The sequence below is a fragment of the Lysobacter sp. Soil_C_59 genome, from assembly GCF_057656415.1.
The window spans coordinates 1-110,119 of sequence record NZ_JBDGKK010000011.1; the positions used below are offsets into that span (position 1 = coordinate 1).

Below are 110,119 nucleotides of genomic sequence, written 5' to 3' on the forward strand. Positions count from 1 at the left end.
GGGGGTGGGGTGTATTTCGCGAACAGTAAACGGAGCGAAGCGGAGGTTCGCGGAATACACCCCACCTCCTCCCCCACCTGGCCCAACGCGCGCGCAACCCCCTCCACGCGCCCTCACGGAGGGTCGGCCCGCCGATCCCGTACAATTCCGCTGTTTGCCCATCCCAACGAGGTCGCCATGTCCCAGCTCGCCTATCGCCGTGTCCTGCTCAAACTTTCTGGCGAGGCGTTGATGGGGGACGAGGACTACGGCATCGACCCGAAGATGATCAGCCGCCTGGCCCGTGAGGTGATCGAGGCCCAGCAGGCCGGGGCCGAAGTGGCACTGGTGATCGGCGGCGGCAACATCTTCCGCGGCGCCGGCCTGGCCGCCGGCGGCATGGACCGGGTCACCGGCGACCAGATGGGCATGCTGGCCACGGTCATCAACGCCCTGGCCATGCAGGACGCGCTGGAGAAGCTCGGCGCCAAGTGCCGCGTGATGAGCGCGATCAAGATCAACGACGTGTGCGAGGACTACATCCGCCGCCGCGCCATCCGCCACATGGAAAAGGGCCGCCTGGCGATCTTCGCTGCCGGCACCGGCAACCCCTTCTTCACCACCGACTCCGGCGCCGCACTGCGTGCGATCGAGATCGGTGCCGACCTGCTGCTGAAGGCAACCAAGGTCGACGGCGTCTACGACAAGGACCCCAAGAAGCACGCCGACGCGGTCCGCTACGACAAGCTGACCTACGACGACGTGATCGCCCGCAACCTGCAGGTGATGGACACGGCCGCCTTCGCCCTGTGCCGCGACAGCGACCTGCCGCTGCGCATCTTCGACATGGGCCAGCCGGGCACGCTGCTGAAGATCCTGCACGGCGAGAACATCGGCACGCTGGTGCAGGGCCGCAAGGGCTGATCCCCGCCGGCGGCGGCCGACTTGTAATAGAGTCCGCCGCCGTCGCCATGCCACCATTCCGGCATGGGCCACGGACACCACCATCACGCCGCCAACGCGACGCGCGCATTCGCCGCCGTCACGCTGATCAACCTTGCCTACACGGTGCTCGAGGCCGGCTACGGCTTCGCGACCAATTCGCTGGCGCTGCTGTCGGATGCGCTGCACAACCTGGGTGACGTGCTCGGACTGGGCCTGGCCTGGGGCGCTGCGGTGCTGGCCAAGCGCGCACCGACCGACCGCCACACCTATGGCTGGCGCCGCGCCACCCTGCTCTCGCCGCTGGCCAATGCCTTGCTGCTGGTGGCGTTTTCCGGCGCGCTGGCGTGGGAAGCAGTGCGGCGATTCAATGCCCCGCCGGAGATCCCCGCCCTGCCGGTGATGCTGGTCGCCGCGCTCGGCATCGCGGTCAACCTCGGGGCTGCGTGGCTGGTGCGCGACGGCCATGACCAGGACCTCAATCGCCGTGGCGCCTTCCTGCACCTGATCGCCGACGCCGCGGTATCGCTCGCGGCGGTATTGGCCGGAGCCGGCATGTGGTGGCTGGGCTGGGCCTGGCTCGATCCGGCGATCGCGGTGCTGATCGGCGCGGTCGTGGCGATCGGCGCCTTCGGCCTGCTCCGCGATGCCTTCAATGCCGCCATGGATGCGGTGCCGGCGAGCATCGATCGCGGCAAGGTGCAGGACTTCCTGGCCACGCGGCCCGGCGTCCAGGCGGTCCACCACCTGCACATCTGGTCCCTGGGCGCGGGCGAGATCGCGATGACGGCGCACCTGGTCCGCCCCGACCAGGGCGACCACGACGAGTTCATCGACCAGCTGAACCGCGAGCTCGACGAACGCTACGGCATCAACCACCCGACCCTGCAGGTCGAGCTGGGCCGGGCCTGCGAGCACGATCGCCACGATCGGGCGCCGCACGGTGATACGCATGGCCACGCACACGACCATGCCCATGACCATGACCATGACCATGCCCACGAGGACGGGCACGGCCACTAGAGGCGGGGCCCCTCCCACCGGCGCCTGCCGCCCTCGCGTGGCCCGGACGCGACCCGTCGGGTCGCTGGAGAGGCCCCCGGCTGGCTATAATCCCGCGATTACCGCTAATGGAACGGAGCCGGCGATGCTCAACGAGATCAAGAAAGATGCCCAGACCCGCATGGCCAAGAGCGTCGAAGCATTTCGCCACACCCTGATCAAGATCCGCACCGGCCGCGCCTCGACCGCGCTGGTGGACCACTTGAAGGTCAATTACTACGGTTCCGACATGCCGCTGTCGCAGGTCGCCTCCGTCCAGGTCTCCGACGCGCGCTCGCTGATCATCACGCCGTGGGAGAAGCAGATGGTCGGTCCCGTCGAGAAGGCGATCCTCGCCTCCGACCTGGGCCTGACCCCGAACACCGCCGGCACCGTGATCCGCCTCAACCTGCCCGCCCTCACCGAGGAGCGTCGCAAGGAACTGTCCAAGCTCGTCCATTCCGAGAGCGAAGACGCCAAGGTCGCCATCCGCAACATCCGCCGCGATGCCAACCACCAGGTCAAGGAACTGCTGAAGGAAAAGCAGATCACCGAAGACGAAGTCAGCCGCTCCGAGATCGAGATCCAGAAGATCACCGACGCCGCCATCAAGGACGTCGATGAGGTGGTCAAGGCCAAAGAGCAAGAACTTATGGCGGTTTGACGGGTCTACCCGTCCCGCCATGTCTTCAGAACCTGCCATTGCTGCCGCGCGTGTCCCGCGCCACCTTGCCGTCATCATGGACGGCAACGGTCGCTGGGCCGAGCGCCGCCGCCGCCCGCGCGTCATCGGCCATCGCGCCGGTGCGCGCGCGGTCAATGTCTGCATCGACTTCTGCCTTGAACAGGGCATCGAAGCGCTGACCCTGTTCGCTTTCTCCAGCGAGAACTGGGGCCGGCCGGAAGAGGAAGTCGGCGCGCTGATGAAGCTGTTCCTGGGTGCGCTGGAACGTGAGGTCGACGAACTCGACCGGCGCGGCGTGCGGGTGCGCTTCATCGGCGAGCGCGAACGCTTCGCCGAAGCCATCCGCAAGCAGATGGCGTCGGCCGAAGACCGCACGCGCGCCAACACCCGCTTGCACCTGACCATCGCCGCCAGTTACGGCGGGCGCTGGGACATCGCCCAGGCCGCCCGTTCGCTGGCGCAGGACGTCGCCGCCGGCCGCCTCGCGGCGGAAGACATCGACGAGTACGCCCTGGGCGCCCGCACCTGCCTGGCCGAGCTGCCGCCTCCGGATCTGTTCATCCGCACCGGCGGCGAAACCCGCATCAGCAACTTCCTGCTGTGGCAGCTGGCCTATACCGAACTGTGGTTCACCGACCTGTTGTGGCCTGAATTGGATGCGGCGACACTTCAGCGCGCCATGGACGACTACGCCGGCCGCCAGCGCCGCTTCGGCCTGACCGGCGCGCAGGTCGCGCCGGCGCCGGACCGGTTGCCCGCCACCAAAGAGATTTCCGAATGACCCGAACCCGCCTGCTCGCCGCCCTGGTGATGGCGCCGCTCGCGATTGCCGCGATCCTGCTGCTGCCGACACCCTGGATGGTGGCCCTGGCCGCGGTGCTGTTCCTGGCCGGCCTGTGGGAGTGGTTCGACCTGGCGCAGATCGAGGACACGCTGGCCCGCACCGTACTGCTGGTGGCCAACCTGGCGGTGATGGTGGCGCTGGTGTGGGCGTCGCGTTCGAGCGCCGGCTACACGATGGCGCTGTTCCAGCTGGCGAGCATGATCGGCGTGATCTGGTGGCTGCTGGCGCTGTTCTGGCTGGGCCGTTACGACTTCGCCAGCGACCACGACACCAACGCGCGCGTGTTCAAGCTCGCCGCCGGCGCCTTGAGCATGATTCCGGCCTGGTGTGCCCTGGCCTGGATCCACTCGACCCAGCCCAACGGCCATCGCTGGCTGCTGACGGCGCTGGCGATCGTCTGGGCCGCCGACACCGGCGCCTACTTCGCCGGACGCACCTTTGGCGGGCGCCTGTTCGGCGGCCGCAAGCTGGCGCCGCGGATCAGCCCCAACAAGACCCTGGAAGGCCTGCTCGGCGGCGTGGTGTGCGGCGTGATCGTCGGCATCGTCTTCGCCCTGATCGCCGGCGCGACACCGGCGCAGCTGCCGGCCGTGGCCGTGGTCGCGCTGCTGGCGGTGCTGTTCTCGGTGGTCGGCGACCTGTTCGAGAGCCTGCTCAAGCGCCACGTCGGGGTGAAGGATTCGGGCAACCTGATTCCGGGCCACGGCGGCATCCTCGACCGCGTCGACGGCGTGCTGGCCGCGCTGCCCGTGTTCGCGCTCGGCAAGGCCGTGCTGGGCTTCTGAGCATGTCCGTCAGTACACGCTCTTTCAGTGCACGCAACGTCGCCGTCCTCGGTGCCACCGGTTCGATCGGCACGTCCGCGCTGGACGTGATCGCGCGCCATCCGCAACGCCTGCGTGCAAGCGTGCTGGCCGCGGGCAGCAATGTCGCGGCGCTGGTCGAACTGTGCCGGCAGCATCGTCCCGACCACGCCGTGATCGCCGACAACCGCGGCCTGCAGGCGCTGGCCGATGGCCTGCGCGATGCAGGCCTGAAGACGCAACCGCACTGCGGCGACGACGCGCTCGACGCGCTCGTCTCCGGCGATGCCTGCGACACCGTCGTCGCGGCGATCGTCGGTGCAGCCGGCCTGCCCTCGACCCTGGCCGCGGCCAGGGCCGGCAAGCGCATCCTGCTCGCCAACAAGGAATCGCTCGTGCTCGCCGGCGAACTGCTGATGCAGGCAGCGCAGGAAGGCGGCGCGACCATCGTGCCGGTCGACAGCGAACACAATGCGATCTTCCAGTGCCTCCCCGATGCGCATGCGCACCAGGGCCTGCGACGGATACTGCTGACGGCATCGGGCGGACCGTTCCGCGGTCGCGCGCGTGCCGAGCTGACCCAGGTCACGCCGGAACAGGCCGTCGCCCATCCCAAGTGGTCGATGGGGCCGAAGATCTCGGTCGATTCGGCCACGCTGATGAACAAGGGCCTGGAAGTCATCGAGGCGCACCATCTGTTCGGCGTCGACGGCGACCGCATCCAGGTGCTGGTGCATCCGCAGAGCCTGGTGCACTCGCTGGTGGAGTTCGTCGACGGTTCCACCATTGCCCAGCTTGGTTTGCCGGACATGCGCACTGCGCTGGCGGTCGGCTTCAGCTGGCCGGAACGGATCGAGTCGGGCGTCGCCGGACTCGACCTGCTGTCGCATGGCCGGCTCGATTTCGAGCCGCCGGACCTGCAGGCCTTCCCCTGCCTGCGTCTGGCGTTCGAGGCCCTGGCCGCGGGCGGCACCGCCCCGGCCGTCCTCAACGCCGCCAACGAAGTAGCTGTTTCAGCATTTCTTCAGCGCCGTATCGGTTTCCTAGCGATACCGGCGCTGGTCGAGGACACCCTCGCCGCGCTCCCATCCACCCCGGCGACGTCGTTGGCAGCCCTTCGCGAGGCAGATGCCCAGGCCCGGCATCATGCCGGCCAGGCCGTCGCGGCTGGCGCCGCCGGTGCACGCGCATGAACCACAACCCCGTCTTCCTGAGCCCTGACATACATGAGTGAGTTCATCGGCTCGATCTGGTGGTTGCTCGTCAGCCTCGGCGTGCTCGTCACGTTTCACGAGTTCGGCCACTACTGGGTCGCGCGCCGCTGCGGCGTCAAGGTGCTGCGCTTCTCGATCGGCTTCGGCAAGGCGCTGTGGTCGCGCCGCGGCAAGGACGGCACCGAGTATGTGATCGCGGCGATCCCGCTCGGCGGCTACGTCAAGATGCTCGACGAGCGCGAGGGCGACGTCGCGGCGAGCGACCTCGACCAGGCGTTCAATCGCCAGTCGGTGTTCAAGCGCATCGCCATAGTGATAGCTGGCCCGGTTGCCAACCTGCTGCTCTGCGTCGGCCTGTTCTGGGCGATGTTCGTGATCGGCCGCCCGGACTATGCCCCGGTGGTCGGCGAGGCCCAGGGCCTGGCCGCGAGCGCTGGACTGCACAGCGGCGACACGCTGCTTGCGATCGGCGACCGCGACACACCGACCTGGAGCGAAGCGCAACTGGCGCTGATTCCCGCTGCACTCGACCACAGTGACATCGCGCTGCGCGTGCGCACCGCCAGCGGCGACGAGGTCACCCGCAAGCTGCAGCTGTCACGCCTGCCGGCATCGTTCGACGAGCGTCGCGCGGTCGAGGCGATCGGCCTGACCCCTCGCCACGGTCTGGTGCCGGCCGTGATCGGGCGCGTCGTGCCGGACCAGCCTGCCTTCGGCGTGCTGAACGAAGGGGATCGAATCACTGCAATTGATGGTGACCCGGTCAATTCTTGGGATGACATCGGCCCGCTTGTGCAAAAGCTCGGCGCGCGCGGCGGCTTTGCGATGGTCGAGGTGGAGCGCAAGGGCGAACGCCATGCCCTCGAGATCCAGCCGGCACGGATGAAGCATCCGCAAACCGGCCAGGACTACTGGGGCCTGGGCCTGCAGTCGGCCCGCGCGCAGGAACCGGCCAAGGACGCATTGCTGCGCTACGGCCCGATCGACGCCATCCCGGCCGCGGTCCGCGAAAGCGTGCACCAGGCCAACGAGCTGTTCGCCATGATCGGCCGCGCATTTACCGGTCGGGTGTCCGTGCAGAATACCGTCGCAGGGCCGATCACCATCGCCCGCGCGGCCAATGCCTATGCCCATCATGGCGCGGCCTGGTACCTGTCCATGCTGGCGATGCTCTCGCTGAGCCTGGGCATCCTGAACCTGCTGCCGATCCCGATCTTGGACGGCGGTCACCTGCTGTATTACCTTATCGAGCTGGTCAAGGGCAGCCCGGTCAGCGAACGCACCATGGCGGCCGGACAGTATGTCGGCCTGGCATTGATCGCCGGGCTGATGGGCCTGGCGTTCTTCAACGACATCGTGAACAACCTGGTGCACTGATGCCGGCGACGCTCCCTGCTTTCTCGACCCGACGCCCGGCTCCGGGCCTCCAAGACCCTCTTCCGGACGTACTAATGACGCGAACCCCTAACCGCCGCCTGCTTGCCCTCGCCCTCGTCGCGGCGCTGAATTCCACAGCCCTGCCAGTGCTGGCGCAGTCGGTGGATCCGTTCGCACTGTCGGGCGCACCGGACACGACCGGCGCGCAGGTCGCGCCGATCGGTTCGTTCACCGTCAGCGACATCCGCATCGATGGCTTGCAGCGTATCTCCGCCGGTACGGTCTTCACCTACCTGCCGGTCGAGCGTGGCGACACGATGGACAGCTCGCAGGCTGGCGATGCGATCCGCGCGCTGTACAAGACCGGCTTCTTCGAGGACGTCAAGGTCGGCCGCCAGGGCACGATCCTGGTGATCACCGTCACCGAGCGCCCGGCCATCAACAAGCTGACGCTGACCGGCAACAAGGACATCAAGTCCGAGGACCTGCTCAAGGGCCTGAAGGAAGCCGGCCTGTCGGAAGGCGACACCTTCGACCGCCTCGCCCTGGACCGCGTGACCCAGGAACTGACCCGCCAGTACAACAACCGCGGCAAGTACAACGTCGAGATCAACCCGACGGTGTCGCGACTCGACCGCAACCGCGTCGATGTCACCATCACCGTCAAGGAAGGCAAGGCGGCCAAGATCCGCCACGTCAACCTGATCGGCAACGAGAAGTTCGAGGACGAGGCCATTCTCGAGCAGTGGGAATCGCGCGAGCACAACTGGCTCAGCTGGTACAAGCGCGATGACCAGTATTCGCGCGAGAAGCTGTCGGGCGACCTGGAGAAGCTGAACTCCTGGTACCTCGACCGCGGCTACGTCGACTTCGCCGTCGACTCGACCCAGGTATCCATCAGCCCCGACCGCCAGGACATGTTCCTCACCGCCGGCGTGACCGAGGGCGAGCAGTACAAGGTGTCCAGCGTGCAGGTCACCGGCGACACGATCCTGCCCAAGGAGCAGATCGAGCGCCTGGTGCTGGTCAAGCCGGACCAGATCTTCTCCCGTCGCCTGCTCGAGATCAGCTCCGACTCGATCATCGCCACGCTCAGCAACGTCGGCTACGCCTTCGCCCAGGTCAACCCGATCCCGGACGTGCATCGCGAAGACAAGACCGTCGGCATCAACATGCAGGTCGTGCCGGGTCCTCGCGTCAACGTGCGCCGCATCGCCTTCAAGGGCAACAGCCGCACCAGCGACGAAGTGATCCGTCGCGAGATGCGCCAGTTCGAAGGTTCCTGGTACTCGCAGGCGGCGATCGACCGTTCCAAGATCCGCCTGCAGCAGCTGGGCTACTTCGAGACCGTCGACGTCGAGACCGTGCCGGTCGCCGGCAGCAACGACGAAGTCGACGTGGTCTACAACCTGAAGGAAACCACCTCGGGCAGCTTCGTGTTCGGCCTGGGCTTCTCGCAGCTGTCGGGCCTGACCGCGCAGATCCAGCTGTCGCAGACCAACTTCCTCGGCAGCGGCAACCAGGTGTCGGTGCAGGCGCAGCGCAACGACTACATGCAGCGCTACGACTTCTCGTTCCGCAATCCGTACTTCACCGACAACGGCCTGTCGCTGGGCTACAACCTGTGGTGGCGCGAACTCGATTACTCCGACTTCAACACCGCCCAGTACTCGACCAACTCCGGCGCGGCGCAGGCGGTCTTCGGCCTGCCGATCACCGAGACCGATACGGTCACGGCGATGCTGGGCGTGGACACCAATGAGATCCTGGTGTTTGCCGACACGCCGCCGAGCATCGTCGACTACGTCAATGCGCTCGACCGCAACACTTTCCATGCCTGGCGCGGCGAAATCGGTTGGGGCCGCAACTCGCTCGACAGCTTCCTGACCCCGACCCGCGGCATGCAGCAGCGCGTCTGGCTGGAAACCACCCTGCCCGGCTCGACTGTCGAGTACTACAAGATCAACTACAACATCTCCAAGTTCTGGCCGCTCAACCGCCACCTGGTGCTCAACACCCGCGCCGAACTCGGCTACGGCGACAGCTACGGCGACGCGACCTCGCGTGATCTGTGCCGCACACCGGGCAATTACGTCTGCCCGCCGGGCAGCGCGGACTACCTGCGCACCATCACCGCCGATGGCCTGCCGTTCTTCGAGAACTTCTACGCCGGTGGCGTGCGCTCGGTCCGCGGCTTCACCGACAACACGCTCGGTCCGCGCGAGTTCGGCCAGCCGCTCGGCGGCGCGTTCAAGACGGTCGGCTCGCTGGAAATGTACTTCCCGACCCTGCTCGACACGCCTGCCGCACGCGTTTCGGCGTTCGTCGACTTCGGTAACGTCTACAAGGACTACGACAGCTTCGATGCCGGCGAGCTGCGTGCTTCGACCGGTATCGCACTGATGTGGCGCTCGCCGATGGGTCCGATCTCGATCAGCTACGCCTACCCGCTCAAGAGCCAGGACGACGTGAGGAACGCGAACGGCACCTTGATCGAGCAGGGGGACGAACTGGAGCGCCTGCAGTTCACCTTCGGCGGCACGTTCTAAGCAGCCGGCAGCGGGTTCGAGCATGCCTGGTCCGTCCTTCAGCGCAGCCGAACTGGCACAGCGCTTCGCCCTGCAGCTGCAGGGCGATGGCGCGGCGCGCGTGGACGGCGTAGGCACGCTGGCCAAGGCCGGGCCGCAGCAACTGGCGTTCCTCGCCAACCCGAAGTACCGCAGCCAGCTGGCCAGCAGTGGCGCTGGCGTGGTGGTGATGCGCGAGGACGACGCGGTCGATTTTTCCGGCACCGCCCTGCTCGCTCGCGATCCCTACGCGGCCTTCGCCAAGATGTCGGCGCTGTTCGAGCCCAGGCCGCTGCGCGAAGCGGGCATCCACTCCTCGGCCGCCATCGACGCCACCGCCAGTGTCGATCCGCAGGCGCACATCGGCCCGTTCGTCAGCATCGGCGCGCGCAGCCGCGTCGAGGCCGGCGCGATAGTAGGAGCCGGCTGCGTCATCGGCGACGACTGCGTGGTCGGTGCCGGCACCGAACTGATCGCACGCGTCACCCTGGTCACCCGGGTCCGCATCGGCCAGCGCGTGGTCATCCATCCTGGCGCGGTGATCGGCGCCGCCGGCTTTGGCCTGGCGATGGAAGCCGGTCGATGGCTCAACGTGCCCCAGCTCGGCGGCGTGGTCATCGGCGACGACTGCGAGATCGGCGCCAACACCACCATCGACCGCGGCGCCATCGACGACACGGTGCTCGAAGAGGACGTGCGCCTCGACAACCAGATCCAGATCGGCCACAACGTCTTCATCGGTGCCCACTCGGCGATGGCCGGATGCTCGGCCGCCGCCGGCAGCGCGCGCATCGGCCGCTACTGCCTCATCGGCGGTGGCGCCGGCGTGCTGGGCCACCTGGAAATATGCGACAAGGTCATGATCACTGCGATGAGCCTGGTCACCAGCTCGATCCGCGAGCCCGGTGAGTACTCCTCCGGGACGCCCTTGATGGACAATCGCAGCTGGCGCAAGAATGCCGCGCGCTTCAAGCAGCTCGACGCCATCGCGCGGCGGCTGCCGGGCCGACGCGAGGACTGAGCCGGCGCCCGACCGGGCGCCTTCACCCGGTTTGCCCCCGATTACTGCAATGCTGGCCCCCGCCGCGGACGACCATCCGGCAGCGACGGACCGGCTGAAAGGACCCCTGATGAGCCATACCGTGGAACTACCGATCGACGTCAACACCATCCGGACGCTGCTGCCGCATCGCTATCCGTTCCTGCTGGTCGATCGCGTGGTCGAGTTCGAAGCGCACAAGCGCGTGCTCGCCTACAAGAACGTCACCTGCAACGAGCCGTACTTCCAGGGCCACTTCCCCGGCCACCCGGTGATGCCGGGCGTGCTGGTGGTGGAAGCGCTGGCCCAGGCCGGCGGCATCCTGACCCAGCTGTCCAGCCAGACCACGGCCGATGGCCGCCTGTTCTACCTGGTGAAGATCGACAACGCCAAGTTCTCCAAGATGGTGGTTCCGGGCGATCGCCTCGACCTGGATGTCACCCTCAAGCGCGTGATCCGCAACGTCGCGATCTACACCGGCATTGCCAGCGTCGCCGGCGAGCAGGTCGCCTGCGCCGAGATCGTCTGCGCCGAGGCAAAGGCCTGAGCCATGTCCGAACCGCACATCCACCCCACCGCCACCATCCACGCCAGCGCCGTGGTCGAACCCGGTGCGCGCCTGGCTGCCGGCGTGCAGGTGGGTGCGCTGTGCTACATCGGGGCTGAGGTCGAGGTCGGCGAGAACTCCGTGTTCGGTCCGCATTGCAGCGTCATCGGCCCGACCCGCATCGGCCGTGACAACCGCTTCGTCGGCCATTGCGCCATCGGCGGCGAGCCGCAGGACAAGAAGTACCAGGGCGAGCGAGTCGAGCTGGTGATCGGCGACCGCAACCTGTTCCGCGAGTTCGTCACCGTCAACCGCGGCACCGGCACCGGCGGCGGTGTCACCCGTGTCGGCAACGACAACTGGATGCTGGCCTACACCCACGTCGCCCACGACTGCGTCGTCGGCAACCATTGCGTGTTCTCCAACAACGCCACGCTGGCCGGCCACGTCGAGGTCGGCGACCACGTCATCCTCAGCGGCTTCGCCGGTATCCACCAGTTCTGCCGGATCGGCGCGCATGCGTTCATCGGCATGGGCGCGCTGGTCAATGGCGACGTTCCGCCGTTCGTGATGGTCGCCCAGGACGGCTACGGCCGCCCGCGCGGCATCAACAGCGAAGGCCTCAAGCGCCGCGGCTTCGACGCCGGACGCATCAGCGCCATCAAGCGCGCGTACCGGGCGCTGTACATGTCCGGCGGCACGCTGGAAGAGGCGCGCGTCAAGCTCGCCGAGCTGGCCGGCGACAGCGACGACGTGCGCGAAGTGCTCGCATTCGTCGACGCCGGCGAGCGGCCGCTGCTGCGCTGACCCACCGTCGTCCCGGCGAACGCCGGGACCCAACTTGACGTTGCCTGGATCCCGGCGTTCGCCGGGATGACGGGGCCTTCGCTGGGCTATGATCCATTCGCAATCGCGGTCCTGCCGCCACCCATCACGCGAGCCGGCTTTGACGCACTCCGCCAGTCCATCCTCCACCGCTCCGCGCATCGCCCTGTGCGCTGGCGAAGCTTCCGGCGACCTGCTCGGTGCCGGCCTGATCGAAGCGTTGCGCAGGCACTACCCCGACGCCCGCTTCGCCGGCATCGGCGGCGAGCAGATGCGCGGCGCCGGCATGGATACCTGGAACGATGCTTCGGAACTGGCCGTCATGGGCCTGTCGGAAGTGCTGCGCCACCTGCCCCGCCTGCTGCGGTTGCGACGCGGATTCCGCCAGCGGCTGCTGGACTGGAAGCCGGATGTGTTCATCGGCATTGATGCACCCGACTTCAATCTCGGTGTCGAGAAGTGGCTGCGCAAGCGCGGCCTGCGCACCGTGCATTACGTGAGCCCGTCGGTGTGGGCGTGGCGCGAGAAGCGCGCCGAGAAAATCGGGCGCAGCGCCGATCGCGTGCTGTGCCTGTTCCCGATGGAACCTGCGATCTATGCCCGCCACGGCGTCGACGCGCGCTTCGTCGGCCATCCGCTTGCCGACGAGATGCCGCTGGATCCCGATCGCGACGCGGCCCGTCGGCAGCTCGGACTCGATCTTGCGCGGCCATTGCTGGCACTGCTGCCGGGATCGCGCGTCGGCGAAATCGAGCGCTTGGGCGCCGACTTCCTCTCTGCCGCCGCACGCTTGCTCCAGCAGGATCCGCAGCTGCAGGTCGTGGTGCCGATGGCCAACGAGCATGCCAGCGCGGCATTCCAGCGCGTGCTGGCGGCGCACCCGGACAGCATCGCGCTGACTTCCGCGCTGCGAGTGATCCGCGGCCAGGCGCGCACGCTGATGATCGCCAGCGACGTGGTGCTGCTGGCCTCCGGCACGGCCACGCTCGAAGCGATGCTGGCCAAGCGGCCGATGGTGGTCGCCTACAAGGTCGCGGCCAGCACCTACGCGCTGGTCAAGGGCCTGGGCATGCTCAAGGTCGACAACTACGCCCTGCCCAACGTGCTCGCCGGCGAGCGCGTGGTGCCCGAACTCATGCAGGCCGACTGCACGCCGGAGAATCTCGCCGCGGCCGTATCGACGTGGCTGCACGATCCTGCCGCGACCGCCGCGTTGCAGCCGCGCTTCCGCGATCTGCACCTGCAACTGCGTCGCGATGCATCGGCCAGCGCCGCCGATGCCGTCAGCGAACTGATCGAGGCCGGCCGTGGCCAATGACGGCTCGCAGATGCCGCTGGACCTGAGCGCGCGCAGCGATCCGACCCCGCCGCGCATTGCCGGTGTCGATGAAGCCGGTCGTGGTCCGCTGGCCGGACCGGTGGTGGTCGCCGCTGTCGTGTTCGCGCCCGGGCGCACGCCGGTCAACGGCCTGGACGATTCCAAGCAGCTCACCGCGGCAAGACGCGAGACGCTGTACGACCGCATCATCGAGCGCGCATTGGCCTGGCACATCGAGTTCGTCACGGTCGAGGAGATCGACCGCATCAACATCTACCAGGCGACGATGTCGGGCATGAGTCGTGCGCTGTTCGCCGTCAGCCACGTCGCCGACCTGGCGCGCATCGACGGCAATGCATTGCCGCGTTCGCTTCCCTGTCTTGCCGAAGCATGGATCGGCGGTGATGCGCGCGACCGCACGATCATGGCCGCATCGATCCTGGCCAAGGTGGCGCGCGATCGCCACATGCAACAGCTCCACGCGCAGTGGCCGCACTACGGCTTCGACCAGCACAAGGGCTACGGCACGCCCGAGCACCTCGCCGCGCTGACGCGGCACGGTCCATGCCCGCAGCATCGCCGCAGTTTCGCGCCGGTGCGCGAGGCACTGGCGGTGGCTCCGTAGTCCTGCACGCCCGGGAAAAACAGGCCCGCATCCTGCGGGCCCTTGTACTCATCGCCATCACTGGAACCGGCTGCCGCTAATTCTGCCGGCGGATGATGATGGCCGGATCCAGCGTCTTGCCGTTGGCGGTGATGCCGTACTTGTACTCGCCGTCGCTTGTCGTCGCGGTGGTGATGTTGACCTGGTAGTTGCCCGACACCTGTTGCGCCGGCACCCGCAACGGCTGGTTCGCGCCACCTGGATTGGCGCGCTTGAAGACAAGCGAGAACGGCACCGTTCCGGGCGAGTCGCGCCACGAGATCGCGGTACCCGCCGTCACCGTGCAGGTATCGGGACTGGCCTTGGGCATGCCGTCGGCGCCGTAGGTGATGTTGATGAACACCGGCGCCGTGCCGCTCTGGGTGCCGCACAGCACCGGCTCACCGGCCACGCCGCGATGGCCGCAGGCAGCCACGATCAGACAGGTGACGGCCGCTGCCGCCACCGAACGGGGTATCGCTTTCATTCTTCCTCTCCTCGGTTGTGCCCGCGGGGGAACGGGCCTGGATGAAAACGGCGCTGAATCACTGCCCCGCTCAGGGGGCGCGCGATGCCGTCATTTCCTGCGCCGCCAGTCGCCGCAATACCGGCGTGGCCGCGATGCGCACTTCGGGTATGCCTTCCTTGCGTGCCGCCGCCAGCTGCTTTTGCGCCGCGGGCACGTCATCAAGCACGGCCATGGTCTGTGCGCCCCAGAAGGCGACTTCTCCGCGCTCGGTTGCAATCGACTCGGCCTTGGCCAGCATCGCGCGCGCCTTTGCGCCCTCGCCGAGATTGGCCAGGATCCAGGACAGCTGCGCGAATCCCTGAGCGTCGTCGGACTTCAGCTTGAGGTAGCGATCGGCCATCTGCGACGCGCGCAGGTAAGGCTCGCGCGCCTGTGCGGCGGTCGAAGCGGATGCCGACAACGCGTCGCCGAGGTTGCCCCACAGGCGGAAGTCGCTACCGTCGAGTTCGGCCGCATGGCGGTACAGCGCCGCGGCTTCTTCGTAGGCACCGTTGTCGTACTTCACCGAGCCCAGGTTGCTCAGTGCCGCGTAGTTCGGCTTGATTTCCAGCGAGCGCTCGTAGGCGGCGGTGGCCTGCACGGCATTGCCGTTGGCCTGGTACAGCCCGCCCAGGCTGCTCCACAAATTCTCGTCGTCCGGCTTCAGCGACACGGCGGCGCGGTACGACTCGATCGCCGCAGGGACGTCGCCGCTCGTGTACTGGTGGTAGCCCAGAGCCTGGAATACATCCGCATCGCGCGGACGCAACTTGCGTGCACGTTCGAAATAGTCGAGTGCCAGGTCACCGCGACCCTGCGCGCTGGCGACGCCTGCCAGGCCAAGGTAAGCCTCCGCGCGCAACACCGGATCGACCAGCGCATGCGTGTACTGCTCGATGGCGGCCTCGGACTCGCCGCGGGCGCGATGCAGGTCGCCCATCGCCAGGCTCACTTCGCGCAGCGCGGGGTCCATGTCCGATGCGCGCTTGCAGGCCGACTGCGCGCGTTCGAACGCAGCCGTGTCGCGGGCGAATTCGAAGCGTTCGATTTCGGCGCGGCAGATGCCGGCCTGGGCGCGTGCGAAGCCCGGATCGATCGCCAGTGCGCCGCGGAAATAGTTGATCGCGCTGGCGGGGTTGGCCTTGTCGCCGCGCACGCGGATCTCCTGCTGGCCCTTGAGGTAGGCGTCGTAGGCGGCGACGTTTCGCGTCGGCGTCAAACGCCGTGCCAAGGCCTGCCGCGCCGAATCCAGTCCGGTGCCCGGCAGGACGCCCACCAGCGCCTGCACCACTTCGTTGGCAATGTCGCTTTGTAGGGCGAACACGTCACCGGTCTCGCGATCGTAGCTATGGGCCCACAACGTGAAACCCGTGCGCGTATCGGACAGGCGCGCGCTGATCCGCACCCTGGGGCCCTCGCGGCGGACGCTGGCGTCGAGCAGCGTGGCCACGCCGAGCTGGGCGCCCAGGGCCTTGATGTCGACCTGCTGCTTGCCGCGTCCGGGCGCGGCGACCACGCGCAGGCCGGGCACGCCGGTCAGCGCGTCGTGCATCTCCACGCCCAGGCCTTCGGCGAAGTAGCCGTCGCGGCTGTCGGCGCTGAGGCTGACGAAGGGCAGCACCGCGATCGAGGCCTCAGCCACCGGTGCCGCGGTGCGCTCACGCTGGCCGAACCAGTAACCGCCGGCGGCGATGGCCAGCAGCGCCGCCGCTGCCAACCACCATCGGCGCCGCGCCAGCGCCCTCCGCCGGGTGCGGAAGGCGGTCGGCACGACCGCCGGCGGAGTCACGAGCGGTGCTTCGTCCCCGGGTGCCAGCGCGAAGCCGGCCTCGTCCGCCAGGGTCCCGGCGCTGGCGGCGCGGTAGCCGGCTGCCTGCTGGGCATCCTCGACCGCCGGCGCCTCGGCCTCGTTGGCCGCCACGTTCATCGACGGCGGCACCGATTGCCTGACTGCGGCGACACCTTCGAGCGGATCGACCGCCGGCTCCGCCCGCGCGGGAGGTTCCGGCGACTCGGGCCCGGCGTCGGCCACGGCCTTGAGCTCGCCGATGAACCGGTACCCCAGGGCGTGCTGGGTCTGGATGAAGCGGGGCCGCTGCGAGTCGTCACCCAAGGCGTGACGCAGCTGGGCAATCACCCGGGTCAGGACACCGGGGGTGACATGGCGATGCCCCCAGACCTGGTCCAGCAGCTCGTCGCGACCGACCAGCTCGCCGGCCCGGCGCAGCAGCATCAGCAGCACCGCGAAGGCCTTCGGCTCGACCGTCTGGGGGGTTCCGGCACGCGACAAGGTATGCGCGGTCGCGTCGACCACGATGTCGTCGAATCGGTAACTTTCGGTGGTTAGCCCGCCCTGGCCTGCCATCCCGTTCGGATTCATCGGCAAAACCTCATGGCGCCCTCATCAACCAGAGCGGACGATGAGGAAAGGCACGCACGGCCATCATGACTCATGTCTGCCGGTGGAGGAACCTGATCCGGCGCCGCAAGAACGGTGCCATCCCCCCCACGGAGACCGTCATGAACGCCATCATTTCCAACCCGAACCAGCTGTCCGCTTCCCTGCCGACCATCCTGGACGTGCCGTTCGAAGGCTCGGGCCGCCGCCACAACATCAATGGCTTCGACCTGCGCAATGCCGATGTCGACCGCTTCAACGGCCTGCTCGCCCGGCTCGGCCGGACCCAGTCGCTGGATACCGACCAGCTGGCCAGCGCGGCCCGCGAATTGTGCGATCGCAGCATCCACGACTTCTCGCCGCCGAGCATCCGCCAGCGCCTGCGCCGGATCGCCGCCGTCGAGCAGATGGTCGGTGACGCCCGCTGGGAACCGGCCAATGACGCGGTCGATACCGCCCAGCTGATCGTCGACTACGCCCGCAGCCGCGACGACCTGATCCCGGACTGGCTGCCCAAGGTCGGCCGCCTCGACGACGCGATCGTGGTGGACGCCGCGTGGCCGCGGGTGTTCGCCGAGGTCGAGGACTACCTCGACTACGTCCGCCTGCGCAGCCTGGAAGCGCACCGCCGTGGTTGCGCGGTCGCCGACTTCGAATTCGGCCGCAAGGACTGGGAGCAGATGCGCTACGAGGAAGCGGTCTATGCCGAGCACGAGCGCCAGATCCGCGAGAGCAGCTACCTGCCCGGTTCAGTGTCCATGTTCCGCGTGCACTGAACGGCGGCATCGTCGGAGCCAGCTTGCTGGCAACCTGCGACGCCGACGTGGTTGCCAGCAAGCTGGCCCCTGCGAAGGCGCCTGGGAAAGCACGGAGGCCGCCGAAAGGCGGCCTCCTCGCGTCGGCATTCGGCAACGCCATCGGTCACCTTCACTTTTGGCCGACGAAACTTCACGGGCACGGGCGCATCATCGGACTCCCGGCTCGCACGCCGCCGGCCAATGCGAGCCCAGACCACCCGGCCGGAAGCGAGGTGTGTCATGCGTCAGCACCATCCGACACCCACCCCCGAACCCTTGCCGTTCGACCACATGTACAGCGGCATGCAGGCGCGTCGCTACGCCGACGAGATTCCGCTGGCCGATGCCGCGGTCGCACGCTTCGACCAGCTGCTGCACGAGATCCACGCCGACGCCCCGCGCGTCAACGCCGACCGCATGCAGCAACTGGCGGCCTGGCTGCTGAAGCTGCCCGCCGACCGCGCCCACGACGTCATCGATTCGCGCCTGCAGCGCGTGCACGAACTGCGCCTGATGCTCGCCGACGAGGACTGGGACAGCGACGAGGCGACGCGCGCGCGCATCGGCCAGTTGCTGGCCTACATCGATCGCGAGGACGACCTGATTGCCGACCACACGCCGGTGCTCGGCCAGCTCGACGACGTGCTGATGATCGAACTGGCCTGGCCGGCCTTCGCCGACGACGTCGAGGACTTCCGCGACTACTGCGACTACCGCCGCATCGAGCACCCGGCCGGACCTCCGCCGGCCAGGCGCGCGGCGTGGGTGCGCGACCGCCTCGACGAGCTGGCGCTGTGGCAGCACATGCTGTGGGTGCGCGAGCAGCACTACGCACCGTGGAACCTGCCGGCGCAGTTGTTCCGCGTCAGCTGAGACGACGGCCGAAGGCGGGAATAGGGAATTGGGAATAGGGAACGGTTGCGTGTGGCCGATTCGACGCACAGAACTTCGGTGACGCACCCGCCCACCGAGCCGTGCCATGGCCCCTCTGAACCCCACGTTCCCTATTCCCTATTCCCGATTCCCGCCTTCGCTCCTGTCAAGGCTTGTACGCGCCGGCCGGACTGATAGGCTGGCCTGTGCCGCGCCGGTCGTGGTTCGACCGAGCCGCCCGACGTCCAGGACAGCATGACAGCACCCCGTTTCGTTCATCTCCACCTGCACAGCGAGTACTCCCTCGCCGACTCGACGATCCGCATCGGCGAGATGGTCAAACGCTGCGTGGCGCTGTCGCAGCCGGCGGTCGCGCTGACCGACCTGGACAACCTGTTTGCCACGGTCAAGTTCTACAAGGCGGCCGAAGGCGCCGGCATCAAGCCGATCATCGGCGCCGACGTCGGCCTGGCCGACGGCAACGAAACCGCCTCGCACATGACCCTGCTGTGCCGGGACCGCAACGGCTACCTGACGCTATCGCGCCTGCTCAGCCGCGCCTGGATGGAAGGACACCGCACCGACGGCGTCGCCCTGCGCCCGGAGTGGCTACGCGAGGACAACGCCGGCCTGTTCGCCCTGGTGGGCCGCAACAGCCTGGCCGGACGCATGGCCGTCGGCGGTCGCCACGAACTGGCCGAGGCCTGGCTGGCCGACTGGCGTGGTTCTTTCGGCGAACGCCTGCACCTGGAGCTGACCCGCACCGGTCGCGACGGGGAGGACGCGTTCAATTCGTTCGCCCTGCATGCCGCCTCCACGCGCGGCATCCCGGTCATTGCCAGCAACGACGTGCGCTTCCTCGACCGTGACGGTTTCGAGGCGCATGAAGCACGCGTGTGCATCGCCTCCGGCCGTGTCCTCGACGACCCCAAGCGCCCGAAGGACTACACCGAAGAGCAGTACCTCAAGTCGTCGCAGGAAATGGCGGCGCTGTTCGCCGACATCCCCGACGCGATCGACAACGCCGTCTCGCTGGCCACGCGCTGCAACGTCGAGATGAAGCTCGGCGAATATGCGCTGCCGGCGTTCCCGGTACCGAGCGAGCACACCATCGAATCGTGGCTGCGCAACAGCGCGCGCGAGGGCCTGGACAAGCGCCTGGAGAAGGCGCCGCTCGCTCCCGGCAAGACGCGCGAGGAGTACGACGCGCGCCTGGAGATCGAGCTCGACGTCATCATCAAGATGGGGTTCCCGGGCTACTTCCTGATCGTGGCCGACTTCATCAACTGGGCCAAGGACCACGACATTCCGGTCGGTCCGGGCCGCGGTTCCGGTGCCGGTTCGCTGGTGGCGTGGGCACTGGGCATCACCGATCTCGATCCCCTGCCCTACGACCTGCTGTTCGAGCGGTTCCTAAATCCAGAACGCGTGTCGATGCCCGACTTCGACATCGACTTCTGCATGGACCGTCGCGACGAGGTCATCGACTACGTCGCGCGCAAGTACGGCCGCGACCGCGTCAGCCAGATCATCACCTACGGCACCATGGCGGCCAAGGCCGTGGTGCGCGACAGCGGACGCGTGCTCGGCCATCCGTACGGCTTCGTCGACGGCATCGCCAAGCTCATCCCGAACACGCTCGGCATCTCGCTTGACGATGCGCTGGGCGAATCGGAAGCGGCCAGGTCCGACAACAATCTCGCCTCGCCCGAGCTGATCCAGCGCTACCACGCCGAAGAGGACGTGCGCGACCTGCTCGACCTGGCGCGCAGCCTTGAGGACCTCACCCGCAACGCCGGCAAGCACGCCGGCGGCGTGGTGATCGCGCCGAGCCCGCTGAGCGACTTCTGCCCGCTGTTCGCCGAACACGACGGCGAGGGTCGCGGCAAGAGCCCGGTCACGCAGTTCGACAAGGACGACGTCGAAGCCGTCGGCCTGGTCAAGTTCGACTTCCTCGGCCTGCGCACGCTGACGATCATCGACTGGGCGGTGAAGGCGATCAACAAGCGCCGCGCCGCCGCAGGCGAGCCGGCCCTCGACATCGCCACGCTTCCGCTCGACGACAAGGCCAGCTACGAGCTGTTCGCGCGCGGCGACACGGTCGCGGTGTTCCAGTTCGAATCACGCGGCATGCGCGAGCTGCTCAAGCGCGCGCGCCCCGATACCTTCGAGGACATCATCGCGCTGGCCGCGTTGTTCCGCCCCGGCCCGCTGGGCTCGGGAATGGACCGCGAATGGGTCGACCGCAAGCACGGCAACACCGAAGTCTCCTACCCGCACGACTCGCTGGAACCGGTGCTGTCGCCAACCTACGGCGTCATCGTGTACCAGGAACAGGTGATGCAGATCGCCCAGGTGCTGGCGGGCTACACGCTCGGCGGCGCCGACATGCTGCGTCGCGCGATGGGCAAGAAGAAGCCCGAGGAGATGGCCAAGGAGCGCGCCAAGTTCGAGGCCGGCTGCGCCGAGCGTGGCATTGCCGCGCGCCAGGCCAGCCCGATCTTCGACTTGATGGAAAAGTTCGCCGAGTACGGCTTCAACAAGTCGCACTCGGCCGCCTATGCGCTGGTCGCCTACCAGACCGCCTGGCTGAAGGTGCACTACCCGTCGGAGTTCATGGCCGCGGTGCTGTCCTCGGACATGGACAACACCGACAAGGTCACCTCCTTCCTCGACGAATGCCGGGTGATGGGACTGACGGTGCTGCGCCCGGACGTCGACGAATCGGCGTACATGTTCGAGGCCAAGGACGCGACCACGATCCGCTACGGCATCGGCGCGGTGAAGGGCGTCGGCCGCGGCGCCTGCGAGGCGATCGTGGAAGCGCGCCGCGCCGGTCCGTTCGCCGACCTGCTCGATTTCGCCAAGCGCGTCGACAGCGGCAAGCTCAACCGCCGCGCACTGGAGGCACTGACCCAGGCCGGCGCGCTCGACAAGCTCGGCAAGAATCGCGCGAGCCTGATGCTGCAGCTGCCGGAAGTGCTCAAGGCCACCGACCAGCTGGCGCGCGAGCGCGAGGCCGGACAGGTCTCGCTGTTCGGCGGCTTCGACACGGCCGCGCCTGCGCTGCACATCGACCTGCCCGAGACCGACGAGTGGCCGCTGACGCAGATCCTCAACGGCGAACGCGACACGCTCGGGCATTACCTCAGCGGCCACCCGTTCGATCCGTATCGCGAGGAAGTCCGCGCGCTGATCGGCAACGATCTCGCCGGGCTGGAGAAGATCTGGGAGAACCGCCCCGAACCGGCGCGCGGCAGCTGGCGCCAGGAAGTGGAGACGGTCGTCGCCGGCCAGGTCGTCGGCCTGCGCAAGAAGGGCGACAGCCAGATGTTCGTGCAGATCGAGGACGGCCGCGGCCGCATCGAATGCGCCTTCTTCAACGAGACCTACAGCGAGTTCGCGCAGTTGCTGGTGCGCGACCGGTTGCTGGTGATCCAGGGCAACCTGCGCGAGGACACCTTCAGCGGCGGCTTCGCGTTGCGTGCAGTGCGCTGCTGGGATTACGAGCAGGTGTGCACGCGCAATGCGCAGCGCTTGTCGTTGCGGCTGGACCTGCGCGAGCCTGGCACTTGGCAGCGGGTGGATACGGTGCTGGCGGGCAATCGCCCGGGCTCTACGCCCATTCGCCTGGATCTCCTGGTGCGGAAGGGCAGCGCGGGCATGCTCGACCTCAATGGCACGCAGTCGGTGCGGATCGATGCGGAGCTGGCGTCGAAGCTGCGGGCGACGCCGGGGGTGCGGGCGGTGAAGGTGACGCTGGCGAAGCCCTGGGGCAACTAGGGCAAGAGCGCCCCCTCTTCCGCCCTTCGGGCACCTTCTCCCACGAGGGGAAAAGGAAGTGCGTCAAACCCTCTCCCCTTGTGGGAGAGGGACAGGCCGCAAAGCGGCCAGGGAGAGGGGACGGGCGTCAGTAGGCCAACTGCACCCGCCAATCGCGCCGCCCATCCCGCACCAACATGACGACCGCCTGCCTGGCAATGTCGTAGCTCCAGTCGTCAACCGACCTGCCATCCACCCGCAGCGACGAAGGCTTCCGCCCCACCCCATACACCGTCACCTCGACATCGCCCCACCACGGTGCGAACCCGTCGTGCACGACGTGCGACGTCACCGTCGCCCCGCGCCTGGACACGTCACACGCATACGCAACACGCAGCAGCGCCCCGTCCTTGTAGGCCTGGCTCTCGCCATCGTCCTGGTACAGCGACCCGCCGCACTCGCCGCCGGCATTCGGCAGATACACCTGCAGTTGCAACGGCCCAGCCGGCTTCTCGCCCGTGTGCTGCACCACCGCCTGCATCGGCACGATTGCTCCGGCGCGCGCGTAAAACGGCACCGTCGCCGGTCGCGGATCGAGCTTGATCGGATCCTTCTGCGCGACCTGGCGCTGCGAAGTGCCGAACGCATACCACTCGCCCGGCGGCAGCACGATCTGGTGCGCATCCAGCCGCTCGTCGCTCACCGGCGCCACGAACAGGTCCGGGCCGAACAGGAAGTCGCGGTCGTTGCCGTAGAACGCCAGCGCCTGCGGGTACAGCAGGAACACCGGCCGCATGATCGGCAGCCCGGTGCGCGCGTTCTCTTCGGCCACCGTGTAGAGGTACGGCATCAGCTTGTAGCGCAGCTCGATCGCCTCGCGACGCAGCGCCTCGTGCTGCGGCCCGTCGACCCAGGCCTCGTGCGGACGCGTGTCCGTCGCGGCGTGGTTGCGGAACACCGGATTGAACGCGCCGAGCTGGAACCAGCGCGTCAGCAGATCCGGCGGCGGCGAACCGATGAAACCGCCGACATCGTCGCCGGCCAGCGCCATGCCCGACAGGCCCAGGCTCAGCAGGTTCGGCGTGCTCTGCGCGAGGTGATGCCAGGTGGCGCTGTTGTCGCCGGTCCAGGTCGCGGCATAGCGCTGGGTGCCGGCGTAGGCGGCTCGGGTGAGCACGAACGGACGCTGCTCCGGCTGCAGCTTCAACAGGCCCTCGTAGGTCGCGCGTGCATTGAGCATGCCGTAGACGTTGTGGATGGCGCGGTGGTCGCGCTGGCTGCCGTCGTCCATGCGATGCACGGCATCCGGCGACATCGTGTTGCCGGGCACGTTGAACACCGACGGCTCGTTCATGTCGTTCCAGTAGCCGGCCGCGCCCATCGCGCTGAACTCGCGGTACAGGCCGCCCCACCAGTCGCGCACGCGCGTCAAAGTGAAGTCCGGGAACACCGCGTCGCCCGGCCACACCGGTCCGATGTACAGCGAACCGTCCGGGTTGCGGATGAAGGCATCGGCGGCCATGCCCGAGTCGAACGGCGCGTAGCCCGTGCCCGGTGCGTGCTTGATGTGCAGGTCGGTGATCAGCACCGTGCGCAGTCCCTGCGCACGCAAGTCGGCGATCATCTGCTCGAAGTGCGGGAACTGCTTGCGGTCGACGGTGAACGGCGCGTAGCCCTGCTGGTAGTCGATGTCGAGGTAGATCGCGTCGCTGGGAATGCGGTGCTCTCGCAGCTGCGAGGCGATCTCGCGGACCTTGCTCTCCGGGTTGTAGCTGTAGCGCGACTGCTGGAAACCCAGCGCCCACATCGGCGGCAGCGGCGTCCGACCGGTCAGCGCGGTGTAGCGCTCCAGAACGCGCGCCGGCTGCGGGCCGGCGATGAAGTAGTAGTCCAGCGCGCCGCCTTCGGCGCCGAACGAGAAGTACTCCTCCGACTCCTTGCCGAAGTCGAAGCTGCTGCGCGAGGTGTTGTCGAAGAACAGTCCGTACGCGGTGCCGGCGCGAAGGCCGATGAAGAACGGGATCGACTTGTACAACGGGTCGCTGGCGCCCTGCCATCCATAGGCGTCGGAGTTCCACATCGTGAAGGCGCGACCACGACGGTCGATCGGACCGGCTTTGTCGCCCAGGCCGTAGAAATGCGCATCGGCCGGCAGCTCCTTCCAGTTGCGCACGCGCGGTCCGTGCGGGCTGTCGGACCAGGCCATCGGCATCTGCGCGGAGTCGGCCAGCAGGACCTGGCCATTGCGATCGGCAAATTCCACCCGCAGCGGTTGCTTGCGGATCACGGCGACCACGTCGCCCGAAGTGATCCTCACCCCATCGGCCGCATCGACGACGTCGACCCTGGCCGGCGCCGCGCCCGGCACGACCGCCCACGACGCCGGCTCATCGAAGCGACCGGCGGGCGCCAGGGTGACGCGATACACGCCCTCGCCGATCACCGTCACGCGCACCCGCGCCGGGCCGGAAGCAACCTCGGCACCCTTGGCCTGGACCTCGACCCGGTCGACCGCGCCGACATGCCGCCAGCCCTGGGCGGCCACCGGCGTGATGCCGGAGAACATGCTCGCCAACGCCGCCACCGCAGCCCACCCACGTCCCTTCATCACGGCTCCCAAGACTCGCCCCTCCCGCTCCAGCGCGGCATGAGCGATTCAAGCACGTGCCCGCACCGGCCCGGCGCCGGCAGGCGATGAATACGACTTCATTGGCGTTTGACGCCGATCGGCGGTGATCGATGGGGTTGGGCGGCATTGGCCGGCCGGTCGGCGCTGGCCACACGTCTCGGTACGGTCGCCCTCCCTCGGCTAGACTGTCGGCTTTCCGGCCAACGGCCCCCGCATGAACCCGAATTACCTCGATTTCGAGCAGCCCATCGCCGACCTGGAAGCCAAGATCCAGGAACTGCGCCACGCCAGCAATGCGCCGGCCGTGGACGTGGATGCCGAAGTACATGCGCTGCAGGACAAGCTGCGCATCCGCACCGCCCAGATCTTCCGCGACCTGACCCCATGGCAGGTGTCGCAGCTGGCCCGTCATCCGGCGCGCCCGTACACCAACGATTACATCCGCATCATCTGCGACGAGTTCCAGGAACTCGCCGGCGACCGCGCCTACGCCGACGACGCCGCCATCGTCGGTGGCCTGGGCCGCATCAATGGCCGCAGCGTGGTGATCATCGGCCACCAGAAGGGCCGCGATACCAAGAGCAAGATCAAGCGCAACTTCGGCATGCCGCGTCCGGAGGGCTACCGCAAGGCGCTGCGCCTGATGAAGCTGGCCGAACGCTTCCGCCTGCCGATCCTGACCTTCATCGACACCCCGGGTGCCTATCCGGGCGTCGGCGCCGAAGAGCGCGGCCAGTCCGAGGCGATCGCCCGCAACCTGCTGGAGATGAGCGAGCTGAAGGTGCCGGTGATCTGCACCGTGATCGGCGAAGGCGGCTCCGGCGGCGCGCTGGCGATCGGCGTCGGCGACCGCACGCTGATGCTCGAATACAGCACGTACTCGGTGATCTCGCCGGAAGGCTGCGCCTCGATCCTGTGGAAGTCGGCCGACAAGGCCAAGGACGCCGCCGAGCAACTCGGCCTGACCGCCAAGCGCCTGCTCGGCCTGGGCCTGGTCGACAAGCTGGTGCGCGAGCCGATCGGCGGCGCCCACCGCAATCCGCGCCAGATGGCCACGCGCCTGAAGGCCGTGCTGCTCAACGAGCTCGATGCGCTCGAGGCACTGCCGGTCGAGGATCTGCTCGACCGTCGCTACCGTCGCCTGCGCAGCTACGGCGCATACGAAGCCGCCTGAGGTCTGTCGTCGTCCCTTCATCGGGACGACGTCTTCACACCGGCACCGCCCAGCGGCCGGTATTACTCGCGCCCGGGCCCGGCATGCCGCCGGGCGGGAGCGCTGCCATGGTCATCACCCGCGTCCGCGTGATGTCGGTCGCCAAGATCTTCGCCATCATCTCGGCCGTGTTCGGCCTGATCGCCGGCGTGCTGATGTTCCTGTCGTTCTCGGTCGGCGGCATGAGGGAAGCGGCACAGGCCGATCCCGGCCTGGCCTGGGTTGCCGGCCTGGGGGCCCTGGCGATCGTTGTCCTGCCGATCTTCTACGGCGTGATCGGCTTCATTGCCGGCGCGCTGTACGCGTGGATCTACAACGTCGCCGCGCGCTTCGTCGGCGGCATCGAGATCGAGACGCGCTGAAATTGGTTGGAGCGAGCTTGCTCGCGATCAGGCGGTGGGACTGCAGTTGCGCCTGTTCGCGAGCAAGCTCGCTCCTACAGTTTGGTTACCACGCGCGCAGGTATTGATCCGGCGCGTGCAGTTCGGCTTCCAGTTCGCGCGCTGCCCTGCGCGGGAAGTAGGGATCTCGCAGCAGTTCGCGCGCCAGCAGCACGACATCGGCGTCGCCATTTTCGATCACCGACTCGGCGTGGCCGGGCTCGGTGATCAGGCCCACTGCGCCGGTGGCGATGCCGGCTTCGCGGCGGATGCGCGCGGAGAACGGCACCTGGTAGCCCGGCTGCAACGGAATCTTCGCGCCATGCACCAGACCGCCGCTGGACACGTCGATCAGATCCACCCCGCGCGTCGACACCAGCCGCGCCAGCTCGATGCTCTGCTCGATGTCCCAGCCGCCGTCGGTCCAGTCGGTGGCGGAAACGCGCAGCCATATCGGCAGGCGCTCCGGCCACACCTTGCGCACCGCATCGAGCACTTCCAGCAGCAATCGCGTGCGGTTCTCGAAGCTTCCGCCGTAGGCATCGTCGCGCCGGTTCGACAGCGGCGAGAGGAACTGGTGCAGCAGGTACCCATGCGCGGCGTGCAACTCGATCAGGCGGAAGCCGGCGGCATGGGCGCGCCATGCGGCCGCGGCGAAATCATCGACGAGGTTCCTCAGCTGCGCCTCGTCGATCGCACGCGGCATCGGCGAGGTCTCGCTGAAGGGCAGCGCCGACGGCGCCACCGGCGTCCAGCCGCCATCGGCCTGCGACACGCTGATGCCGCCCAGCCACGGCGGTGCCACGCTGGCCTTGCGTCCGGCGTGGGACAGCTGGATGCCGGGCACCGCACCCTGGCAGGACATGAAGCGGGCGATGCGCGCCCAGGCCTCGGCCTGGCGGTCGTTCCAGATGCCGGTGTCGGCCGGCGAAATGCGGCCTTCGGCCGACACCGCGCTGGCCTCGGCGATGATCGCGCCCGCGCCGCCGACAGCACGGCTGCCCAGATGCACCAGGTGCCAGTCGTTGGGGACGCCGTCGACCGCCGAGTACTGGCACATCGGCGCCACCACCAGGCGGTTGCGCAGGGTCAGCGAACGTTGCTCGAAGGGGTCGAATAAGCGGGCCAAGGCCGTCTCTCCATGAAGGGTGCAGTGCGGGCACGTGGTAAATGGTGCGTCCGCGGCGACGCCAACACAGCACCAACGATGGGTTGCTGCATTCCAATGCCGTGGCACCATCGGCGAATGCCGCCAGACGCCCTGCCCACCTTGCACGCTGCCCTCCACGACCGCCCCGCGGGACCCGTGTGCGTGGCCTACAGCGGCGGCCTGGATTCCAGCGTGCTCCTGCATCTGCTGGCGACCACGGCCGGCCCGTCACCGCTGCGCGCACTGCACGTGCACCACGGCCTGCACCCGCAGGCCGATGCCTGGGCGGAACACTGCACACGGATCTGCGCAACGCTGGACGTACCGCTGACGGTGGTGCGTGTCAGCGTTGTCCCCGCCGGCGATGGCCCGGAGGCGGCCGCCCGCGCGGCGCGCCACGGCGCCTTCGCCGAAGCACTCATCGATGGTGAAGTGCTCGCGCTGGCACACCACCGCGACGACCAGGCCGAGACCTGGCTGCTGCGGGCACTGCGCGGCTCCGGCAGCGACGGACTGTCGGCGATGCGGCGCTGGCGCGAGTTCGGCCACGGTCGGCTGTGGCGGCCACTGCTCGAGCATGGCCGCGACGACCTGCTCGCTTACGCACGGACGCATGCGCTGGACTGGATCGACGATCCCAGCAACAGCGAGACGACGTTCGACCGCAACTTCCTGCGCCAGCGCGTGATGCCGCTGCTGCGCCAGCGCTGGCCGCATGCCGATTCGGCACTGGCGCAGTCGGCAGGTCTGGCGGCGCAGGCCGGCGAGTTGCTTGATGTCGGCGATGCACAGGCGCTGGCCGACGCCGCGACCGCGGATCCGCACTGCCTGTCGCGCAAGCGCCTGCTGGCGATGCCGGCGACGCGGCGGGCACGCGTGCTGCGCCGCTGGATCGCCAGGCTTGGACTGCCCGCCCTCCCTGCCAATGGCGTCGCCCGCATCGAGTCCGACCTGCTCGCCGCCGCCGACGACGCGCAGGCGCTGTTCGCCTGGCGCGACGCGACAGTGCGCAGCTGGCGCGACCTGCTGCATGCCGACCTCATCCGGCCGTCGATTCCGACGGACTGGCGCAGCGAATGGAATGGCCAGGCACCGCTGGCCTTGCCGCACGGCGGGCAGCTAAGGCTCGAAGGCGCGGCCTGGTTCGACGCGCAGGTCGTCGTGCACGCCCGCCACGGTGGCGAACGCTTCGTCCTGCCCGGCCGCAGCCACTCGCACAGCGTCAAGCACCTGCTGCAGGATCTGGGCGTTCCGCCGTGGCAGCGCGAGCGCCTGCCGCTGCTGAGCGACGCCTCCGGCCAGTTGCTCGCCATCGCCGACCTGGCCTATTCGGCGTCGTTCGATGCCTGGTTGCGCCAGCGCGGGGCGCGACTGGTGTGGGAAGACACCTGACTCCGCCCGGGGCGGCGGAACCGCGCCGCATGGCACGTTGCCCGGCTGCGGCAATTGACCCCCGCCGGGCCGGGTCGCAAACTTCGCCCATGTCGCGAAAAACTGCCAACGAAGCCGCAACGTCCGCCTCGCCCGTGAGCGATTTCGAGCAGTCGCTCGATGCGCTCGAACAACTCGTCGAAAAGATGGAACACGGCGAGATGAGCCTGGAAGACTCCCTGGCCGCGTACGAACGTGGCGTGGGCCTCTATCGTCGCTGCCAGAGCGCGCTCGAGCAGGCCGAACTGCGCGTGCGCCTGCTCAGCGATCCGCAGAACCCGGCCGCCGCCGAGCCGTTCGCCGCCCTGTCGCCGCAGGCGCCCACGTTGTCCAGCGCAAGCGATGACTGACCTGACCGGCTGGCGCGAGCGCGCCGACGCCGCGCTCACGCGAGCCCTGCCCGACCCCTCACTGCCACCGCAGCGGCTGCATGCCGCCATGCGCCACGCCGTGCTGCTCGGCGGCAAGCGCATGCGCCCGCTGCTGGTGTACGCCAGCGGTGCCGCGCTCGGCGCCAATGCCGATGCGCTGGACGCACCGGCCGTGGCGGTCGAACTGATCCACGCCTATTCGCTCGTGCATGACGACCTGCCGGCGATGGACGACGACGCCCTGCGTCGCGGCCAGCCGACCGTGCACGTCGCCTTCGACGAGGCCACGGCGATCCTCGCCGGCGATGCGCTGCAATCGCAGGCCTTCGAAGTGCTGGCTGCCGCGCCGGTGTCCGCGGAGATCCGGGTTGAACTGCTGCGCACGCTGGCCACGGCGTCCGGTGCCGCCGGCATGTGCGGCGGCCAGGCGCTCGACCTGGCAGCGACCGGCAACGGCGCGAGCCTGTCGGTCAACGATCTCGAACGCCTGCACGCACTGAAGACCGGCGCACTGATCCGCGCCGCGGTACGCATGGGTGCGCTGTGCGGTGGCGCATCGGCGGCCGAGCTCGACAGCCTCGACCGCTACGCCGATGCCCTCGGCCTGGCGTTCCAGGTGCGCGACGACATCCTCGACATCGAGGGCGACAGCGCCACCCTGGGCAAGACCGCTGGCAAGGACGTGGCGCAGGACAAGGCGACGTTCCCGGCACTGATCGGCCTGGACGCGTCGCGTGCAAGGTTGCAGGAATTGAGTGCGGTGATGACGGCCGAACTGGTGTCGTTCGGCGCGCGAGCCGACGCGCTGGCCGCATTGGGCCGACTGGCGATCGAGCGCGATCGTTGACCGAGTGAGGAACTGCTTCGCAGCAGTTCCTCACCGTGTTCAGGGCGACAGGGTCACTTCACCAGTCGCAGCGTGAACGGATAGCGGTAGGCAACGCCTTCGTTCGACTTCACCGCGGCAATGATGGTGAACACCAGCCAGGCCACGCCGATGACGACCCACGCCGGGATCGCGATCAGGAAGCCGATGCCCAGGGTGATGAACACCAGCACCCACAGCGCGAAGAACACGATCGCCACGGTGATGTTGTAGTTCAGCGCTTCCTTGGCCTGGTCCTCGACGAAGGGCATGGTGTCCTTCTTCAGCAGCCAGATGATCAGCGGGCCGAGGAACGTGCCCCAGCCACCGATTCCGGAGGTCAGCACCGCACCGGCGATCGCCGACAGGTGCGCGAACATCGCCCACTGGCGCTGCTCCGCCGAGATGCCGGTGAGGTTGCCTTCCGGCGGCGGCGGCGGGGGGGCATAGGGGCCCGGGTTGTTCGGGTTCTCGCTCATTGCGGCCTGCTCCCTTGACTGTTGAGGGTCACTTTCCACTCGCGACCCGGCCTGGTCAAGCGCGCGCCGGCCGCCTCACTCGACCGTCTCGCCTGCAACCGTCATCCGCCCGACCAGGATCGAGCCGGTGCGCAGGTGCGAACGCGGGTCGACGTCGCTGCCGACCGCCTCGATCGCGGCGAACATCGACTTCAGGTTGCCCGCCACGGTGATGCCGTCGACGGGGTACTGGATCTGCCCGTTCTCGATCCAGAAGCCGGCCGCGCCGCGCGAGTAGTCGCCGGTGACGGTATTGACGCCCTGCCCCATCAGCTCGGTGACCAGCAGGCCGCGCCCCATCCCGGCCAGCATCGCCTCGAAGTCGCCGGCATTGGCCTCGACCTGCAGGTTGTGCACGCCGCCGGCATTGGCAGTGGTCTGCAGGCCAAGCTTGCGCGCGGAGTAACTGCCCAGGATGTAACGCTGCAGCACGCCGCCCTTCACCAGCGGCGCTTCACGCGTGGCCACGCCTTCGGCGTCGAACGAACTGGAGCGGAAACCGCGTTGCAGGAACGGCAACTCGTCGATGGCGAACCAGTCGGGGAACAACTGCGTGCCGGCCGAATCGACCAGGAAGCTGGCGCGACGGTACAGCGCACCGCCGGAGACGGCGCCGAGCAGGTGGCCGATCAGCGAACGCGACATCTCGGCGGCGAACAGCACCGGGTATTCGCCGGTGGCAATCTGCCGCGGCTGCAGGCGCGAAGCGGCGCGCTGCGCGGCCTTGCGGCCGATCGTCGCGGCCGACTCGAGGTCGTCGGCGGACAGGCCGATGCTGTACCAGCCATCGCGCTGCATCGCGTCGCCGCGGCCAGCGATCAGGGCGCAGCCGAGGCTGTGCTGGGTGCTGCGTTCGCGGCCGATGAAACCGTGCGAATTGGCGTAGACGCTGATGCTCTCGCCGGTACCGACCGAAGCACCATCGGAGTTCTCGATGCGCGCATCCGACTCGCGGCCGGCCTGCTCGCAGGCCAGCGCCAGGTCGATCGCGCGGTCGGCGTCGATCACCCACGGGTGCCAGGAATCGAACTCACGCAGGTCGCGCGCCATCAACCCGGCCTCGGCCAGGCCGGCGGCGGCATCGTGCTCGGTGTGCAGGGCGATCGCGCAGGCCTGCTCGACGGTGGCGCCCAGGCTCTCCTCGCGCAGGTCGGCGGTGCTGGCGCTGCCCTTGCGCTGGCCGAAGTAGACGGTGACGGCGATGCCGCGGTCGCGGGTCGACTCGACCGTCTCGACCTCGCCCATGCGGACGTTCACATTGAGCCCGGATTCCTCCGAGCACGAGACCTCGGCCTGGGTGGCGCCGGCGGCACGGCAGCGCTCCAGCAGGCGCTGCGACACCTCCGCCAGGGACTCCAGGCGGGCATGGCTGTCACCCAGGGAGGCGGCGTATTGGGGAGTCAGTTCGTTCAATGGCTTATCCTTGGTGCCTGCCGTTCCGCGGGCTTGGGCCCGGGAACCGATTATCGAAATTCAGGAAGAAGTGTCATGCGTGGTAGAGACGAAGAAACCGGCGAGTTCCTCAGCCCCAGCCGCAGCCAGAACCGGCGCGAGGCGCTTGAGGTGCTGGCCCTGGGCGAGAAGCTGGTGGCGCTGACCGAGGCGCAGCTGGCCAAGCTGCCGGTGCCCGACTCGCTGCTGCCGCACATCCGCGAGTGCAAGCGCATCACCGCCAACATCGCCCACAAGCGCCAGCTGGCGTTTCTGGCCAAGCAGATGCGACGCGAAGACGACGACGTCCTCAACGCGCTGCGCGATGCGCTCGACGAGGACGGCGAAGCGGCGCGGCGCGAAGTCGCGGCCATGCACCGTGTCGAAGCCTGGCGCGAGCGCCTGATCGCCGACGGCGACCCGGCCCTGGCGCAACTGCTCGACGAATACCCGACGGCCGACCGCCAGCGCCTGCGCCAGCTGGTGCGCAACACCATCGACGAGCGCAACCGCAACAAGCCGCCGCATTCGTTCCGCGAGCTGTACCGCGAGCTGCGCGGGCTGATCGTGGGTGGTGGCGATGCGGGCGATGACGAGTCCGGCGACGTCGAATAACCGCAGCCTCTCTTTCACCGTTCGCCCTGAGCGTAGCGGCGCAGCCGCGAAGTCGAAGGGTCGCCGTGGCAGCAATACGCGGTCGGCGCTGATGTCCTTCGACTCCGCTGCGCTACGCTCAGGACGAACGGCTGAGTTGAGCAAGCGCGCTGTCATCACGCCTGCGTGCCACCCACCGTCAGTTGGTCGATCAGCAGCGACGGCTGGCCGACGCCGACCGGCACGCTCTGGCCGTCCTTGCCGCACACGCCCACGCCTTCATCCAGCGCCAGGTCGTGGCCGATCATCTTCACCCGCTGCATGGTTTCCGGGCCGTTGCCGATCAGCGTGGCGCCCTTCACCGGCGCGGTGATCTTTCCGTCCTCGATCAGGTACGCCTCGGTGGCCGAGAACACGTACTTGCCGCTGGTGATGTCGACCTGGCCGCCGCCGAAATTGACCGCGTACAGGCCCTTCTTGACCGAGCGGATCATCTCTTCCGGATCGTGCTGGCCGGCCAGCATGTAGGTGTTGGTCATGCGCGGCATCGGCAGGTGCGCGAACGATTCGCGACGGCCATTGCCGGTCGGTGCCATGCCCATCAGGCGCGCGTTGAGCGTGTCCTGCATGTAGCCGACCAGGACACCGTCCTCGATCAGCGTGGTGCAGTTGGTCGGCGTGCCTTCGTCGTCGACATTGAGCGAACCGCGCCGGCCCGGCAGCGTGCCGTCGTCGACGATGGTGACGCCCGGCGAGGCGACGCGCTGGCCCATGCGGCCGGCGTAGGTCGAGGTGCCCTTGCGGTTGAAGTCGCCTTCCAGGCCGTGGCCGACGGCTTCGTGCAGCAGCACGCCCGGCCAGCCACTGCCGAGCACCACCGGCATGATGCCGGCCGGCGCATCGATCGCTTCCAGGTTCACCAGCGCCTGGCGCAGCGCTTCGCGTGCGAGGTGCTCGGGCTTGTCGCCGTCGAGCAGCTCGGCGTAGCTGTAGCGACCGCCACCGCCGGCATAGCCGCTTTCGCGACGGCCGTTTTGCTCGACGATCACCTGCACGTTGAGGCGCACCAGCGGGCGCACGTCGGCGGCGAGCACGCCGTCGCTGCGCGCGACCAGGATCGTGTCGACGCCACCGGACAGGCTCACCATCACCTGCTGCACGCGCGGGTCGGCGGCACGAAGCATGCGGTCGATGCGGCGCAGCGCTTCGACCTTGGCTTCGTTGGCGTAACCGTCGATCGGATCTTCTGGCACGTAGAGTTCGCGGCCACCGCCGCGCACCAGCGCGTGCGGTGACTGCGTGGAGCCGTCTCGCGCGATTGCGCGGGCCGACTTCGAAGCGGCCAGCAGCGCCTGCGTGTTGATCTCGTCGGAATAGGCGAATCCGGTCTTCTCGCCGCTGATCGCGCGCACGCCCACGCCCTGCTCGATCGAATGCGCACCGTCCTTGACGATGCCGTCCTCGACCGTCCAGCTCTCGCGACGGGCGTGCTGGAAATACAGGTCGCCAAAGTCCACGCCCGGTCCGAGCAGAGTGCCGAACGTGCGTTCAAGGCCGCCGGCATCGAGCCCGGCGGGCAGCAGCAGGCGGGATTCGGCGATCTGGATGGGCAGGGTCATCGGGTCGGGAGGCTCTGGGGCTTGGGGCTATCGGGGAGGTTATACGCTGGACTAGATGCGGGCGAAGTGGCCGGCTTCCAAGGCGCGAGCCGACGGGAGACCCGCATGAGGGGCTCAAGCCCCTCACCGGTTCAACGCGCGGGCGGCACCGTGGTCTGGGCCCTGCCCTGCTCGCTGCCGACCACCTCGACCTTGGGCTCTTTCCAGGGCCCGGTGACGCGGTACGTGCGCGAGGCCATCTGGCCCAGCGGCTTCTGCAGCACGGCGTTGGCGGCGGCACCGATCGCCGCGCCGACGGGGCCTGCGGCGATCGCGCCGGCCACGGTCAGCAGGTTGCCCGCCTTGGGCCGCACTTCGATGGTCTGGTCGAAGCTCTGCGCACGCAGGTTGGCGCTGCCGCTGATGCTGATCTGCGCGGCCGGGCCGTCGATGGAGATGGCGTCGCTGTGGGCCGTGCCCGCGTTGAAGCGCACCTTGCCGCCGGCGCGATTGAAGGCGAAGCCCTTGGAGAAGAAATCGCGGAAGTCCAGCATCAGGCGGCGCGGCAATTGCGCCAGGCTGAGCAGCCCCAGCACGCGGCCGGCGCCGGGCTCGACTTCGAGCAGGCGCCCGTCGCGGATGTCGGCGTCCAGCGAGCCTTCCAGCGTGGCCAGGTTGAAATCGGCGGGACCGCCGTTCCATCCGGCGGCAAAATGCATCGTGCCGACACCACCCGCGAGCTGCTGGCTCATGCCGAAGCCGCCCAGCAGTGCGCCGAGATCCTTGCTGTCGATCTTGACGTCCATCTGCGTGCGCGCGGCGGCGCCGCGGCCGTTCCAGTCGCCGCTGACGTCGAGGTTCTGGCCAGGGCTGCGCATGCGCAGCTGTTCGAAGCGCATGCCGGTGCTGGTCGGGCGCGTGCGCACGTTGGCTTCACCCAGGCGCGCATCGGCCACGCGCAGGTCGGCGATGTCGATGGTCAGCGCCGGAATCTTCGCCGGATTGAAGCCGTCGTTGCCGGCTGCCGCCGGTGTGGCGGGCGCGGCCGTGGGCGGTGCAGCAGCGGCGGCTGCCGCAGCCGCTCCACCTGCCGGTTTCGGTGCACGCCAGTACACGCGTTCGAAGCGTCCCGCGATCGGAGCGCCCTCGCCCGCCGGAATCAGCACGGCGCCTTGCAGCGCCGCGCCTTCGACCTGCACCGCAGTGGCACCTTGTGCCGCCGGCACCACCACCAGATGCGTATCGGCGAACGCACCGCCGACGAGGTTGAGCCGTTGCGCGGTCACGTCGATGCGCTGCAATGCCAGTCCGCCGCCGCTGCCGCCATACATCATGGCCACCCAGTCGATGGCATCGAGCACCGGCGCGCGACCCGTGGCCACCAGGCCTTGTGCGGGAGGTGCTTCATCGACGCTCGTGCTGCCCAGGGCGATGCGCACGCCGGTCTGCGACTTTCCGGGTGCGACTTCGCGGCTGCGCGCGCGCACGGCGATCAGGTTGCCAAGGCTGACGCGGATGTCGTCGCTGCCCATCGGCAGCGGCGCATTGATGGTCGCGGCAAGCGCATCGCTGGCCGGCTTGCGCAGCGGTGCCGGCAGGTTGAGCGCGGTGCCGACGAGGTCGGACCGCAGCTGCAGCGTCGTCGGCGCGGCGCGCCCCTTCGCCGCCTTGGCGATGTCGATGCCCACCGTCCAGCGCGAACGACCGTCGACGTAAGGCTTCAGCCAGGCCATCTCCGGCGCGCGGTCGAGCAGGCTGGCGATGGTCATGTCGGCATCGAGGCCGGCTTCGAACATGTGCGATTTGTCGGTGACGTACTGGTCGCCCGCGAGCAGGGTCAGGCGTCCGGGCTGTCCATCGTGGCGAACGCGCAGGTCCTTGGCGCCGAAACCGCCGTTCGCGTATTCGGCGCGGCCGTTGACCTCGTCGAAGGCCAGCTTCCAGCGCGGGTCGGCGAGCTTGGCGTCCTTGAGTTCGACCGTACCGCCGATCACCGTTTTGGCATTTGGCACCAGCGGCATCTTCATGTCGAAGGCGACCCGCGCCGCGCCGCTTGCGACAACGTTGTTCAAGGTATCGGCATGGTCCTGTTGCAGCGGGCTGTTGCGCAGCAGTTCCACCAGTTGCGTGGCGTCGGCGCCACCCTGGGCATTGATCGTCAGCGCGCCGCCACCGTAGTGGTCGATGCCTGCGCGCACCTGGTCGATATCGACGCCGGCCAGTTTGCCGCGGCCGTCGATCGTGAAGCCGTCGGCAATGAAGGCGACATTGGCATTGAGACCTTCCACCGCCGGCCAGCTGGGCTGGAACTTGACCACGGCATCTTCCAGCTGCGCCACCGCCTCGAAACGACCGTTGCGGTCGCGGAACGGCCAATCATCCAGGTCGCCGGAGACAACCGCATGGCCGTTGCGCAGCTGGCCGCCGACCAGCGCGGAGTCGAGCCAGCCGATCAGGCGCGGCGACATCTTGTGGTGGATCCAGAAACCCTTGGCCGCCGGCACCTGGGTCGGGTCGATGTCGGCGGCGATGTCGATCCAGGGACGCGAGCCATCGCCCTGCCACCACAGACCACCGCGCGCCTTCACGCCAAAGTCTTCGCCCTTGATCGCAAGCGACGGCGTGCCGATGCGCCAGCCGGCGCCCTCGCGCCAGCCGCTGACCAGGCCCTGCAGCGAAGCGGTGTGGGCAACACCAAATCCGCGCGGCCAGTCGAACACCATCGGCGACTTCGGGTCGAGCACGAAACTGAAGCCATCGGCATCGCCGTCGAACTCGCCGGCCAGTCCGCTCAGGCCCGGCGCGTTGCCGGCCGCCTTGAATCCGAACGCGGCGATGCGCGCATGCGTGCGCATCGGCCCGCCACGCACACCAGCCACTTCGATGCGCTGCAGCGAAACCTGCGGCGTGGTGTTGTACAGCCACTGGCGAAGCCCCGGTTCGAGGCGGTCGCTGAGCGCGGCGGCAGCGAGCAGCGGGCCGGCGTCGATGCGATCGGCGACCATCGCATAACGGGCACCACCGGCTACGGCCAGGCCGTCGAGCTTTTGCGCATGACCGGCACTGTCGATGCGCAGCTTCGGCGCGTCTGCGCGCCAGCCGCCATCTACCACGCGCCAGCGCGCCCGCGTCTCGATACGCGGGAAAAGCACGCGCGGCACCGAGCCGTTGGCCAGTGCCGCGCCACGCAGTCCGACACGGTCCAGCGCCGCGTCGACGATGACTTCGGTGATGCGATGTCCGCGCAACTGCGCCCACGCTTCGGCGCGCCCCTGCCCCGACTCGCTGCCCACGCCTGCCAGTTGCAGCAGCGGCCCCCAGGCAGCCAGGTCGGCGCGACGCGTGCCCAGATAGGCCCGACCGTCGCCCTGCTTGCGGTCGAAGTCGAACACGGCGTCCAGCGGCGACATCGGCGCGCCCGCCACACCCACGCTCGGCCAGGCGCGCACGCCAGCGCGCACGCGCGGGCCGTCGACGCGCAGGCGCAGGTCGATGCGCGGAATGCGCGCGTCGATGCCCAGCTGCGGCGCCATGATCGTCAGCTTGCCACCGATCACCTGCAGCTCGCCCAGGCCTTCCAGCGCCGACAGCGGATCGCGTGCAGGCTGTTCCTGGCCCGGCAGGCCGCGCACTTTCCAGCGCGCGTCGTCGCTGCGCTCCAGGGTCAGGTCGAGGTCACGCAGGCGCAGTTCCGAGAACGCATGGCCGGGAAGCAGGCCGGCGTAGACCGACACCAGCATCTCGGTGTCGCCGACGGTGAAGGCCTGGTCACCCGCGCCGACGCGCAGGTTGTCCAGTCGCAGCAATGGCCCTCGTCGGGTCCAGTCGGTTTCGACCTTGTCAAACGACACCGGCCGGCCGGCACGCTCGGACAGCCATGCCGCCACGCGCTTGGGGTTGCTCTCTGCCAGCGGCAGCAACTGGCTGGCGATCGCCAGCACCAGTGCGATCAGCACCAGCACCAGCGCGGTGGTGTAGACCAGGCCGCGACGGGCGATGCGCAGACGGCGGCGCATGGGGGTGGGCATCGTGCGTCAGCCTGGCCCGGTCGGAAGAAGCGGGAAGAGGGAAGAGGGAATGGGGAACGAATGGCTTCCACGATCTACCGGCCACGCGACCGCCGTCATGGCAGCGCGATCTCCAAGACGAATGCCCAGACGACGACGTGCCCGTGCGCGATCGTTCCCTACTCCCTGCTCCCTATTCCCGCTTCTATCAAAGCAGAACAACATCAAACTGCTCCTGCGCATACTGGTCGTCGGCCTGGAAGCGGATCGACTTGGCGAGGAACTCCTCCAGTTCGGCCACCGCCGCCGACTCTTCGTCGGTGATGCGTGCGACCACCTTCGGCGAGGCGATCACCAGCAGCCGTTGCGCGTCGAACTGGCGCACCTGGCGGACGATGTCGCGGAAGATCTCGTAGGTCACCGTCTCCGGCGTCTTCAGCGTGCCGCGTCCACCGCATTCGTGGCAGGGCTCGGACAGCTGGCGCTCCAGGCTTTCGGTGGTGCGCTTGCGCGTCATCTCCACCAGGCCCAGCGGCGAGAACTCGTACACCGTGGTCTTGGCGTGGTCGCGGGCGAGCGACTTCTCGAGCTGCCGCAGCACCTGCCGCTTGTGCTCGGAGTCGGTCATGTCGATGAAGTCGATGATGATGATGCCGCCCAGGTTGCGCAGGCGCAGCTGGCGCGCCACCGACTGCGCGGCCTCGAGGTTGGTGCGGTACACCGTCTCCTCGAGGTTGCGCTGGCCGAGGAAGGAACCGGTGTTGATGTCGACCGTGGTCATCGCCTCGGTCTGGTCGATCACCAGGTAACCGCCGGACTTCAGCGGCACTTCCTTGTCGAGCGCACGCTGGATCTCGTCCTCGACCCCGTACAGGTCGAAGATCGGCCGCGCGCCGGTGTAGTGCTCGATCTTCTCGTCCAGGCCGGGCATGTACTGCGCCGCGAACACGCGCAGGCGCTCGCAGGTTTCGCGAGAATCCACGCGGACCTTCTCGACGTCCTTGCGCATCAGGTCGCGGACTGCGCGCAGCGGCAGGTTCAGGTCCTCGTACACGCGCTCGCCGACGCGGGCGCTGCGCGAGCGCTCCTCGATCAGGCCCCAGACCCGGCCCAGGTAGGCCACGTCCTCGGCCAGCTGTTCCTCCGGCTGGCCTTCGGCGTTGGTGCGCACGATGTAGCCGTGGCTGTCGCTGGACGGCGCCAGCGAAGTGATGTGCGCCTTCAGGCGGGCGCGCTCGGCCTCGTCCTCGATGCGCGCCGACACGCCGACCACGCGCGTGCGCGGCAACAGCACCAGGTAACGCGAGGGAATGCTGAGCTGCGTGGTCAGGCGCGCGCCCTTGCTGCCGATCGGATCCTTCACGACCTGCACGATGATGTCCTGGCCTTCGCGCAGCAGTTCGGCGATCGGGCGCGTCGGCGCGGGCGGCAGCGGCGCCTCCTCGCCTTCGCTGGCTCCCTCGGCAACGGGCACCGGCTTGATGATGTCGGCCGCGTGCAGGAACGCGGCGCGTTCCAGCCCGATCTCGACGAACGCCGCCTGCATGCCCGGCATGACCCGCTGGACCTTGCCCTTGTAGATGTTGCCGACTACGCCGCGGCGCCAGCCGCGTTCGATGTGCAGTTCCTGGAGCATGCCGTTTTCGACGACGGCAACGCGGGTTTCGCGGGGCGTAACGTTGACCAGTATTTCTTCGGTCACTTCAACACTCCGAACTGGCGCAGCAAGGTGGCGGTCTCGTACAGCGGCAATCCCATCACGCCGGAGTAGCTGCCGGAAAGTCGGGTGGTGAACGCTTCGGCCAGTCCCTGGATCGCATACGCGCCGGCGCGCCCATGCGGCTCGCCGCTGGCAACGTAGTCGTCGATCTGCGAGGGACTGAGCTGCGCGAAGGTGACTTCGGAAATCGAGACGGCCTGCAGCTCGCGCGACGGCGAAACCAGCGACACTGCCGAGATCACCTGGTGGGTTCGTCCGGAGAGCCGGCTCAGCATCGCCGCGGCATCGGCATCGTCGGCCGGCTTGCCGAACACTTCATCGTCGAGCACGACCTCGGTGTCGGAGCCGAGCACGACCGCGGTAGGGTTGCCGACCACCTTGAGCAGGCCGGCCCCGGCCTTCTCGCGGGCAACCCGGCGCACGTAGGATTCGGCCGGCTCGCCGGGCTGCGGGTGCTCGGGGATGTCGAGGTCGAGCACGCCGAACTCCAGGCCGGGCTGGCTCGACAGGAGCCGGCCCAGCAATTCGTGCCGGCGCGGGGATTTGGAGGCGAGGTAAAGCATCGGCGAAAGCATAACCCGCGCTGACTGCGCGGCAGCGCGCGCGACGACCTTCAACCCCGACGAGGCTCACGAATCGTTCACTGCACCATCCAGACCCTAGCCCCAACCTCAAGGAGTTGTTCATGCACCTGACGTCTTCCCGCTTCGCCCTGCGCCCGCTCGTGCTGGCCGCCGCCCTCGCCTTTGGAGCCTTCCCCGTCGTGAGCCCCGCCCAGACCACCCCGTACGTTGCAACCGACGGCACCCTGCTGTCGGTGTCGGCCCAGGCCGAGGCCCGCCGTGCGCCGGACATCGCCACCCTCTCCACCGGTGTCGTGACCCAGGCCGCCGACGCCAACTCGGCGATGCGTGCCAATGCCGAGCAGATGACCAAGGTGGTGGCGGCGATCAAGGCCGCCGGGATCGCCGAGCGCGATATCCAGACCAGCGGCGTCAACCTCAACCCGCAGTACAAGTACGGCGAGAACCAGCCGCCGACGATCACCGGCTACCAGGCGCAGAACACCGTCAACATCACCGTCCGCGACATCGCCAAGCTCGGAAAGATCATGGATGCTCTGGCCGCCACCGGTGCCAACCAGATCAACGGCCCGACCTTCGACATCGACGATGCCAAGAAGGGCGAGGCCTACGACGAGGCGCGCCGCGCCGCGGTCGAGAAGGCGCAGACGCGCGCGCAGATGTACGCCAAGACGCTGGGGCTGAAGGTCCGCCGCATCGTCAGCATCAGCGAAGGTGGCAGCTTCGCACCGCCGCGTCCGATGCCGATGATGGCGATGGCGCGCAGCAAGGAAGCCTTCGACACGCCGATCGCAGCGGGCGAAAACACCCTGTCGGTCAACCTGGATATCGTCTTCGAACTGGGGAACTGATCCCATGACCCGCTCCGCCAAGACCACCCCGCCCGCCTCCGATCCCCGCCCTGGCCAGAATCCGGGCTACCCCGAGCCCAAGCCGCGTGACCGCGAGGATGCGCAACAGCCGCATCCCAAGCGCAAGCCGGATCCGGACGAAGGTGGACTGGGACGGGAGCCGGAGAAGATGCCGGAGCGCTGATCGCCTCAACGTTGCAGCCATCAGGCCCGCCTTGTGCGGGCCTGATGTTTTTTGCGGTTACTCCAACCCCGTTGCCGACATGGATGCGTTTGCCGCAAGTGCAGACCACACCAGGAGGCACGCCATGTCGAATGCGATTTCCCTGCGCCACCAGGCCGGTTCGTTCCAGGTCCCCGATGTCGATGGCGGTCGCATCATCGCCAGTGCCAGTGCCATCGCCGTCAATGCGGTGGTGGTGATGCTGTTGATGGTGCCGCTGGCGAAGTACGCGCCGCCGGTGCAGGACGATTTCATGCAGGTGTTCGAAATCGTCCCGCGCGAGCCTGTCGAGCCGCCGCCACCGCCGCCGCAGAACGTCAGGATCGAACGCACGCCGACCAGGCCTGAGCCCGTGCCCGTGCCGTCGCAACGGCTGGCTCCCGCGGAGACGACAGTCAACGAAGCGGTCGTCGACGCACAGCCGGGTGATGAAGCCCTGCCGCCGGTGGAACCCGGCACGCCGGAAGGATCGAGCGGAGACTCGCTCGGCGCTGCCAGCGGTTCGGTGCTGCAGGCCTTGTCGGCACCGGCCCCGGCCTACCCGCGCGAGGCCATGCGACAGGGCCTGGCCGGCACGGTCGAACTGGAAATCCTGGTCGGCGCCGACGGTCGCCCGCTGGACGTGCGCGTGGTCCGCAGCAGCGGGCACCGCGTGCTCGACCAGGCGGCCAGGCGCACCGTGCTGGCGCAGTGGACCTTCCAGCCGGCCTTCCGCAATGGCCTGGCGGTGCAGGCGCTGGGACGCGTGCCGATCGAGTTCAAGCTGGCGCGGTGAGCGATGGCTGCCCGGGCTGCGCTACACACAGCCCGGGCGTCGGTCAGGCGCGGTGGTAGGGATGGTTCGCCAGCAACGCCGCCGCGCGGTACAGCTGCTCGGCGGCGACCAGCCGCACCAGCATGTGCGGCAGCGTCAATGGTCCCAGCGACCACGATTCGTCGCCGCGCGCGATCACGTCCGGCGCGTGCCCTTCCGGACCGCCGATCAGGAAGGCCAGGTCACGGCCCTGCCCTCGCCAATGTTCCAGTCGCTGCGCCAACTGTTCCGACGACCAGGTGCGACCGCGGCCATCGAGGGTGATCACGCAGGCGTTCTTCGGCAACGCGGCCAGCACGCGCGCGCCTTCGTCCAGGGTTGCACGCGCGGCGTCGCGGCCCTTGCCGCGCAGGCCCGGTTCGATCTCGACCAGCTCCAGCGGCAGCCAGTGCGACAGGCGCTTGCGGTATTCGCCGAAGCCTTCGGCCACCCAGCGCGGGGCGTGCTCACCGACGGCGATCAATTTCGCTTTCATGCAGGTGAATGTTACCGGTAGCGCGTCACGGTCTGGCGCATTGACTCGGCGATGTCATCGTTCGGCCACGACCGCCACCTAGGTTGCAGGCTCCCCCAGCCCCGCAGGAGCCGCAGATGAATGCGTTGGATCTCTCCCGCCGCCAGGTCCTCAAAGGCGGCGCCGCCGCCATGGCCGTTGGCGCAATGAGCAGCCTTGGTGCGTTGTACTCACGTCAGGCGCTGGCCGCCGGCGACCCGACCCGACTCGCCCCGATCCCCGGCCGCTACGGCCCGCTCGCGCCGGTCGCCGACCGCGCCACCGGACTGCCGCTGCTGCAGTTGCCGCGCGGCTTCAGCTACCGCTCCTTCGGCTGGAGCGGCGATGTGATGAGCGACGGCCAGCCCTGCCCCGACCGCCACGACGGCATGGCCGTAGTCGGCCTGCGCCGGCCGGGCTCGCGACCGCGCGACCACAAACACGACAAGCACGACAACGGCCACGGCCGCGGTCACGAGCTCGTCCTGATCCGCAATCACGAACGCGGTGGCGCCAGCCCGATCAACGCACCAGGCATGTACGACAGCGGCGACATCGGCGGCGGCCAGGTCGCCGGCGGTGGCACGACCACGATGACCTGGCGCAATGGCGAATGGCGCAGCATCGAGGCCAGCCTCGGCGGCACGCTGGTCAACTGCGCCGGCGGCCCGACCCCGTGGGGCAGCTGGCTGAGCTGCGAGGAGATCAAGACCGATGCGGTGTCGAGCACCGGCAAGAAACACGGCTACGTGTTCGAAGTACATGCCGAAGCCGAACGCACCACCGGCCGCCCGCTGGTCGGGCTGGGCCGCTTCAGCCACGAAGCCGTCGCCATCGACCCGCGTACCGGCGTGGTCTACCTGACCGAGGACGACCGCAACAAGGCCGGCCTGTACCGCTTCATCCCCAACGACCGCGCCGGCCGTTACGGCTCGCTCGAACACGGCGGCCGCCTGCAGGCCGCGCGCGTGCGCCGCCATCCCAATGCCGACCTCACCGTTGCCGCGATCGGCGACGAGTACGCGCTGGAATGGGTCGACATACCCGATCCGGACCTGGACAGCATCGTTGCCCCGTCCGGCTTCCCCGACATCTCCGCCGGCGAGACCCTGAGCGGTCCGTTCGCGCAGGCATGGAGCGCGGGCGCACTGCGCATGAGCCGCGGCGAAGGCATCTGGCACAGCTACGGCAAGATGTTCATCGTCGACACCAGCACCGGCGTCGACGCACAGGGCCGCAAGGGCCGCGGCAACGGCGCGGTATGGGTGCTCGACCTGCTCACCCAGCGCATGCGTGCCCTGTTCGTCAGCGGCAACCAGTTGGCCGCGCACAACCCGGACAACATCACCGTGAGCGGCCGCGGTGGCGTGCTGCTGTGCGAGGACGGCGGCGAAAGCCCGGACCAGTACGGCCCGGGCGCGCGACTGATAGGCCTGACACGGCAGGGCGAGTCGTTCTACTTCTGCAAGAACAACATCGAACTGACTTCAACGCAGATCGGCAACGCCGGCAAGGTCATCCCCGAAGGCGATTACCGCGAGAGCGAGTTCTGCGGCGCGTGCTGGGATCCTTCCAGCGAGACGTTGTTCGTCAACATCCAGACGCCGGGGATCACGGTGGCGATTACGGGGCCGTGGGAGCGTGGGCACCTGTAGAAAAAGCAGAGTCCATGGATTCCCGCCTTCGCGGGAATGACGGCTTCAACGACGCTGGGTTCCCGCCTTCGCGGGAATGACGGTTTGTCGACGAAGACCGGGAAAGGAAGTGCTGGAGCGTTGTCCGACGGGGCGGGGATTGCGCAGCAGTGGGACATGGATGTCCCACGCCCCGCCTCCGGACAGGATGTCCGGCGAAGGGGCGGAGCAATCCCCGGCCCGGCGGACAACGCCACTCCGACGACGGTCGCCGCAAAGCAAAACGGCGCCAACGAGGGCGCCGTTTTTCTCAGAGATCAGAAGACGTCAGCGACGCCGGCCGTAGCCAACCTCGTACTCCTCGTCCTCTTCCATGCCCGGCGGCTGGTCGCCGACCGTCCACAGACGCTCGAGCGCGTAGAACTCGCGAACGCGCGGCAGCATCACGTGGACGACTACATCGCCCAGGTCCACCAGCACCCATTCGGCTTCGCGCTCGCCTTCCACGCCGAGCGGCTGGACGTCGAGCTTCTTTGCGAACTTGACGACTTCGTTGGCAATGGACTTGACGTGACGCGTCGAGGTGCCCGAGGCGATCACCATGTAGTCGGTGACGCTGCTCTTGCCGCGCACATCGATCTCGACGACATCCTTGGCCTTCAGTTCCTCGACCGCGGCATGGACCGTCTTGAGCAGGAGATCTGCCGGCGGCGGCGGGTCGGGCAAGCGGGTCTTGATGACTTGTGCTTCGGTACTCAAGGGGCGATGGCTCTCGGCGCGGGGGTGGGGTTATGAAGATTATAACGGAGCGGGTGTTACGTCCCGGACGGCATACAGCCCGTGACGACGAATGTACTCCGCCACGGCCGCTGGCACCCAGTCCTGCCAGGGCTCGCCAGCGGCGATCCGGCGACGCAGCTCGGTGGACGACTCAGGGCGCTGCAGGGCCAGTTCAAACACCGCGAAGCCGCCTGCAGGGGCTTGCGAGAGATCCAGCGGATCGCGCCAGCGCGGCGCGACCTGCGCATGGACCTGCGGCGACTGCTCGCCGATCGTGACCGCGTCCAGGTGCGATCCCGGCCGGGCCACGGCCAGGATGTGCGCAAACTCGAACAATTCCTGCCAGCGGTGCCAGGTGTGCAGCTGCAGCAGCGAATCGCCGCCGACCATCCACACGATCGGCGCGTACGGGCCCAGCTCCTGGCGCAGCTCGCGCAGCGTGTCGACCGTGTACGACGGCCCTTCCCTGCGCAACTCCCTGCGATCGACCTTGAGCCCCGGTTCCCCGGCCAGCGCCAGGTCGAGCATCCGCGCACGCGCCGAGGCATCGGCGTGGGTCGCGTCCTTGTGCGGCGGATCGGCCGCGGGGATCAGGTGGACCTGCGCCGCCAGCGCGTCGCGGACCGCACGCGCTACTGCCAGATGGCCACAATGGACCGGATCGAAGGTGCCGCCGTAGAAGATCTGCAGCGTCATTGCCCGGGATCAGCCGCGCGTGACGGTGAGCAGCTTCGCCGCGCGGGGTTCCGCCACGGCCAGCAGCAGGCGTTCGAGCGCGAGCCAGGCATCGGCCGGCTCCTCGCCGACGCGCCCACGTCCCTTGGCGATGCGATCGACGCGACCAGCCTCGGCCACGAACGCATCCCATCGCGGCGCCACATGCCGCTGCAGCGCACGGCGATACATCGGCTGCTTCGAATCCCAGATGCGCTGCGCCTTGAACTCGTTGGCGAGATTGCCGCCCTTTGCCTGCACACGGGCGAGCGCGGCGGCACGTTGCAGTTCCATCACCACCATGCCGAGCAGCGCCGGCACCGCTTCGCCTTCGGCACGCAATCCGGCAAGCATGTGCGCGACCTGCGCACCGTTGCCGTTCATCGCCGCGTCGACCAGGCGGAACACGTCGTAGCGCGCGGCATCGGCGACCAGGGCGGTGATCTTCGCGCTGTCGAGCGTGCTGCCATCGGACAACAGCGCGAGCTTGTCGATTTCCTGCGCGGCGGCGAGCAGGTTGCCCTCGACGCGGTCGGCGAGGTTCTGCACGGCATCACGGTCAGCGCGCAGGCCGTGCTGACGCAGGCGACGTTCGATCCAGTCCGGCAGTTCGTGCGGTTTGACCGCCCAGGCCACGGCGACCGCACCGATGCGGCCGATCGCTTCGCTCCACTTGCCGCCGTGCTGCTTGCTCCACTCGCCGGCGGTGACCATCAGGACCACGTCCATCGGCGGGTCGCTACAAAAATCGCTGATGACTTCCGCGCCTTCCTTGCCCGGCTTGCCGCTGGGCAGGCGCACTTCGACCAGTCGCCGGCTGGCGAACAGGCTCGGCGCGCGGAAGCTCGCCGACAGACCGTTCCAGTCCGGCTCGCGCTGGTTGCCCTCGGCTTCGAATACTTCGCGTTCGGCGATGCCCTGGCGGCGTGCCGCGGCACGCACCGCATCCGCCGCCTCGAGCACGCGCAGCGGCTCGGGGCCGGCGATCAGGTAGGCCGGACGCAGCGGCGGCGGCGTGGCCTGGTCGAGGCCAAGCTGGGCAACCAGCTGTTCCGGCTTGAGTTCCATTTCAGCGACGCCGGCTCAGCGCGGCGTGTCGCCGCCGCCCTGTGCCGGCGTGGCAGGTGCGGCCGGCGCCGGGGTGCCGTCGGTCGGCGTGCCGTCGTTCGGCGTTGCCGGAGTCGTTGCCGGCGTCGCTGCGGGAATGGCGGCCGTATGACGGGCGACGGCGTCGAGGCGACGCAGTACCGAGGCAACCATCTCGCGGCGCATTTCGCCCTGGAGGATTTCGCGCTCGCCTTCCGTACCGATCGACTGCACCGGGTTGGACACGTAATCGCGGGCCAGCTCGATGGTCTGGCGCGGCACCGGTGTGGTGCCATCGGGCTTGCGTACTTCGAAGGTCACCGCGTAGCGCAACGAGTACTCCTGCGCGCGGCCCAGTTCGTCGAGCGCGATCGGCCGGTCGCCCCATTGCTCGCCGAGCAGGTCGAGCACGGTGGCATCGTCGGTGTCCTCGGTGGCAGGCGTGGCACCGGCGCGGGTCAGCGCCTGCGCCAGCGATTCGGCCAGCGGACTGTAGCGATCGGCGGACACCACGCGCACCGGGCCCATGTCGGCCGGCAGCTCGAGGGCACTGCGCAGATGGAAGCCGCAGGCCGACACGGCCAGGGTCAGGGCCAGCGCAGCGCTGGCGGGGATCATGCGACGGATCGAGTGACGGATCATGGGTGCAGTCTGGACGAGGGCTCTGCTGCCATCAATAGCGCGCGCTTGCCGGCTGCCACCGATGCCAACTCCATTCAGCGAAGCCCCAGCCCCGTCATCCCGGCGAACGCCGGCATCCAGGACGAAGACCGGGCGTCGCAGCTACAGCGCGGTGACAGGTTGGGGGCCTGGGTCCCGGCGTTCGCCGGGACGACGCGGATCGTCAGCCAGCGACGATATTGACGATCTTGCCGGGCACCACGATGACCTTGCGCACCGTCAGGCCTTCCATGAACTTGGCCACGTTCGGCTCGGCCAGTGCCAGGCGCTCGGCGTCTTCCTTGCTGATGCTCACCGGCACGTCGATCGTGCCGCGCAGCTTGCCGTTGACCTGCACCGCCAGCGTCACCGCGTCGCGCACCAGCGCGGCCGGATCGGCGACCGGGAACGGTACGTCCTCCAGCAGCGTCTCGGCGTGGCCCAGCGCCTGCCACAGCGCGTGGCAAACGTGCGGCGTGACCGGGTTGAGCAGCAGCACCATCGCCTGCAGGGCTTCGTGGCGCACGGCACGGCCCTGGTCGCTCATGTCGTCGAACTTCGAGACATGGTTGAGCAGTTCCATCAGCGCCGCGATCGCGGTGTTGAAGCTGTGGCGACGGCCGTAGTCGTCGCCGACCTTCTGGATGGTTTCGTGCAGCTGGCGGCGCAGCGTTTTCTGCGCGGCGTCGAGCTGTGCCGCATCCACTTCCGGATGGTCCGGCTGGGAGACGTGCTCGAGAACCTCGCGCCAGAAGCGGCGCAGGAAGCGCGACATGCCTTCCACACCGGCCTCGTTCCACTCCAGCGACTGTTCCGGCGGCGCGGCGAACATCGAGAACAGGCGCACCGTGTCGGCGCCGTACTTGCCGACCATCAGCTGCGGGTCGACGCCGTTGTTCTTCGACTTCGACATCTTCTCGGTGCCGCCGATCACGACCGGCTTGCCGTCGGCCTTCAGCGTCGCGCCGGTGATGCGGCCACGCTCGTCGCGGATCACTTCGACGTCGGCCGGGTTGATCCAGTCCTTGGAGCCGTCGGCGTGGTCGCGATAGAACGTTTCAGCGATCACCATGCCCTGGGTGAGCAGGTTGATCGCCGGCTCGTCGCTGCCGACCAGGCCCTGGTCGCGCATGAGCTTGTGATAGAAGCGGAAGTACAGCAGGTGCAGGATCGCGTGCTCGATGCCGCCGATGTACTGGTCGACCGGCGTCCAGTACTTGGCGCGCTCGTCGACCTGCTGCTCCGCGCCCGGCGAGGTGTAGCGCGCGTAGTACCAGCTCGACTCCATGAAGGTGTCGAACGTGTCGGTCTCGCGCTCGGCCGCACCGCCGCACTGCGGGCAGGTGGTCTGGCGCCAGGTCGGGTCGGACTTGATCGGAGAAGCCACGCCGCTGAAGGCGACGTCTTCCGGCAACACCACCGGCAGTTGGTCTTCCGGCACCGGCACATCGCCGCACTTGCCGCACAGGATCACCGGGATCGGGCAACCCCAGTAGCGCTGGCGGCTGACACCCCAGTCGCGCAGGCGGAAGTTGACGCGGCGCTGGCCACTGCCGTCGCCTTCGAAACGGGTCGCCAGCGCATCGAGCGCCTGCTGGAATTCCATGCCGTCGAACTCGCCGGAATTCACCAGCCAGCCACGCTCGGTGTAGGCCGACTCCTCGGCGATGCGACGCTGGAATTCCTCGACGACCTGCACCGCCGCCGAAGTCTCGTAGACATCGACCGCACCGGCGCCGCCGAGCGCACTACGCATCGGGTCGTCGTGCTTGGCCAGGTGCTGGCCGATCTCGGCCAGTGCGTCGCGCACCTGCGCCGGCACGATGACCATGCGGATCGGCAGCGCGTAGCGCTGGGCAAACTCCCAGTCGCGCTGGTCGTGCGCGGGCACGGCCATGACCGCGCCGGTGCCGTAGTTCATCAGCACGAAGTTGGCGACGAACACCGGCAGCTCTTCGCCGGTGATCGGGTGGATCGCGCGCAGGCCGGTGTCGCGGCCGCGCTTTTCCTGCGTTTCCAGTTCGGCTTCGGTGACACCGCCCTTCTTCAGGTCGGCCAGGAATTCAGCGAGCCCGGCATCCTTCTGCGCCGCCGCGAGGGCGAGCGGATGCTCGCCGGCGATGGACACGAAGGTCACGCCCATCAGCGTGTCCGGACGCGTGGTGAACACACTCAGCGGTGCGACGGCGTTGCCGTCTGCATCATGCACGTCGAAGCGGATCTCCAGGCCTTCGCTGCGGCCGATCCAGTTGCGCTGCATGGTCTTGACCGCATCCGGCCAGCCCGGCAATGCGTCCAGTCCGTCGAGCAGTTCCTGCGCGTAATCGGTGATCTTCAGGAACCACTGCGGGATTTCGCGCTTTTCCACCAGCGCGCCGGTGCGCCAGCCGCGGCCGTCGACGACCTGCTCGTTGGCCAGCACGGTCTGGTCGACCGGATCCCAGTTCACCACCGAGTTCTTGCGGTAGGCCAGGCCCTTCTTCATCAGGCGCACGAACATGCGCTGCTCGTGCACGTAGTACGACGGCTGGCAGGTGGCGAACTCGCGCGACCAGTCGATCGCGTAGCCCATCTGCTTGAGCTGCGCCTTCATGTGGGCGATGTTGGCGTAGGTCCACTTGGCCGGCGCGGTCTTGTTCTTGATCGCGGCGTTCTCGGCCGGCAGGCCGAATGCGTCCCAACCCATCGGCTGCAGCACGTTGTGGCCGGTCATGCGCTTGTAGCGGCTGATGACGTCGCCAATCGTGTAGTTGCGCACGTGGCCCATGTGCAGCGCACCCGAGGGGTACGGCAGCATCGACAGGCAGTAGTACTTGGGTTTGTCCGAGCGCTCGTCGACCTCGAAGGCGCGGCTGTCGTCCCAGTACCCCTGGGCGGCGGCCTCGATGGCAAGCGGATCGAAGGCCCGGATGTCGGTGGCGTTCGGATCGGCGACGGTTTGAGCGGCTTCGACGTCTGTGGACACGGGGCAAGGGAAAGCTAGGGGAAGACCGCCAAGCCTACCGCAGTGCACAAATGGCCGCTATTCCGGGGCCGGTGGCATGGGCGCCCTGGAAACGACCGCGGCGGCATGCGCGGCCGCCGCATCGTGACCGCCGGCACGGCCGTCTGCGACCAATGGCCCAGGAGCCTGGCCTGCCCGCACGGCTAGAGTAGGCGCTTCAATCTGGGGAGATACCGAATGCGCCTGTCCACACTCGTCCTGTCCTTGAGCACCGCCCTGGCCGCCGTGCCGGCCTTCGCCGCCGCCGACAGCTATGCGCTGCAATGCGGCCAGCTGTTCGATGCCCGCTCCGGCAAGGTGCTGGGGCCGCACACGATCATCGTTCGCGCCGGCAAGGTCGCCCAAGTGGCTTCCGGGGCGGCCGACAGCGCCGGGCTGGAGCGGATCGACCTGTCGGGGCATACCTGCACGCCCGGCTGGACCGACCTGCACGTGCACCTGGAAAACCAGTCGAACCCGCAGAGCTATTCGGAAGAGTTCCGCCTCGACCCGGTCGACCTGGCCTTCCGCTCGGTCGGCTATGCCAACAAGACGCTGATGGCCGGCTTCACCAGCGTGCGCGACCTCGGCGGCGACGTCAGCCCGCACCTGCGCGACGCGATCAACCAGGGCCTGGTCGACGGGCCGCGGATCTGGGCGGCCGGCAGGTCGATCGCCACCACCGGCGGCCATGCCGACCCCACCAACGGCTACAACGATGCGTTGTCTCACCTGATCGGCCCGCCGGGCCCGACCGATGGCGTGATCAACTCGATCGACGATGCCCGCCAGGCCGTGCGGCAGCGCTACAAGGAAGGCAGCGACGTGATCAAGATCACCGCCACAGGTGGCGTGCTGTCGTACGCCAAGTCCGGCGATGCGCCGCAGTTCACCGTCGAAGAAGTCAAGGCGATCGTCGATACCGCCAAGGACTACGGCTACCGCGTCGCCGCCCACGCCCACGGCGAGGAAGGGATGAAGCGCGCGGTGCTCGGCGGCGTGACCTCGATCGAACACGGCACCTACATGAGCCCGGAAGTGATGTCGCTGATGAAGCAGCACGGCACCTGGTACGTGCCGACCGTCTACGCCGGCCGTTTCGTCGCCGACAAGGCCAAGATCGACGGCTACTTCCCGGAAGTGGTGCGGCCCAAGGCGATCCGCATCGGCGCACTGATCCAGGACACGGCCGGCAGGGCCTACAAGAACGGCGTCAAGATCGCCTTCGGCACCGACATGGGCGTGGGCCCGCACGGCGACAACGCGCGGGAGTTCATCTACATGACGGAAGCCGGCATCCCGGCGGCGGTGGCGCTGCAGGCAGCGACGATCCGCGCCGCCGAAGTGCTCGGCGTCGACGACCAGGGCGTGATCGAGGTCGGCAAGCGCGCCGACATCGTCGCGGTGCCCGGCAATCCGGTCGAGGACATCAGCGCAGTGATGAAGGTCGATTTTGTGATGAAGGACGGCAAGGTCTATCGCCAGCCGGGTTCGCAGCCTGCGCAGGCATCGGCAGCGCTCTGAAGCCTGTCGTCCCGGCGAACGCCGGGACCCAGGCCTGCACGCGTCCAGATTTGTCACGTCATCCCGGCGAACGCCGGGATCCATCTGCCGGGCAGAGCCAACGTCCCTGGATCCCCGCCTTCGCGGGGATGACGGTGATTGGGGATTGGGGATGACGGTGATCGGGGACGACGATGGGGGACGGAACGTCAGCCCCGTCGCGATGCGCTCCACACGCACACCAGCCACAGCGCCAGCAGCGCGCGCTGCGCGATCGGTCCCGGCAACCACGCGGCCGGCATTGCGTTGAGCACGATCACCACAGTTCCCGCAGCGATCAACAGCCCCGCCCAGCCGGCCCGGCCCTGGGCCCTGCGTACGCCGAAGCCCAGCAACACGGCGCCAGGCGCGAACGACAGCCACCACAGCAGCCACGCGGTCGCGTGTCGCTGGCTTTGGGCATTCTCCAGATCCTCTGGGTCGAGCGGCCACAGTCCCTGCGCCGCGAATGCCAGCGCGGAGATGGCCAGCATCCACACGCCGATCGCGGCGCTGCGGCCGGCACCGCCGGGCAAGCGCGCGCGCAGGCGCACCGCCACGAATGCCGCCAGCAGTCCCGGCACGACGAAGCACAGCAGGTTGAAGGCAAGCGCCCCAGGCACACCGCGCGCTCCCAGCAGCGCGATCGGATGCTGTGTGTGCGAGAACGGTTCGAACGCGGCGGCGAAGGCGAATATCGCGCCGGCACAGCACAGCACGGCCAGGGTGCCGGCATGACGATCGAACGACGTGGCGAGACGACTGTGTGCGCTAGGGTTCACGAGGGTCCGGCGATTCGGAGCAACGGCCCTTCATGCTAGCGTGCCGACCGCCCGGCGATGCTTGCCAAGCATCCCGCCCGCCCCCATTTCCTGCCACTGACCCGAGCCCGAGCCGAGCACTGCTGATGACGACCGAACCCTCCCCCACCTACGTCTTCGACGCCACCGCCGACAACTTCGAGGCGCAAGTGCTGCAGAAGTCCCTGCAGACGCCGGTGCTGGTCGACTTCTGGGCGGAGTGGTGCGGCCCGTGCAAGACGCTCGGACCGATCCTGGAGAAGCTTGCTGCCGACTACCACGGCGCCTTCGAACTGGCCAAGGTCGACGTCGACAAGGAGCCGCAATTGGCCGGCGCCTTCCAGGTGAGGTCGATCCCGACCGTCTTCCTGGTCAAGGACGGGCAACTGGTCGACGGCTTCCCCGGCGCGCTTCCGGAGGGCCAGATCCGCGAATTCCTCAAGCACCACGGCGTCGAACCGGGCACCGCTGCCGAGCCGGAAGCCGTTGAAGCACCGGCGCCGGTGCTGGACCCGCACGAGGAAGTGGTGCGCCTGCGAGGCGAAGTCGCCGCCAATGCCGACAACGCCGAGCTGCGCCTTGAGCTGGCCCTGGCCCTGCTCAAGACCGGCGCCGCGCAGGAAGCCGAGCAGTTGCTCGACGGCCTGCCCGCCAACCTGGCCACCGACGATCGCGCCCAGCGCGCGCGTTCGCGGCTGGAGTTCGCCTCGCTGCTCAAGGACGCGCCGCCGGCCGCGGTGCTGGAGGCCTCGATCGCGAGCAATCCCGACGACCTGCGCGCCCGCCACATCCTCGGCGCCCTGCACATCGTCGACGGCAACGCCGAGGCCGGCCTGGAGCAGTTCCTGGAGATGCTGCGCCGCGACCGCACCTACGCCGAAGGCCTGCCGCGCAAGGCGCTGATCGATGCCTTCCGGGTGGTCGAGGACGAGGATCTGGTGGGGCGCTATCGCCGCCGGATGTCGTCCCTGCTGTTCTGACGGGGGCGGGGCGGCTTCCTCAATACGCATCCGTATGGCAGGCTATCCGCCCCACCCGCCTCTCCCGCCGAATGAAATCCAGCCACCTGCGCCTCGGCCTGAACCTCTGGCCGCCGTTCCTGTTCAGCGGTATCCGCGTCACCGCCATCGCCGCCGATTACCGCCATGCCCATGTCGAACTGCGCATGCGCCCCTGGAACCGCAACTACGTCGGCACTCACTTCGGCGGCAGCCTGTTCGCCATGACCGACCCGTTCTGGATGCTGCTGACGATGAAGGCCCTGGGCAGCGAGTACTGGGTCTGGGACAAGGCCGCGGAGATCGAATTCGTGAAGCCCGGACGAGGCACGGTCCATGCCGACTTCCGCCTCGACGAGCGCACGCTCGTCGAACTGCGCCAGGCCACTGCCACCGGTGCCAAGACGCTGCGCTGGTTCAACACCGACGTCACCGACAGCGACGGCGACGTCGTCGCGCGTCTGCGCAAACAGCTCTACGTCAGGCAGAAACCCAAGCATCGTGACGCCGCGGAAGTGGCTTAAAACAAGCGTGTTTTGCCTGTTTTCGACATAAACTGACGCTGTGCGTCATCACAATTGTCTTCACATCCCAGATGTGAGGATGGCGTCGTGAGCTTTGCGAATCTACGGCGTATGCTCCCGTTTCGCGACAGGGGGACGCGATGTCCGGACCAGCATCCAACATCGACAACGCATCGCCGTTACCGGAGATCACCGGCTTTCACCTGCACAAGGTGATCAACCACGGTGGCATGTCGACCGTGTACCTGGGCAACCAGATCGCGTTGTCGCGCGAAGTCGCGATCAAGGTGATGCTGCCGCTTGCACTGGCCGACGAAGTCAGCCGACGCCGCTTCGAAAACGAAGTGCGCACGATCGCGCGCCTCGAACACCCCAACATCGTCACCATCCATGAAGTCGGCCGCACCCGCGACGGCCTGCCCTACTACGCGATGCCGTTCCTGCCGCGCGGCCACCTCGGCCAGCGAGATCTGAGCAAGGACGAACCGCGCGCCGTCGAAGTCGCACTCACGCTGCTGTCGGCGCTCGACTACGCGCATTCACGCGGCGTCGTCCATCGCGACGTCAAGGCCGAGAACGTATTGTTCGACGACAGCGAGCGCGTGCTGCTCGCCGACTTCGGCATCGCCCTGCGCCGTGGTTTCGGCCCGCGCGTCACCGCCGCCGGCCTGGCCGTGGGCAGCACCGCCTACATGGCGCCGGAACAGGCGCGCGGCGAAGACGTCGACGGTCGCGCCGATCTCTACAGCCTCGGCGTGCTGCTATGGGAGATGCTCACCGGCCGCCTGCCGTTCGAGGCCGCCGATGCGCTGTCGATGGCGGTGATGCACGCGCAGGATCCGATTCCGAAGTTGCCGCAGCACCTGCATCACTGGCAGCGCTTCATGAATCGCGCGCTGACCAAGCAGGCCGCGCACCGCTTCCAGGATGCCGCGCAGATGGCCAATGCCATCCGTGCCGTGCAGCAGCGCAAGCCGTGGACGGCCGCACTGGAAGCAATCGAAAGGCTGCGTCCCTCCAAGCGCTGGGCAACGCCGATGTGGGCCGCACTGGCCGTCGCCGCGGTCACGCTGGTCGTGCTGGGTTTCAGCATCGGTCGCGACGACGATCAGGACGGCAACCGTTCTGCCTCGACCGAGGTCGTCGCCACCGCGCCGACGGCCTCGACCACCGACGACCCGACGGACGCAATGCTGCAGCCGCTGCCGGAAGCACCGTTGCAGCGCGCGCTCGATGACGCCAAGCAGCAGATCGCGCGCGGCCGCCTGACCGAACCCGACGACGCCAACGCCTTCGACAGCGTCCTGCTGGCGTGGCATACCGACAGCACCCACCCCGACGTGGCCAAGGCCATCGACGACCTCACCTTCGCGCTGTCGGCCCAGATCGTGCGCAGCGTGCGCGACGACAAGGACCAGCGCGCGCGCGACCTGTTGACGCATGCCAACAACCTCGGCCAGCAGACCGGCACCGCCAGCTCTCCGGCACAGTCGGACCTGCGCATGCAGGCCAGCAAGGCGCTCGACACGCGGCTGGAACAGGCGGTCAAACGACGCGACAAGGCCGAAGTGGAGCGCACCACGGCGCTGGCCACACAGCTCGACCTGCCGCGCAAGCTCGACCCGCGCCTGCTCGCCAAGGCCAAGGCAATGCCGACCGGCCTTGCCCGCGGCGCCACCATCGACGTGACCTCGCAGGCCAGCGCCAAGGTCAGCGTGACGATGACGCCGCGCCCGGTGTCGCGCCGAGAGTACGCCCGCTTCGCCGCCTCCAACGGCCGCACGCCTACGCTCTGCCGCGAGCGCGCCTCGCTGCTGCGCGTGATCGACCCGCGCGACTGGCAGAAGCCTGGCTTCAAGCAGGAAGAGAACGACCCGGTCGTGTGCATCTCGCTCGAGGACGCCCAGGCTTACGCGCAGTGGTACAGCGCCCAGACCGGTCGCCGCTATCGCCTGCCCAGTGCGGAGGAGGCTGCCCACTTGCGCAGCGACAGCGGCAACCGCGCGCTGTCGATGTGGCTGCGCGACTGCGGCAGCAACTGCCAGCAGCGCCAGGTCGCCGGCGAATCCTGGCGCAGCCGCCAGGACCAGCGGACGCTCGTGGCAGAACGCGGCTATGACGACGTCGGCTTCCGCCTGGTGCGCGAACGCTGAGCCACCCGCCCGGCCGGGGCAAGCCGCGGTGCCCTACAATCCGCGCCATGTCCGAGACCATCCCCGGCGGCCGCCCCGCCCCGAACCGCCCCAGCCTGCAACGGCTCTTCCTTACCGGCCTGCTCACGCTCCTGCCGATCTGGCTGACCTGGGTCGTCGTCAAATTCGTGTTCGTGCTGCTCTCGGACATCAGCCAGCCGCTGATCACCCCGGTGCTGCAGAACCTTGCCGCGATGTCGCCGCAGACGCTGTCGTGGCTGGTCGAGCCGTGGGTGCGCACGGTGCTGGCGATGCTCGCCACGGTCGCGGTGATCCTGTTCTCCGGCGTGATGGCACGGCGCGTGTTCGGCCAGCGCATGCTGCGCTGGTTCGAAGCACTGATCGATCGCATCCCGCTGGCCAGCACCATCTACGGCAGCGCGCGCAAGCTGCTCGACATCCTGCAGACCAAGCCCGATGGCACCCAGCGCGTGGTGCTGATCGACTTCCCGCATACCGAGATGAAGTCGATTGGTTTCGTCACCCGCGTCCTGCGCGAGCAAGGCACCGGTCGCGAGCTCGCAGCGGTGTACGTGCCGACCACGCCGAACCCGACCTCCGGCTACCTGGAGATCGTGCCGGTGGAGAAGATCACGCCGACCGACTGGAGCGTCGACCAGGCGATGAGCTTCATCATTTCCGGCGGCGCGGTCAGCCCGGACACGATTCCGTTCAGTCCGCCCGGCCAGCCGGCCCGCTGAGTCATGCCCAGCCGTTGACATGGTACCACTTGCTGGTACCATTCCGGCATGACACGGACGTCAGAACTCAAGCGGCGGCACGCCGCCACGCTTGCTGCCATCTTCGCCCGCCCGGTATCGGGGACGATTCGATGGAGCGACATCGAAGCACTCTTCGTCGTGCTGGGCGCGATGGTTGAACAACGAGAAGGCTCGCGAGTGGCGATCATCTGGAATCAACAGGTCCATGTTTTCCACCGCCCTCACCCGCAGCCCGAGACCGATAAAGGCGCAATAGCCAGCGCCCGCAAATGGCTGGAGTCCAATGGAGTGACCCCATGGGCATGACCAACATTCTCGAGATCCGCGGCCACAACGCCGTGATCAGCTATGACCCGGACGCCCATCTTTTCCGAGGCGAATTCCTCGGCCTCAATGGCGGCGCCGATTTTTATGGCGACAGCATCGCCCAACTGGTGCAGGAGGGCGAACGTTCGCTGCAGGCGTTCCTCGATGTTTGCAAGGAGCGCGGCATCGACCCGGTCAAGCAGTTTTCCGGTAAGTTCCAGCTGCGAATCAAGCGCGAGATTCACGAACGGGCGACTGTCATCGCGGCGGCCAGGGGCATCAGTCTCAACTCGCTGATCGAGGAAGCCATCGAGCATGAGCTCGACGAAGTAGCCTGATTTCTTCCGTCCAATCATCGTCACCGCACCACAGAGGACATCGCTGGATGGAACCCACGATCGGCCGCGCCTCGCGCATGAGTTGCCCCGCATGAGCCTCCAGGGACGCACGCTGCACGATCGCGCGGTGTGGTTGTTCATCGTCCTGAGCGCGTTTTTCTGCGTCAACGCGGTGCTGGCCGAATTCATCGGCGTCAAGATCTTCGCGCTCGAGGACACGCTCGGCATCGCGCCGCTGGAGTGGAACCTGTTCGGCCAGACCGGTTCGCTGAGCTTCACCGCCGGCACGCTGCTGTGGCCCGTGGTGTTCCTGATGACCGACGTCATCAACGAGTTCTTCGGCCGTCGCGGCGTGCGCATGATCTCGTGGCTGGCGGCGGTGCTGATCGTGTACGGGTTCGTGTTCGCCTTCGCTGCAATCTCGATCGCGCCCGCGGACTGGTGGGTCAAGGCGGCGCAACCGCAGGGCGTGAGCGATTACCAGGCGGCGTTCGCCGCCGTGTTCGGCCAAGGTCTTTGGACCATCGGCGGCTCGCTGGTCGCCTTCATGCTTGGCCAGCTGATCGACGTCTCCGTGTTCCACCGCATCCGCAACATCACCGGCGAGAAGTACGTGTGGCTGCGCGCGACCGGCTCGACCGCGGTATCGCAGCTGGTGGACAGCTTCGTCGTGCTCTACATCGCCTTCGTGCTGGGGCCGCAGAAGTGGCCGACCTCGCTGTTCCTGGCGGTCAGCACGGTCAACTATGCCTACAAGATGCTGGCCGCGATCGCGCTTATTCCGCTGATCTACCTGGTACGCGCCGGCATCACGCGCTATCTGGGCGAAGTCCGGGCGAAGCAGCTGCGCGAGGAAGCGGCGCTGGTGTAGGCGGAGGGGCCTTTCTACTGCGGCCGTTCCGGCCTACGCGCAGGGCGAACGGGGTCACATTCCGTGACTTCCGACCTAAGCGCCCCTCGCCCGCGTCGGCCATGCTTGGGCATTCGGCCTTGCCCGGGGACCCTGTATGCCGTTGCTGCGCCCGCTTGCCCTCGCACTTGCTCTCGCCCTTGCCGCCGCTTCCACGCCGGCCCTTGCCGCCGACACTCCGGCAGCCGCATCGCAGACGGCTAAGACTGCCCGCCTCAACGCGCTCTACGAGCAGTACTGGGAAGAGTTGCTCAGGCTCAATCCGCTGCAGGCGACGTTCCAGGGCGACAACCGCTACAACGACCTGCTGCCCAACACCCTGTCGGCGCAATACCGTCAGCAGATGCACGACTTCAACACGCGCTGGCTGCAGTCGGTGAAAGCAGTCGGCAGTGATGGCCTCGCCGGCCAGGAACTGCTGAGCTACCAGATCTTCGTGCGCGACCGCGAGAAGTCGCTGGAAGCCGAGCAGTTCCCGACCTGGCAGCAGCCGGTCAACCAGTTCTACAACTTCGCCGCCACCGTCGCCCAGCTCGGGTCCGGCACCGGTGCACAACCGTTCAAGACGCCGGCCGACTACGAGAACTGGCGCAAGCGCGCCGCGCAGGTGCCGGTGCTGTTCGCGCAGGCCATCGCCAACAGCCGCGAGGGCATGAAGAACGGGGTAGTGCAGCCGCGCGCACTGATGGTGAAGGTGATCCCGCAGCTGGATGCGCTGATCAAGGACAAGGCCGAGGACACGCTGTTCTGGAATCCGGTCAAGACCTTCCCGGCCGGCTTCTCCGATGCCGACAAGCAGCGACTGACCGCCGAGTACAAGACGATGATCGAAGGCCAGCTGATGCCGGCCTACCGCCAGATGCGCACCTTCATCAACGATGAGTACCTGCCGGCCACGCGCGCCACCTCCGGCCTGGATGCGCTGCCCAACGGCGCGGCCTGGTATGCGTTCAACGCGCGCAATTCGACCACGACCAACCTCACGCCCGCGCAGATCCACCAGATCGGCCTGGACGAAGTCGCGCGCATCCACGGCCTGATCGGCAAGGTCATGCAGCAGGTCGGCTTCAAGGGCTCGATGAAAGAGTTCTTCAAGTTCATGCAGAACGATCCGCGCTTCAGCTTCAAGGACGAGCCGGCACTGCTCGCCTACTACCGCGGCCTGGAAGCGAAGATCAACGAGAAGATCCCGGAGCAGTTCTCGCTGACACCGAAGGCGCCGTTCGAGATCCGCCCGGTCGAGGCGTTCCGCGCGCAGTCCGCGGCCGGCGGTTCGTACCAGCGCCCGAGCCAGGACGGCAGCCGTCCGGGCATCTTCTACGTCAACACCTACGACCTGCCTACCCGCAAGACCTGGGACGCGGAAGATCTGTACCTGCACGAAGCGATCCCGGGCCACCACTTCCAGCTCGCGCTGCAGCAGGAGCTGACCAACCTGCCCAAGTTCCGCCGCTTCGGCAGCGAGACCGCCTTCAGCGAAGGCTGGGGCCTGTACGCTGAATCGCTCGGGCAGGACCTGGGTGTCTACGAGGACCCGTACAACTACTTCGGTTATCTGCAGAACGAGCTGTGGCGCGCGATCCGACTGGTCGTCGACACTGGCCTGCACAGCAAGGGCTGGACCCGCGAGCAGGTGATCGCCTACATGCTCGACAACTCTGCCGAGAGCGAGACCCAGTCCACCGCCGAAGCCGAGCGCTACATGGCCATCCCGGCGCAGGCGCTCGCCTACAAGATGGGCGAGCTGAAGATCCAGGAACTGCGCGATCGCGCCGAGAAGGCCCTGGGGCCGAAGTTCGACGTGCGCAGGTTCCACGCCGAAGTGCTCAAGGACGGTTCAGTGCCGCTTGAGATTCTCGAGGGCAAGATCGACCGCTGGATTGCCTCGGAGAAGGCCGCCGGCTGAAGCAACACTTTTTTCACGCTCCAGATCAGCATTCAGATCCGCATTCACCAGGAGATCCATCCATGAAGCTTCGCCCGCTCCTGCTCGCCATCGCCGTCACTGCTGCGATCGCCGGCTGCAAGCCCTCCACCGAGACGGCCACCCCCGCCGCACCGGCCGCCACCCAGAATTCGCAGGCCAAGGCCGACCAGCTCAACAAGCTGTACGCCGACTACTGGGAAGCCAATCTCAAGCTCAACCCGATCGCGGCCACCTTCCAGGGCGACCCGCGCTACAACGACCAGCTGCCTGATTACTTCTCCGCGCAGTACCGCGAGCAGAGCAAGCAGTTCGTCACCGAGTGGCTGGCCAAGGTTGAAGCCGTCGGCAGCGAAGGCCTGACCGGCCAGGACCTGCTGAGCTACGAGATCTTCGTCGAAGACGCCAAGGACACGCTGGAGTCGTTCAAGTACCCGGATTGGCAGCTGCCGATCAACCAGATGCATTCGCTGCCGTCGCTGGCCGTGCAGCTGGGCTCCGGCACTGGCGCGCAGCCGTTCAAGACCGTCAAGGATTACGACAACTGGCTGGCGCGCGCGAGCAAGCTGCCGACGCTGTTCGACTCGGCCATCACCAGCATGAACGAAGGTGTCACCGCCGGCGTCGTGCAGCCCAAGGCGCTGATGATCAAGGTGATCCCGCAGCTCGACGCGCTGGTCAAGGCCAAGCCCGAGGACACGCTGTTCTGGGGCCCGATCACGCAGATGCCCAAGGACTTCTCCGACGCCGACAGGAAGCGCCTGACCGACGCCTACCGCGCGATGATCGCCGACCAGCTGATGCCCGCGTACAAGAAGCTGCGCGCCTACATCAACGATGAGTACCTGCCCAAGACCCGCGACACCGTCGGCCTGGACAAGCTGCCGAACGGCGCGGCGTGGTATGCGTTCAACGCCAAGCAGAGCACGACCACCGACCTGACCCCGGATCAGATCCACAAGATCGGCCTGGACGAAGTCGCGCGCATCCATGGCGAGATCCACAAGGTCATGGAGCAGGTCGGATTCAAGGGCTCGATGCAGGACTTCTTCAAGTTCATGCAGAACGATCCGCGCTTCAGCTTCAAGGACGAGAAGGCGCTGCTGGAGTACTACCGCGCGCTCGAGGCGAAGATCAACCAGAAGATCCCCGAGCAGTTCTCGCTGATTCCCAAGTCGCCGTTCGAGATCCGTCCGGTCGAGCCGTTCCGTGCGCAGTCCGCGGCCGGTGGCGAGTACATGACGCCGAGCGAGGACGGTACGCGCCCGGGCATCTTCTACGTCAACACCTACGACCTGCCGACGCGCAAGACCTGGGATGCCGAGGACCTGTACCTGCATGAGGCAATCCCGGGCCACCACTTCCAGCTGGCGCTGCAGCAGGAGCTGAAGAACCTGCCGGCGTTCCGCCGATTCGGCGGCGAAACTGCGTTTGCTGAAGGCTGGGGCCTGTACGCGGAGTCGCTGGGCAAGGACCTGGGCGTCTACACCGATCCGTACAACTACTTCGGTTACCTGCAGAACGAACTGTGGCGCGCGATCCGCCTGGTCACCGACACCGGTCTGCACAGCAAGGGTTGGACGCGTGAGCAGGTGATCAAGTACATGCTCGACAACTCCGCCGAGAGCGAAACCCAGGCCACCGCCGAAGCCGAGCGTTACATCGGCTGGCCGGGGCAGGCGCTGGCGTACAAGATCGGCGAGCTGAAGATCAAGGAGCTGCGTGCAAAGGCCGAGAAGGAACTGGGCCCGAAGTTCGACATCCGCGAGTTCCACGCCGAAGCGCTGAAGGACGGCGCGGTGCCGTTGAGCATCCTGGAAGCCAAGATCGATCGCTGGATCGCTGCCAAGAAGGGCTAAGCCCACCGTTCGTCCTGAGCGTAGGACCGCAAGGTCCGAGGTGGAAGGACCCCGCTGCACCCGAACAGGCCGGCTTCCCGCCGGCCTGTTTTTTTGCGTCCGCGAAACTGAACCGAATGGAGCTTGAATTCTAACTTTCGGCCGCAAAATCCTTGGTTCAGCAATGCCTTACGACAATACCCGGATGCTCAAGCCCCGCACCCTGCTCCTGGCCGCCGCTGCCCTGTTGCCGGCCTCGCCCGGACTCGCCACGCGAAAGGCCGGCGAGCCGGCCACCGTGAGGTTTTCACCGCCTGTCGCGGCCGCGACGCTGCCGGCTTCGCCGCTGGCGCGACTGGCGCCGGGTGCCGATCCGAAGGTGCTCGACCTGGCGCAGGCGGCGATGCAATGCGCGCAGGCCAGTGGTGTCGGTGCAAGCGCGCGCAGGCTGGCGGTCATCGACTACAGCCGCCCTTCCCTGCTGCCGCGCCTGTGGGTGTTCGACCTCGCCGCCGGCAAGCTGCTCTACGAAGAAGTCGTAGCCCATGGCCAGGGCTCGGGCGACAACCTGGCGACGCGTTTTTCCAATCGCGATGGCAGCCATCAGTCGAGCCTCGGGTTGTTCGTCACCGCCGACACCTACACCGGCAAGAACGGCTACTCGCTGCGGATGCAGGGCCTGGAGCCCGGCGTGAACGATGCGGCGATGGCGCGCGCGATCGTCATGCACGGCGCTCCGTACGTCGATGCCGCACAGGGCAAGCGCATGGGTCGCCTCGGTCGCAGCTGGGGTTGCCCGGCCGTGCGCAGTGCCGTCGCCAAGCCGATGATCGACCTGCTCAAGGGCGGGCAGTTCGTGTTTTCGTACTACCCGGACCAGGCCTGGCTGGCGCGCTCGGCGTTGCTCAATTGCCCGGCCGCGCGGCGCCAGCATGATGCCCTCGTGCATCACGACACAGCGGTTGGTCCGGCATCGGGTTGATGTTGTGCAGACGCCTTGCTGGCGTCTACACACGCGTGCGTTAGGCTTGTGGCACATAAAAGAACGGATCGCCTGATGCCTGGCTTCACTCCGCGCCTGCTCGCCGCCAGCTTGTCCCTGCTGCTGTGCGTGGCTGCCAACGCCGCCGTGCCCTCCTGGGGCGCGCGCGAATCCAGTCCCGCCAACACGCCGCCGGCGCAACTCAAGCCCGGACAGTGGATCTGGGGCGGCGACAATCGCGCCGGGCCGTTGGCAGTGGTGGTGAGCCTCACCGAGCAGCGCGCCTACGTGTACCGCAACGGCATCCCGATCGGGGTGAGCACGGTCAGCACCGGCAGGAAGGGTTACGAAACGCCGACCGGCGTCTTCACCATTCTGCAGAAGGACGCCGATCACCGTTCAAGCAAGTACAACGCGGCGCCAATGCCGTACATGCAACGCCTGACCTGGGACGGCGTCGCCCTGCACGCCGGCGGCCTGCCCGGCTACCCCGAGTCGCACGGCTGCGTGCATCTTCCGTCCGAATTCGCGCGCCTGCTGTTCGGCTCGTCGAACATGGGCATGACCGTGGTGGTGTCGCAGGAAGGCAAGTCGCCGGAAGACATCGTTCATCCGGGCGCGCTGAGCCCGATCGATCCACACACCGGCGCCGAGGCGGGGATTCCGCCGCTCGAGGACGGACAGAAGTACCGCTGGCGCCCGGAAGTGTCGACCGAGGGCCCGGTGTCGATCCTGCTCAGCGGCTCCGACGGCCGCGTGATCGTCTACCGCAACGGCATCGAGATCGGACGCTCGCGCGTGCTGATCCGCAATCCCGAGAAGCCGCTTGGCACGCATGCCTACATCGTCAAGGAAGGCTACCTGCCCGGCGACAACCCGCTGCTGCCGGGTACGCAGATGCCGAACTGGAGTGCGATCGGCATCCCTGGCGGCACCGATCCGTCGGGCATGCTGCTCGGTCCGGAGACGATCAATCGCGTGGTGATTCCGCACGATTTCGTCGCCGCGGTGTTGCCGCTGCTGAGTCCGGGCGTGGTCATGCTGGTGACCGACGCGAGGATGACGGACACCACCACTGGCGGCGCGCCAGTGCAGGTGCTTGATTCGGATCCGCCGGAAAAGTGAGCGGCGTTTAATTAATTGATCCGGTTTCCCATCGTCCGGGCCTTGGCCATCATGTCGCCTGGTCGTCCACCAGATTCGAACCATGCGCGCAGACACTTCGCCGCCATCACCGATCACCCTGCACGATGGCAGGACGCTTGCGTACCGCCGCTACGGCCGCCCGGATGGCAAGCCGCTACTGTTTTTCCATGGCTTCCCCGGATGCCATGTGCAGGCGTCGCTGATCGATGAGCAGGCTGCGCGAGCAGGGATTGCGCTGATCGCGCCGGATCGTCCGGGATTCGGCTACTCGAGCCCGGCGCCACAGCGGACGATCCTGTCCTGGGTCGACGACGTACGCCAGCTGACGCAGGCATTGCAACTGTCGCGCTTCGGCGTGCTTGGAATCTCGTGCGGCGGCGCCTATGCCCTGGCGTGCGCGCACGAACTTGCCGATCGGCTCGATTACGTCGGGCTGGTCGCGGGCATGGGTCCGATGGATGTGCCCGCGATCCGCCGCCAGCAGCACCCGGCACTGAAAGTACTGTTCGGCCTGGCACGTATCAGCCCGCGACTGGTGACGCCGATGTTGCGGATGGATCAGCGCATGTTCGCGAAAGATCCTTTGGCTGCCCTGCGGCGACTGTCGTCGATGATGACGCCGCCCGATCGCGACTTCATTGCCGGCAACGACGAGATTGCCGGCAGGTTCGCGCAGAGCCTGGCAATGGCGTATCGCGAGGGCATCCACGGCGCGATGGCGGAGGCGGCGTTGATCGCACGTCCGCGCGGATTCGAACTGTCCGCGATCAATGCACCGGTGCACGTCTACCAGGGCGGGTTCGACCGCAATGTTCCGCCCCGGATGGGCGAGTACATCGCCGCCAATCTCGCTCGCGGCGTCTACCAATATTTCCCCGACGAAGGGCACCTGTCGATCGTGTGCAATCGCGCGCCGGAATACCTCTCGGATTTCACAGCGGCGCCGGCTGGCAGTTAGATACACAAACAAAAAACCCCGGTCTCGCGACCGGGGTTTTCGTCATGCACTACCGCGTGGATCAGCCGCTGAAGCCGCTGCGCGAGCCGCGGCCGGCACCCTGGCCGCCGCTGCGATGTTGCTTCGGACCTGCGTGCGCGTGACGCGCCGCCGGCTTGCCGTGCGGACGGTGCGACGGCTTGCGCGGCTGGCTGGCGCCGCGCGGGTTCGGGATCGGAGCGTTCATCTGGATCGGACGGCTCGCTTCGAAGCCCGGCACCGAGACCAGCTCGATGTCGGCCTTGAGCATGCGCTGGATCTGGCGCAGCAGACCGCCCTCTTCCGGTGCGACCAGCGACAGCGCTTCACCCGTGGCGCCGTTGCGGCCGGTACGGCCGATGCGGTGCACGTAGTCTTCGGCGACCATCGGCAGGTCGTAGTTGATCACCAGCGGCAGGTCCGGAATGTCCAGGCCGCGCGCGGCGACGTCGGTGGCGACCAACACGCGGGCCTTGCCCGACTTGAAGTCGCGCAGGGCCTTCTGGCGCTGTGCCTGGCTCTTGTTGCCGTGGATGGCAACCGAGGCCAGGCCCGACTCTTCCAGCTGCTCGGCAAGGCGGTTGCAGCCGTGCTTGGTGCGGCCGAACACGATCGCGCGATCGGTGTGGCGACCGGCGAGGATCGACACCAGCAGGTCACGCTTCTTGGCGACATCGACCGGGTGGGCGCGATGCACGATGGTCTCGGCGATGGTGTTCTGCGCGGCGACCTGCACCTGCTTGGGGTGATGCATGAACTCGAGCGCGAGCTGCTTGAGCTGCGACTCGAACGTGGCCGAGAACAGCATCGTCTGGCGCTCGCGCGGCAGCTTGGCGAGGATGCGCTTCATGGCCGGCAGGAAGCCCATGTCGAGCATGCGGTCGGCTTCGTCGAGCACGAGCACTTCGATCGCGTCGAGCTTGACCGTGCCGCGCTCCATGTGGTCGATCAGGCGGCCCGGGGTGGCGACGAGCACGTCGACGCCGCGGCGGAACAGCTCCACCTGCGGGCCCATGCCGGCGCCACCGAAGATGGCGGCGATGTTGAGGCGGACGTGGCGGGAATAGCCACGCAGGCTCTCGGTGACCTGCACCGCCAGCTCACGCGTCGGCACCAGGATCAGGGCGCGCGGACGACGGAAGCCGTTCGACGGGGTCTGCTTGGACATGCGCTGCAGCAGCGGCAGGCCGAAGGCAGCGGTCTTGCCGGTGCCGGTCTGGGCGCCGCCGAGCAGGTCGTGCCCGGCCATGGCCAGCGGGATCGCTTCGGCCTGGATAGGTGTGGGGACGGTGTAGTTCTGGTCGGCGAGCGCGCGCAGCAACGCGGGCGAAAGCCCGAGGGATTCGAACGTCATGTGGTGAAACTCCTTTGGCTCGCGACGCCCGTCTACGCCCACGAAAAAGGTGGGCGCGCGATCGATTGTCGCGTTGATGGCTCCAGCGTTCCCTAAAACCGCGCTGTGAGCGATCGAATTGGACGGCTGCCGGATGCTCCGGGCCGTGTCTGCGCGACGAAAGACGTGCGGGATAAAAGCCGTGATGACTGGCCCAATGTCTGGGCCAACGGCGGGCATACCTGGGAAACGTACCCTTGCGGGGAGGCAGCCGTGCGCTGAACGGGGCGGACTCTACGCGAAAGGCGGGTCCGGTGCCAGTCCGGGGGGCCGGGCGGTTAAGGCGCGGGCGGCGGATGGCCCCTCCCCAACCCCTCTCCCGCAGGCGGAAGAGGGGCTCCATGGGTGGCGAGGGCCCCAGGAGGCGGTGGCGGCGCCCGTGGGCGGCTCCGGGCGGTTTGTGCGACCCTTCGCCCAAGTCGCATCGGGACGGGATTCATGGAACGAAATGCCGGATGGCTGGCGGGCCGGGTGCTGGTGGCCAGCGTGTTCATCGCCATGGGCAGCTACCGCCTGCTCGCCTGGGCCGGCGGGGAAGCCATCGGCAGCGCCGCCCTAATCGCCAGCACCGCCGAACTGCTGCTGGGCCTGGCGATGGCCGCCGGTTGGCAACTGCGCTGGACCGCGACCCTGGCGGCCGTGGCGATGCTGGTTGATGCCTTGGTCTCGCACCCGTTCTGGTCGTTCGAAGGTGCGCAGCGCGGGGCGCAACTGCTGCACTTCATGAAGAATGTATCGATCATCGGCGGCCTGTTGCTGCTGGCATTCGCCAATCGCCACCGCCACCACTGAAGCCGCCACTTAGATCCCGCTAAACGATGAGTACTTCTTTGCTGCGCCAGCGCGGCCACCAGGACAGCAGCCGCGTTTCCATGGTCGAACTGTTCTTCGATCTGGTGTTCGTGTTTGCGGTCACCCAACTGTCGCATGCCCTGCTCGCCGATCTGAGCGTGAAGGGCGCCATGCAGACGCTGCTGCTGTTCCTGGCGCTGTGGTGGCTGTGGATCTTCACCTCGTGGGTCACCAACTGGCTCGACCCGGAGCGCCCGCCGGTGCGGGTGATGCTGTTCGCGCTGATGCTGGCCGGGCTGCTGCTGTCCTCGTCGATCCCGCAGGCGTTCGGCGAGCGCGGGCTGGTATTCGGCGCGGTGTTCGCTTCGATGCAGGTGGGACGGACCATTTTCGTCGCCTTCGTCATGCGTGGCCACAGCCCGGTGCATTTCCACACGTTCGTCCGCATCGCCTCGTGGATGTCCCTGTCGGCGGTGTTCTGGATCCTCGGCGGCCTTGCCGACGGACCTTCGCGCGCCAGTTACTGGATCGCCGCCGTTGCGATCGAATACATCTCGCCCGCCGTGTACTTCTGGGTACCGGGACTGGGACGTTCGACCACCGCCGACTGGGACGTCGACGGCCACCACCTCGCCGAACGCTGTGGATTGTTCGTGATCATCGCCCTGGGCGAATCGATCCTCGTCACCGGCGCGACGTTCGCGGGCCTGGCCTGGACGGCCGTGACGGTCACCGCCTTCGTCAGCGCCTTCCTCGGCAGCGTGGCGATGTGGTGGATCTACTTCGACAGCGGTGCCGAACGCGCCAGCCATCGCATTTCGCATTCCGATGATCCGGGCCGCCAGGCGCGGCTGATCTATACCTACCTGCATCTGCTGATTGTCGGCGGCGTCATCGTCTGCGCGGTTGCCGACGAACTCGTGCTTACCCACCCCCAGCACGCCACCGATGCCGGCCTGGCCGCGATCCTCGGCGGACCGGCGCTGTACCTGGCTGGCAACGCGCTGTTCAAGTGGGCCAGCTACGAGCGTCGTTCGCCGCCGCTGTCGCATTGCGCCGGGCTGGTGCTGCTGGCCGCGCTGACGCCGATCGCCATTTCGCTGCATATGTCGGCGCTGGCCGTGGGCATGGCGACGACTGCGGTGCTGGTGATGGTGGCGGTGTGGGAAACGATCGCGCTGCGGCGCGCGCGCTGATCAAACCTCCAGCACCATTCCCGGCCGCGCAAGCACCGCCTGCACGCCAAAGCGCTCGCCGATTTCCCCGGCCAGCGCTTCACGCGCCTTGTCTTCACCGTGTACCAGCGCCAGCGGCGGATGGCCTTCGATCGCGCCGTACCATTCCATCAGGCCACGCTGGTCGGTGTGCGCCGACAAGCCGCCGACCGTGTGGCGCTGCGCATTGACGCGCACGTCCGAGCCATGGATGCGCGCCCACGAAGCGCCATCGACCAGCCTGCGCCCGAGCGTGCCTTCGGCCTGGTAGCCGACGAACACCACGTGTGTCTGCCTTCTATCGAGGCGGTGGCGGAAGTGGTGCAGGATGCGCCCGGCATTGGCCATGCCGGAACCGGCGATCACTATCGCGCCGCGTTCGATGCGGTTGATCGCCATCGACTCCTCGCGTGAAGCGGTGATGTGCAGGTTCGGCAGGCGGAACGGATTGGGCTTGTCCTGCCACACGCGCCGCGCGTCCTCGTCGAACAGTTCGGCATGGCGGTCGTAGATGTCGACCACCTTGGCAGCCATCGGGCTGTCGAGGAAGATCTGCCAGCGCGCCAGCTGCCACTCGTCCCAGTGCCGCGCAAACCAGTAAAGCAGTTCCTGGCTGCGCCCGACCGCGAAGGCAGGGATGAGGACGTTGCCGCCCTCGTGCCAGGCCGTGTCGAGGATGCCGCCAAGTTCGCGGATGGTCTCGGCACGATCGCGATGCAGGCGGTCGCCGTAAGTGGATTCCATCAACACCAGGTCGGCGCGGTCGATGGTTGCCGGGTCGCGCAGGATGGGTGTCCCCTTGGGACCGAGATCGCCGGAGAACACCAGCTTGCGGCCATCGGCCCACACTTCCACGCTCGATGAGCCCAGGATGTGGCCGGCTTCGCGGAAGGCGATGTCGACGCCCGGCAGCACTTCGCTGCGCTGGTCGTACGGCAGCGTGCGCACCTGCGCCATTGCCGCCTGCACGTCCTCTCGCGTGTAAAGCGGCAGCACTTCCGGCTCGCCATGGTGGCGATGGCGGTTGGCGCGCTCGGCGTCGCCCTCCTGGATCGAGGCGGCATCGAGCAGCATCACCGGCATCAGCTCGGCAGTCGCCTGCTGGGCGTAGATCGGTCCCTTGAAGCCACGCCGTACCAGCAATGGCACGCGACCGATATGGTCGATGTGGGCATGGCTGATGACCAGCGCGTCGAGCGCGGCCGGATCGAACGGGAACGACTCGTGATTGCGCCGCTCCGCCTCCGGGCTGCCCTGGATCAGGCCGCAGTCGAGCAGCAGCCTGCGGCCCGCCGCCTCGACCTCGTGCAGCGAGCCGGTGACCTCGCCCGCCGCCCCATGGAAATGCACGCGCATCGCCGCATCCTTTGCCGATAGTGGTGACAGGCGAAACCTAGCATGGGCGCTGGCAGGCTCCGTGATCGCCGGCCGCCCGCATCACGACAAACGCGGCCACAATTGCCGTCTGCCCGCTTTGCCGCCCGTCCCGAGAAGTCCCCCGATGACCAAGCCCCTGCTGTCCACCGCCCTCGCCGCTGTCCTGGCCAGCGGCACGATCCATGCTGCCGAGCACATCGACCTGCTCGTGCGCGATGCGACCGTGATCGACGTCGTCGACGGCAAGCGCCACCCGCACCAGGCGATCGCGGTACGCGATGCACGCATCGTCGCGATCGTCGACGAGGCCCGCGCCAGCCGCTTCGATGCCGCGCAGACGGTCCATGCCAGCGGCAAGTTCGCGATCCCCGGCCTGTGGGACATGCACGTGCATTTCGGCGGCGGCGAGGCCCTGATCGAAGAGAATCGCAACCTGCTGCCGCTGTACGTCGCCCATGGCATCACCGCGGTGCGTGACGCCGCCGGCGACCTCAGCCCGAGCGTGTTCGAATGGCGCGCAGCGACCGCCGCCGGAAAGTTGCTCGGACCCAGGATCTTTACGTCCGGACCGAAGATCGAAGGCTACAAGTCGATCTGGCCCGGCGACCTGGAGATCGGTTCGATCGCCGAGCTGAACCAGGCGCTCGACAAGCTGCAGGGTTGGAAGGTCGACTTCGTCAAGATCACCGACAACACGCTGTCGCCGGAACTGTTCATGGCCGCGGTGAAGGAAGCCGGACGTCGCGGCCTGAAGACCTCCGCGCACGTGCCCTACCCGATCACCATCGATGAAGTCAGCGCCGCCGGGCTGAGTTCGGTCGAACACATCGACTACGCCTTCAAGGCCGGTTCGCCGAAGGAGAAGCAACTCGGCGAAGCAATCGCCCGCGGCGAAATGAACAGCCGCGATGCCTGGACGCAGTGGAACGCCACCTTTGACGTGAACCTGGCCAAGGCGACCTACGCGCGCATGGCCAAGCGAGGCACGGCGGTGACGCCCACCCTCAACGGCAGCGAGGTCGTGGCCTTCCTCGACCAGGACGACCACCGCAACGACGACTACCTCAGGTACATCGGTCCGGGCCTGCAGGCGACCTACACCTGGCGCGTCGAACGCGCGGCCAAGGACGACGCGGCGGCGATTGCCGCGCGCCACCTGCGCTTCGAACGCAACGCCTCGGTGCTGCCGCTGCTGCAGCAGGCGGGGGTGACGATCCTGGCCGGCACCGATGCCGGCTTCCTCAACTCGTACAACTACCCCGGCATCGGCCTGCACGACGAGCTGGCGCTGCTGGTGAAGTACGGCCTGACGCCTCTCCAGGCGCTGCAGGCCGCGACCATCAACGGCGCCCGCTTCCTCGGTCACGACGACACCAACGGCACGCTGGCCGCGGGCAAGGCCGCCGACATCGTGCTGCTCGACGCCGACCCGCTGCTGGACATCGCCGCAACCCGCCGCATCGATACGGTGGTGATGAAAGGCCAGGCCTACGACCGCAGCCACCTCGACGCGATGCTGGCCGACGTGGAGGCGCGGGTGGCTGCTCAGCGGGCACAGGCGAAGCCCTAAAAACCACAGACGAAGCCTTAAAAACACGGGGCGGTAGGGGCATACTTGGCCCATGAACCGCCCCGACCTGCTCGACGCCGCCACCCTCGCCGCCCAGCCGGCGGACCGTGCCACCTCGCTCGCCGCGCGCTACTACGCAGACCCGGCGACCGTGGCGCTGGACCGCGAGCGGATCTTCGACCGCGGCTGGCAGATCCTGGCCCACGTCTGCCAGTTGCAGAACGCCGGCGACCACGTCGTCGGTGACTTCAACGGCTTGCCGGTGATCGCCGTGCGCGGCGCCGACGGCGAGATCCGCGTCTTCCACAACGTCTGCCGCCATCGTGCCGGCCCGCTGGCCGCCTGCGACGGCCTGGCGGCCAAGTCGCTGCGCTGCCGCTACCACGGCTGGACCTATACGCTCGATGGGGCGCTGCGCTCGGCTCCGGAGATGGGCACCGCGCCGGACTTCAACGTCGCCGACATCAAGCTGCCGCAACTGGCGGTGCGTGTGTGGCAGGGGCTGGTGTTCGCCGCGGTCGATGCCGAGCATGCGATCGACTTCGATGCCATGGTTGCCGGCATCGACGAGCGCCTCGGCGCCGATCGCCACCTCGAGCGTTACGGCCATCACCGCCGCGTCGGCTACGACATCAACTGCAACTGGAAGATCTACATCGACAACTACCTGGAGGGTTACCACGTGCCGCACGTGCACCCCGGGCTGAACAAGTTGCTGGACTACCGCAGCTACACGACCGATACCCACGAGTGGTATTCGCTGCAGTACAGCCCGCTTGAAAGCGGCGATGATCTGTACGGCAGCGGCGACGCGCTGTACTACTGGATCTGGCCGAACACGATGCTCAACATCGTCCCCGGCCGCCTGCAGACCAACCGCGTGATCGCCAAGGGCGTGGACAAGTGCCGCGTCGAGTTCGACTTTTATTACGCGATGGACGAGTCCGAGGAAGCCGCGGAGCGGCGCCTGGCCGACCTCAACTTCAGCGACGAAGTGCAGTTCGAGGACCTCACCATCTGCGAGGACGTGCAGCGCGGGATGGCATCAGGCTCGTACCAGCCGGGCCGGTTGAACCCGCTGCGCGAGAACGCGGTGCACCACTTCCATGAGCTGCTGCGGCGGGTGTATCGAGAGGCGTGACCTTCATCCTGCGTGAGCAGGAATCATGTAACCCGTCATTCCCGCGAAGGCGGGAACCCAGCGTCGTTGCCGTTGCATCGTTCCTGGCGAAAGGCACTGGGTTCCCGCCTTCGCGGGAATGACGGATCTGGGCTTCTCACAGACTCTCTTCCGGCACCGTCGCACTCGGCTCCGCCGGGCACCGCGTCCGCACCACCGCCGCCTCCCAGCGCCAGAAGCCCCACGCCACCAGCAGGAAGGCACTGGCCACGGCCACCATCCACAGCATGTGGTCGCTGATCCACGGCGACAGCACGCCGGCAATCAGCGCATTGAGCACCAGGCTGGTGAAAGCCTGCATCGATGAGGCCGAACCGCGCTGGCGCGGGTACATGTCGAGGATGGAAAGCGTCACGATCGGGAACACCAGGGCGATGCCGAACGCATTGAGCATCATCGGCAACACCGCCCAAGGCACCTGAGGCGTGTCGGTCCACAGGTTGTAGCCCAGGTTGAGCACCATCGCCACGGCCGAACAGGCGAAACCGATCGACACCAGCTTCTCACCGGTAACCTTGCCGGCCGCACGCCCTGATACGAACGCACCCAGCACCATGCCGCTGATCATCGGCACGAAAAACCAGCCGAACTGGCGCTCGTCGAGCTTGAGCACGTCGAGCACGAACGCCGGCGCCGACGCGATGTACAGCCACAACGCGGCGAAGTTGAACGCACTGGCCGCGGCCAGGCGCTGGAAACGTGGATTGATGACGATGGCGATGTAGTCGCGCAGCAGCCGTCGCGGCACGATCGGCAGGCGCGCCTGCGGCGGATGCGTCTCCGGCAGCGTGCGCCAGGTGACGACCAGCAGCACCAGCGAGAACGCCACCAGGAACCAGAAGATCGCCGGCCAGTGGCTCCAGCCCAGGATCCAGCCGCCGATCACTGGCGCCACCGCCGGCGCCACGCCGAAGATCATCGACACCTGGCTCATCAATCGCTGCGCGTCGTGACCTTGCAGCACATCGCGGATGACGGCGCGGCCGACGATCAGCCCCACGCCCGACGACAGGCCCTGCAAAGCGCGGAACACCAGCAGCGTGGTCAGGTCGGTGGCGAGCGCGCAGCCGACCGAGGCGACGGTGAACACCGTTAGCCCGCCGAGGATGACGCGGCGACGGCCAATCGCATCCGACAGCGGCCCGTGCACGATGCTCATCGCCGCATAGGCGATCAGGTAGACGCTGATGGTCTGCTGCATCGCCAGCTTGTCGGCACCGAACTGGGTGCCGATCGCCGGAAACGCCGGGAAGATGGTGTCGATCGAGAACGGGCCGAACATCGCCAGGCCGCCCAGCAACAGGGCCAGCAGGCGCACGGAAATGGACAGCGAAGGTGCGGGTGCAGCGGTGGGCATCAACGAATCTCTGGTGAGGGGCAGCGAGCTCAGGTGCCGGCGTTCGACGCCGCGGTATCGATCGGCACTTCGTCCGGCGGCCCCTTGAGCTCGACCAGATTGCCCTCCGGATCGAACAGGTACTGCGACGGGCCTTCACCTTCAGCACCGTAGCGACGTCCGAACTCGCCGACCTGCACGCCATGCGACTGCAGCCAGGCGACGATCGCCTCGCGGTCGAAGGGATCGGCGCGCAGGCACAGGTGGTCCATGTTGCGCCCTTCCACCCCTGGCGCGGCGCCGCCCATGCGCCCGATCTTTCCGGCCACGTCGACCAGATCGATCAGCGAGTTGCCTGCACGCAGCTGCACCAGGCCCACCGCATCGACCCGGCGCTCGACGTTGCAGCCGAGCACGTCGCAGTAGAACGCCGCCATCGCCGCCGGGTCGCGCACGCGCAGCACGACGTGGTCGAGCTGCAACAATCGGAACGGGGGCGTCATCGCGGCATCCTGCACCAGGGACGACAGCATACGCCGGCGGCCGCACGAGGAACCGCGCGCCTCCGCCACACTGGCTCCAAAAAAGAAAACGGGGCGGAAAGCCGCCCGTTTCCGTATGCTCCGGATGTCCTTACAGGCTGTGGCCAAAGCCGACGCCGATGGACTGCTCATGGCCGCTCATCGCCGCGCCGAAGCTGATCCGGCTCTTCGCACCAATCGGCTTGGCGTAGCCGACCGAGACCGCGCCGTGTCCCTCCTCGGTGCCCAGGCCAACACCAAAAGCACCGGCCGGGTTGCCGACGCTGGCCGCGGCGGCGCTGGAAGTCATCTGCGCCTGGGCCATCGACAGGGCACCCACTTGGCTGATGCGGCGGTCCTGGCTGACCAGCTTGCGGTCAAGCTGTTGCATACCGCCCCACACGTCGTCGACGCGCTGATCGGTGTAGGCGTTGGCGCGCGAGATCGCCTCGGCGCTGGAACGGGTCAGTCGATCATTGAGCTGGGCCACGTTGACCGCATCGCGCTCGGCTACGCCTTCTGCAACGTTGTGGATCGCCACCGGCTTGGCCGCACTCCCACCACCAAGCGAGATGCTGCCCTTGTCGGCACTGTCATAGGCCAGGACGGTCTTCATCTGACCGTCGACATCGGCCACGCCGGCGGCCTTGAGCTGTCCCATGTTGACCGCATCGTTATCGACCTTGCCGGCCGCCACGCCGGACAGGGTGCGATCGCCTGCGGTGCCGGTGAAGTTCACCGAAGTTCCGTTCGTGGCCTTGCCGACCGTCAGCTGCTCGCCTGGAGCCGCCTGCTGCACCAGCCCAACCGCACCGCCGTTGATCTGGCTGGTCAGGTTATTGACGCTGGACTCGACCTTGTCGATGCGCACCGTGTTGCTGTGGACACGGCCGTCGAGATTGGTCACCGCGGCTTCAACGCCTGTCACCGTCGCGGCTGTGCCGTCACCCCTGGTGAGCATGTATATCGGCGAGCTGACGGTGCCGTCAGCCTTGACGGTCGAACCACCGCCGAGGGCATTGGCCAGCGACTGGCCCGTGGCGTGCAATTGGCCGCCATTGACGGCCTCCTTGCTGCCTGCAGCCACGTCGCCATCGGCCACACCGGTCAGCTTGCGCGCGTGGGCGAACTTGTCGGCGAAGTTCACCTCCGTGCCATCGGTGTCCTTGCCCACGGTCAGCTTCTGGCCCGCTCCGGCCTGCTGCACCAACCCCAGGGAGCCGCTGTTGATCCCGGCAGTCAGGTTGTTGATCTGCGTGGTGTTGCCGTAGACGCGGCCATCGAGATTGGTCACCGCGGCTTCAACGCCTGTCACTGTCGTGGCTGTGCCGTCGGTCTTGGTAAGCGCGTATATCGGCGAGCTCACGGTGCCGTCAGCCTTGACCGCAGAGCCGCCGCCGAGTGCCTTGGCCAGCGACTGGCCCGCGGCGTGCAGTTGGCCGCCGTTGACGGCTTCCTTGCTTCCTGCAGCCACTGCGCCATCGGCAACGCCGCTCAACTTTCGCGCGTGGGCGAACTTGTCGGCGAAGTTCACCTCTGTACCATCGGTGTCCTTGCCCACCGTCAGCCTCTGGCCCGCTCCGCCTTGCTGCACCAATCCCACGGCGCCGCTGTTGATCCCGGTACTGAGGTTGTTGATCTGCGTGGTGTTGCCATGGACGCGGCGATCGAGATTGGTCACCGCGGCTTCAACGCCTGTCACTGTCGTGGCTGTGCCGTCATCCCTGGTGAGCATGTATATCGGCGAGCTGACGGTGCCGTCAGCCTTGACCGCCGAACCACTGCCGAGGGCATTGGCCAGCTGCGAACCGAGGTTGGTGACGTTGGTGTTGGTCGTGGCCAGCTGCGAGCCAAGGTTGGTGACGTTGGTGTTGGTGGTGTTGAGCTGCGTGCCGTTGACCGCGTCGGTCGAAGTGGCCGACAGCGTGCCGGCGGAAACGCCGGTCAGCTTGCGCGCGCCGGCGGTGCCGGTGAAATCCACCAGCGTGCCGTTGCTGCCCTTGGCCACCGAGATATTGCGGGTCGTCGCATCCTGCTGCACCAGGCCGGCGGTTCCACCGTTGATGTTGTTGACCGTGTTCTGCAGGTTGGTGATGTTGCCTTCGGCCGTAGTGACGCGGCCCGTGACGCCGGTGATGTTGGTGGCATTGGCCGTGGTGGCCGTGTCCAGCTTGCCCAGCGCGGTGCCCAGATCGGCGATGTTGGCCTGGCCCTGGATCGTGTACGACGGCGCCTTGATGGTGCCATCGGCATTGACGCCGGCGCTGCCGCCGAGCGCGGTGGTCACGCCCTTGAGCTGCGAGACGTTGACCGCGTCGGTGTCGGCCGTGCCCTTTGCCAGATTGATGATCTGACGCTGCGTTCCAGAGTTGCCCACGGACACGCTGTTGACGCGATCGGCGAGCGAGCTGTTGCCCAGGGCCACGCTGTTGTCGCCCGTGGCCTTGGCGTTGGTACCAACGGCCAGGGCCCACTTACCGTCGGAGGCAGCGTTGCCACCGATCGCAATGGAGTCGGCGCCGGTCGTCGTCGAATCGGCAAGCGTGGTGTTGGTGTGGAAGTACTTGACGCCGCCACCACTGGTGATGCTGTTCACCGTGTTCTGGACGCTGGCGATGTTGCCCTCGGCCGTGGTCACGCGGCCGGTGACGTTGGTGACGTTGGTGTTGGTGGTGTTGAGCTGCGTACCGTTGACCGCATCGGTCGAGGTGGCCGACAGCGTGCCGGCGGACACGCCGGTCAGCTTGCGGGCACCAGCGGTCCCAGTGAAGTCCACCAGCGTGCCGTTGCTGCCCTTGGCCACCGAGATCGTGCGGGTCGTCGCATCCTGCTGAACCAGGCCGGCCGTGCCACCGTTGATGTTGTTGACCGTGTTCTGCAGGTTGGTGATGTTGCCTTCGGCCGTAGTGACGCGGCCCGTGACGCCGGTGATGTTGGTGGCATTGGCCGTGGTGGCCGTGTCCAGCTTGCCCAGCGCGGTGCCCAGATCGGCGATGTTGGCCTGGCCCTGGATCGTGTACGACGGCGCCTTGATCGTGCCATCGGCATTGACGCCGGCGCTGCCGCCGAGCGCGGTGGTCACGCCCTTGAGCTGCGAGACGTTGACCGCGTCGGTGTCGGCCGTGCCCTTGGCCAGATTGATGATCTGACGCTGCGTTCCAGAGTTGCCCACGGACACGCTGTTGACGCGGTCGGCGAGCGAGCTGTTGCCCAGGGCCACGCTATTGTCGCCCGTAGCCTTGGAATTGGTACCAACGGCCACGCTCCACTTGCCGTCAGAGGCAGCGTTGCCACCGATCGCAATGGAGTCGGCGCCGGTCGTCGTCGAATCGGCAAGCGTGGCCACCGAGATCGTGCGGGTGGTAGCGTCCTGCTGAACCAGGCCGGCCGTGCCACCGTTGATGTTGTTGACCGTGTTCTGCAGGTTGGTGATGTTGCCTTCGGCCGTGGTCACGCGGCCGGTGACGTTGGTGACGTTGGTGTTGGTCGTCGCCAGCTGCGAGCCGAGGTTGGTGACGTTGTTGTTGGTGGTGGTCAGCTGAGAACCGAGGTTGGTGATGTTGCCCTCGGCCGTGGTCACGCGGCCGCCCAGCGCCGAGATGTTGGTGGCGTTCGTGGTGACGTTGGTGTTGGTGGTGTTGAGCTGCGCACCATTGACCGCATCGGTCGAGCCAGCCGACAGCGTGCCGGCGGACACGCCGGTCAGCTTGCGGGCTCCGGCGGTGCCGGTGAAGTCCACCAGCGTGCCGTCGCTGCCCTTGGCTACCGAGATCGTACGGGTCGTCGCATCCTGCTGAACCAGGCCGGCGGTGCCGCTGTTGATGTTGTTGACGGTGGTTTGCAGGTTGGTGACATTGCCTTCGGCTGTGCTCAGGCGACCGCCGAGTTTGCCCAGCGCGTTATCGACTTTGCTGAAGCCCAGGTCCACGGTGGGCGCGGAACCGGTGGTTCCGCCGAGGATGTTGGCGTTGGCAAGCTGGAAGTTCGGAAGGATGATTTCGCCGCTGGTACCGACACCGGCGGGCCCGCCAAATGCGGCCATTGCGAACTCCAGCTGCTGGACATTCACCGCGTCGGTGTCGCTCGTGCCGGCGGCAACGTTAGTCAACCTGGTGGCAGCGCCCGCGCCGCCTGACAGCATGACCGCGCCGAGCGCCAATGCGCCGCCGCAGACGGTCCTGCCGGCCTTCCCGCGGCCCTTGGCCACTTCCGAGGCGACGACCCAGCGGCCGGTGGTGGTGTTGAAGACGATTCGATAGATCTTGTTCATTGCATGGCACCTGAGGAGTGAGAAAGAGCCGCGCTGGGCTTTGGCTGGTGCGAATGCTAGGAACGGGGGTTTTTCGCGGTATGGGGAATTTCTTAATTCACCCGCACAGGGGCAGTGACCCTGCCCTCACGGCCTCGCGGGACTTTCTCCCGGGGAACTTTCATGATCGATTCAGCCGCGCTGTCCGGATCGGGGCAAAAAATGAGGTCTCCACCGCGGCCTTCCGCGGCCTCGGCACCCCGTCAGGGCGACCACTCCGGCTATAATTGCCACCGCAAGCAGACGGTGGGAGAAGCGGCCCGGCCCTGACCAAGGGGATGGACCGCTGCCGAAGGCGCAAACGCCCGGAATCGCTCAGGCCCCACAACCGCCGTCGGCTCAAACTCTGGAGAGACCGGATGCCCTCGCGGGCACGACCGGCGCCGAAGGGGCAAGAAGCGAAGCGGGGCGGAAGTTGGGAAACAATCCCTCCCCCGCTCCCGCGCTTCCAAACTCTCAGGCAAAAGGACAGAGGGGCATTCCATGTGCGCGATTGCGCACGCCCGGCTTTCATCAAGCCACTACGGATGCCTCCATGAGCCAGAACACGCCTGCTTCCCTGCGCGACCTCGAGCACCACGACGCCTTCCTCGAGCGTCACATCGGCCCCAACGACGCTGAAATCGCCCAGATGCTGAGCGTGGTCGGCTACGACTCGCTCGACGCGATGACCGATGCCATCGTGCCGGCCAACATCAAGTCGCCGTCGCCGCTGGCCCTGCCGGCGCCGATCACCGAGGTCGAGGCCATCGCCAAGATCCGCGCGATCGCCGACCAGAACCAGGTCTTCCGCAGCTTCATCGGCCAGGGCTACTACGGCACGCACACGCCCAACGTCATCCTGCGCAACATCCTCGAGAACCCGGCGTGGTACACCGCCTACACGCCGTACCAGGCGGAGATCTCGCAGGGCCGCATGGAAGCGCTGATCAACTTCCAGACGATGTGCGCCGACCTCACCGGCATGGAGATCGCCAACGCGTCCCTGCTCGATGAAGGCACCGCTGCCGCCGAGGCCATGACCCTGGCCAAGCGTTCGGCCAAGTCGAAGTCGAACGTGTTCTTCGTGTCCAACGGCGTGCATCCGCAAACGCTTGAGGTGCTGCGCACCCGCGCCGAGCCGCTCGACATCGAGCTGGTTGTCGCCGACGACGCCGAAGCCATCAGCATCGACAGCTTCGGCGTGCTGCTGCAGTACCCCAACACCTTCGGCCAGGTCCACGACTACAAGGCGCTGGCCGATGCCGTGCACGCGCGCGGCGGCCTGGTCGCCGTGGCCACCGACCTGCTCGCACTGACCCTGATCGCCGCTCCGGGCGAATGGGGCGCCGACATCGTCGTCGGCAACACCCAGCGCTTCGGCGTGCCGTTCGGTTTCGGCGGCCCGCACGCGGCGTTCATGGCCTGCCGCGACGCCTACAAGCGCTCGATGCCGGGCCGCCTGATCGGCGTATCGATCGACGCCGAGGGCAAGGCCGCCTACCGCCTGACCCTGCAGACGCGCGAGCAGCACATCCGCCGCGAGAAGGCCACTTCCAACATCTGCACCGCGCAGGTGCTGCTGGCAGTGATGGCGAGCATGTACGCGGTCTACCACGGCCCCGAGGGCCTGACCCGCATCGCCCGCCGTACCCACCGCCTCGCCGCGATCCTCGCAGGCTCCCTGCGCCAGGCCGGCCTTACCGTTGGTCCGGACTTCTTCGACACGCTGCACGTCGTCGGCGTCGATGCCGCTGCCGTCCACGCCAAGGCCGAGGCCGCGCGCATCAACCTGCGTCGCATCGATGGCAACAGCGTCAGCATCAGCCTTGATGAAACCACCACGCGTGCTGACGTGATCGCTCTGGCGGCGCTGTTCGGCGCCACCATCAACGACATCGACGCACTCGACAGCGCCACCGCCGACGCACTGCCGGCCGGCCTCAAGCGCACCAGCGGCTTCCTCGAGCACCCGGTGTTCAACACCCACCACAGCGAGCACGAACTGCTGCGCTATATGCGCGCCCTGGCCGACAAGGACCTGGCGATGGATCGCACCATGATCCCGCTGGGCAGCTGCACGATGAAGCTCAACGCCACCGCCGAGATGATCCCGGTGACCTGGCCGGAGTTCGGCAACCTGCATCCGCTGGCTCCCGCTGCGCAGGCAAAGGGCTACAAGGAACTGATCGACGGCCTGGAAGCGATGCTGGTCGAGTGCACTGGCTACGACGCAGTCAGCCTGCAGCCGAACTCCGGCGCGCAGGGCGAATACGCCGGCCTGCTGGCGATCCGCGCCTACCACCGCTCGCGCGGCGAGGACCACCGCGACATCTGCCTGATCCCGGAATCGGCACACGGCACCAACCCGGCCTCGGCGCAGATGTGCGGCATGCAGGTCGTGGTGACCAAGTGCGATGCCAACGGCAACGTCGACGTCGATGACATCCAGCGCGCCGCCGAGAAGTACAGCGAGCGCCTGGCCGCGCTGATGATCACCTACCCGTCCACGCACGGCGTGTTCGAGGAAGACATCGTCAAGATCTGCGAGATCGTGCACACGCACGGCGGCCAGGTCTACACCGACGGCGCCAACATGAACGCCCTGGTCGGCGTCGCCAAGCCCGGCAAGTGGGGCTCGGACGTGTCGCACCTGAACCTGCACAAGACCTTCTGCATCCCGCACGGCGGCGGTGGCCCGGGCGTCGGCCCGTGCGCGGTGAAGTCGCACCTGGCGCCGTTCCTGCCGCGCACGTTTGGCGGCGAAGGCGATGTCGGCATGGTGTCGGCGGCGAGCTTCGGCTCGGCTTCGATCCTGCCGATCAGCTGGATGTACGTGACGATGATGGGCGCGGAAGGCCTGCGCAAGGCGACCCAGGTCGCCCTGCTCAACGCCAACTACATCGCCACCCGCCTGGCACCGCACTACGAGACGCTGTACACCGGTCGCAATGGTCTTGTCGCGCACGAGTGCATCCTCGACCTGCGCCCGCTCAAGGACGCCACCGGCGTGTCGGCCGAGGACGTCGCCAAGCGCCTGATCGACTTCGGCTTCCATGCCCCGACCCTGAGCTTCCCGGTCGCCGGCACGCTGATGGTCGAACCGACCGAGTCGGAATCGCAGCACGAGCTCGACCGCTTCATCGACGCGATGATCCAGATCCGCGACGAGATCCGCGCGATCGAGGACGGCAAGCTGGACCGCGAGGACAACCCGCTCAAGCACGCGCCGCACACCGCCACCGCGGTCACGGCCAGCGAGTGGACCCACGCGTATCCGCGCGAGCTGGCGGCGTTCCCGCTGCCCTCCTTGCGCCTGCAGAAGTACTGGCCGCCGGTCGCCCGCGTCGACAACGTCTACGGCGACAAGAACGTCATGTGCGCGTGCATCCCGGTGGATGCGTACAAGGACGAGGTGGTTGAGGCGTAACTGCCCTTCGCTCTAGATCGTTACGCAACGAGGCCCCGCACTGCGGGGCCTCGTTGTTTGTGCGGCGGCTTACCCATCGCTCATCGTCGCCGCACCGCCGGTTGACTGGCCAGCGCCATGCCCAGGCGTGCGGCGGACCGTGCGTTGTCGGCGATGTCGCAACGCGACACCGGCCACACCCGCGACAGGCGCATGCGGGCGATGCATGCCACGGCCTGCCAGCGATCACGGCGGTCGATGCCGGCGTAGACGCTGCTCGACTCGCCTGCAGGCGTGCGATGCGGCGAAGCACCACGACGCGTCCTCGCACCCGGCACGGCCAGTGCCGTGCGCGAACGTGCCATGCGGAACTGCATGACCTGCTCATGGCTGGGATACACGCGCACGGTCGGGAGATCGAACACGCGTTCCGGTTCTGCGTCCATGGCCACGGCGGGCGCCTCGTCAGGCAGCGGCGTCAGCTCGGGCTCGAGCGTGGCGATCACGCGCACGCCAGGCAGGTCATGTATCTGCATGGTCGGCCCATCTCCCACGGGCTGTGCAACCACGCGGGTCGCGATCGAATGAGTGGCAGCGATCATTGCCAGTGCGGAAACAAGGGTCATCACGTTCATGGTGGAATTCCTTTCTAATCGTGGCCGAACGGCGATGCCCTGCCCGCTTTCCCTGGGCCGGGGGCCGAGATGGCCATGCGTTGGAGCGGTGTTGCGTTCAGGGGTGGGTCGGACTCACGCAGGCGCCATGGTCGGATCGAGTACCGACTGCACTTCGACGACGGAGTCGGCAGGGAAACCCGCCCGCTGCGCGTGCTCACGGATCAGTGCTTCGTCGCTCGCCAGGTAGACGCAGTAGGTCTTGTCGTTGGCGACGTACGAATGCAGCCACTGCACACCGGTGCCGAGTTCGTCGAGCACCTGGTTGGAGCGTTGGGCGACATCACACAGCGCCTCGTAGGGCTCCTTGCCGATGCCGCTGATGTTTCTTTCGATGACGTACTTCCTGAGCATGGTGGTTCTCCGGTTGCGGCCTCAGGCCTGCGAAGCGACGGCGTGCGGCTTGACGGCATGCACGTTCACGCCATAGGCGTGCAGCCGGTTGTGGAACTTGCGGTCGACATCGGTACCGACGAAGGACTCGAAGCGTTCGCAGACGCGCGCCTGCCCCAGGCCGCTGTCGGCGATCAGCTGCAGCAGCGCTGCCTCGGTCGATGCGCCGCCGATGCAGGCGGCCCACAAGTCGGCGTTGCCACGGGCGACGGCGGCCAGCTCGCGGTCGACCGCGACGGCGCCCAGGTACAGCGCCCCGCCGGGGCGCAGCACGCGCAGCACCTCGGACATCAGGCGGGGCTTGTCCGGTGCGAGGTTGATGACTCCGTTTGAGATCAGGATGTCGACGCTGGCGTCGGCAACCGGCAGGTCCTCGAAGGTGCCTTCATGCAGTTCAAGACGATCCAGCAGCCCGGCCTGCGCAGCAGCCGCCATCGCGCAGGCGCGCATGGCCGGGGTCAGGTCGACACCGATCACTCGCCCGTTCGGGCCGACCGCGCGCGCCGCCAGCAGCAGGTCCATGCCCGAACCGCAGGCGTGGTCGAGCACCACGCCGCCGGCAGGGATCGTGCCAATCCGCAGCGGATTGCCGACGCCGGAGAAGCGCTCGGTGCAGACTGCCGGCAGCGCGGCCAGCGCGGCGGCGTCATAGCCCAGCCGGTGCGCCGCATACGCCGCGCCGGTGTGGAAATGAAAGCGGCTGGACGGGTCGCGGGCGACGCGCTCATAGACGACGCGGACCTGCTGGTTCAGCCGATTGCTGTCGATGGTGAGCGGACAACGGCCCATGACGGCCTCCCAGGTATTGCCGTCGTCGTGTGCGTCGGCATGGGGGCCAATCTAGATAGCGCGCGTATCGATCGGATGTCCGAGCGCGGCGGGTTTGTAACAGCTGGTAACGACAGCCGATACTGTCGGCGCGGCTTTGCAGGCAGGAGCAGCTGATGGCGCATACGCCCTGTGTTCTGGTGGTCGACGATGACCAGGCGACCCGCGAGATGCTCGTGGAGGCGCTGAGCACCCACAATTTCCGGGCCCTGCAGGCCGGCGATGGCGCGGCCATGCGCAGTGAACTCGAGCGCGAGGCGCCCGACATCGTCCTGCTCGACATCCGCCTGCCGGGCGAGGACGGCCTGAGCCTGGCACGCTTCCTGCGCGAGCGTTACGACGTCGGCATCATCATGGTCACCGGCTCGGGCGATGTGATCGACCGCATCGTCGGCCTCGAGATCGGCGCAGACGATTACGTCGCCAAGCCGTTCGACCCGCGCGAGCTGATGGCCCGCATCAAGAGCGTGCTGCGCCGCATCCAGGCGCGTCCGCCCGAGGCGCCTGTCGCCAGCAGCCCCAGCCGTCGCGTCAGTTTCGGCCGGTGCACGCTGGATCTGGATTCGCACCAGGTGCTCGATGCCGACGGCACCGAGGTCATGGTCACGCACATGGAATTCGACCTGCTGCGCGTGCTGTACGAGCATCCGGGCAAGGCGCTCTCGCGCGACCAGATCCTGACCCTCACCCACAATCGTGAATGGGAGCCGTTCGACCGCTCGATCGACATCCGCATCGCCCGCCTGCGGCGCAAGGTGGAGATCGACCCGGACAACCCGCGCGCGATCCGCACCGTTCGCGGCGTCGGCTACATGTTCGTGCCCTCCACGTAACGGTCGCGGACGAAATTGTTTCTGCCGCGTAACAGCGGCCCGCGCCCTCGTTTGGCGCTCCTATACTCGAACCACGCCTGCAGCGGAGCCACGCCATGAATCCCGGCGACCTGTCCAGCAACGCCCTCGCCGACGACCGCGAGCGCGCACTGCGCGACAGCGAGCTGCGCCTGCAGCAGGTGCTCGACAACACCTCAGCGGCGGTGTTCGCCAAGGACCGCAGCGGCCGCTACCTGTTCGTCAACCGCGAGTTCGAGCGCCTGACCGGGCACAACGCCGCGGCGTTGATCGGACGCTCCGACCGCGACATCTTCCCCGCCGAGCAGGCCGCCGGCCTGCGCCGCAACGACATGCGCGTGCTGCTGGAAGCGCGGGCGATGGAGTTCGAGGAGAGCGGCGTGTTCGCCGGCGAGCAACGCACCTACCTATCGGCCAAGTTCCCGCTGCTCGATTGCGATGGCGCACCGTATGCCGTCTGCGGCATCGCCACCGACATTACCCGCCGCAAGCAAATCGAAAGCGCACTGACCAGTTCCGCTCTGGCGGTGTCGAATGCGCGCGGTCGCGACCTGTTCGTCGAGCTGTCGCGCTACCTCGGCGCAATCCTCGATGTCGAGGTTGCCTTCATCGCCGAGATGCGCGAGGAAGACCCGGGCATGATGCGCGTGCTCGCCTTCATCGCTGACGGTGCGCCGCGCGGAACCTTCGAGTACGCACTGGCGAACACCGCCTGCGACACCGTCGTCGGCCACGGCTTCCGCATCTATCCCGCCGGCCTGGGCAGCCTGTTCCCGCTGGACGACGACTTCATCGAACTCGGCGCCGAGAGTTATGCCGGCTACCCGCTCACCGACACGCAGGGCCGTCCGCTCGGATTGATCTCGATCGTCTCGCGGCGCCCGCTGGAGCAGGCCGAGTTCATCGAGTCGGTAATGAAGATCTTCGCCGTGCGCGCATCGGCCGAGATCGAGAGGCAGCGCGGCGACGCGGCACTGCTGGCATCACAGGTCAGCTACCGGCAGATCTTCGAGGCCAGCGAGGATGCGATCGTCGTCTACGACCCGGCCACCGACCGCATCGTCGACGTCAACCCGAAGGCCTGCACGACTTCCGGCTACAGCCACGATGAACTGCTGCACATTGCCGTCGACCACCTCGGCTCGGGCGAGGCGCCCTACACTGGCGCCGATGCGGCCATGCATTTGCAGTACGCCCAGCAACACGGCTCGGCCCGCTTCGAATGGCGCCGCCGCAACAAGGACGGCAGCCTGTACTGGGACGAGGTGTTCCTCAAGGCCGCCCGTATTGGCGGCGAGCCGCGGATCCTCGCCTTCACCCGTGACATCACCGAGCGCAAGCTCGCCGAGGAAGCCGCGCAGCGCAACGCCGAGCATCTGCGCGCCACGGTCAGCGCTGCCCTCGACTGCATCATCGCCATGGATGAGCACGGCACGATCATCAAGTTCAATCCTGCTGCCGAAACGTGCTTCGGTTACCGCGAGCGCGAAGCACTCGGGCAATCGCTGGCCGAGCTCATCATTCCCGAACGCTTCCGCGAGCGTCATCGCCAGGGAATGCAGCGCTTCCTGTCCGGCGGTCCCGGCCCGTATCTGCAGCGACGGCTGGAAGTGACCGCACTGCGCGCCGACGGCAGCGAGTTCCCGGCGGAACTGGCCATCGGCGTCGACGAGAGTCCGTCAGGGCGCATCTTCATCGGCTACCTGCGCGACATCACCGAACGCATCGAAGCCGAACAACGGCGTGCCCGGCTCGAGGCGCAGCTGCTGCAGGCCAAGAAGATGGAAGCGCTGGGCCATCTCACCGGCGGCATCGCCCACGACTTCAACAACCTGCTGGCAAGCATCATGGGTTACGTGGCCATGGCGAGCGAGCGCAGTGCCAGTGGCGGCGACGCGCGGCTGGAGAGCTACCTGGGCCACGCGCTGCAGTCCTGCGAACGCGCGCGCGACCTGATCCAGCAGATGCTGATGTTCAGTCGCGGACAGAAGGGCGAGCCGCGCCTGCTCGACCCGGCCCAGTCCATCGAGCAGAACCTTGCCGTGTTGCGTCCGAGCATTCCCTGCGAAGTGGACGTGGCGGTCGATACCGCCGCCGCTGCCGGCGCCATCTGCTTCGACCCGGTGCAGTTCGGCCAGGTCATGCTCAACCTGTGCCTGAATGCCTGTGATGCGATGCAGGGCCGCGGCCGACTCGAGATCGGACTTCACGAAGCCAACGAGGACGGCCGACTGTGCAGCGCCTGCCAGCAACCCGTGTCGGGCCCGTTCGTCGAGATCGCGATTGGCGATTCCGGCCCCGGCATAGAACCGGCGGTGCTGGAACGCATCTTCGATCCGTTCTTCTCGACCAAGCCACCTGGCAAGGGCGCCGGCATGGGCCTGGCGACGGTGCACGGCATCGTCCACGAGCATGGCGGGCATCTGATCGTCGAATCCGAACCGGGGCTCGGCACGCGTTTCCGCGTCCTGGTGCCTATCTGCAAGGCCGACGCCGACGAAGTCGTGCGCCAGCAGCGCGCGAGCACGCCGACAACCACTCCGCGGTTGCTGGGCCGCGTGCTCGTCGTCGACGACGAGCGCAGCGTTGGCGAATTCATGTGCGAACTGTTGTCGAGCTGGGGCGTGGAGGCGGACTTTGTCGCCGCACCCGCGCAGGCGCTGGAACGCATCAAGCAGGCACCGGCGCACTACCAGTTGCTGATCACCGACCACTCCATGCCATCGATCACCGGCATCCAGCTGGCGCAGTCGCTGCAATCCGTCGCACCGCAGCTGCCGGTGTTGCTCTATACCGGCCTGGCCGATCGCGTCAGCGAGCAGGCATTCCCGCCGAACATGCTGCGAACGGTGCTGCGCAAGCCGATCGACCACGCGCAGCTGGCGCGCGAACTGTCGGCGATCCTGCAGTCCACGGCGACGTAAAAAAAAGGCCCCGCGATGCGGGGCCTTTTTCCAGGCTGGATCGATCAGCCGCCGTGCTTCTTCAACCACGCATCCACTGCCGGCAACCGCTCGTTGCGCACCTTCACGCGGTAGATCACGTTGGCGACCGCAGTATTGGCGTCACGGCGCGAACCGGCGGCGAGGTGCTGCTCCGCGTACGTCTGGATCTTGCCGACCATCGCCGGATCCAGCGAGCTGTTGGCCAGGCCCGGGTAGTAGCGGCTGCGCGAGGACGAATCCACACGCTTGTCGACATCGCTCATGTGGCTCATCGCGAAGTCGAACGCCAGTTCCGGATGCTGCGAAGCGACGGCGCGGATCATCCCGGCGCTGTTGGTCGCACCCGGCTCATCTGTCAGGGCCAGCTCGAGCGCACGCTGCGCCAGCGCCTTGTCCGCGCTCGAGGACAGCATCTGGTACAGCTCGTCCTTCATCAGCGGCGTCTTCTCCGCCTGCGCGGCGGCATGCAGCTGGTCCCAGGTCGCGGCATCGGCGTGGTGCGCGACCACCGCGAGGATGGTCTTGCGCAACGCCGCCGGCACCGCGGCCGGATCCGTGTCCTGCGCTGCGTAACGACGACGCGCCTCGGCGACCACCTTGTCGTCGCCCAGCGAGCTGAGCGTATCAATCAGGCGCGTGCGCAGGATCTTGACCGGATCAGCCTCGCCCTGCTTCTCGTCCCAACCGATGCGTGCGAACACCGGCGCCAGCTGGGCGATGGCGAACTTGCGGAAGCGGGTCTGGCGGGCGATGTCGCCCTGGTAGTAGTCGTTGAGGCTGTCGAGCTTGCCGGCAATGTCACCCCAGATCTGCGGGTCGGACGCGGCCGGCGTGGCCTTGACCAGGTCGAGGTAGTTGGCCGGCGATTGCAGGCCGGCCAGCCCCAGTGCCCAGGTGTCGCCCATCAGGCCGAGCTGGTCGATCGGTGCCACCTTGGCGAACCCGGCGCGGATCGATGCGAACTGCTCCGGCGAGTACAGCGTGCGGTAGTAACCGCTCTGGCCGGCGTTCACCACGACCGGACCGCAACCGGGCACGTCGAGCGAACCGGCGCCGCCTTCGACAATCGTGCGCACAGGTTCACCACCAACCGCCTGCGCGATCACCGGCACGCGCCACGACAGCGGCTGCTTGTCCGGACGGTCCTTGGTGAACTCGCCCTGTGTCAGCTTGAGCGTGGTCTTGCCGTTGCTGCACGTCGCCGACTGCACCGTGATCATCGGGATGCCCGGCTGCAGGGTGAAGTCGTGGGCGATGTCGAGGATCGGCTTGCCCGCGGCGGCCTGCACCTGCTTCCACAGGTCGTCCGACACGGTGTTGCCGTAGGCGTGCGCCTTCATGTAGTTGCGCACACCTTCGCGCCACGCCTCTTCACCGACATAACCCTCGAGCATGCGGATCACCGCACCGCCCTTCTGGTAGGTGATGGCGTCGAAGGCCTGGCTGGCCTGCTCGACGGTTTCCACGTGCTGCACCACCGGATGCGTGGTGGCCACGGCATCGCGGCTCATCGCGCCTTCGCGGCCCGACACGGCGTACAGCTGGGTGTTCCATTCCGGATGCAGCTTCTGCGTGGTGCGCGAGGCCATCCAGGTGGCGAAACCTTCGTTGAGCCACAGGTCGTCCCACCAGCTCATTGTCACCAGGTCACCGAACCACTGGTGGGCGATCTCGTGCGCGGCGACCGAGAACACGCGCTGCTTGTCGGACTGGGTCGAGAACGCCGGGTCGAGCAGCAGGGTGTGCTCGAAGGTAAAGATCGCGCCCCAGTTTTCCATGGCGCTGAAGAACTGGCTGGCGCCAGGCGAAGCGACATTGTCGAGCTTGGGCAACGGGTAAGGCGTGCCGAAGTAGTCGTTGTACTCGCGCAGCACGTCAACCGAGGAGTCAAGCGCGAACCTGGCCTGGTCAACCACGCCCTTCTGGGTGATCACGCCGACTTCGGTCTCGCCAAGCTTGGCGGTGGCGCGGTCGAACTCGCCTTGGCTGAAGAACAGCAGGTAGGTCGACATCTTCGGCGACTGCGCGAATCGCACGCGCGTCAGGCCGTTGCCAAGGTCGGTGGTCGCCGTCGCCGGCATGTTGCTGACCGCCATCTCGCCGCTCGGCACGGTGGCCTCGAGGGTGAAGGTGGCCTTGTGCGACGGCTCGTCCCACGACGGGATCATGCGGCGCGCATCGGAGTTCTCGAACTGCGTGAACAGTGCGCGCTTCTTGCCGGCCTTGGTGTCGTAGTCGATCGCGAACAGGCCGTTGGCCTGGGTGCCGATCTTGCCGGTGTAGTCCATCGCCAGGCGGTAGCTGCCCACGGCCAGCGGCTTGTCGAAGGTGAAAGTGGCGGTCTGCGCGTCGGCGTCGACGCCGACCTTGGCCGCGACGGCCTTGCCCTTGCCGGTGGCGGGCGACAGCTTCGCCGAGGCGAAGGTCATGTCCACGGCCTGCAGGGTAATGGTCGCGGTCGGTTCCAGCACGTCCAGCGTGATCGTCACCTGGCCATCGAAAGTCAGCGTCTGCGCATGCGGCGCGATCGCGACGTCGTAATGGGTCGGGCGCACGTTGCGCGGCAGCTGCGTGGTGGTGGCCTGTGTGGCGGCGGTATCGGTCATGGTTGCGGGTGCGGCTGCCATGGCGGTGACGCAGTTGCCGGCCAATGCCAGCGCGATAGCGGTAACCAGAAAACGACGCATCAACTTCCCCCTGAAAAAATCTACGGTGTGATCGGCCCTTGTGGGCCTGTAATGGGTCGGTGCGGCAACGGCTGCGTCCCCACGCAGCAACTTGCCCCAGACCGGCTGTGCCGATCCTGCCCGTTGGCAGCTGAGCGCAAATCGTCCCGGATGACCAGCATCGGAAGTCATGCCGGGGCTGCCCGGGGTCACATTGCCGGGGTGGGGTTGTCCCCCGCCCAGCTGGAAACGCTGAACCGGCTCCTGCGCGAGGCGCCGGCCCAGGACACCGTCCCGGCACCGGTACCGGCAGCGGCGCCCGTTGCCGCGCAGGAAGCGCCTGCAACGCAGCACGAACCCGCCGATCCGGGCGGCCAGCCGATCCGCAGCAGGCTCAAGGGACCGGTCCATAGTGGTCGTCCCCGGACTGGCCGGACGCTGGTTCCTGCAGGTCGACGAGGACATGCCAAAGGCGCGGGTGTACCGCATCGACTGAGCCGAGCCTGGCCGTCGCCACGCGCCCTTGACGTCGTTGTGCGGTAAACAGGGCGTGCTGCGGTACGTGACCGCGGCCACGCGCAGCCGGGGATTCCAATGCCAGGACGTTGGGTGAGCACGGGAAACGATCTTGATGCGCGACCTGGCCGTGGCCGGCGCATGCGTGCGCTGATCCTGGCGCTCGTGCTGGCGGCGCTGGCGCCGAGCTGGGCCGCAGCAGCCGCTCCGCCCGCACAGAGCGGCAACCCCCTCACCGCGGACACGGCACCGGCGACACCGCCGCCGGCCACCGAAGCGACGGTCCGGTTTTTCAACCGCGACATCATGACGATGCGCAGCACCCTGCTCGGCCGCTCGCCCGAGCTGCGCGCGCGCACCGCCGAAGCCAACATCGAGCAGGTGGTGCAGCGGCCGGGCACGCCCACGGTGGCATTCGAGAACATCCCGCAGGGATCGCTGGTGTTGCTGGGCGGGCAACTGGTGGCGATGTACACGCCCGCCGACCTGGATGCACTGAACCACCAGACCATGGCCCAGGCCCGCGCCGAGATCGCCCGCAACCTCACGCAGGCCGTGCAGGCGGCCGAACGCGACCACGCGCCGCGGCAACTGCTCAACGGCGTGCTGATGTCGTTGCTGGCCACCGTGGTCGCCGCGCTGGCGATGCTCGCGCTGTTCTGGCTGCGGCGGCAGATCGAATCGCGATTCCAGCGCTGGATCGAGATCCGCGTGCAGACGCTGCGCCAGGAATCCACGCGCCACGTCGTGACCAGCCTGCGCACCTTCCTCAACTGGTTCAAACGCCTGGTGCTGTGGCTGGTCGCGCTGCTGGTGCTGGAGGAATGGCTGCGCTTCGTGCTTGGCCAGTTCGGCTTCACCCAGCCGTGGTCGCAACGCATGACCGGCTGGATCGTCGACCTGTTGTCGGGCTGGGGCCAGGCAATCGCCGCCGCCGTACCGGGCCTGGTGGCGGCGTTCGTGATCCTGTTCCTCGCCCGCATCCTCGCCAACACCCTGAGCATGACCTTCCGCGCCGTGGAGAGCGGCCGCTTCCAGTTGTTCGGCATCGATGACCAGCTGGCCGAACCCACGCGCAAGCTGCTGGTGGCGGTGGTCTGGCTGTTCGCCGTGGCAATGGCGTATCCCTACCTGCCCGGCGCGCAGACCGACGCGTTCAAGGGCCTGAGCGTGCTGGTGGGCCTGATGATCTCGCTGGGCGCTTCCAGCATCGTCGCCCAGGCGGCCGGCGGCTTCACGCTGCTCTATGCGCGCACGATGGCCGTCGGCGACCTGGTGCGGATCGGCGAGGTCGACGGCGTGGTCCTGCAGATCGGTCTGTTCACCACACGCCTGCGCAACCTGATGGGCGTGGAGATCAGCATTCCCAACAACGTCGTGCTCGGCGGCCAGTTGCACAACTATTCGCGCAATCCGGACGGACCCGGCCTGTGGCTGGAGACCGGCGTGACCATCGGCTACGACTCGCCCTGGCGCCAGGTGCATCGTCTGCTGCTCGATGCCGCGGCCAGGACCGGGAAGATCCAGACCACGCCTGCTCCCTACGTGCTGCAGACCGCGCTGTCGGACTTCTATGTCGAATACAAGCTGCGCGCGCGCATCCTCGAACCGGTGCTGCGGCCGTTCGTGCTGACCGAATTGCACTCCAACATCCAGGATGCGTTCAACGAAGCCGGCGTGCAGATCATGTCGCCCAACTACGAAGCCGATCCCGAACAGCCGAAGATGGTCGATCGCGCGCACTGGGAAGGGATGCCGTCACCGCTGGCCGCGCAGGCGGGCCAGCAGCCGCCCTCAGAAAGCTGACGCAGCACGGCGGGCCATTCAGGCACGCGGTTCGGGTAGCGCAGTGAAAAACTGTGCGATGCATCAGGACTTCACGGATTGGCGTTCGATGGACTGCCGACATCAGGAGCCTTGACCTGGAATCCATCGCGCTGGAGCGCCGCAGCAAGCCCGGTGGAGCCAATTAGCTCCTTCACCGCAAGCGTGGTGAACACGGTGTCGTGGCTTGCGAGGACAGTCTGCAATTCCCCAAGCCACCTTGCGTCCATTTCACGATCAATGTCGGCAAAACCCTGCTGGACGCCGATGGCCTGATTAGTCAGGCGAGCCCAACAGAAGTTCAACTCGCTCCCACTGTTTGAAAACTCGGAAAGGCGCGTTAGGTCTCCACTGGCCCAGGCATCGCCACGAACAGCTGCCGTTTGCACGAACGGCTCAATCCTGTCCAAGGTATCCTCGAGGCAACTTATGTCATCGGTGCCGGACACGTTGAACCGTTTCACGGCGTCCTTCGGCTCCCTGATGGCCAAGCGATATCGAGCATCGGCACGCGGCACATTCTGCCTCCTGGCAGCTCGCTCGATGACGGGGTCGGCAGCGCTGTCCATGGAAGCGTGTGCCTGCTCCTTGGCGGCTTTGAACAGCTCGTAGGCGGCGTACATCGGACGAAGGCGATCGACGTCATCGTCGCCCCCTAGGAATCTGGCTCGCGCGACTTTCCACTTTGCATACGTGGCGGCAGAAAGGACATCCCGCAATGATTTGTTGTCAGGATTGAACTTCGCGCGATGAATGGATGGCCAAAGCGTCAAGCCGCGAAAGAGGCCGATATCTGCACCGACAACCAGCCCCGGCGGGCCGAGAACCACGTCAGATTGCGCGATCCTGCTTTCGATTCCAGACGCATTGAACTTCATTCCCTCCGGCAAGAGCGGGAACGTCCCGAGAATCCAGACCTTCTTTTCGCCGCGCGTGAATTCCCAGATGGGGGGGGGCCGATTGATCCGCGCTGACCACCATGGCGCCCAAGGTCCTGACAGGCCCGGAAGCAGGTACGGCAGCGGGCTGGTTCGCAGCAGCAGTACCCGTACCGAGAGCGAGCGAAAGTGCCGAGCAACAAATCCAAGCTTTCATGTCAACTCCACTCCATTCAGTCGATGCAAATGACGCGATCAGCACCGAGATTCGCACGAGGATCGTTGAAGAACAGCTCACTGACCTTGAGGATCCTTTCCTTATCCAGATACGGGAAGTCCATCGTTCGGCCATAGTGAGTTCTGGAGTACTGCCAATACATGATCTTCTCCGCGATGACTTCCTCGTACCTCATGAAGAGGGAGAGCGTGGAACGGTAGTCCAGATGAACGAAGTCATTGTTGGGAGGAGATGGCGCTGATGTCGCGAGCGGCAGCGCTGCATCAAGCATTGATGAAAATACCGTGTTGAAGCGCAAGGACGTCCTCGATGGCATCGATACCGCCGGGAGAACACGTGACAACGTCTTCCTCGCGAGCGCAGCAGTTCCAAGCATGACGTTGAGGGGCCTCCCGCAGAACGGAATCAAGTAGGTGTCCCTTTCGTTCTTGAAAACGTCGGGCATGATGATGACGGCCGCGCCATCCTCCAGACCGCGAATGGCTATCGCCATGCCAGCACGGGTGTCATGTATGACGCTTACGTTCGACTGCTCGTCGCCATAGAGGCACATATGCAGCCTATCGAAGAGGTCATTGCCTGCATGGGTCGCCGGTGCCCCATAGAAGACCAGCACGTTCCGCTTTGACCGGAGCGTTTCCACAAGACCGATGATCGATAGAACGTAGTGACCAAAGTGCGGAATGGCGACCAGCAGGCCGCGGCCATCGTCAGGAATGTTGTCCAAAGTAGAGTAGTCCGTCCGATCAAGGCCATTGAGGCGAGACAGAACGTGGGACTTGTCGAGGCTCCGGAACCTTCGCGCCATTATCAGTTTCTGAAGGTACCAGTGGTAGTAGGCACCAAGACGAACATTGGATCGAGAGCAAGCGTTTCGAATCGCTTCAACCTCATGCTGAGACAACGAGATGTCCAAATACCGATCGAGCGTCTGCATGTGCCCGTCCAACAGTTGAATAGGCCATGCCATTGCGACAAGTAGGTTGCTGGCGATCATCGATGCCCCTCTTCCGATCCAGCGAGACTGCGTTGCACTTCCACCACACGCCGAAGGATCGCGTGAACTTCTTCGGAAACCTCCGACATGGGGTATGCACACATCATGGCGGAGTGAAATGCTCGCAGTCGGGCGCGGGCGTGATTCGATCGACCCGTGCGCCCTCTTTGGACCTGTCCATCACGAAGCAACCACTCCTCCCCAAGGCCTTCACACGCGACCAGGTAATCGTCGATTAGTCGGAGGATGGACGACGGGCCCACCGATGATCTGCAACTCTCGAATCGCTCGCCCATCCAGGCATGCACTGAGTACCGGTACCTGTTGTTTGCGACGACCTCAAACGCTGACAGGTAGTGCTGCCTGCCGTTCCGCTCAACAAGAATCGGTGCGTCAATTGCGCTTGTCAGCTGGTCGGAGAAGACGACTACGGGATGAGCAGAAGACTCGCCGCCAGTGCTAAGCAAGGGCAAGAGACTCCGGCCTGAAAGGCAATCGCGAACCAAGGGAGCAACGATAAGCGGGGGGGGGTTTGACCGTGTGAGCCAGCCTGGAATGGCACCTAGCAGTTCACGCGTCGAAGGAATGACGTAGAGGCTCCGCGCTCTTTCCGAAGCGAGCTTGCGCTCGAGTTCGGCGAGCAACGATGTCCCAACAGAAGTGGCAGTTCGATCCGTTGTATGCATGATCTTGGCGCATCTCGTTGACTCGAATTGGAAGCGCGACGTCCTTGTCGCGCCTCCACCCGCCTTACTTCGCGTAGTTGTTTGAACCGCAGCAGTCACTCGCGAAGACGCCATTTGGCTTCGCCGGCGCCTCGATCGGCAAGAAGTTGTCTACCTGTTCGCCGACCGCGGCATTACTGCTCAGCTGAGCTTCGATGGAGCCAAAGTCCATTGCAATTGCATTCCATCTCACTGTTCCTTTTGTTGGCTAGATGCGCCTGCAAGGCGCCAGCTTGGGATACCCCAAGCTGTGACTAATGACTCATGAAAGTCGACTTTGCGTCCATCAGAGAATTCCCAACGACACCGAGATAATTTCTGAAGCGCCGTTTGCGGCACGCTCCGATCACCGGGAATAACGCTTCATGTGCAGACTCACCATGCTGGAGAGTTCGCCGCTTCCACGAGAAGCACATCATCAAGTTCGATTGTTCAATCGCATGGGCCGTGAAAAGCTCCGGGTCTCCGGCGACGTCATAACTTGGCGGTCAGCAGACAAGCTGCACGCGCACCGGGAGGCTCCCGGGCCTGCGGCTGGAGACAGGCGTCGGCCGAAGGCGACCCAGCGGGCGGAATCGGTGGGCATACCGTCACCGCTGGTAAGCGGGGGGAGGGGGGCGGCGAGGCCACCCCCGGAAGCGGCCTGGCTAGCCGCGCCACGGCCATTCACCCGCAAAGCGAAAGCGGAATCCCGGTATTCGGACCGTTTTGGCATCGCGCTGCAGTGGCGTGCCGGGGCATCATTCCCGATCACGATCCGCCTGGACTTCCGCATGAGCACCACCCCCGACTTCGCCGCTGGCCAGCTCTGGCGCTGCACCGGCCGCACGCCCGCCGAGACGCCGACGCTGCTGATCAACCGCGTCGACCAGCATCCGCTCGGCGGCGAGATCTTCCACGTCACCGTCCGCAACGTGAAGATCCGCCACCCGGGCCTGCCCTCGGGACTGCTGACCGAACTGCCGCACCTGCCGGTGACGCGGGCGACGCTGGAAGCCAGCGCGATCAGCTACGAAGGCGACCAGCCGCCCTACCCGGCCTATCTCAAGGGCTATGCCGAGTGGAAGCAGGCCTTCGATGCTGGCAAGGCCGGCTCGTTCGGCGTCAGCCTGGCCGACGTGCTGCGCATCGTCGAGCAGGGCCTGACCGGACAGGCACCGCGCTGACGCCGCAACGGCGCAGGAAACGCGGCCAAAAAAAAAGCCCCGCATCGGCGGGGCTTTTTTCATGCGCGCAACCGGATCAGGCGAAAGGATCCTGCAGCACAATGTTGGCGTCACGGTCCGGACCGGTCGAAACGATCGCCAGCGGGCAACCGGCCAGCTCTTCCAGCGCGCGCAGGTACGCACGCGCAGCGGCGGGCAGCTTGTCCCACTCGGTGACGTTGTGGGTGTTCTCTTCCCAGCCCGGGAACTCCAGGTACACCGGCGTGCACTCTTCCCAGCCGGCCGCGTCGAGCGGCGCGTACTCGGTGCGCTTGCCGCGGTACTCGTACGCGATGCAGATCTTCAGCTTCTCCATGCCGTCGAGCACGTCGAGCTTGGTGATGCACAGGCCGGTGATGCCGTTGACGGCGACCGCGCGACGCAGCGCGACGATGTCCATCCAGCCGCAGCGACGCGGACGGCCGGTGGTGGCGCCGTATTCCTGGCCGCGGTCACGCAGGCCCTGGCCGACGTCGTCGTCGAGCTCGGTCGGGAACGGACCACCGCCCACGCGCGTGGCGTAGGCCTTGGCGATGCCGAGCACATAGTCGATCGCATCCGCGCCGACGCCGGTACCGGCATACGCGCCGCCGACGGTGGTGTTGGACGAGGTCACGTACGGATAGGTGCCATGGTCGATGTCGAGCAGCGAACCCTGCGCACCTTCGAACAGCACGCGCTTGCCCTGCTTGCGCAGCTCGTGAAGGATGCCGGCGACGTCGGACTTCATCGGCTCTACGTACTCGCCGAAGGCCAGCGCCTCGTCGAGCGTCTGCTGGAAGTCGACTGCGTCCACGCCCAGGTACTTGGTCAGGACGAAGTTGTGGTAATCCATCGTGCTGCGCAGCTTCTCGGCGAGCTGCTGCGGGTAGTGCAGGTCGGCGATGCGGATACCGCGACGCGCCACCTTGTCTTCATACGCCGGGCCGATGCCGCGGCCGGTGGTGCCGATGGCCTTGCCGCCGGCGGCCTTCTCGCGGGCCTGATCCAGGGCGATGTGGTACGGCATGATCAGCGGCGTGGCCGGGCTGATTTTCAGGCGCGAACGCACTTCCACGCCGTTGCTTTCGAGCTCGCCGATTTCCTTCTTCAGCGCAGCCGGGGACAGCACCACGCCATTGCCGATCAGGCACAGCGCATCGGGGCGCAGGATGCCGGACGGAATCAGGTGCAGGACGGTCTTCTTGCCGCCGATGACGAGGGTGTGGCCGGCATTGTGGCCACCCTGGAAGCGCACGACGGCGCCGATCTCCTTGGTGAGCAGATCGACGATCTTGCCCTTGCCTTCATCGCCCCATTGGGCACCGAGAACGACGACTGACTGACCCATTGCCAAGCTCCTGACTGCGTTGCATTGAGAACCGGCGCGAAGGCCGGGCTGTCGCGGACGCCCCATCGGGAGGGTCCCGCAAACAGCAAGAAAGCCGGCGGGGCGCTGGGCCCCGTCCGGCTTTTGTGCATTATCCGGGTTTTAGGGGGCCGGGGCCACCCCGAAAGCGGGATTGGACAGATTGGGTGCGGTCTTCGCGCCGCCGTCACATGGCTACAGCCGCACCAGCCACAACGACAGCAGACCCAGCCCCACCACGACCGCCCCGACCACGCGCAGGTGGCGGTCCGGCAGTGCGTGCAACTGCTCGGCGGCGCGCTTCCACCCGCGCGGCGCGACGAAGAGGAACAACCCCTCCAGCACCGCCACCAGGCAAACCGCCGACAACAGTTCCAGCAGCATGGTTCAGGTGCGCCTGGTCAGCGGTCCGACTTGAGGTACTGCAGGAACGGATCGTCGCGGTCGAGCACGATCACGCCTTCGCCGTCAGAGAACGCCTTGCGGTACGCCTCCAGGCTGCGCTGGAACGCGTAGAAGGACGGATCGCGGTTGGCAGCCTGCGCGTACAGACGCGTGGCCTCGGCATCGCCTTCACCGCGCAGCTTCTGCGCATCGCGCTCGGCCTCGGCCACGATCACCAGCTTCTCGCGATCGGCCTGGGCACGGATCGCCTGCGCCTGCTCGACGCCTTCGGCGCGAAGCTGGCTGGCGACCTGCAGGCGCTGGCTGCGCATCTGGTTGTAGACCGAACCGAGCACGTTGCTGTCCTGCGGCAGTTCGATGCGCTTGATGCGGATGTCGACGATCTTCACGCCGAGCGTGGCCGCACCGACATTGATCGCATCGAGCTGCTTGCCGATCACCGAAGTGCGATCGCCGGAGACGACCTGCTGCAGCGTGCGCGCATTGATCTCGTTGCGCAGCGAGTCCTTGATGATCGGCGCCAGGCGATCGACCGCGGTGACCTCGTCACCACCGGTGGCGCGGTAGAACGCGCGCGAATTCTCGATCCGGCCCAGCGCGAAGAAGTCGACGCTGACGTTCTGCTTGTCGGCGGTCAGGTAACGCTCCGGCTCGGCATCAAGCACCTGCAGGCGACGGTCGAACACGCGCGCCGTCTCGACCAGCGGCCACTTGAAGTGCAGGCCCGGACCGATGTCGGTGCGCACGACGCGGCCGAGGTTGAGCACGATCGCGGTACGGCCTTCGGTGACCACGAACATCGAGCCGAGCAGCGCGAACAGCGCGGCAACCACGGCGGCAATCCAAAGGGAGAATCTCATCGCGTCACCTCATCGCGACCGGTCGGCCGGGTCGGTCGTGCGCCGCGACCGCTGTCGCCGGGCTCGGTGGTAATGGTCGGGGGCAACAGGTCCGGCGTCAGCAACGGTGCACCCGTCGAGGCCGGGCCGCCGCGCTTGTCGGGCATCGGCACGTAGATCAACTGGCGCGAATCGCCGCCGATGATCTTGCGGTTGTCGCTCAGCACTTCCTGCAGCGTGTCCAGCCACAGGCGCTTGCGGGTCACGTCCGGTGCGGCCTTGTACTGCTCGACCAGCAGCGAGAAGCGGTTGGCGTCACCTTCGGCGCGGGCAACAGATGACGTCTTGTAGCCTTCGGCCGCGGTCCGCACGCGCGATGCTTCACCGCGTGCTTCCGGCACGACCTGCTTGGCGTAGGCCTGGGCCTGGTTGATCGCGGTGGTCTTGTCGGCGGCGGCGCGCTGGACTTCGTCGAACGCGTCCTTGACCTCGTCCGGCGGACGCGCATTGGGCAGGTTCAGCTCGGTCACGACCAGGCCAGTTCGGTAGTCCTGCAAGGACGCCTGCAGGCGCTGGCGCACAGTGACGGTCAGCTCCGAACGCGCGTTGAGCACGGTGTCCAGGTCGGAACGGCCGACCTGTTCGCGAACCGCACTCTGCGCGGCTTCCTTCAACACGCGATCGGCATCGCGCGAACCGAACAGGTACAGCTGCGGATCGCCGATGCGGTACTGCACGTTGATCTCGACGTTCACCATGTTGGCGTCACGGGTGAACACCGGCACGGTATCGCTGTAGGCGTTGCTCTGGGTGGCGTTGACCTTGGTCACGCGCTCGATCGGCCACGGCGCCTTGAAGTGCGGGCCCGGCTGCAGCACGCGCGAGAACTGGCCGAAGCGCAGGACTACGCCGCGCTCCTGCTCGGTCACCAGCACGAAGCAGTTGAACACCAGCCACAGGCCAACGGCTATGCCGACCCAGCGCAGGATGTTGCCGCCACCGCCCGCGCCGCCGCCGAAGAGGCCACGCAAGGGGTCGAGCAAGGCATCCAGGCCGCGGCCATTGGGTCTGCGCCGCGGGGTTCGACCATTCGAACCGCCGGAATTGTCACTACCGGGTGTATTCCAGGCCATGCCTGCTCCAAGAAGGGGATACGTCCGCTACCGCGTTCAGCAATGCGGGCGTGGGTCGATTCTAGGTGGGGGTGCGACGGGGCTCAAGCAAGGCGAAGCCCCGCTCAGGCGGCATCATCGCTCGCTTCGGGCGGCAAAAGGGGCCTGAGCACCTCGCCGTGCGCCTGTACGAACAGTCGCTGGGCATCGGCCAGTGCCAGATCCACGTTGATGACCCAGCCGTGTTCGTCGTGGTCCTCGCCGCGGACCGCGCCCAGCTCGTGCAGGCGTGCACGCAGGCGCGCGGCCTGCGGCGGCAGGCGCAGCTCGCCGCTGACATGGCGCAGTTCCAGCGCTTCGGCCAGGCCTTCGCGCAGCAATTCCAGGCCGCGGCCATCGCGCGCGGACAGCCATACCCGCATGCGGCCTTCGGCCGGGCGGTCCAGGCGCGGCTGCATCGGTTCGTCGCCCTCGCTGCCATCCCCGCCATTCCCGAGCTTGTCGATCTTGTTGAATACCAGCAGCTGCGGCAGGTCGCCGGCGCCGATGTCCTTGAGCACGGAGTCGACCTGGGCGATGCGCTCGTCGCGCAGCGGATCGGCTGCGTCGATCACGTGGATCAGCAGATCGGCCTCGCGCGCTTCCGACAGCGTCGAGCGGAACGCAGCCACCAGTTCGTGCGGAAGATCGCGGACGAAGCCGACGGTATCGGCCAGCACCACGTTGCCGCCCGACAACTCGATGCGACGCACGGTCGGATCGAGCGTGGCGAACAACTGGTCGGCGGCGTAGGCCTCCGCACCGGTCATGGCATTGAACAACGTCGACTTGCCGGCATTGGTATAGCCGACCAGGGCGACGCGCGGCATTTCGCTGCGCATGCGTGCGCGGCGCATCTGGGTGCGCTGCACTTCGACCTTTTCCAGGCGTTTCTGCAACTGTTCCAGTCGCTTCTGCAGCAGGCGGCGGTCGGTTTCGAGCTGGGTTTCACCCGGGCCACGCAGGCCGATCGAACCACCGCGCTGGCGCTCGAGGTGGGTCCAGCCGCGAACCAGTCGCGTCGCCATGTGCTTGAGCTGCGCCAGCTCGACCTGCAGCTTGCCGTCGTGGCTGTGCGCACGCTGGGCAAAGATGTCGAGGATCAGGCCGGTGCGGTCGACCACGCGGCGCTTGAGCTCGCGTTCGAGATTGCGCTCCTGGCCGGGCGAGAGCGGGTGGTTGATCAGGATCAGGTCGGCGCCGGTGGCTTCGGCCGCGGCCTTGACCTCTTCCAGCTTGCCGCTGCCGATCAGCATCGCCGCGTTCGGCCGGTCGATGCGCGCGGTCAGCACCGCCGCCACCGTGGCACCGGCCGAGCGGGCCAGGTCGGCGAACTCCTCCAGCAATCCCTCGTCCGGCGGACCGCCGGCATGGGGCTGGATCAATAGCGCGTGTTCGCCTTTGCGGGATCTTTCAAACAAGCGGGGTCATGCCTGAGCGGGGGACAGGATCACAAGATGGGCATGGCAGGCCTGTCAAACAAGGGCCATCAGACCAGGACCATCAAACCAGGCCATCGCATCAGGGCGCCGCGGCAATGGACGCCGGTCCCCGCCGATATGGCAGGGATGCAGGCGGAGATGGCCGACGGATCAGGGCTGAAGCCCCTACCCGGCTTACTCGGTCTCGTCGGCGTGGCCTTCGCCTTCGCCCTCGGAAGACTGCACGTAGCCGCCGCCCGGCCCGACGCGGACATTGCGCGCCGGCACGACGGTGGAGATCGCGTGCTTGTAGACCATCTGGCTCACGGTGTTGCGCAACAGCACCACGAACTGGTCGAACGACTCGATGGTGCCCTGCAGCTTGATGCCGTTGACCAGGTAAACCGAAACCGGCACGCGTTCGCGGCGCAACGCATTCAGGAAAGGATCCTGCAAAGATTGTCCCTTGGACATGGTGTAGTTCCCCAACTCGTTCTAGTTATAAGGGCGGCGGTGGCGAAGCCGGCCGCAGTCGCCGGAAACCTGTCCCCACAGCGGCGACCGGGTCCGATGGTAGCGCAAAGCCCCCGGGCGCACCCGCACAGGCTGCACCGATCACACGGTTCAAACGCCCATGAACTTTGCCCTGGCCTGCTCCAGCGCGGGGCGCTGCAATTGCGGGTCGAACCATTGCGCGTCCAGCTCTCCGCGCAGCCAGGTCAGCTGGCGCTTGGCCAGCTGGCGGGTGGCGAAGATGCCCAGCTCACGCATCCGTGCCACCGGAGTGTTCCCGTCCAGATGCTCCCAGGCCTGGCGGTAGCCGACTGCGCGCAGGGCCGGCAGCTCCAGCGGCCGCGGTTGCGCGGCCAGTTCCGGCAAAGCCCGCAGCGCCCTGACTTCGTCGAGGAAGCCGTCGGCCAGCATCTGGTCGAAGCGGCGCTCGATGCGCGCGTGCAGCAGCGCGCGGTCGTCCGGTGCCAGCACCAGCTTGAGTACCCGCAGCGGCAGGCGCGGCACCTGCGCGCGGTCGCTCCGCCAGTCGCTGATGCTGCGGCCGGACAGCCGGTAGACCTCCAGCGCACGCTGGATCCGCTGGGCATCGGTGGCATGGATGCGGGCCGCGGCAACCGGGTCGATCGTGGCCAGTTCGGCGTGCAGTGCCGCCCACCCCCGCTCGCCCGCCTCGGCTTCCAGCTGCGCACGCGTGGCCGGGTCGGCCTCCGGCATCGGCGACAGACCCTGCAGCAGCGCATGGAAGTACAGGCCGGTGCCACCGGCGAGGATCGGCAACCGACCCCGGGCGACGATGTCGTCCAGGGCCCGCCGCGCGTCCTCGGCGAACTCGGCGGCCGAGTACGGCTGCCAAGGCTCGCGCAGGTCGACCAGGTGGTGCGGTACGCGGGCCAGTTCTTCGGCGCTCGGCTTGGCCGCGCCGATGTCGAGCCGGCGGTAGACCAGGGCCGAATCGACACTGACGATCTCGCCGCCGTGGCGCTGCGCCCACTCCAGCGCAAGCGCGGTCTTGCCCGAAGCGGTCGGGCCCATCAGGGCAATCGCGATCGGGCGCGAATCAACAGGCATAGCACGCAGGCATGGCGCGGCACGGATGTAGCGGAGGCGTAGCCTCGCACAGGCACCGGCCCGGCGGAACCGTTGCCGTGGCAACCGTGTCGCAATGCAGCATCGACACAGCGCTCCACAGTTCCTGTGGGCAAGCACTGGGGCAAGGCTGTTGATAACGTGCTCCACGCCTTTGGCCGCAACGCTTCCCGGGTGTTTGTCGTTTTTTTGGCCAGGCCTTTCGCGCTGTCCACAAGCCCTGTGGACAAACCTGCGGACAGTGATGTGTGCAGATGCCGGACAGGCTGCTGCGACGGGGCCTGCGCCATGTTGGCGAAAAATTGACCGGCGAAATTTGTTGACTTGGCGCACGGATTGGGCATGCGCACAAGAATGCGCGGGCGAAGCTCCAACCTCGATGCGACATGACAAAAATCGTCAGCAAGCAGGTCGTTCCCGCGCCGTCATGCACTCTATCCACAAACCCTGTGGACAAGCCTGCGGACAGTTGTGTGGAGACAACGCTGCGCGCCTTGCTGCACAAGCAATGCAAGAGGGGTGGCGAACAATTGACCAGCGAAAAAGGTTGACTTGCCGCGCCGGTTAGGCATCGCAACCGCCGGGCATGCTTCTATCCACACCGCCTGTGGACAAGCCTGCGGACAGCAGTGTGGAGTGAGTGCTGCGGGCCTTGCAGCGCAAGGGACGCAAGAACAATGGCGAAGATTTGACCAGCGAAAAACGTTGACTTGGGCGCGTCGCGCGGCTACTCGTCGTCGGGCCACTTCGGCATCGATGGCGCGGATTTAGCTCGCGGCAACTTCTGCGCCGACAGCGCGCTCCACACTTTCAGCGCATCCACCGTCGCGGCGACATCGTGCACGCGCACCAGCCTGGCACCACGCTGCGCGGCAATGAGGTGCGCTGCCACCGAGCCATGCACGCGTTCGAGCGGCTGCGCGCGCCCGGTGATGTCGCCGATGGTCTTCTTGCGCGAGAGCCCGGCCAGGACCGGCACGCCGAGTTCGGCGAAGCGCTCCAGCTGCGCGAGCAGCGCCAGGTTGTGCTGCGCGTCCTTGCCGAATCCGAAACCCGGATCGACGACGATGTTCTTCTTCGCGATGCCGGCCATCTCGGCGGCGAAGATGCGCTCGGCGAGGAAGCGATGCACTTCGGCGACGACGTCGTCATACTGCGGCAACTGCTGCATCGAACGCGGCTCTCCCTGCATGTGCATGAGCACCACCGGCACGCGCAGGCTCGCCGCGGCATCGAGCGCGCCTTCGCGACGCAGTGCGTAGACATCGTTGATCATGCCGGCACCGGCCTGCACGGCCGCGCGCATGACCTCGGGCTTGGAGGTGTCGATGCTGATCGGCAAGGTCGTTTCGCGGACCAGGCGCTCGATCACCGGAATCGTGCGGCGCAGCTCTTCCTCCAGCGGGACTTCATCGGCACCGGGTCGAGTCGATTCGCCACCGATGTCGAGGATGTCGGCGCCCTCCCCTGCCAGCTGCAACCCGTGTGCGACGGCCGCTTCCAGCGTCTCGTGCGCGCCGCCGTCGGAGAACGAGTCCGGGGTGACATTGACGATGCCCATCACGCGCGTGCGATCGAGCACCAGCGGACGGCCGTTGCAGTCGAGGGTGAGGGTGGTGTCGAACATGCGCGGGGTTCCTGGGGACAGTGCTTGCGCAGGTTAGCCCGGGGGCGGTGCTGGCGGAACCTCTGGCTGCGGTCAGGTCCTTCGACTTCGTGCGCTACGCTCAGGACGAACGGGATCACTCACTCACCGTTCGTCCTGAGCGTAGCGCCGCAGGCGCGAAGTCGAAGGACCAACGCGCCCGCCACAAAAGAAAAGGGCCGGGAATCACCCCGGCCCTCTCATTGCATCGTCATCCGACCCGATCAGGTCTGCGCCGCAGGCCCGCCGATCGCACCCGGGCGCTCGCCGTCGTCCTTCGACGTCTTGCCCGACTTCGACCAGTCGGCCGGCGGGCCCGGCACGCGGCCGGCCATGATGTCGTCGATCTGGTGCGCGTCGATGGTCTCGTACAGCAGCAGCGCATCGGCCATCGCGTGCAGCTTGTCGAGGTTGCCCTTGAGGATCTCGGTGGTGCGACCGTAGGCCTTGTCGAGGATGTCGCGGACGACCTCGTCGATCTTGCGCGCGGTCTCGTTGGAGACGTTCTTGTGCTGCGTCACCGAGCGGCCCAGGAACACCTCGTCCTCTTCCTCGCCGAACGTGATCGGACCCAGCTCGGACAGGCCCCACTTGGTGACCATGTTGCGCGCCATCTTGGTCGCGCGCTCGATGTCGTTGGAAGCGCCGGTGGTGACCTTGTCGACGCCGAAGATCAGCTCCTCGGCGACGCGGCCACCGTACAGCGAGCACAGCTGCGACTCGATCGCGGTGCGGTTGTAGCTGTACTTGTCGCCCTCGGGCAGGTACATGGTCACGCCCAACGCACGACCGCGCGGGATGATCGTGACCTTGTAGACCGGGTCGTGCTCGGGAACCATGCGACCGACGATGGCGTGGCCGGCCTCGTGGTAGGCGGTCAGCTTCTTCTCGTCCTCGCTCATCGCCATCGAGCGGCGCTCGGCGCCCATCAGGATCTTGTCGCGCGCCTTGTCGAAGTGCTCCATGCGCACGTCCTTGGCGTTCTCGCGCGCCGCGAACAGGGCCGCCTCGTTGCAGAGGTTGGCCAGGTCGGCGCCGGAGAAACCCGGAGTACCTCGGGCGATGGTCATCGGCTCGACATCGTCATGCAGCGGCAGCTTGCGCATGTGCACGCGCAGGATCTGCTCGCGGCCCTTCACGTCCGGCAGGCCGACCACCACCTGGCGGTCGAAACGGCCCGGGCGCAGCAGCGCCGGGTCGAGCACGTCGGGACGGTTGGTCGCGGCGATCACGATCACGCCCTCGCCACCCTCGAAGCCGTCCATCTCGACCAGCAACTGGTTGAGGGTCTGCTCGCGCTCGTCATGACCGCCGCCGAGGCCGGCGCCGCGATGGCGGCCGACGGCGTCGATTTCGTCGATGAAGATGATGCACGGCGCGTGCTTCTTGGCCTGCTCGAACATGTCGCGGACGCGGCTGGCGCCGACGCCGACGAACATCTCGACGAAGTCCGAGCCGGAAATGCTGAAGAACGGCACCTTGGCTTCGCCGGCGATGGCGCGGGCGAGCAGGGTCTTGCCGGTACCCGGCGGGCCGACCATCAGCACGCCGCGCGGGATCTTGCCGCCGAGCTTCTGGAACTTGGAAGGGTCGCGCAGGAACTCGACGAGCTCGCCGACTTCTTCCTTGGCTTCATCGCAGCCGGCGACGTCGGCCAGGGTCACCTTGACCTGGTCCTCGCCCTGCAGCTTGGCTCGCGAGCGGCCGAAGCTCATCGCACCCTTGCTGCCGCCTTGCTGCATCTGCCGCATGAAGTACACCCAGATGCCGATGAACAGCAACCAGGGCAGTACGTTGATGATGATGTAAAGCAGCGACGGCCCGCTCTGCGGCTGGGCCTGGTCGATGGCGACCTTGTGCGTGAGCAGGTCGTTGATCAGGTATTCGTCACCGGGGCTGTAGGTGACGAACTTGCTGCCATCCTTGCGCTCGCCGTTGATGGTGGTCCGATCTTCGCCGATCTTGACCTCCTTCACGCGGTCCTGCTGCACCTGCTGCACGAACTCGTTGTAGGCCAGCGTTTCGCTGCCTGCCGCGCGCGGTCCGAACGCCTGGAACACCACCATCAATACGACGGCGACGATTACCCAGAGCAGCAGATTCTTGGCCAAGTCGTTCATCAATTCCTACCTGTCGCCCTCATGGCGTTATTGCAGCGGGGCGGCGCCTGGGCGCCTGTACATCTCGGAGTTGTCGCACATTACTTCATAACCGCGCGCTTGCCCTGTGCCAGCGCGTACACCTCGGGCGAGCGCTTTCGCGACGCCTCCGGCTTGCGGATCACGACCTTGTCGTAGCGCCGCCGCAGTTCCTTCACGTACTCGTCGAACCCCACCCCCTGGAACAGCTTGATCAGGAAGTTGCCGCCGGTACGCAGGTGCTGGTCGGCGAAGTCCATGGCCAGTTCGGACAGGTACATCGCCCGCGGCATGTCGACCGCATCCACACCGCTCTTATTGGGGGCCATATCCGACAGGACAAGGTCCACGCGCTGGCCTTCCAGGGAAGCCACCAGCTGCGATAGGACCTCATCCTCCCTGAAATCGCCATGAAGGAACTCGACCCCGGCCAGCGAGGGCATTTCGAGGATGTCCAGGGCGATCACCCGGCCGGGCCGGGCCGGATCCATGCGGTCGAGCTCCCCGCGCAGCCACTGCGACCACCCGCCCGGGGCGGCACCGAGGTCGACCACCACCATTCCGGGCTTCAGCAGCCGGTCACGCTCGACCAGCTCCTCGAGCTTGTAGGCGGCGCGCGAACGCAGCCCTTCCGCCTTGGCCTTCTTCACGAAGGGGTCGGAAAAGTGTTCCTTGAGCCAGCGCTGGCTGGATTTGCTGCGAGTCGCCATGGGGCGTGGGGGCCGGCGTGATTGGGCCGTGGGGCCCGTGGGGGTGGTCATGATACCCTGCGCAACCCACCCCCAAGCTTCCCGTGCCCCAATGCAGACCGTCCTGACCGCCGCCCAGACCCGTTTCCTGCGCGGCCAGGCCCATGATCTGAAGGCCATGCTGCAGGTTGGCGGCAAGGGCGTGACCGAGTCGCTGATCGCCGAAGTCGCCCTGGCCCTGGAACACCATGAGCTGATCAAGATCAAGGTCGCCGCCGAGGACCGCGAGGCCCGCGACGCCATGATCGACGACATCGCCCTGCGCACCGAAGCCGCGCTGGTGCAGCGCATCGGCCATACCGCGATCCTGTACAAGCCCAGCCAGGACCGTCGCCAGATCGTGCTGCCGCGGGCCTGACCTCACACGGCTACTGAGTCGCCGATGCAGCTCAACCTCGAACATCCGGACCAGTCGTTCTACCTGCGTGCCGCCGACGGCACTTCGGCGCTGGTCAACGATCGACGCCTGTTCGCCAGTTTCGTTCTCTCGCCGGACCAGCTGATCGAAGACTGGCCGGTAAGCGCGGTCAAGGCGATCACGCCGCAGGATCTTGAACCGGTGTTGGCGTTGGAACCGGAAGTGATCCTGCTCGGCAGCGGCGCGACCCAGGTCTTCCCGACCGCCGCGGTCATGGCCGCCTGCCTGGGCCGCGGCGTCGGCCTGGAAACCATGACCAATGCCGCCGCGGCGCGCACGTTCAACGTGCTTTCCGGCGAAGGCCGTCGCGTGGTGGCGGCATTCGTGTTCGAACGGACGCCCTGACGGCCCATCCGTCATCCCGGCGCACGCCGGGACCCAGGCCGTCAACGCATCCGCTCCACTACGTCATCCCGGCGAACGCCGGGATCCATCTTGACGTTGCTGTGGCCTCCCCAGGCTTCCGCCTTCGGAGCGGCGTCGTCCGCAGGGGCGGG

General features: G+C 67.2%; 88 protein-coding genes and 2 riboswitches. Of the genes, 50 read left to right on the plus strand and 38 right to left on the minus strand.

All coding sequences use genetic code 11. The features are described from left to right. The first annotated feature begins 177 nt into the window (after positions 1 to 177). From pyrH to rnhB, 13 genes are all read left to right on the plus strand, one after another. Positions 178 to 903, plus strand: coding sequence for a UMP kinase (pyrH, locus tag AC3A3Q_RS16600; protein WP_200605942.1), 726 nt, complete (start codon positions 178 to 180; stop codon positions 901 to 903). Between the two features lie 63 nt (positions 904 to 966). Next, a complete protein-coding gene (locus tag AC3A3Q_RS16605; RefSeq protein ID WP_487587284.1) occupies positions 967 to 1,944 on the plus strand; it encodes a cation diffusion facilitator family transporter in 978 nt (325 codons plus the stop codon). Between the two features lie 124 nt (positions 1,945 to 2,068). Continuing rightward, complete coding sequence (frr, locus tag AC3A3Q_RS16610) at positions 2,069 to 2,626, plus strand: ribosome recycling factor (protein WP_200605948.1); 558 nt, start codon at positions 2,069 to 2,071, stop codon at positions 2,624 to 2,626. Between the two features lie 19 nt (positions 2,627 to 2,645). After that, on the plus strand, positions 2,646 to 3,428 hold the full coding sequence (gene uppS / locus AC3A3Q_RS16615) for a polyprenyl diphosphate synthase (RefSeq protein WP_487587285.1): 783 nt from the start codon (positions 2,646 to 2,648) through the stop codon (positions 3,426 to 3,428). Further along, positions 3,425 to 4,276 (plus strand): phosphatidate cytidylyltransferase, encoded by an 852-nt coding sequence (locus AC3A3Q_RS16620; protein WP_487587286.1) that lies wholly within the window; start codon positions 3,425 to 3,427, stop codon positions 4,274 to 4,276. Before uppS ends, AC3A3Q_RS16620 begins: the two co-directional genes overlap by 4 nt. A gap of 2 nt (positions 4,277 to 4,278) precedes the next feature. After that, on the plus strand, positions 4,279 to 5,487 hold the full coding sequence (locus AC3A3Q_RS16625) for a 1-deoxy-D-xylulose-5-phosphate reductoisomerase (RefSeq protein WP_487587287.1): 1,209 nt from the start codon (positions 4,279 to 4,281) through the stop codon (positions 5,485 to 5,487). A gap of 33 nt (positions 5,488 to 5,520) precedes the next feature. Then, positions 5,521 to 6,885 carry an RIP metalloprotease RseP gene (rseP, locus tag AC3A3Q_RS16630; protein ID WP_487587288.1) on the plus strand — a complete coding sequence of 455 codons (1,365 nt, stop codon included), beginning with the start codon at positions 5,521 to 5,523 and terminating at the stop codon, positions 6,883 to 6,885. A 74-nt stretch (positions 6,886 to 6,959) separates the two neighbouring features. Beyond that, complete coding sequence (bamA, locus tag AC3A3Q_RS16635; protein WP_487587289.1) at positions 6,960 to 9,434, plus strand: outer membrane protein assembly factor BamA; 2,475 nt, start codon at positions 6,960 to 6,962, stop codon at positions 9,432 to 9,434. A 22-nt stretch (positions 9,435 to 9,456) separates the two neighbouring features. Beyond that, positions 9,457 to 10,473, plus strand: a complete 1,017-nt coding sequence (gene lpxD, locus AC3A3Q_RS16640) for a UDP-3-O-(3-hydroxymyristoyl)glucosamine N-acyltransferase (RefSeq protein WP_487587290.1) — start codon at positions 9,457 to 9,459, stop codon at positions 10,471 to 10,473. Positions 10,474 to 10,582: 109 nt separating this feature from the next. Further along, the gene (gene fabZ / locus AC3A3Q_RS16645) at positions 10,583 to 11,038 is read left to right on the plus strand and encodes a 3-hydroxyacyl-ACP dehydratase FabZ (RefSeq protein WP_158731546.1); all 456 of its coding nucleotides are present in this window, start codon (positions 10,583 to 10,585) and stop codon (positions 11,036 to 11,038) included. Between the two features lie 3 nt (positions 11,039 to 11,041). Continuing rightward, positions 11,042 to 11,845, plus strand: a complete 804-nt coding sequence (gene lpxA / locus AC3A3Q_RS16650) for an acyl-ACP--UDP-N-acetylglucosamine O-acyltransferase (RefSeq protein WP_487587291.1) — start codon at positions 11,042 to 11,044, stop codon at positions 11,843 to 11,845. A gap of 88 nt (positions 11,846 to 11,933) precedes the next feature. Beyond that, the gene (gene lpxB, locus AC3A3Q_RS16655; RefSeq protein ID WP_487587292.1) at positions 11,934 to 13,181 is read left to right on the plus strand and encodes a lipid-A-disaccharide synthase; all 1,248 of its coding nucleotides are present in this window, start codon (positions 11,934 to 11,936) and stop codon (positions 13,179 to 13,181) included. 10 nt (positions 13,182 to 13,191) lie between these two features. Continuing rightward, positions 13,192 to 13,806, plus strand: coding sequence for a ribonuclease HII (gene rnhB / locus AC3A3Q_RS16660; RefSeq protein WP_487587360.1), 615 nt, complete (start codon positions 13,192 to 13,194; stop codon positions 13,804 to 13,806). Between the two features lie 76 nt (positions 13,807 to 13,882). Here rnhB and AC3A3Q_RS16665 read toward each other — a convergent pair whose 3' ends face one another. Both AC3A3Q_RS16665 and AC3A3Q_RS16670 read right to left on the minus strand, forming a co-directional pair. Then, positions 13,883 to 14,311 (minus strand): hypothetical protein, encoded by a 429-nt coding sequence (locus AC3A3Q_RS16665; protein ID WP_487587293.1) that lies wholly within the window; start codon positions 14,309 to 14,311, stop codon positions 13,883 to 13,885. Positions 14,312 to 14,381: 70 nt separating this feature from the next. After that, positions 14,382 to 16,712: a tetratricopeptide repeat protein gene (locus AC3A3Q_RS16670; protein ID WP_487587294.1), complete on the minus strand. Its 2,331-nt coding sequence runs from the start codon at positions 16,710 to 16,712 to the stop codon at positions 14,382 to 14,384. 140 nt (positions 16,713 to 16,852) lie between these two features. On the opposite strand from AC3A3Q_RS16670, the gene AC3A3Q_RS16675 reads away from it, so the two are divergent. From AC3A3Q_RS16675 to dnaE, 3 genes are all read left to right on the plus strand, one after another. After that, the gene (locus AC3A3Q_RS16675; protein WP_487587295.1) at positions 16,853 to 17,506 is read left to right on the plus strand and encodes a hypothetical protein; all 654 of its coding nucleotides are present in this window, start codon (positions 16,853 to 16,855) and stop codon (positions 17,504 to 17,506) included. 261 nt (positions 17,507 to 17,767) lie between these two features. Next, the gene (locus tag AC3A3Q_RS16680) at positions 17,768 to 18,400 is read left to right on the plus strand and encodes a YkvA family protein (RefSeq protein ID WP_487587296.1); all 633 of its coding nucleotides are present in this window, start codon (positions 17,768 to 17,770) and stop codon (positions 18,398 to 18,400) included. A gap of 255 nt (positions 18,401 to 18,655) precedes the next feature. Continuing rightward, the gene (gene dnaE / locus AC3A3Q_RS16685; RefSeq protein ID WP_487587297.1) at positions 18,656 to 22,183 is read left to right on the plus strand and encodes a DNA polymerase III subunit alpha; all 3,528 of its coding nucleotides are present in this window, start codon (positions 18,656 to 18,658) and stop codon (positions 22,181 to 22,183) included. Between the two features lie 127 nt (positions 22,184 to 22,310). Here the strand turns inward: dnaE and AC3A3Q_RS16690 are convergent, their stop codons facing one another. After that, complete coding sequence (locus tag AC3A3Q_RS16690) at positions 22,311 to 24,770, minus strand: glycoside hydrolase family 31 protein (protein WP_487587298.1); 2,460 nt, start codon at positions 24,768 to 24,770, stop codon at positions 22,311 to 22,313. A gap of 235 nt (positions 24,771 to 25,005) precedes the next feature. On the opposite strand from AC3A3Q_RS16690, the gene AC3A3Q_RS16695 reads away from it, so the two are divergent. Together AC3A3Q_RS16695 and AC3A3Q_RS16700 are read left to right on the plus strand one after the other, a co-directional pair. Then, entirely contained in the window at positions 25,006 to 25,965 is a 960-nt protein-coding gene (locus tag AC3A3Q_RS16695; protein ID WP_200606050.1) for an acetyl-CoA carboxylase carboxyltransferase subunit alpha, read from the plus strand. A gap of 107 nt (positions 25,966 to 26,072) precedes the next feature. Further along, positions 26,073 to 26,366 (plus strand): hypothetical protein, encoded by a 294-nt coding sequence (locus AC3A3Q_RS16700; protein WP_487587299.1) that lies wholly within the window; start codon positions 26,073 to 26,075, stop codon positions 26,364 to 26,366. Positions 26,367 to 26,451: 85 nt separating this feature from the next. On the opposite strand, the gene AC3A3Q_RS16705 is transcribed toward AC3A3Q_RS16700, so the two are convergent. Then, positions 26,452 to 27,513, minus strand: coding sequence for an NADH:flavin oxidoreductase/NADH oxidase (locus AC3A3Q_RS16705; protein ID WP_487587300.1), 1,062 nt, complete (start codon positions 27,511 to 27,513; stop codon positions 26,452 to 26,454). Positions 27,514 to 27,630: 117 nt separating this feature from the next. Between AC3A3Q_RS16705 and tilS the strand changes: the two genes are divergently transcribed. The 3 genes from tilS (at position 27,631) to AC3A3Q_RS16720 (ending at position 30,183) form a co-directional block, all read left to right on the plus strand. Then, a complete protein-coding gene (tilS, locus tag AC3A3Q_RS16710; protein ID WP_487587301.1) occupies positions 27,631 to 28,926 on the plus strand; it encodes a tRNA lysidine(34) synthetase TilS in 1,296 nt (431 codons plus the stop codon). Between the two features lie 89 nt (positions 28,927 to 29,015). Next, positions 29,016 to 29,315: an exodeoxyribonuclease VII small subunit gene (locus tag AC3A3Q_RS16715; RefSeq protein ID WP_487587302.1), complete on the plus strand. Its 300-nt coding sequence runs from the start codon at positions 29,016 to 29,018 to the stop codon at positions 29,313 to 29,315. Beyond that, entirely contained in the window at positions 29,308 to 30,183 is an 876-nt protein-coding gene (locus AC3A3Q_RS16720; RefSeq protein ID WP_487587303.1) for a polyprenyl synthetase family protein, read from the plus strand. The genes AC3A3Q_RS16715 and AC3A3Q_RS16720 overlap by 8 nt, the downstream gene beginning before the upstream one ends. Before the next feature lie 53 nt (positions 30,184 to 30,236). On the opposite strand, the gene AC3A3Q_RS16725 is transcribed toward AC3A3Q_RS16720, so the two are convergent. Both AC3A3Q_RS16725 and pmbA read right to left on the minus strand, forming a co-directional pair. After that, entirely contained in the window at positions 30,237 to 30,680 is a 444-nt protein-coding gene (locus tag AC3A3Q_RS16725) for a DUF4870 domain-containing protein (protein WP_487587304.1), read from the minus strand. 75 nt (positions 30,681 to 30,755) lie between these two features. After that, positions 30,756 to 32,132: a metalloprotease PmbA gene (pmbA, locus tag AC3A3Q_RS16730; protein ID WP_487587305.1), complete on the minus strand. Its 1,377-nt coding sequence runs from the start codon at positions 32,130 to 32,132 to the stop codon at positions 30,756 to 30,758. Positions 32,133 to 32,207: 75 nt separating this feature from the next. On the opposite strand from pmbA, the gene yjgA reads away from it, so the two are divergent. Beyond that, positions 32,208 to 32,765 carry a ribosome biogenesis factor YjgA gene (yjgA, locus tag AC3A3Q_RS16735; protein ID WP_487587306.1) on the plus strand — a complete coding sequence of 186 codons (558 nt, stop codon included), beginning with the start codon at positions 32,208 to 32,210 and terminating at the stop codon, positions 32,763 to 32,765. A gap of 155 nt (positions 32,766 to 32,920) precedes the next feature. Here the strand turns inward: yjgA and tldD are convergent, their stop codons facing one another. The 4 genes from tldD to AC3A3Q_RS16755 all read right to left on the minus strand — a co-directional run bounded on the left by tldD (position 32,921) and on the right by AC3A3Q_RS16755 (position 40,632). Next, positions 32,921 to 34,363, minus strand: coding sequence for a metalloprotease TldD (tldD, locus tag AC3A3Q_RS16740; protein ID WP_487587307.1), 1,443 nt, complete (start codon positions 34,361 to 34,363; stop codon positions 32,921 to 32,923). Between the two features lie 131 nt (positions 34,364 to 34,494). Beyond that, positions 34,495 to 38,370, minus strand: coding sequence for a YhdP family protein (locus tag AC3A3Q_RS16745; protein WP_487587308.1), 3,876 nt, complete (start codon positions 38,368 to 38,370; stop codon positions 34,495 to 34,497). 187 nt (positions 38,371 to 38,557) lie between these two features. Continuing rightward, on the minus strand, positions 38,558 to 40,051 hold the full coding sequence (gene rng / locus AC3A3Q_RS16750) for a ribonuclease G (protein ID WP_200606103.1): 1,494 nt from the start codon (positions 40,049 to 40,051) through the stop codon (positions 38,558 to 38,560). Next, positions 40,048 to 40,632 (minus strand): Maf family protein, encoded by a 585-nt coding sequence (locus AC3A3Q_RS16755; protein WP_487587309.1) that lies wholly within the window; start codon positions 40,630 to 40,632, stop codon positions 40,048 to 40,050. The genes rng and AC3A3Q_RS16755 overlap by 4 nt, the downstream gene beginning before the upstream one ends. Positions 40,633 to 40,754: 122 nt before the next feature. On the opposite strand from AC3A3Q_RS16755, the gene AC3A3Q_RS16760 reads away from it, so the two are divergent. The 3 genes from AC3A3Q_RS16760 to AC3A3Q_RS16770 all read left to right on the plus strand — a co-directional run bounded on the left by AC3A3Q_RS16760 (position 40,755) and on the right by AC3A3Q_RS16770 (position 42,502). Further along, a complete protein-coding gene (locus AC3A3Q_RS16760; protein ID WP_487587310.1) occupies positions 40,755 to 41,504 on the plus strand; it encodes an SIMPL domain-containing protein in 750 nt (249 codons plus the stop codon). Between the two features lie 4 nt (positions 41,505 to 41,508). Then, positions 41,509 to 41,688, plus strand: a complete 180-nt coding sequence (locus tag AC3A3Q_RS16765) for a hypothetical protein (RefSeq protein ID WP_487587311.1) — start codon at positions 41,509 to 41,511, stop codon at positions 41,686 to 41,688. 124 nt (positions 41,689 to 41,812) lie between these two features. Continuing rightward, positions 41,813 to 42,502: an energy transducer TonB gene (locus tag AC3A3Q_RS16770; protein ID WP_487587312.1), complete on the plus strand. Its 690-nt coding sequence runs from the start codon at positions 41,813 to 41,815 to the stop codon at positions 42,500 to 42,502. Positions 42,503 to 42,545: 43 nt separating this feature from the next. Here AC3A3Q_RS16770 and rlmH read toward each other — a convergent pair whose 3' ends face one another. Beyond that, positions 42,546 to 43,016 (minus strand): 23S rRNA (pseudouridine(1915)-N(3))-methyltransferase RlmH, encoded by a 471-nt coding sequence (gene rlmH, locus AC3A3Q_RS16775; RefSeq protein WP_487587313.1) that lies wholly within the window; start codon positions 43,014 to 43,016, stop codon positions 42,546 to 42,548. Positions 43,017 to 43,132: 116 nt separating this feature from the next. On the opposite strand from rlmH, the gene AC3A3Q_RS16780 reads away from it, so the two are divergent. Next, a complete protein-coding gene (locus tag AC3A3Q_RS16780; RefSeq protein ID WP_487587314.1) occupies positions 43,133 to 44,689 on the plus strand; it encodes an alkaline phosphatase PhoX in 1,557 nt (518 codons plus the stop codon). Between the two features lie 306 nt (positions 44,690 to 44,995). On the opposite strand, the gene rsfS is transcribed toward AC3A3Q_RS16780, so the two are convergent. The 5 genes from rsfS to leuS all read right to left on the minus strand — a co-directional run bounded on the left by rsfS (position 44,996) and on the right by leuS (position 50,819). Beyond that, positions 44,996 to 45,427, minus strand: a complete 432-nt coding sequence (rsfS, locus tag AC3A3Q_RS16785; protein WP_487587315.1) for a ribosome silencing factor — start codon at positions 45,425 to 45,427, stop codon at positions 44,996 to 44,998. Positions 45,428 to 45,466: 39 nt separating this feature from the next. Beyond that, positions 45,467 to 46,144 carry a nicotinate-nucleotide adenylyltransferase gene (gene nadD / locus AC3A3Q_RS16790; RefSeq protein ID WP_487587316.1) on the minus strand — a complete coding sequence of 226 codons (678 nt, stop codon included), beginning with the start codon at positions 46,142 to 46,144 and terminating at the stop codon, positions 45,467 to 45,469. A 9-nt stretch (positions 46,145 to 46,153) separates the two neighbouring features. Next, entirely contained in the window at positions 46,154 to 47,230 is a 1,077-nt protein-coding gene (holA, locus tag AC3A3Q_RS16795; protein WP_487587317.1) for a DNA polymerase III subunit delta, read from the minus strand. 15 nt (positions 47,231 to 47,245) lie between these two features. Then, positions 47,246 to 47,890, minus strand: a complete 645-nt coding sequence (locus AC3A3Q_RS16800; protein ID WP_487587318.1) for an LPS-assembly lipoprotein LptE — start codon at positions 47,888 to 47,890, stop codon at positions 47,246 to 47,248. 202 nt (positions 47,891 to 48,092) lie between these two features. Next, entirely contained in the window at positions 48,093 to 50,819 is a 2,727-nt protein-coding gene (leuS, locus tag AC3A3Q_RS16805) for a leucine--tRNA ligase (protein ID WP_487587361.1), read from the minus strand. A 270-nt stretch (positions 50,820 to 51,089) separates the two neighbouring features. Here leuS and AC3A3Q_RS16810 point away from each other — a divergent pair, with 270 nt between their 5' ends. After that, complete coding sequence (locus tag AC3A3Q_RS16810) at positions 51,090 to 52,415, plus strand: metal-dependent hydrolase family protein (protein ID WP_487587319.1); 1,326 nt, start codon at positions 51,090 to 51,092, stop codon at positions 52,413 to 52,415. A 188-nt stretch (positions 52,416 to 52,603) separates the two neighbouring features. Here the strand turns inward: AC3A3Q_RS16810 and AC3A3Q_RS16815 are convergent, their stop codons facing one another. Further along, a complete protein-coding gene (locus AC3A3Q_RS16815; protein ID WP_487587320.1) occupies positions 52,604 to 53,215 on the minus strand; it encodes a DUF998 domain-containing protein in 612 nt (203 codons plus the stop codon). Between the two features lie 125 nt (positions 53,216 to 53,340). Here AC3A3Q_RS16815 and trxA point away from each other — a divergent pair, with 125 nt between their 5' ends. From trxA to AC3A3Q_RS16875, 12 genes are all read left to right on the plus strand, one after another. Further along, positions 53,341 to 54,213: a thioredoxin gene (gene trxA, locus AC3A3Q_RS16820; RefSeq protein WP_487587321.1), complete on the plus strand. Its 873-nt coding sequence runs from the start codon at positions 53,341 to 53,343 to the stop codon at positions 54,211 to 54,213. Positions 54,214 to 54,284: 71 nt separating this feature from the next. Further along, complete coding sequence (locus AC3A3Q_RS16825) at positions 54,285 to 54,755, plus strand: DUF4442 domain-containing protein (protein WP_487587322.1); 471 nt, start codon at positions 54,285 to 54,287, stop codon at positions 54,753 to 54,755. Between the two features lie 140 nt (positions 54,756 to 54,895). Further along, the gene (locus AC3A3Q_RS16830) at positions 54,896 to 56,908 is read left to right on the plus strand and encodes a serine/threonine-protein kinase (RefSeq protein WP_487587323.1); all 2,013 of its coding nucleotides are present in this window, start codon (positions 54,896 to 54,898) and stop codon (positions 56,906 to 56,908) included. Between the two features lie 47 nt (positions 56,909 to 56,955). Then, a complete protein-coding gene (locus AC3A3Q_RS16835) occupies positions 56,956 to 57,648 on the plus strand; it encodes a DUF502 domain-containing protein (RefSeq protein ID WP_487587324.1) in 693 nt (230 codons plus the stop codon). Between the two features lie 48 nt (positions 57,649 to 57,696). Next, positions 57,697 to 57,975, plus strand: a complete 279-nt coding sequence (locus tag AC3A3Q_RS16840) for a type II toxin-antitoxin system HicA family toxin (RefSeq protein WP_487587325.1) — start codon at positions 57,697 to 57,699, stop codon at positions 57,973 to 57,975. After that, complete coding sequence (locus AC3A3Q_RS16845; protein ID WP_487587326.1) at positions 57,966 to 58,313, plus strand: type II toxin-antitoxin system HicB family antitoxin; 348 nt, start codon at positions 57,966 to 57,968, stop codon at positions 58,311 to 58,313. The genes AC3A3Q_RS16840 and AC3A3Q_RS16845 overlap by 10 nt, the downstream gene beginning before the upstream one ends. A 91-nt stretch (positions 58,314 to 58,404) precedes the next feature. Further along, the gene (locus tag AC3A3Q_RS16850) at positions 58,405 to 59,184 is read left to right on the plus strand and encodes a queuosine precursor transporter (protein WP_487587327.1); all 780 of its coding nucleotides are present in this window, start codon (positions 58,405 to 58,407) and stop codon (positions 59,182 to 59,184) included. Between the two features lie 136 nt (positions 59,185 to 59,320). Beyond that, positions 59,321 to 61,129 (plus strand): DUF885 domain-containing protein, encoded by a 1,809-nt coding sequence (locus AC3A3Q_RS16855; protein WP_487587328.1) that lies wholly within the window; start codon positions 59,321 to 59,323, stop codon positions 61,127 to 61,129. Between the two features lie 62 nt (positions 61,130 to 61,191). Further along, positions 61,192 to 63,006 carry a DUF885 domain-containing protein gene (locus AC3A3Q_RS16860; protein ID WP_487587329.1) on the plus strand — a complete coding sequence of 605 codons (1,815 nt, stop codon included), beginning with the start codon at positions 61,192 to 61,194 and terminating at the stop codon, positions 63,004 to 63,006. A 184-nt stretch (positions 63,007 to 63,190) separates the two neighbouring features. After that, complete coding sequence (locus AC3A3Q_RS16865) at positions 63,191 to 63,967, plus strand: murein L,D-transpeptidase catalytic domain family protein (RefSeq protein ID WP_487587330.1); 777 nt, start codon at positions 63,191 to 63,193, stop codon at positions 63,965 to 63,967. 75 nt (positions 63,968 to 64,042) lie between these two features. Then, positions 64,043 to 65,092: a L,D-transpeptidase gene (locus AC3A3Q_RS16870; RefSeq protein ID WP_487587331.1), complete on the plus strand. Its 1,050-nt coding sequence runs from the start codon at positions 64,043 to 64,045 to the stop codon at positions 65,090 to 65,092. Positions 65,093 to 65,174: 82 nt separating this feature from the next. After that, a complete protein-coding gene (locus AC3A3Q_RS16875) occupies positions 65,175 to 66,071 on the plus strand; it encodes an alpha/beta fold hydrolase (protein ID WP_487587332.1) in 897 nt (298 codons plus the stop codon). Between the two features lie 61 nt (positions 66,072 to 66,132). On the opposite strand, the gene AC3A3Q_RS16880 is transcribed toward AC3A3Q_RS16875, so the two are convergent. Beyond that, positions 66,133 to 67,443: a DEAD/DEAH box helicase gene (locus AC3A3Q_RS16880; RefSeq protein WP_487587333.1), complete on the minus strand. Its 1,311-nt coding sequence runs from the start codon at positions 67,441 to 67,443 to the stop codon at positions 66,133 to 66,135. A gap of 477 nt (positions 67,444 to 67,920) precedes the next feature. On the opposite strand from AC3A3Q_RS16880, the gene AC3A3Q_RS16885 reads away from it, so the two are divergent. Both AC3A3Q_RS16885 and AC3A3Q_RS16890 read left to right on the plus strand, forming a co-directional pair. Then, on the plus strand, positions 67,921 to 68,274 hold the full coding sequence (locus AC3A3Q_RS16885; protein ID WP_487587334.1) for a DoxX family protein: 354 nt from the start codon (positions 67,921 to 67,923) through the stop codon (positions 68,272 to 68,274). Between the two features lie 26 nt (positions 68,275 to 68,300). Then, entirely contained in the window at positions 68,301 to 69,470 is a 1,170-nt protein-coding gene (locus tag AC3A3Q_RS16890) for a low temperature requirement protein A (RefSeq protein ID WP_487587335.1), read from the plus strand. Here the strand turns inward: AC3A3Q_RS16890 and AC3A3Q_RS16895 are convergent, their stop codons facing one another. Next, complete coding sequence (locus AC3A3Q_RS16895; RefSeq protein ID WP_487587336.1) at positions 69,471 to 70,844, minus strand: MBL fold metallo-hydrolase RNA specificity domain-containing protein; 1,374 nt, start codon at positions 70,842 to 70,844, stop codon at positions 69,471 to 69,473. A 145-nt stretch (positions 70,845 to 70,989) separates the two neighbouring features. Here AC3A3Q_RS16895 and AC3A3Q_RS16900 point away from each other — a divergent pair, with 145 nt between their 5' ends. Both AC3A3Q_RS16900 and AC3A3Q_RS16905 read left to right on the plus strand, forming a co-directional pair. Further along, complete coding sequence (locus tag AC3A3Q_RS16900) at positions 70,990 to 72,435, plus strand: amidohydrolase family protein (protein WP_487587337.1); 1,446 nt, start codon at positions 70,990 to 70,992, stop codon at positions 72,433 to 72,435. Positions 72,436 to 72,487: 52 nt separating this feature from the next. Then, positions 72,488 to 73,576, plus strand: coding sequence for an aromatic ring-hydroxylating oxygenase subunit alpha (locus AC3A3Q_RS16905; RefSeq protein ID WP_487587338.1), 1,089 nt, complete (start codon positions 72,488 to 72,490; stop codon positions 73,574 to 73,576). 136 nt (positions 73,577 to 73,712) lie between these two features. Here the strand turns inward: AC3A3Q_RS16905 and AC3A3Q_RS16910 are convergent, their stop codons facing one another. The 3 genes from AC3A3Q_RS16910 to AC3A3Q_RS16920 all read right to left on the minus strand — a co-directional run bounded on the left by AC3A3Q_RS16910 (position 73,713) and on the right by AC3A3Q_RS16920 (position 79,742). Then, positions 73,713 to 74,972 carry a multidrug effflux MFS transporter gene (locus AC3A3Q_RS16910; RefSeq protein ID WP_487587339.1) on the minus strand — a complete coding sequence of 420 codons (1,260 nt, stop codon included), beginning with the start codon at positions 74,970 to 74,972 and terminating at the stop codon, positions 73,713 to 73,715. A 29-nt stretch (positions 74,973 to 75,001) separates the two neighbouring features. Further along, positions 75,002 to 75,454, minus strand: a complete 453-nt coding sequence (locus AC3A3Q_RS16915) for a VOC family protein (protein ID WP_487587340.1) — start codon at positions 75,452 to 75,454, stop codon at positions 75,002 to 75,004. A 130-nt stretch (positions 75,455 to 75,584) separates the two neighbouring features. Beyond that, positions 75,585 to 79,742 (minus strand): beta strand repeat-containing protein, encoded by a 4,158-nt coding sequence (locus AC3A3Q_RS16920; protein ID WP_487587341.1) that lies wholly within the window; start codon positions 79,740 to 79,742, stop codon positions 75,585 to 75,587. Positions 79,743 to 80,018: 276 nt separating this feature from the next. Then, positions 80,019 to 80,122, plus strand: a riboswitch (glycine riboswitch). Between the two features lie 3 nt (positions 80,123 to 80,125). Continuing rightward, positions 80,126 to 80,255, plus strand: a riboswitch (glycine riboswitch). Between the two features lie 61 nt (positions 80,256 to 80,316). Here AC3A3Q_RS16920 and gcvP point away from each other — a divergent pair. Continuing rightward, a complete protein-coding gene (gene gcvP, locus AC3A3Q_RS16925) occupies positions 80,317 to 83,190 on the plus strand; it encodes an aminomethyl-transferring glycine dehydrogenase (RefSeq protein ID WP_487587342.1) in 2,874 nt (957 codons plus the stop codon). An 80-nt stretch (positions 83,191 to 83,270) separates the two neighbouring features. Here the strand turns inward: gcvP and AC3A3Q_RS16930 are convergent, their stop codons facing one another. The 3 genes from AC3A3Q_RS16930 to AC3A3Q_RS16940 all read right to left on the minus strand — a co-directional run bounded on the left by AC3A3Q_RS16930 (position 83,271) and on the right by AC3A3Q_RS16940 (position 85,025). Further along, on the minus strand, positions 83,271 to 83,804 hold the full coding sequence (locus AC3A3Q_RS16930; protein WP_487587343.1) for a hypothetical protein: 534 nt from the start codon (positions 83,802 to 83,804) through the stop codon (positions 83,271 to 83,273). Between the two features lie 114 nt (positions 83,805 to 83,918). Next, on the minus strand, positions 83,919 to 84,197 hold the full coding sequence (locus AC3A3Q_RS16935) for a DUF4242 domain-containing protein (RefSeq protein ID WP_487587344.1): 279 nt from the start codon (positions 84,195 to 84,197) through the stop codon (positions 83,919 to 83,921). A 21-nt stretch (positions 84,198 to 84,218) separates the two neighbouring features. Beyond that, positions 84,219 to 85,025, minus strand: coding sequence for a methyltransferase domain-containing protein (locus AC3A3Q_RS16940; RefSeq protein ID WP_487587345.1), 807 nt, complete (start codon positions 85,023 to 85,025; stop codon positions 84,219 to 84,221). A 155-nt stretch (positions 85,026 to 85,180) separates the two neighbouring features. Between AC3A3Q_RS16940 and AC3A3Q_RS16945 the strand changes: the two genes are divergently transcribed. Next, entirely contained in the window at positions 85,181 to 85,897 is a 717-nt protein-coding gene (locus tag AC3A3Q_RS16945; RefSeq protein ID WP_487587346.1) for a response regulator, read from the plus strand. Between the two features lie 95 nt (positions 85,898 to 85,992). Next, the gene (locus AC3A3Q_RS16950) at positions 85,993 to 88,839 is read left to right on the plus strand and encodes a PAS domain-containing hybrid sensor histidine kinase/response regulator (RefSeq protein WP_487587347.1); all 2,847 of its coding nucleotides are present in this window, start codon (positions 85,993 to 85,995) and stop codon (positions 88,837 to 88,839) included. Positions 88,840 to 88,883: 44 nt separating this feature from the next. On the opposite strand, the gene AC3A3Q_RS16955 is transcribed toward AC3A3Q_RS16950, so the two are convergent. Continuing rightward, a complete protein-coding gene (locus AC3A3Q_RS16955; RefSeq protein ID WP_487587348.1) occupies positions 88,884 to 91,547 on the minus strand; it encodes a M1 family metallopeptidase in 2,664 nt (887 codons plus the stop codon). A gap of 636 nt (positions 91,548 to 92,183) precedes the next feature. Between AC3A3Q_RS16955 and AC3A3Q_RS16960 the strand changes: the two genes are divergently transcribed. Beyond that, the gene (locus AC3A3Q_RS16960) at positions 92,184 to 93,848 is read left to right on the plus strand and encodes a mechanosensitive ion channel family protein (protein WP_487587349.1); all 1,665 of its coding nucleotides are present in this window, start codon (positions 92,184 to 92,186) and stop codon (positions 93,846 to 93,848) included. Between the two features lie 71 nt (positions 93,849 to 93,919). Here AC3A3Q_RS16960 and AC3A3Q_RS16965 read toward each other — a convergent pair whose 3' ends face one another. Both AC3A3Q_RS16965 and AC3A3Q_RS16970 read right to left on the minus strand, forming a co-directional pair. Continuing rightward, positions 93,920 to 94,909 (minus strand): TraB/GumN family protein, encoded by a 990-nt coding sequence (locus tag AC3A3Q_RS16965; RefSeq protein WP_487587362.1) that lies wholly within the window; start codon positions 94,907 to 94,909, stop codon positions 93,920 to 93,922. 68 nt (positions 94,910 to 94,977) lie between these two features. After that, positions 94,978 to 95,979: an LpxL/LpxP family acyltransferase gene (locus AC3A3Q_RS16970; protein WP_487587350.1), complete on the minus strand. Its 1,002-nt coding sequence runs from the start codon at positions 95,977 to 95,979 to the stop codon at positions 94,978 to 94,980. A gap of 1,498 nt (positions 95,980 to 97,477) precedes the next feature. Between AC3A3Q_RS16970 and AC3A3Q_RS16975 the strand changes: the two genes are divergently transcribed. Continuing rightward, the gene (locus AC3A3Q_RS16975) at positions 97,478 to 97,870 is read left to right on the plus strand and encodes a hypothetical protein (RefSeq protein WP_487587351.1); all 393 of its coding nucleotides are present in this window, start codon (positions 97,478 to 97,480) and stop codon (positions 97,868 to 97,870) included. A 76-nt stretch (positions 97,871 to 97,946) separates the two neighbouring features. On the opposite strand, the gene AC3A3Q_RS16980 is transcribed toward AC3A3Q_RS16975, so the two are convergent. From AC3A3Q_RS16980 to rlmE, 10 genes are all read right to left on the minus strand, one after another. Further along, a complete protein-coding gene (locus AC3A3Q_RS16980) occupies positions 97,947 to 99,239 on the minus strand; it encodes an adenylosuccinate synthase (RefSeq protein ID WP_487587352.1) in 1,293 nt (430 codons plus the stop codon). A gap of 213 nt (positions 99,240 to 99,452) precedes the next feature. Continuing rightward, positions 99,453 to 99,641 (minus strand): DUF2065 domain-containing protein, encoded by a 189-nt coding sequence (locus AC3A3Q_RS16985; protein ID WP_158731711.1) that lies wholly within the window; start codon positions 99,639 to 99,641, stop codon positions 99,453 to 99,455. A gap of 17 nt (positions 99,642 to 99,658) precedes the next feature. Continuing rightward, entirely contained in the window at positions 99,659 to 100,522 is an 864-nt protein-coding gene (gene hflC, locus AC3A3Q_RS16990; RefSeq protein ID WP_200609362.1) for a protease modulator HflC, read from the minus strand. Beyond that, entirely contained in the window at positions 100,519 to 101,634 is a 1,116-nt protein-coding gene (gene hflK / locus AC3A3Q_RS16995; RefSeq protein WP_487587353.1) for an FtsH protease activity modulator HflK, read from the minus strand. Before hflK ends, hflC begins: the two co-directional genes overlap by 4 nt. A 104-nt stretch (positions 101,635 to 101,738) precedes the next feature. Further along, on the minus strand, positions 101,739 to 103,073 hold the full coding sequence (gene hflX, locus AC3A3Q_RS17000; RefSeq protein ID WP_487587354.1) for a ribosome rescue GTPase HflX: 1,335 nt from the start codon (positions 103,071 to 103,073) through the stop codon (positions 101,739 to 101,741). Positions 103,074 to 103,268: 195 nt separating this feature from the next. Next, positions 103,269 to 103,547, minus strand: coding sequence for an RNA chaperone Hfq (hfq, locus tag AC3A3Q_RS17005; protein ID WP_200609374.1), 279 nt, complete (start codon positions 103,545 to 103,547; stop codon positions 103,269 to 103,271). A 150-nt stretch (positions 103,548 to 103,697) separates the two neighbouring features. Further along, positions 103,698 to 104,654: a tRNA (adenosine(37)-N6)-dimethylallyltransferase MiaA gene (gene miaA / locus AC3A3Q_RS17010; RefSeq protein ID WP_487587355.1), complete on the minus strand. Its 957-nt coding sequence runs from the start codon at positions 104,652 to 104,654 to the stop codon at positions 103,698 to 103,700. A gap of 745 nt (positions 104,655 to 105,399) precedes the next feature. Beyond that, positions 105,400 to 106,299, minus strand: a complete 900-nt coding sequence (gene folP / locus AC3A3Q_RS17015; RefSeq protein ID WP_487587356.1) for a dihydropteroate synthase — start codon at positions 106,297 to 106,299, stop codon at positions 105,400 to 105,402. A 242-nt stretch (positions 106,300 to 106,541) separates the two neighbouring features. Next, on the minus strand, positions 106,542 to 108,437 hold the full coding sequence (gene ftsH / locus AC3A3Q_RS17020; protein ID WP_487587357.1) for an ATP-dependent zinc metalloprotease FtsH: 1,896 nt from the start codon (positions 108,435 to 108,437) through the stop codon (positions 106,542 to 106,544). Positions 108,438 to 108,517: 80 nt separating this feature from the next. Beyond that, positions 108,518 to 109,165, minus strand: coding sequence for a 23S rRNA (uridine(2552)-2'-O)-methyltransferase RlmE (rlmE, locus tag AC3A3Q_RS17025; protein WP_487587363.1), 648 nt, complete (start codon positions 109,163 to 109,165; stop codon positions 108,518 to 108,520). 91 nt (positions 109,166 to 109,256) lie between these two features. Between rlmE and yhbY the strand changes: the two genes are divergently transcribed. Beyond that, positions 109,257 to 109,562 (plus strand): ribosome assembly RNA-binding protein YhbY, encoded by a 306-nt coding sequence (gene yhbY / locus AC3A3Q_RS17030; protein ID WP_487587358.1) that lies wholly within the window; start codon positions 109,257 to 109,259, stop codon positions 109,560 to 109,562. A gap of 24 nt (positions 109,563 to 109,586) precedes the next feature. Continuing rightward, the gene (locus AC3A3Q_RS17035; protein WP_487587359.1) at positions 109,587 to 109,967 is read left to right on the plus strand and encodes an Mth938-like domain-containing protein; all 381 of its coding nucleotides are present in this window, start codon (positions 109,587 to 109,589) and stop codon (positions 109,965 to 109,967) included. Positions 109,968 to 110,119 lie beyond the last annotated feature (152 nt).

Coding starts and splice junctions, on each gene's coding strand:
- pyrH (WP_200605942.1), top strand. CDS start 178: ATGTCCCAGCTCGCCTATCGCCGTGTCCTGCTCAAACTTTCTGGCGAG.
- AC3A3Q_RS16605 (WP_487587284.1), top strand. CDS start 967: ATGGGCCACGGACACCACCATCACGCCGCCAACGCGACGCGCGCATTC.
- frr (WP_200605948.1), top strand. CDS start 2,069: ATGCTCAACGAGATCAAGAAAGATGCCCAGACCCGCATGGCCAAGAGC.
- uppS (WP_487587285.1), top strand. CDS start 2,646: ATGTCTTCAGAACCTGCCATTGCTGCCGCGCGTGTCCCGCGCCACCTT.
- AC3A3Q_RS16620 (WP_487587286.1), top strand. CDS start 3,425: ATGACCCGAACCCGCCTGCTCGCCGCCCTGGTGATGGCGCCGCTCGCG.
- AC3A3Q_RS16625 (WP_487587287.1), top strand. CDS start 4,279: ATGTCCGTCAGTACACGCTCTTTCAGTGCACGCAACGTCGCCGTCCTC.
- rseP (WP_487587288.1), top strand. CDS start 5,521: ATGAGTGAGTTCATCGGCTCGATCTGGTGGTTGCTCGTCAGCCTCGGC.
- bamA (WP_487587289.1), top strand. CDS start 6,960: ATGACGCGAACCCCTAACCGCCGCCTGCTTGCCCTCGCCCTCGTCGCG.
- lpxD (WP_487587290.1), top strand. CDS start 9,457: ATGCCTGGTCCGTCCTTCAGCGCAGCCGAACTGGCACAGCGCTTCGCC.
- fabZ (WP_158731546.1), top strand. CDS start 10,583: ATGAGCCATACCGTGGAACTACCGATCGACGTCAACACCATCCGGACG.
- lpxA (WP_487587291.1), top strand. CDS start 11,042: ATGTCCGAACCGCACATCCACCCCACCGCCACCATCCACGCCAGCGCC.
- lpxB (WP_487587292.1), top strand. CDS start 11,934: ATGATCCATTCGCAATCGCGGTCCTGCCGCCACCCATCACGCGAGCCG.
- rnhB (WP_487587360.1), top strand. CDS start 13,192: ATGCCGCTGGACCTGAGCGCGCGCAGCGATCCGACCCCGCCGCGCATT.
- AC3A3Q_RS16665 (WP_487587293.1), bottom strand. CDS start 14,311: ATGAAAGCGATACCCCGTTCGGTGGCGGCAGCGGCCGTCACCTGTCTG.
- AC3A3Q_RS16670 (WP_487587294.1), bottom strand. CDS start 16,712: ATGAATCCGAACGGGATGGCAGGCCAGGGCGGGCTAACCACCGAAAGT.
- AC3A3Q_RS16675 (WP_487587295.1), top strand. CDS start 16,853: ATGAACGCCATCATTTCCAACCCGAACCAGCTGTCCGCTTCCCTGCCG.
- AC3A3Q_RS16680 (WP_487587296.1), top strand. CDS start 17,768: ATGCGTCAGCACCATCCGACACCCACCCCCGAACCCTTGCCGTTCGAC.
- dnaE (WP_487587297.1), top strand. CDS start 18,656: ATGACAGCACCCCGTTTCGTTCATCTCCACCTGCACAGCGAGTACTCC.
- AC3A3Q_RS16690 (WP_487587298.1), bottom strand. CDS start 24,770: ATGAAGGGACGTGGGTGGGCTGCGGTGGCGGCGTTGGCGAGCATGTTC.
- AC3A3Q_RS16695 (WP_200606050.1), top strand. CDS start 25,006: ATGAACCCGAATTACCTCGATTTCGAGCAGCCCATCGCCGACCTGGAA.
- AC3A3Q_RS16700 (WP_487587299.1), top strand. CDS start 26,073: ATGGTCATCACCCGCGTCCGCGTGATGTCGGTCGCCAAGATCTTCGCC.
- tilS (WP_487587301.1), top strand. CDS start 27,631: ATGCCGCCAGACGCCCTGCCCACCTTGCACGCTGCCCTCCACGACCGC.
- AC3A3Q_RS16715 (WP_487587302.1), top strand. CDS start 29,016: ATGTCGCGAAAAACTGCCAACGAAGCCGCAACGTCCGCCTCGCCCGTG.
- AC3A3Q_RS16720 (WP_487587303.1), top strand. CDS start 29,308: ATGACTGACCTGACCGGCTGGCGCGAGCGCGCCGACGCCGCGCTCACG.
- AC3A3Q_RS16725 (WP_487587304.1), bottom strand. CDS start 30,680: ATGAGCGAGAACCCGAACAACCCGGGCCCCTATGCCCCCCCGCCGCCG.
- yjgA (WP_487587306.1), top strand. CDS start 32,208: ATGCGTGGTAGAGACGAAGAAACCGGCGAGTTCCTCAGCCCCAGCCGC.
- tldD (WP_487587307.1), bottom strand. CDS start 34,363: ATGACCCTGCCCATCCAGATCGCCGAATCCCGCCTGCTGCTGCCCGCC.
- AC3A3Q_RS16745 (WP_487587308.1), bottom strand. CDS start 38,370: ATGCCCACCCCCATGCGCCGCCGTCTGCGCATCGCCCGTCGCGGCCTG.
- AC3A3Q_RS16755 (WP_487587309.1), bottom strand. CDS start 40,632: ATGCTTTACCTCGCCTCCAAATCCCCGCGCCGGCACGAATTGCTGGGC.
- AC3A3Q_RS16760 (WP_487587310.1), top strand. CDS start 40,755: ATGCACCTGACGTCTTCCCGCTTCGCCCTGCGCCCGCTCGTGCTGGCC.
- AC3A3Q_RS16765 (WP_487587311.1), top strand. CDS start 41,509: ATGACCCGCTCCGCCAAGACCACCCCGCCCGCCTCCGATCCCCGCCCT.
- AC3A3Q_RS16770 (WP_487587312.1), top strand. CDS start 41,813: ATGTCGAATGCGATTTCCCTGCGCCACCAGGCCGGTTCGTTCCAGGTC.
- rlmH (WP_487587313.1), bottom strand. CDS start 43,016: ATGAAAGCGAAATTGATCGCCGTCGGTGAGCACGCCCCGCGCTGGGTG.
- AC3A3Q_RS16780 (WP_487587314.1), top strand. CDS start 43,133: ATGAATGCGTTGGATCTCTCCCGCCGCCAGGTCCTCAAAGGCGGCGCC.
- nadD (WP_487587316.1), bottom strand. CDS start 46,144: ATGACGCTGCAGATCTTCTACGGCGGCACCTTCGATCCGGTCCATTGT.
- holA (WP_487587317.1), bottom strand. CDS start 47,230: ATGGAACTCAAGCCGGAACAGCTGGTTGCCCAGCTTGGCCTCGACCAG.
- AC3A3Q_RS16800 (WP_487587318.1), bottom strand. CDS start 47,890: ATGATCCGTCACTCGATCCGTCGCATGATCCCCGCCAGCGCTGCGCTG.
- AC3A3Q_RS16810 (WP_487587319.1), top strand. CDS start 51,090: ATGCGCCTGTCCACACTCGTCCTGTCCTTGAGCACCGCCCTGGCCGCC.
- trxA (WP_487587321.1), top strand. CDS start 53,341: ATGACGACCGAACCCTCCCCCACCTACGTCTTCGACGCCACCGCCGAC.
- AC3A3Q_RS16825 (WP_487587322.1), top strand. CDS start 54,285: ATGAAATCCAGCCACCTGCGCCTCGGCCTGAACCTCTGGCCGCCGTTC.
- AC3A3Q_RS16830 (WP_487587323.1), top strand. CDS start 54,896: ATGTCCGGACCAGCATCCAACATCGACAACGCATCGCCGTTACCGGAG.
- AC3A3Q_RS16835 (WP_487587324.1), top strand. CDS start 56,956: ATGTCCGAGACCATCCCCGGCGGCCGCCCCGCCCCGAACCGCCCCAGC.
- AC3A3Q_RS16840 (WP_487587325.1), top strand. CDS start 57,697: ATGACACGGACGTCAGAACTCAAGCGGCGGCACGCCGCCACGCTTGCT.
- AC3A3Q_RS16845 (WP_487587326.1), top strand. CDS start 57,966: ATGGGCATGACCAACATTCTCGAGATCCGCGGCCACAACGCCGTGATC.
- AC3A3Q_RS16850 (WP_487587327.1), top strand. CDS start 58,405: ATGAGCCTCCAGGGACGCACGCTGCACGATCGCGCGGTGTGGTTGTTC.
- AC3A3Q_RS16855 (WP_487587328.1), top strand. CDS start 59,321: ATGCCGTTGCTGCGCCCGCTTGCCCTCGCACTTGCTCTCGCCCTTGCC.
- AC3A3Q_RS16860 (WP_487587329.1), top strand. CDS start 61,192: ATGAAGCTTCGCCCGCTCCTGCTCGCCATCGCCGTCACTGCTGCGATC.
- AC3A3Q_RS16865 (WP_487587330.1), top strand. CDS start 63,191: ATGCTCAAGCCCCGCACCCTGCTCCTGGCCGCCGCTGCCCTGTTGCCG.
- AC3A3Q_RS16870 (WP_487587331.1), top strand. CDS start 64,043: ATGCCTGGCTTCACTCCGCGCCTGCTCGCCGCCAGCTTGTCCCTGCTG.
- AC3A3Q_RS16875 (WP_487587332.1), top strand. CDS start 65,175: ATGCGCGCAGACACTTCGCCGCCATCACCGATCACCCTGCACGATGGC.
- AC3A3Q_RS16880 (WP_487587333.1), bottom strand. CDS start 67,443: ATGACGTTCGAATCCCTCGGGCTTTCGCCCGCGTTGCTGCGCGCGCTC.
- AC3A3Q_RS16885 (WP_487587334.1), top strand. CDS start 67,921: ATGGAACGAAATGCCGGATGGCTGGCGGGCCGGGTGCTGGTGGCCAGC.
- AC3A3Q_RS16890 (WP_487587335.1), top strand. CDS start 68,301: ATGAGTACTTCTTTGCTGCGCCAGCGCGGCCACCAGGACAGCAGCCGC.
- AC3A3Q_RS16895 (WP_487587336.1), bottom strand. CDS start 70,844: ATGCGCGTGCATTTCCATGGGGCGGCGGGCGAGGTCACCGGCTCGCTG.
- AC3A3Q_RS16900 (WP_487587337.1), top strand. CDS start 70,990: ATGACCAAGCCCCTGCTGTCCACCGCCCTCGCCGCTGTCCTGGCCAGC.
- AC3A3Q_RS16905 (WP_487587338.1), top strand. CDS start 72,488: ATGAACCGCCCCGACCTGCTCGACGCCGCCACCCTCGCCGCCCAGCCG.
- AC3A3Q_RS16910 (WP_487587339.1), bottom strand. CDS start 74,972: ATGCCCACCGCTGCACCCGCACCTTCGCTGTCCATTTCCGTGCGCCTG.
- AC3A3Q_RS16915 (WP_487587340.1), bottom strand. CDS start 75,454: ATGACGCCCCCGTTCCGATTGTTGCAGCTCGACCACGTCGTGCTGCGC.
- AC3A3Q_RS16920 (WP_487587341.1), bottom strand. CDS start 79,742: ATGAACAAGATCTATCGAATCGTCTTCAACACCACCACCGGCCGCTGG.
- gcvP (WP_487587342.1), top strand. CDS start 80,317: ATGAGCCAGAACACGCCTGCTTCCCTGCGCGACCTCGAGCACCACGAC.
- AC3A3Q_RS16930 (WP_487587343.1), bottom strand. CDS start 83,804: ATGAACGTGATGACCCTTGTTTCCGCACTGGCAATGATCGCTGCCACT.
- AC3A3Q_RS16935 (WP_487587344.1), bottom strand. CDS start 84,197: ATGCTCAGGAAGTACGTCATCGAAAGAAACATCAGCGGCATCGGCAAG.
- AC3A3Q_RS16940 (WP_487587345.1), bottom strand. CDS start 85,025: ATGGGCCGTTGTCCGCTCACCATCGACAGCAATCGGCTGAACCAGCAG.
- AC3A3Q_RS16945 (WP_487587346.1), top strand. CDS start 85,181: ATGGCGCATACGCCCTGTGTTCTGGTGGTCGACGATGACCAGGCGACC.
- AC3A3Q_RS16950 (WP_487587347.1), top strand. CDS start 85,993: ATGAATCCCGGCGACCTGTCCAGCAACGCCCTCGCCGACGACCGCGAG.
- AC3A3Q_RS16955 (WP_487587348.1), bottom strand. CDS start 91,547: ATGCGTCGTTTTCTGGTTACCGCTATCGCGCTGGCATTGGCCGGCAAC.
- AC3A3Q_RS16960 (WP_487587349.1), top strand. CDS start 92,184: ATGCGTGCGCTGATCCTGGCGCTCGTGCTGGCGGCGCTGGCGCCGAGC.
- AC3A3Q_RS16970 (WP_487587350.1), bottom strand. CDS start 95,979: ATGATCGCCAGCAACCTACTTGTCGCAATGGCATGGCCTATTCAACTG.
- AC3A3Q_RS16975 (WP_487587351.1), top strand. CDS start 97,478: ATGAGCACCACCCCCGACTTCGCCGCTGGCCAGCTCTGGCGCTGCACC.
- AC3A3Q_RS16980 (WP_487587352.1), bottom strand. CDS start 99,239: ATGGGTCAGTCAGTCGTCGTTCTCGGTGCCCAATGGGGCGATGAAGGC.
- AC3A3Q_RS16985 (WP_158731711.1), bottom strand. CDS start 99,641: ATGCTGCTGGAACTGTTGTCGGCGGTTTGCCTGGTGGCGGTGCTGGAG.
- hflC (WP_200609362.1), bottom strand. CDS start 100,522: ATGAGATTCTCCCTTTGGATTGCCGCCGTGGTTGCCGCGCTGTTCGCG.
- hflK (WP_487587353.1), bottom strand. CDS start 101,634: ATGGCCTGGAATACACCCGGTAGTGACAATTCCGGCGGTTCGAATGGT.
- hfq (WP_200609374.1), bottom strand. CDS start 103,547: ATGTCCAAGGGACAATCTTTGCAGGATCCTTTCCTGAATGCGTTGCGC.
- miaA (WP_487587355.1), bottom strand. CDS start 104,654: ATGCCTGTTGATTCGCGCCCGATCGCGATTGCCCTGATGGGCCCGACC.
- folP (WP_487587356.1), bottom strand. CDS start 106,299: ATGTTCGACACCACCCTCACCCTCGACTGCAACGGCCGTCCGCTGGTG.
- ftsH (WP_487587357.1), bottom strand. CDS start 108,437: ATGAACGACTTGGCCAAGAATCTGCTGCTCTGGGTAATCGTCGCCGTC.
- rlmE (WP_487587363.1), bottom strand. CDS start 109,165: ATGGCGACTCGCAGCAAATCCAGCCAGCGCTGGCTCAAGGAACACTTT.
- yhbY (WP_487587358.1), top strand. CDS start 109,257: ATGCAGACCGTCCTGACCGCCGCCCAGACCCGTTTCCTGCGCGGCCAG.
- AC3A3Q_RS17035 (WP_487587359.1), top strand. CDS start 109,587: ATGCAGCTCAACCTCGAACATCCGGACCAGTCGTTCTACCTGCGTGCC.